General features: G+C 60.3%; 95 protein-coding genes and 1 pseudogene. 47 read left to right on the top strand and 49 right to left on the bottom strand.

The features are described from left to right. Positions 1–157 precede the first annotated feature (157 nt). Together clpA and clpS are read right to left on the bottom strand one after the other, a co-directional pair. Positions 158–2434, bottom strand: coding sequence for an ATP-dependent Clp protease ATP-binding subunit ClpA (clpA, locus tag JK232_RS12640; protein WP_072925857.1), 2277 nt, complete (start codon positions 2432–2434; stop codon positions 158–160). 26 nt (positions 2435–2460) lie between these two features. Then, positions 2461–2781: an ATP-dependent Clp protease adapter ClpS gene (gene clpS, locus JK232_RS12635; protein WP_072925860.1), complete on the bottom strand. Its 321-nt coding sequence runs from the start codon at positions 2779–2781 to the stop codon at positions 2461–2463. A 356-nt stretch (positions 2782–3137) separates the two neighbouring features. Between clpS and cspD the strand changes: the two genes are divergently transcribed. After that, the gene (gene cspD, locus JK232_RS12630; RefSeq protein WP_072925863.1) at positions 3138–3359 is read left to right on the top strand and encodes a cold shock-like protein CspD; all 222 of its coding nucleotides are present in this window, start codon (positions 3138–3140) and stop codon (positions 3357–3359) included. Between the two features lie 170 nt (positions 3360–3529). Here the strand turns inward: cspD and JK232_RS12625 are convergent, their stop codons facing one another. Then, positions 3530–5227 carry an ATP-dependent nuclease gene (locus JK232_RS12625; RefSeq protein ID WP_212589280.1) on the bottom strand — a complete coding sequence of 566 codons (1698 nt, stop codon included), beginning with the start codon at positions 5225–5227 and terminating at the stop codon, positions 3530–3532. Positions 5228–5551: 324 nt separating this feature from the next. Here JK232_RS12625 and poxB point away from each other — a divergent pair, with 324 nt between their 5' ends. The 3 genes from poxB to JK232_RS12610 all read left to right on the top strand — a co-directional run bounded on the left by poxB (position 5552) and on the right by JK232_RS12610 (position 9742). Beyond that, positions 5552–7273, top strand: coding sequence for a ubiquinone-dependent pyruvate dehydrogenase (gene poxB, locus JK232_RS12620; protein ID WP_212589315.1), 1722 nt, complete (start codon positions 5552–5554; stop codon positions 7271–7273). A 149-nt stretch (positions 7274–7422) separates the two neighbouring features. Further along, positions 7423–8436 (top strand): low-specificity L-threonine aldolase, encoded by a 1014-nt coding sequence (gene ltaE, locus JK232_RS12615; protein ID WP_101833865.1) that lies wholly within the window; start codon positions 7423–7425, stop codon positions 8434–8436. A gap of 283 nt (positions 8437–8719) precedes the next feature. Beyond that, entirely contained in the window at positions 8720–9742 is a 1023-nt protein-coding gene (locus JK232_RS12610) for an NAD-dependent epimerase/dehydratase family protein (RefSeq protein WP_072925874.1), read from the top strand. 15 nt (positions 9743–9757) lie between these two features. On the opposite strand, the gene JK232_RS12605 is transcribed toward JK232_RS12610, so the two are convergent. After that, positions 9758–10591 carry an N-acetylmuramoyl-L-alanine amidase gene (locus tag JK232_RS12605; RefSeq protein WP_212589279.1) on the bottom strand — a complete coding sequence of 278 codons (834 nt, stop codon included), beginning with the start codon at positions 10589–10591 and terminating at the stop codon, positions 9758–9760. Between the two features lie 2 nt (positions 10592–10593). After that, positions 10594–10923, bottom strand: a complete 330-nt coding sequence (locus JK232_RS12600) for a heavy metal-binding domain-containing protein (RefSeq protein ID WP_072925881.1) — start codon at positions 10921–10923, stop codon at positions 10594–10596. Positions 10924–11049: 126 nt separating this feature from the next. Here JK232_RS12600 and JK232_RS12595 point away from each other — a divergent pair, with 126 nt between their 5' ends. From JK232_RS12595 to sanA, 9 genes and pseudogenes are all read left to right on the top strand, one after another. Continuing rightward, positions 11050–11637, top strand: a complete 588-nt coding sequence (locus JK232_RS12595) for a lipoprotein (RefSeq protein WP_072925884.1) — start codon at positions 11050–11052, stop codon at positions 11635–11637. 267 nt (positions 11638–11904) lie between these two features. Continuing rightward, positions 11905–12633: an arginine ABC transporter ATP-binding protein ArtP gene (artP, locus tag JK232_RS12590; RefSeq protein ID WP_072925886.1), complete on the top strand. Its 729-nt coding sequence runs from the start codon at positions 11905–11907 to the stop codon at positions 12631–12633. 18 nt (positions 12634–12651) lie between these two features. Further along, entirely contained in the window at positions 12652–13383 is a 732-nt protein-coding gene (artJ, locus tag JK232_RS12585; protein WP_072925889.1) for an arginine ABC transporter substrate-binding protein, read from the top strand. Between the two features lie 9 nt (positions 13384–13392). Then, complete coding sequence (artQ, locus tag JK232_RS12580) at positions 13393–14109, top strand: arginine ABC transporter permease ArtQ (RefSeq protein ID WP_072925892.1); 717 nt, start codon at positions 13393–13395, stop codon at positions 14107–14109. Continuing rightward, positions 14109–14777 carry an arginine ABC transporter permease ArtM gene (gene artM / locus JK232_RS12575; RefSeq protein ID WP_072925898.1) on the top strand — a complete coding sequence of 223 codons (669 nt, stop codon included), beginning with the start codon at positions 14109–14111 and terminating at the stop codon, positions 14775–14777. The genes artQ and artM overlap by 1 nt, the downstream gene beginning before the upstream one ends. Before the next feature lie 239 nt (positions 14778–15016). Then, positions 15017–15748 (top strand): arginine ABC transporter substrate-binding protein, encoded by a 732-nt coding sequence (locus JK232_RS12570; RefSeq protein WP_072925900.1) that lies wholly within the window; start codon positions 15017–15019, stop codon positions 15746–15748. A 196-nt stretch (positions 15749–15944) separates the two neighbouring features. Then, entirely contained in the window at positions 15945–16826 is an 882-nt protein-coding gene (gene cdd, locus JK232_RS12565) for a cytidine deaminase (protein WP_072925902.1), read from the top strand. A 232-nt stretch (positions 16827–17058) separates the two neighbouring features. Then, complete coding sequence (locus tag JK232_RS12560; protein WP_072925903.1) at positions 17059–18756, top strand: NAD-dependent malic enzyme; 1698 nt, start codon at positions 17059–17061, stop codon at positions 18754–18756. A 178-nt stretch (positions 18757–18934) separates the two neighbouring features. Then, positions 18935–19669 (top strand): annotated as a pseudogene (gene sanA, locus JK232_RS12555) (outer membrane permeability protein SanA); the annotation flags it as partial. Positions 19670–19911: 242 nt separating this feature from the next. Here the strand turns inward: sanA and mglC are convergent. From mglC to JK232_RS12520, 7 genes are all read right to left on the bottom strand, one after another. Further along, positions 19912–20922: a galactose/methyl galactoside ABC transporter permease MglC gene (gene mglC, locus JK232_RS12550; RefSeq protein WP_072925907.1), complete on the bottom strand. Its 1011-nt coding sequence runs from the start codon at positions 20920–20922 to the stop codon at positions 19912–19914. A gap of 20 nt (positions 20923–20942) precedes the next feature. Then, entirely contained in the window at positions 20943–22463 is a 1521-nt protein-coding gene (gene mglA / locus JK232_RS12545) for a galactose/methyl galactoside ABC transporter ATP-binding protein MglA (RefSeq protein WP_072925909.1), read from the bottom strand. A gap of 170 nt (positions 22464–22633) precedes the next feature. Next, on the bottom strand, positions 22634–23632 hold the full coding sequence (gene mglB, locus JK232_RS12540) for a galactose/glucose ABC transporter substrate-binding protein MglB (protein WP_072925910.1): 999 nt from the start codon (positions 23630–23632) through the stop codon (positions 22634–22636). A gap of 296 nt (positions 23633–23928) precedes the next feature. Next, a complete protein-coding gene (gene galS, locus JK232_RS12535; protein WP_072925912.1) occupies positions 23929–24927 on the bottom strand; it encodes an HTH-type transcriptional regulator GalS in 999 nt (332 codons plus the stop codon). Positions 24928–25231: 304 nt separating this feature from the next. Then, positions 25232–26392 (bottom strand): DUF418 domain-containing protein YeiB, encoded by a 1161-nt coding sequence (yeiB, locus tag JK232_RS12530; RefSeq protein ID WP_072925914.1) that lies wholly within the window; start codon positions 26390–26392, stop codon positions 25232–25234. A gap of 60 nt (positions 26393–26452) precedes the next feature. After that, entirely contained in the window at positions 26453–27115 is a 663-nt protein-coding gene (gene folE / locus JK232_RS12525; protein ID WP_072925916.1) for a GTP cyclohydrolase I FolE, read from the bottom strand. 160 nt (positions 27116–27275) lie between these two features. Further along, positions 27276–28424: a YbfB/YjiJ family MFS transporter gene (locus JK232_RS12520; RefSeq protein WP_212589278.1), complete on the bottom strand. Its 1149-nt coding sequence runs from the start codon at positions 28422–28424 to the stop codon at positions 27276–27278. Between the two features lie 195 nt (positions 28425–28619). Here JK232_RS12520 and ptrR point away from each other — a divergent pair, with 195 nt between their 5' ends. The 4 genes from ptrR to JK232_RS12500 all read left to right on the top strand — a co-directional run bounded on the left by ptrR (position 28620) and on the right by JK232_RS12500 (position 32635). Beyond that, complete coding sequence (ptrR, locus tag JK232_RS12515; RefSeq protein WP_072925918.1) at positions 28620–29519, top strand: putrescine utilization regulator PtrR; 900 nt, start codon at positions 28620–28622, stop codon at positions 29517–29519. Positions 29520–29585: 66 nt separating this feature from the next. After that, complete coding sequence (locus JK232_RS12510; RefSeq protein WP_072925919.1) at positions 29586–30710, top strand: S-(hydroxymethyl)glutathione dehydrogenase/class III alcohol dehydrogenase; 1125 nt, start codon at positions 29586–29588, stop codon at positions 30708–30710. Between the two features lie 18 nt (positions 30711–30728). Beyond that, entirely contained in the window at positions 30729–31568 is an 840-nt protein-coding gene (gene fghA, locus JK232_RS12505) for an S-formylglutathione hydrolase (RefSeq protein ID WP_072925921.1), read from the top strand. Positions 31569–31735: 167 nt separating this feature from the next. Beyond that, the gene (locus JK232_RS12500) at positions 31736–32635 is read left to right on the top strand and encodes an SDR family oxidoreductase (RefSeq protein WP_072925923.1); all 900 of its coding nucleotides are present in this window, start codon (positions 31736–31738) and stop codon (positions 32633–32635) included. Between the two features lie 95 nt (positions 32636–32730). On the opposite strand, the gene JK232_RS12495 is transcribed toward JK232_RS12500, so the two are convergent. The 12 genes from JK232_RS12495 to JK232_RS12440 form a co-directional block, all read right to left on the bottom strand. Continuing rightward, entirely contained in the window at positions 32731–33807 is a 1077-nt protein-coding gene (locus JK232_RS12495; RefSeq protein WP_072925925.1) for an aldo/keto reductase, read from the bottom strand. Between the two features lie 118 nt (positions 33808–33925). Beyond that, complete coding sequence (gene narI, locus JK232_RS12490) at positions 33926–34606, bottom strand: respiratory nitrate reductase subunit gamma (RefSeq protein ID WP_165698430.1); 681 nt, start codon at positions 34604–34606, stop codon at positions 33926–33928. Continuing rightward, positions 34603–35304: a nitrate reductase molybdenum cofactor assembly chaperone gene (gene narJ / locus JK232_RS12485; RefSeq protein ID WP_072925928.1), complete on the bottom strand. Its 702-nt coding sequence runs from the start codon at positions 35302–35304 to the stop codon at positions 34603–34605. The genes narI and narJ overlap by 4 nt, the downstream gene beginning before the upstream one ends. Next, positions 35304–36839 (bottom strand): nitrate reductase subunit beta, encoded by a 1536-nt coding sequence (narH, locus tag JK232_RS12480; RefSeq protein ID WP_072925929.1) that lies wholly within the window; start codon positions 36837–36839, stop codon positions 35304–35306. The genes narJ and narH overlap by 1 nt, the downstream gene beginning before the upstream one ends. Then, a complete protein-coding gene (locus tag JK232_RS12475; RefSeq protein WP_101833871.1) occupies positions 36836–40573 on the bottom strand; it encodes a nitrate reductase subunit alpha in 3738 nt (1245 codons plus the stop codon). The genes narH and JK232_RS12475 overlap by 4 nt, the downstream gene beginning before the upstream one ends. Before the next feature lie 102 nt (positions 40574–40675). After that, positions 40676–42034 (bottom strand): NarK family nitrate/nitrite MFS transporter, encoded by a 1359-nt coding sequence (locus tag JK232_RS12470; protein ID WP_394854007.1) that lies wholly within the window; start codon positions 42032–42034, stop codon positions 40676–40678. 702 nt (positions 42035–42736) lie between these two features. Beyond that, positions 42737–43651, bottom strand: coding sequence for a glutathione ABC transporter permease GsiD (gene gsiD / locus JK232_RS12465; protein WP_101827903.1), 915 nt, complete (start codon positions 43649–43651; stop codon positions 42737–42739). A gap of 6 nt (positions 43652–43657) precedes the next feature. Beyond that, on the bottom strand, positions 43658–44578 hold the full coding sequence (gene gsiC, locus JK232_RS12460) for a glutathione ABC transporter permease GsiC (RefSeq protein ID WP_072925937.1): 921 nt from the start codon (positions 44576–44578) through the stop codon (positions 43658–43660). A gap of 63 nt (positions 44579–44641) precedes the next feature. Beyond that, entirely contained in the window at positions 44642–46183 is a 1542-nt protein-coding gene (gsiB, locus tag JK232_RS12455; RefSeq protein WP_072925939.1) for a glutathione ABC transporter substrate-binding protein GsiB, read from the bottom strand. Positions 46184–46210: 27 nt separating this feature from the next. Beyond that, on the bottom strand, positions 46211–48055 hold the full coding sequence (gene gsiA, locus JK232_RS12450; protein ID WP_246538531.1) for a glutathione ABC transporter ATP-binding protein GsiA: 1845 nt from the start codon (positions 48053–48055) through the stop codon (positions 46211–46213). 583 nt (positions 48056–48638) lie between these two features. Further along, a complete protein-coding gene (gene fucR, locus JK232_RS12445) occupies positions 48639–49370 on the bottom strand; it encodes an L-fucose operon activator (RefSeq protein ID WP_072925940.1) in 732 nt (243 codons plus the stop codon). A gap of 1134 nt (positions 49371–50504) precedes the next feature. Then, positions 50505–51344, bottom strand: a complete 840-nt coding sequence (locus JK232_RS12440) for a class II aldolase/adducin family protein (RefSeq protein WP_212589277.1) — start codon at positions 51342–51344, stop codon at positions 50505–50507. Positions 51345–51663: 319 nt separating this feature from the next. Here JK232_RS12440 and moeA point away from each other — a divergent pair, with 319 nt between their 5' ends. From moeA to JK232_RS12405, 7 genes are all read left to right on the top strand, one after another. After that, complete coding sequence (gene moeA, locus JK232_RS12435) at positions 51664–52914, top strand: molybdopterin molybdotransferase MoeA (RefSeq protein ID WP_101857804.1); 1251 nt, start codon at positions 51664–51666, stop codon at positions 52912–52914. Between the two features lie 2 nt (positions 52915–52916). Continuing rightward, on the top strand, positions 52917–53675 hold the full coding sequence (gene moeB, locus JK232_RS12430) for a molybdopterin-synthase adenylyltransferase MoeB (protein ID WP_101829388.1): 759 nt from the start codon (positions 52917–52919) through the stop codon (positions 53673–53675). A 183-nt stretch (positions 53676–53858) separates the two neighbouring features. Further along, positions 53859–54902, top strand: a complete 1044-nt coding sequence (locus JK232_RS12425) for a glycosyltransferase family 2 protein (RefSeq protein ID WP_079205147.1) — start codon at positions 53859–53861, stop codon at positions 54900–54902. Next, complete coding sequence (locus JK232_RS12420) at positions 54892–55533, top strand: class I SAM-dependent methyltransferase (protein ID WP_241522439.1); 642 nt, start codon at positions 54892–54894, stop codon at positions 55531–55533. The genes JK232_RS12425 and JK232_RS12420 overlap by 11 nt, the downstream gene beginning before the upstream one ends. Next, entirely contained in the window at positions 55530–56420 is an 891-nt protein-coding gene (locus JK232_RS12415; RefSeq protein ID WP_101829390.1) for a hypothetical protein, read from the top strand. The genes JK232_RS12420 and JK232_RS12415 overlap by 4 nt, the downstream gene beginning before the upstream one ends. Continuing rightward, complete coding sequence (locus JK232_RS12410) at positions 56417–58408, top strand: DUF6077 domain-containing protein (RefSeq protein ID WP_212589276.1); 1992 nt, start codon at positions 56417–56419, stop codon at positions 58406–58408. Before JK232_RS12415 ends, JK232_RS12410 begins: the two co-directional genes overlap by 4 nt. After that, the gene (locus tag JK232_RS12405; protein ID WP_212589275.1) at positions 58398–59774 is read left to right on the top strand and encodes a hypothetical protein; all 1377 of its coding nucleotides are present in this window, start codon (positions 58398–58400) and stop codon (positions 59772–59774) included. The genes JK232_RS12410 and JK232_RS12405 overlap by 11 nt, the downstream gene beginning before the upstream one ends. Before the next feature lie 6 nt (positions 59775–59780). Here JK232_RS12405 and JK232_RS12400 read toward each other — a convergent pair whose 3' ends face one another. Next, positions 59781–60854, bottom strand: a complete 1074-nt coding sequence (locus JK232_RS12400) for a LacI family DNA-binding transcriptional regulator (RefSeq protein ID WP_101835120.1) — start codon at positions 60852–60854, stop codon at positions 59781–59783. Between the two features lie 297 nt (positions 60855–61151). Here JK232_RS12400 and JK232_RS12395 point away from each other — a divergent pair, with 297 nt between their 5' ends. Continuing rightward, positions 61152–62453 (top strand): MFS transporter, encoded by a 1302-nt coding sequence (locus tag JK232_RS12395; protein ID WP_101835032.1) that lies wholly within the window; start codon positions 61152–61154, stop codon positions 62451–62453. 14 nt (positions 62454–62467) lie between these two features. Further along, positions 62468–64831, top strand: coding sequence for a glycoside hydrolase family 31 protein (locus tag JK232_RS12390; RefSeq protein WP_212589274.1), 2364 nt, complete (start codon positions 62468–62470; stop codon positions 64829–64831). Between the two features lie 66 nt (positions 64832–64897). Here JK232_RS12390 and JK232_RS12385 read toward each other — a convergent pair whose 3' ends face one another. From JK232_RS12385 to JK232_RS12370, 4 genes are all read right to left on the bottom strand, one after another. Beyond that, complete coding sequence (locus JK232_RS12385; RefSeq protein WP_072925958.1) at positions 64898–66493, bottom strand: ABC-F family ATPase; 1596 nt, start codon at positions 66491–66493, stop codon at positions 64898–64900. Between the two features lie 143 nt (positions 66494–66636). Then, positions 66637–67521: a nucleoside-specific channel-forming protein Tsx gene (locus JK232_RS12380; RefSeq protein WP_072925960.1), complete on the bottom strand. Its 885-nt coding sequence runs from the start codon at positions 67519–67521 to the stop codon at positions 66637–66639. A gap of 906 nt (positions 67522–68427) precedes the next feature. Continuing rightward, a complete protein-coding gene (locus JK232_RS12375) occupies positions 68428–68880 on the bottom strand; it encodes a DMT family transporter (RefSeq protein WP_072925961.1) in 453 nt (150 codons plus the stop codon). A gap of 3 nt (positions 68881–68883) precedes the next feature. Continuing rightward, on the bottom strand, positions 68884–69318 hold the full coding sequence (locus JK232_RS12370) for a DMT family transporter (protein ID WP_212589273.1): 435 nt from the start codon (positions 69316–69318) through the stop codon (positions 68884–68886). Between the two features lie 144 nt (positions 69319–69462). On the opposite strand from JK232_RS12370, the gene JK232_RS12365 reads away from it, so the two are divergent. Next, positions 69463–70401, top strand: a complete 939-nt coding sequence (locus tag JK232_RS12365) for a LysR family transcriptional regulator (protein WP_072926861.1) — start codon at positions 69463–69465, stop codon at positions 70399–70401. On the opposite strand, the gene JK232_RS12360 is transcribed toward JK232_RS12365, so the two are convergent. Further along, the gene (locus JK232_RS12360) at positions 70386–70850 is read right to left on the bottom strand and encodes a GNAT family N-acetyltransferase (protein ID WP_101855026.1); all 465 of its coding nucleotides are present in this window, start codon (positions 70848–70850) and stop codon (positions 70386–70388) included. The genes JK232_RS12365 and JK232_RS12360 overlap by 16 nt on opposite strands. A gap of 216 nt (positions 70851–71066) precedes the next feature. Between JK232_RS12360 and JK232_RS12355 the strand changes: the two genes are divergently transcribed. Next, positions 71067–71744 carry a DcrB/PsbP domain-containing protein gene (locus tag JK232_RS12355; protein ID WP_101829209.1) on the top strand — a complete coding sequence of 226 codons (678 nt, stop codon included), beginning with the start codon at positions 71067–71069 and terminating at the stop codon, positions 71742–71744. Positions 71745–71932: 188 nt separating this feature from the next. After that, positions 71933–72517 (top strand): YceI family protein, encoded by a 585-nt coding sequence (locus tag JK232_RS12350; RefSeq protein ID WP_072925968.1) that lies wholly within the window; start codon positions 71933–71935, stop codon positions 72515–72517. A 149-nt stretch (positions 72518–72666) separates the two neighbouring features. On the opposite strand, the gene map is transcribed toward JK232_RS12350, so the two are convergent. The 5 genes from map to betI all read right to left on the bottom strand — a co-directional run bounded on the left by map (position 72667) and on the right by betI (position 77738). Beyond that, positions 72667–73455, bottom strand: coding sequence for a type I methionyl aminopeptidase (map, locus tag JK232_RS12345; protein ID WP_072925970.1), 789 nt, complete (start codon positions 73453–73455; stop codon positions 72667–72669). Further along, positions 73452–73664 carry a ParD-like family protein gene (locus JK232_RS12340; RefSeq protein ID WP_072925971.1) on the bottom strand — a complete coding sequence of 71 codons (213 nt, stop codon included), beginning with the start codon at positions 73662–73664 and terminating at the stop codon, positions 73452–73454. Before JK232_RS12340 ends, map begins: the two co-directional genes overlap by 4 nt. 132 nt (positions 73665–73796) lie before the next feature. Next, entirely contained in the window at positions 73797–75482 is a 1686-nt protein-coding gene (gene betA / locus JK232_RS12335) for a choline dehydrogenase (RefSeq protein WP_101835038.1), read from the bottom strand. Between the two features lie 138 nt (positions 75483–75620). After that, positions 75621–77093, bottom strand: a complete 1473-nt coding sequence (gene betB / locus JK232_RS12330; protein ID WP_101829211.1) for a betaine-aldehyde dehydrogenase — start codon at positions 77091–77093, stop codon at positions 75621–75623. 48 nt (positions 77094–77141) lie between these two features. Beyond that, on the bottom strand, positions 77142–77738 hold the full coding sequence (betI, locus tag JK232_RS12325) for a transcriptional regulator BetI (protein WP_072925976.1): 597 nt from the start codon (positions 77736–77738) through the stop codon (positions 77142–77144). Between the two features lie 364 nt (positions 77739–78102). On the opposite strand from betI, the gene JK232_RS12320 reads away from it, so the two are divergent. From JK232_RS12320 to JK232_RS12310, 3 genes are all read left to right on the top strand, one after another. Beyond that, positions 78103–80133, top strand: coding sequence for a choline transporter (locus JK232_RS12320; RefSeq protein ID WP_072925978.1), 2031 nt, complete (start codon positions 78103–78105; stop codon positions 80131–80133). Positions 80134–80341: 208 nt separating this feature from the next. Further along, the gene (locus tag JK232_RS12315; RefSeq protein WP_212589272.1) at positions 80342–80638 is read left to right on the top strand and encodes a BrnT family toxin; all 297 of its coding nucleotides are present in this window, start codon (positions 80342–80344) and stop codon (positions 80636–80638) included. A 75-nt stretch (positions 80639–80713) separates the two neighbouring features. Continuing rightward, on the top strand, positions 80714–81079 hold the full coding sequence (locus JK232_RS12310; protein WP_212589271.1) for a hypothetical protein: 366 nt from the start codon (positions 80714–80716) through the stop codon (positions 81077–81079). A 38-nt stretch (positions 81080–81117) separates the two neighbouring features. Here the strand turns inward: JK232_RS12310 and JK232_RS12305 are convergent, their stop codons facing one another. Further along, positions 81118–82014 carry a LysR family transcriptional regulator gene (locus tag JK232_RS12305; RefSeq protein ID WP_101857796.1) on the bottom strand — a complete coding sequence of 299 codons (897 nt, stop codon included), beginning with the start codon at positions 82012–82014 and terminating at the stop codon, positions 81118–81120. A gap of 180 nt (positions 82015–82194) precedes the next feature. Between JK232_RS12305 and JK232_RS12300 the strand changes: the two genes are divergently transcribed. Both JK232_RS12300 and aroD read left to right on the top strand, forming a co-directional pair. Beyond that, positions 82195–83688 carry a UbiD family decarboxylase gene (locus JK232_RS12300; RefSeq protein WP_101829215.1) on the top strand — a complete coding sequence of 498 codons (1494 nt, stop codon included), beginning with the start codon at positions 82195–82197 and terminating at the stop codon, positions 83686–83688. 106 nt (positions 83689–83794) lie between these two features. Continuing rightward, on the top strand, positions 83795–84700 hold the full coding sequence (gene aroD / locus JK232_RS12295; protein ID WP_072925986.1) for a type I 3-dehydroquinate dehydratase: 906 nt from the start codon (positions 83795–83797) through the stop codon (positions 84698–84700). An 8-nt stretch (positions 84701–84708) separates the two neighbouring features. Here aroD and JK232_RS12290 read toward each other — a convergent pair whose 3' ends face one another. From JK232_RS12290 to JK232_RS12275, 4 genes are all read right to left on the bottom strand, one after another. Then, positions 84709–85833: an endonuclease/exonuclease/phosphatase family protein gene (locus JK232_RS12290; protein ID WP_072925994.1), complete on the bottom strand. Its 1125-nt coding sequence runs from the start codon at positions 85831–85833 to the stop codon at positions 84709–84711. 117 nt (positions 85834–85950) lie between these two features. Beyond that, on the bottom strand, positions 85951–87603 hold the full coding sequence (gene eptB, locus JK232_RS12285; RefSeq protein WP_101829218.1) for a kdo(2)-lipid A phosphoethanolamine 7''-transferase: 1653 nt from the start codon (positions 87601–87603) through the stop codon (positions 85951–85953). A 136-nt stretch (positions 87604–87739) separates the two neighbouring features. Next, on the bottom strand, positions 87740–89122 hold the full coding sequence (locus JK232_RS12280) for a heavy metal sensor histidine kinase (RefSeq protein ID WP_072926001.1): 1383 nt from the start codon (positions 89120–89122) through the stop codon (positions 87740–87742). Further along, positions 89119–89790 (bottom strand): heavy metal response regulator transcription factor, encoded by a 672-nt coding sequence (locus JK232_RS12275; RefSeq protein ID WP_072926003.1) that lies wholly within the window; start codon positions 89788–89790, stop codon positions 89119–89121. Before JK232_RS12275 ends, JK232_RS12280 begins: the two co-directional genes overlap by 4 nt. 165 nt (positions 89791–89955) lie before the next feature. Here JK232_RS12275 and JK232_RS12270 point away from each other — a divergent pair, with 165 nt between their 5' ends. Genes JK232_RS12270 through JK232_RS12260 form a run of 3 tightly spaced genes read left to right on the top strand, consistent with a single transcriptional unit; the run spans position 89956 to position 91985 of the window. Further along, complete coding sequence (locus tag JK232_RS12270; protein ID WP_072926004.1) at positions 89956–90600, top strand: hypothetical protein; 645 nt, start codon at positions 89956–89958, stop codon at positions 90598–90600. A gap of 19 nt (positions 90601–90619) precedes the next feature. Continuing rightward, the gene (locus JK232_RS12265) at positions 90620–91234 is read left to right on the top strand and encodes a cytochrome b/b6 domain-containing protein (RefSeq protein WP_072926006.1); all 615 of its coding nucleotides are present in this window, start codon (positions 90620–90622) and stop codon (positions 91232–91234) included. Next, complete coding sequence (locus JK232_RS12260) at positions 91227–91985, top strand: molybdopterin-dependent oxidoreductase (RefSeq protein ID WP_101829220.1); 759 nt, start codon at positions 91227–91229, stop codon at positions 91983–91985. Before JK232_RS12265 ends, JK232_RS12260 begins: the two co-directional genes overlap by 8 nt. A gap of 98 nt (positions 91986–92083) precedes the next feature. On the opposite strand, the gene ompX is transcribed toward JK232_RS12260, so the two are convergent. Continuing rightward, complete coding sequence (ompX, locus tag JK232_RS12255) at positions 92084–92617, bottom strand: outer membrane protein OmpX (RefSeq protein WP_072926010.1); 534 nt, start codon at positions 92615–92617, stop codon at positions 92084–92086. Positions 92618–92985: 368 nt separating this feature from the next. Between ompX and rhtA the strand changes: the two genes are divergently transcribed. The 5 genes from rhtA (at position 92986) to JK232_RS12230 (ending at position 97611) form a co-directional block, all read left to right on the top strand. Then, positions 92986–93861: a threonine/homoserine exporter RhtA gene (gene rhtA / locus JK232_RS12250; protein ID WP_072926011.1), complete on the top strand. Its 876-nt coding sequence runs from the start codon at positions 92986–92988 to the stop codon at positions 93859–93861. A 56-nt stretch (positions 93862–93917) separates the two neighbouring features. Further along, positions 93918–94694: a trans-aconitate 2-methyltransferase gene (tam, locus tag JK232_RS12245; protein WP_212589270.1), complete on the top strand. Its 777-nt coding sequence runs from the start codon at positions 93918–93920 to the stop codon at positions 94692–94694. A 460-nt stretch (positions 94695–95154) separates the two neighbouring features. Next, positions 95155–95658 carry a DNA starvation/stationary phase protection protein Dps gene (dps, locus tag JK232_RS12240; protein WP_072926015.1) on the top strand — a complete coding sequence of 168 codons (504 nt, stop codon included), beginning with the start codon at positions 95155–95157 and terminating at the stop codon, positions 95656–95658. 514 nt (positions 95659–96172) lie between these two features. Continuing rightward, positions 96173–96949, top strand: coding sequence for an ABC transporter permease (locus tag JK232_RS12235; RefSeq protein ID WP_212589269.1), 777 nt, complete (start codon positions 96173–96175; stop codon positions 96947–96949). Next, the gene (locus JK232_RS12230) at positions 96946–97611 is read left to right on the top strand and encodes an ABC transporter ATP-binding protein (RefSeq protein WP_072926018.1); all 666 of its coding nucleotides are present in this window, start codon (positions 96946–96948) and stop codon (positions 97609–97611) included. Before JK232_RS12235 ends, JK232_RS12230 begins: the two co-directional genes overlap by 4 nt. Positions 97612–97629: 18 nt before the next feature. Here the strand turns inward: JK232_RS12230 and JK232_RS12225 are convergent, their stop codons facing one another. From JK232_RS12225 to JK232_RS12195, 7 genes are all read right to left on the bottom strand, one after another. Further along, the gene (locus tag JK232_RS12225) at positions 97630–98901 is read right to left on the bottom strand and encodes a capsule biosynthesis protein (RefSeq protein ID WP_212589268.1); all 1272 of its coding nucleotides are present in this window, start codon (positions 98899–98901) and stop codon (positions 97630–97632) included. A 15-nt stretch (positions 98902–98916) separates the two neighbouring features. Continuing rightward, complete coding sequence (locus JK232_RS12220) at positions 98917–100962, bottom strand: capsular polysaccharide biosynthesis protein (protein WP_212589267.1); 2046 nt, start codon at positions 100960–100962, stop codon at positions 98917–98919. Between the two features lie 107 nt (positions 100963–101069). Beyond that, positions 101070–101747, bottom strand: coding sequence for an acyltransferase (locus JK232_RS12215; RefSeq protein ID WP_212589266.1), 678 nt, complete (start codon positions 101745–101747; stop codon positions 101070–101072). Positions 101748–101755: 8 nt separating this feature from the next. Next, positions 101756–105157, bottom strand: coding sequence for an HAD family hydrolase (locus tag JK232_RS12210; protein ID WP_212589265.1), 3402 nt, complete (start codon positions 105155–105157; stop codon positions 101756–101758). A 103-nt stretch (positions 105158–105260) separates the two neighbouring features. Continuing rightward, positions 105261–106934 (bottom strand): polysaccharide biosynthesis/export family protein, encoded by a 1674-nt coding sequence (locus JK232_RS12205; protein ID WP_072926865.1) that lies wholly within the window; start codon positions 106932–106934, stop codon positions 105261–105263. Positions 106935–106956: 22 nt separating this feature from the next. Then, positions 106957–108111 (bottom strand): capsule biosynthesis protein, encoded by a 1155-nt coding sequence (locus JK232_RS12200; protein WP_394854024.1) that lies wholly within the window; start codon positions 108109–108111, stop codon positions 106957–106959. A gap of 125 nt (positions 108112–108236) precedes the next feature. Continuing rightward, positions 108237–109220: a KpsF/GutQ family sugar-phosphate isomerase gene (locus JK232_RS12195; protein ID WP_212589264.1), complete on the bottom strand. Its 984-nt coding sequence runs from the start codon at positions 109218–109220 to the stop codon at positions 108237–108239. Positions 109221–109594: 374 nt separating this feature from the next. On the opposite strand from JK232_RS12195, the gene JK232_RS12190 reads away from it, so the two are divergent. From JK232_RS12190 to glnQ, 4 genes are all read left to right on the top strand, one after another. Beyond that, positions 109595–109861 (top strand): DksA/TraR family C4-type zinc finger protein, encoded by a 267-nt coding sequence (locus tag JK232_RS12190; RefSeq protein WP_101829228.1) that lies wholly within the window; start codon positions 109595–109597, stop codon positions 109859–109861. 388 nt (positions 109862–110249) lie between these two features. Then, the gene (glnH, locus tag JK232_RS12185; protein ID WP_072926030.1) at positions 110250–111002 is read left to right on the top strand and encodes a glutamine ABC transporter substrate-binding protein GlnH; all 753 of its coding nucleotides are present in this window, start codon (positions 110250–110252) and stop codon (positions 111000–111002) included. A gap of 67 nt (positions 111003–111069) precedes the next feature. Then, positions 111070–111726 (top strand): glutamine ABC transporter permease GlnP, encoded by a 657-nt coding sequence (glnP, locus tag JK232_RS12180; protein WP_072926038.1) that lies wholly within the window; start codon positions 111070–111072, stop codon positions 111724–111726. Then, positions 111723–112445 carry a glutamine ABC transporter ATP-binding protein GlnQ gene (glnQ, locus tag JK232_RS12175; RefSeq protein ID WP_072926040.1) on the top strand — a complete coding sequence of 241 codons (723 nt, stop codon included), beginning with the start codon at positions 111723–111725 and terminating at the stop codon, positions 112443–112445. Before glnP ends, glnQ begins: the two co-directional genes overlap by 4 nt. Before the next feature lie 64 nt (positions 112446–112509). Here glnQ and rlmF read toward each other — a convergent pair whose 3' ends face one another. Beyond that, positions 112510–113478, bottom strand: a complete 969-nt coding sequence (gene rlmF, locus JK232_RS12170) for a 23S rRNA (adenine(1618)-N(6))-methyltransferase RlmF (protein WP_072926041.1) — start codon at positions 113476–113478, stop codon at positions 112510–112512. Between the two features lie 159 nt (positions 113479–113637). Between rlmF and JK232_RS12165 the strand changes: the two genes are divergently transcribed. Then, complete coding sequence (locus JK232_RS12165) at positions 113638–114282, top strand: flavin reductase family protein (RefSeq protein WP_072926043.1); 645 nt, start codon at positions 113638–113640, stop codon at positions 114280–114282. Positions 114283–115343 lie beyond the last annotated feature (1061 nt).

Here is a 115343-nt window from a genome sequence, read left to right as displayed (position 1 = left end):
TCCGGTTTCCGGTCAGGGCGTTTTGTTATGGATGCAATATGCGGTTTATGTCCCGGTAACGGCGATCGGCAGGTGAAAAAAAAGAGCGATCTGATGATCGCTCTTTTTGCATTCCGGCGGCCCGGTTTTCAGGCCACCGCAGTTATCGCAGGCTGACTCAGTGTACCGCCCCTTCCTCTTTGCGTTTTTGCGCGCTGAGGAATTCGTAAGTCAGTTTGTCTTCGTCTTTATCCAGCTCGACTTTCACCGATCCGCCGTCAACCAGGCTGCCGAACAGCAATTCGTTCGCCAGCGGTTTTTTCAGGTTTTCCTGCATCACACGCGCCATCGGGCGGGCACCCATCGCTTTGTCATAGCCTTTCACAGCCAGCCAGTCGCGGGCCTCGTCACTGACTTCCAGCGACACGCCTTTGGCATCCAGTTGCGCCTGCAGTTCGACGATAAACTTATCGACAACCTGCTGGATAACCTCGGTAGAGAGATGGTTGAACCAGATAATGTTATCCAGACGGTTACGGAATTCCGGCGTAAACACCTTCTTGATCTCTTCCATCGCGTCGGTGCTGTTGTCCTGATGGATCAGGCCAATCGACTTACGTTCGGTCTCACGCACCCCGGCGTTGGTGGTCATCACCAGGATCACGTTGCGGAAGTCCGCTTTGCGGCCGTTGTTATCGGTCAGCGTCCCGTTGTCCATCACCTGCAACAGCAGGTTGAAGACGTCCGGGTGTGCTTTTTCAATCTCATCCAGTAACACCACCGCATGCGGGTGCTTGATCACCGCGTCGGTCAACAGGCCGCCCTGGTCAAAGCCCACATAGCCCGGAGGCGCACCAATCAACCGGCTGACGGTGTGGCGCTCCATATACTCGGACATATCAAAGCGCAGCAATTCGATGTCCAGCGCTTTGGCGAGCTGCACCGTGACCTCGGTTTTCCCGACCCCGGTCGGCCCGGCGAACAGGAAAGAACCTACCGGTTTGCGGTCCTGGCCCAGCCCGGCGCGGCTCATCTTGATCGCTTCGGTCAGCGCCCCGATGGCCGGATCCTGGCCGAACACCAGCATCTTCAGGCGATCGCCCAGATTGCGCAGCACATCGCGGTCACTGGCGGAGACGGTTTTCTCCGGGATACGGGCGATACGTGCCACCACAGACTCGATATCACCGACGTTAACGGTCTTTTTGCGCTTGCTCACCGGCATTAACCGGCTGCGCGCGCCCGCTTCATCGATGACGTCAATCGCCTTGTCCGGCAGGTGGCGGTCATTGATGTATTTCACGGACAGCTCCACGGCGGCCCGCACCGCTTTCGCGGTATAGCGCACGTCGTGGTGGGCTTCATACTTGGTTTTCAGCCCGTTGATGATCTGCACCGTCTCTTCAACTGACGGCTCGGTGATATCAATTTTCTGGAAACGACGCGCCAGCGCACGGTCTTTTTCGAAAATATTGCTGAATTCCTGATAGGTGGTGGAGCCAATCACACGGATCTTACCGCTCGACAGCAGCGGTTTGATCAGGTTAGCCGCATCCACCTGGCCGCCGGAGGCCGCACCGGCCCCGATGATGGTGTGGATCTCATCGATAAACAGGATGCTGTTCTTGTCCTGCTCCAGCTGTTTCAGCAAGGCTTTGAAGCGTTTCTCGAAATCACCGCGGTATTTGGTGCCGGCCAGCAGCGAACCGATGTCCAGCGAATAGAGGGTGCAATCCGCCATCACTTCCGGCACATCACCCTGCACAATGCGCCACGCCAGCCCTTCCGCGATGGCCGTTTTACCGACACCGGACTCCCCCACCAGCAGCGGGTTGTTTTTACGGCGGCGGCACAATACCTGGATAGCACGTTCGAGTTCTTTGTCGCGGCCGATCAGTGGGTCAATGCCCCCGACGCGCGCCAGTTGGTTCAAATTGGTGGTGAAGTTTTCCATACGGTCTTCCCCTGCCGGCTGCTCTTCGTTGACCGGGTTTTCCGCATTGGGAGCCTGGCCCGGTTCGTCTTTGCGCGTGCCGTGGGAAATGAAGTTCACCACGTCAAGGCGGCTTACGTCATGCTTGCGCAGCAGATAAGCTGCCTGCGACTCCTGTTCGCTGAAGATAGCGACCAGGACGTTTGCGCCGGACACCTCGTTCCGCCCGGAGGACTGAACATGAAACACGGCACGTTGCAGCACGCGCTGGAAGCTGAGCGTAGGTTGCGTGTCGCGCTCCTCTTCGCTGGCGGGCAGGGTTGGCGTCGTCTGTTCGATGAACGCTTCCAGCTCCTGACGCAACGCCACCAGGTCGACTGTGCAAGCCTCCAGGGCCTCCCGCGCCGCAGGGTTGCTCAGTAGCGCAAGCAACAGGTGCTCCACGGTCATAAACTCATGTCGGTGCTCGCGCGCCCTGGCGAAAGCCATGTTGAGACTGAGTTCCAGTTCTTGATTGAGCATAAGCACCTCCCCAATAGATTGCCCTTTCAGGCTTTTTCCAGCGTACAAAGCAACGGATGCTCGTTCTCCCTCGCGTAGCGATTCACGTGCGCGACCTTGGTCTCAGCCACTTCGGCGGTAAACACGCCGCAAATGGCTTTTCCTTTATAGTGCACCGTGAGCATCAGTTGCGTTGCACGTTCAATATCATAAGAAAAGAACTTTTGAAGAACGTCAATCACAAATTCCATGGGCGTGTAATCGTCGTTGTTAAGTATAACTTTATACATAGATGGCGGTTTTACCGCATCCAACTGCTGATCCTGGATTAAGTGCTCAAAATTTAGCCAATCCTGATTATTACCCATTGCTTGCCCGTCATCAATTGTCTGGTCTGAATGCCCGCCCGATGGCGGGAGCTCTGCTTACAGCGTACACGCTTTAGCCCCTATTTTACCATCTCCGGACGCCCGCTGCCGCCCTGTATGGCCTTCCGGTCTGCCGGGCGGCGCGTATAAATTTTAGCCGTGGAAAGCGAATAGCGTTACCTGCTTCAAACTTTAAACAACTGGTCAGCCAGAGCAAAAGCCCTTCCCTTGACGTGCCCGGCTATTCCTCTAGAGTGTAAAATCGTGAGCTGATGGAGTTTTAATCAATCAGCCTTCACTCGCAAAAAATCTTACCTCACCTACCTACAGAATAAACACGCGAGGGATGTAGAAGCATGGAGACGGGTACAGTCAAGTGGTTCAATAATGCCAAGGGCTTTGGTTTTATCTGCCCGCAAAATGGCGGTGAAGATATCTTTGCCCATTATTCCACCATCCAGATGGAGGGTTATCGAACGCTGAAGGCGGGTCAACAGGTCAGTTTCGATGTCCACCAGGGGCCGAAAGGTAACCATGCGAGCCTCATCATACCGCAGGTCAGCGAAGCCGTTGCCTGACCACCCGCAAGGATTGAGCCCTTCACATGCCAGTCACTCCCGACTGGCATTTTTATAAATGGGGTTGCCTGCCGCACTTTCAAGGTCAATTCTTAACCTTTTTCTTACCGTTTGGCTAACAGATTTCACGCGCCCCGCACAGTTTCATTACCCCTTTGTTTGCTGAGCGGTTAATCCGCATGGCCGCGCGCCAGCCGCACCACGCGGTCAAACATCTGCCGTAACAATGGCGGCATCGCTTCCGGCCCGCGCTGGCCGGCCGCCAGCGCCACTTCAATCGCCAGGTCAGGTTTGGAACTGCGCTGGATGGCCTTATGGATAATACGCCGGGCGGGCATCGGCACCTTGTCCGGCAACCCGGCCACCCGGTGGTAGACGTCAGCGAACCCGTGGTGATAGAGGAAATGCTCCATGTCCGCGGCCGGTAATGCCGTGAGCCGGTGGTGCTCACTCTCCCCGGCGCGCCCGGCCATGTCACGGGCGGTCGCCACATACTTTTTCCCGGCCTCGTCACCGTCCACCATCGCGTACCACTCAATGCCCATCTGCCGGGCAAACTTCAGCAGCGGGCGCAGGCCGCATTGGGCGAATTCGATCACCTTGATCCCTTCTGCCTCAAAATGGCACCCGCACTGGCGCGCCAGCTGGCTCAGGATCCAGACCTCCGTTTCCCCTTCCACCAGCAGCCAGCAGCGGGCAAACAGCGCCGAGGGCCGGTTAGTGCGGATATGGAACGCAAGCTTGCGGCTGTCTGCCGGGTTGAGGCCCTCCGGCCCCAGGCGATAGGCGGCGACGCGCCCCGGCTCGCGCACCAGCCGGGTCACCTCCTCCATCGGCGTCAGTGAGATCAGTTCACCGGAATTGGTGGTGGTCAGCCGTTGCAGCGGCAACTGGTTCAGCAGTTGCCAGGCCACTGACAGCATGATCGGGTGCAGCCGGGTTTCCGGGTCTTCGATCAGCAGCAGCGGCCGTGCGCCCGGTGCCAGCCGCACCGCCCCGCGCGCCTGTAATAAAGTCGAGAAGATGCCGAGCAGGATCAGGCGCGTGCTGCGGCCTTCCGGCGCGCCGACTACCCGGTTCAGGGCATCGAGCGAGTGCCAGGCCTGTTTTGGCTCCGGTTGCCGCACGCTGCCGCGTGTCGCCACCGGGCCGGCTGCGCGGTGCTGCTCGGCAAAATAGTGCTCCAGCAATTGCCGCATCGCCGTCACGCCCTGCTCAAGCGCCTGATCGCTCAGCATATGCGGGCTGCGACCCAGTTGCCGCGTCAATACGCCGATCTGGCGGGCCGCGGCCTGCTGTTGCGTCTCTGTCTGCGGGCTGTCCGGCCCCGGCAGCAGGGCTTTGCCGCGTAACCGGCCGAGAAAGCGCGCATCGCGCAGACGCAACACCGGGTGCAAATGTGCCAGCGTCAGGGCCAGCGTGTCGATGTCCGGCAGCGACAGCGGCTCACCCTGCGGATCCAGAAAACGCCGCCAGGTCAGCACGGTGCCGTCATCTGCCAGCTCGCCTTCCAGCTGGTAATAAAGGCGGCGGCAGCCGCCGGCACCCGGCACCGCCGCGGCGGCCAGCGCCCGGTAACGCGGCTGCCGCAGCTGGCCCGGTGCCGTTTCCGCAAAGCGCAACAGCACCTGCAACCGGCGTTCGCGCGCCTCCTGTTCCCCGGCAGGAAAATGGAAATCCCCGGCGGTAAAGTGGTAGAGCTGCGGCTCCGGTGACAGCAACAGCGTCAGCGCATCCAGCAGGCTCGACTTGCCCCAGGCATTTTCACCAATCAGCAGCGTGCTGCCCGGCAGTGTGCCGCCTGATAACGGTAACGACAGCCGGTTAATGCCGCGAAACCCGGTAATCTCAATCTGCTCCAGAATCATGGGTACGCCTCCCGCGTTTTTCCTGTGCCTGAGCATGACCAAAAAAGCAGCGCAGGGTCAAGCGGATAGCGCAAGAGATGCAGCAAAGGCGGTCATTTTACCCACCCGTGAACAGTGGGCCGCGTGTTGCAGCCTTGCGTTAATCCTGGCCGTTTATCTGCCCAGGCGTGTTAATTGTTCTGGTGCTCCGCCTTTTTCCGCTTTTGCAGCAGGCACCCGCCTGCCGCACGCCCATCGTCTATGCTTAGCTGTGCAGAAAAAATGTGAAAGGGATCTCATTTGGCAGATCCACGCCATCAGCAACTTGGACATTGGGGGAAAGCGATGAAACAGACTGTGGCCGGTTTACTGGCAAAGACACTGGAAAAAGCGGGCGTGAAACGTATCTGGGGCGTCACCGGCGACTCCCTGAACGGGCTGAACGACAGCCTGAACCGCATGGACACCATCGAGTGGATGGGCACCCGCCATGAAGAGGTCGCGGCTTTCGCGGCCGGGGCAGAAGCACAGCTCACCGGCGAACTGGCGGTGTGCGCCGGGTCATGCGGGCCGGGCAACCTGCACCTGATCAACGGGTTGTACGACTGCCACCGCAGCCACGCGCCGGTGCTGGCGATTGCCGCGCATATTCCTTCCAGCGAAATCGGCAGCGGCTATTTTCAGGAAACCCACCCGACGGAGCTGTTCCGCGAATGCAGCCACTATTGTGAGCTGGTGACCAACCCGGAACAGTTGCCGCAGGTGCTGGAGATTGCGATGCGCAAGGCGATCCTCAACCGCGGCGTATCGGTCATTGTGTTGCCGGGCGACGTGGCGCTGAAACCGGCCCCGGAAGAGGCCCGTATCGCCTGGAACGCCCCGCAGGTGCCGCTGATGCTGCCGAACATCACTGAGCTGGATACGCTGGCGGAAGTGCTGAACCGCTCGAAAAACATCACCCTGATGTGCGGCAGCGGCTGTGCCGGGGCGCATGATGAAGTGGTGCAACTGGCAGAGACGCTGAAAGCGCCGATTGTGCACGCGATGCGCGGCAAAGAGCACCTGGAGTGGGACAACCCCTATGACGTCGGCATGACCGGGCTTATCGGCTTCTCGTCCGGCTATCAGGCGTTAATGAACGCCGACACCGTGGTGCTGCTCGGCACCCAGTTCCCCTACCGCGCCTTCTACCCGACCGACGCGACCATCATTCAGGTTGATATCAACCCCGGCAGCATCGGCGCGCATTGCAGTGTCGATCTGGCGCTGATGGGTGACATCCACACCACCCTCACCGCGCTGTTGCCGAAACTCACGGTGAAACAGGATCGCCGCTTCCTGGACAAGGCGCTGGCGCACTACCGCACCGCCCGTAAGGATCTGGATGCACTGGCAGTGCCCACGCCGGGCAAGCCGATTCACCCGCAATACCTGACCCAGCAGCTCAGCCGCCACGCCACCGAAGACGCCATCTTTACCTGTGACGTCGGCACACCGACGGTATGGGCAGCGCGTTACCTGGAAATGAACGGCAAACGCCGCCTGCTCGGCTCCTTCAACCACGGCTCGATGGCGAACGCGATGCCGCAGGCGATCGGCGCGCAGGCCACCGCCCCGGACAAACAGGTGATCGCCCTGTGCGGCGACGGCGGGTTCGCCATGCTGATGGGGGATTTCCTGACGCTGGCGCAGAAAAAATTGCCGGTGAAAGTGGTGGTGTTCAACAACAGCTCACTGGGCTTCGTGGCGATGGAGATGAAGGCCGGCGGCTACCTCACCGACGGCACTGAGCTGGAGAACCCGGACTTCGCCGGCATTGCGCAGGCGTGCGGCGTCAAGGGCATCCGCGTCACTGAGGCTGCCCAGCTCGACACAGCGATTGAAGCGGCGCTGGCCCACCCCGGCCCGGTGCTGCTGGATGTGGTCACCGCCACGCAGGAACTGGCGATGCCGCCGTCCATCAAATTTGAACAGGCCAAAGGCTTCAGCCTCTACATGTTGCGCGCCATCATCAACGGCCGCGGCGACGAGGTGATGGAACTGGCCAAAGAGAACCTGATCCGCTGATCCTGCCGGACAGGGCGCACTGCCCTGTCCTTTTCCCGCTGATTTTCATCTGGCCTGCCGCGCCATTCTGGTTATGATGGGGTTTCCCCACGCCCGTTGCCGACGCAGCCGGGCGCGTCCGTTTACCGCCCCGAAGAAGGAAAGTGAGTGTGATTGATCTGCGCAGCGATACCGTAACCCGCCCGACTGCCGCCATGCGGCAGGTGATGGCCCAGGCTGACGTCGGTGATGACGTTTATGGCGATGATCCCTCCGTGAACGCGCTGGAAGCGCAGGTGGCTGAACGCGCCGGTAAAGCGGCGGCGCTGTTCCTACCGACCGGCACCCAGGCCAACCTGGTGGCGCTGCTCAGCCACTGCCAGCGCGGTGAGGAGTACATTGTGGGCCAGAAGGCGCACAACTACCTGTATGAGGCGGGCGGCGCAGCGGTGCTCGGCAGCATCCAGCCACAGCCTCTCGACGCCGCTGAGGACGGCACCCTGCCGCTCGACAAGGTGATCGCCGCGATCAAGCCGGATGACATTCACTTTGCGCCGACCCGGCTGCTGAGCCTGGAAAACACCCATAACGGCAAGGTGCTGCCGCTGGCGTACCTGCAACAGGCCTGGCAACTGACGCGGGAGCGCGGGCTGGCGCTGCACATTGACGGCGCGCGCATCATGAACGCCGCCGTGGCGCTCGGTGTGGAGCTGGAGGCGATCACCCGCTACTGCGACAGCTTCACCCTCTGCCTGTCGAAAGGGCTGGGCACGCCGATGGGCTCCCTGTTGTGCGGCCCGGCGGAGTATATCGCCCGCGCCCGCCGCTGGCGCAAAATGACCGGCGGCGGGATGCGCCAGATCGGCATCATGGCGGCGGCAGGCAGTTACGCGATGGAACACCATGTGGCGCGGTTGCAGGAAGACCACGACAACGCCCGCTGGCTCGAGCAGCAACTGCGCGCGCTCGACGTGGAGATTGTGGCACCCGGCGCGCAGACCAACATCCTGTTCGTGCGCCTCAGCGACACCCGCGCCGCCGCCCTCGGCCCGTGGATGCGTGAGCGCGGCGTGCTGCTCAATGCCGGGCCGGTAACGCGGCTGATCACCCATCTGGATGTCACGCGCGACCAGCTTGGGCAGGTGGTCAACCTGTGGAAAGCCTTCCTGGCGGAACACGCCTGACCCTGAGCCGCCGCCCTGCGGCGGCTTTTCTGCCCTTTGCTATACTCACCCCCCTGACAGGCAGGGACTCCCCGTGTGGCGGGCGGCACGCGGTTTTCCCCAGGACGCGCAATTCCTCCCTATAAACCGGGCAGCGCGGCTTATTTTTCAGCCGGTTGCGCGCCTTTCATCACGGCGTTCCGCTATTGGGATTGCCTGCCGCACATTTTCCAGAAAGAATGGCACCCTCTTTGCTATGGGGACAGGCCTCCTGCGCATCACGGGTTTGGTGGGATAAGTATTTATGACGTTTTTGGTAACCGGGGCAACCAGCGGTTTGGGCAGAAATGCCGTGGATTTCCTCCTGCAACAGAGGATCCCGGTGCGGGCGGCCGGCAGCCATGCGGCGATTGGCGCACTGCTGGCAAAACGCGGTGCGCAGTTTATTCCGGCAGACATGAACAACCTGGTGTCATCCCAGGCGCGGGCAATGCTGACCGAAGTAGACACCTTATGGCACTGTTCCGGCTTTTCCGCCCCGTGGGGTGCGGAGGAGGCGTTTGAGCTGGCCAACGTGCGGGCCACCCGCCGTCTCGGCGAGTGGGCGGCGGCGTATGGCGTACGCAACTTCGTTCATATCTCGTCACCGGCGATCTATTTCGATTTCCATCACCACCGCGACATCCGGGAAGATTTTCGCCCGCAGCGCTTTGCCAATGCGTTTGCCCGCAGCAAAGCGGCCGCCGAGGAGGTGATTCAGCATCTGGCGCAGGCCAACCCCCAGACCCATTTCACCATCCTGCGGCCGCAGGGCATGTTCGGCGCGCATGACAACGTGCTGCTGCCGCGCCTGTTGCAGATGATCCGCCACGGTTCATTGCTGTTGCCGCGCGGCGGCGATGCGCTGGTGGACATGACGTATGTGGAGAACGTGGTGCAGGCGATGTGGCTGGCGACGGAGAACAGCAACACCCCGTCCGGCCGGGCGTATAACATCACCAACCAGCAACCGCGCCCGCTGCGCACCATTGTGCAGCACCTGATGGCGTGCCTGGATATGCCGTGCAAAATCCGCTCAGTGCCCTACACCCTGCTGGATGTGATGGCGCGCGGCATGGAGCGGCTGAGCGCCGGTAACCATAAAGAACCGGCGCTGACCCACTACAGCGTCGCCAAACTCAACTTTGACCTGACGCTGGACACCCGCCGCGCGCAGGAGGAGCTGGGCTACCGGCCGCGGGTGTCACTGGACGAGGGTATTTTGCGCACCGCCAACTGGCTGCGCGAACACGGCAAACTGCGCGGCCTGCCGGCCTCCGGCAAATAGTGCCGCCCGGCCGGGTCAGCGGCCGGGCGGGTATTGCGCCAGCAAGGCCCTGGCAATCGCCTCACTCTCCGCATCCGGCAGGCCACGGTAGTCTGCCGGGCGGAAATGCATCTGAAACGCAGCGATCACCTGCCGCTGCGCCGCATCATCCATGCCTTCCGTCACCGGGTAACCGTATGCCGCCAGCAAGGCCAGCAACCGCGCCTGCGCCACCGGTTCCCCCGGCGGCCGCCCCTGTAAATAGCCACTGACCCGCGCCGGGTCGGGCCACGCGCCGATGCCCGCCGCCGCCAGCGCCTGCCACGGGAAGCAGGGGCCGGGATCCTGCTTGCGCTGCGGTGCGATGTCCGCATGGCCGACCACATTCTGCGGGGCAATCTGGTAGCGCTTTACAATCTGCCCGGCCAGCTCCGTCAGGGCCGCGATTTGCGCAGGCGGGAACGGGTACCAGCGGCGGCCCAGCAGTGTGCGCCGGAAGCCGGGGTTTTCCAGTTCAATGCCCACCGAGGTGTCATTAAGGTTGGTGCGATCGCGCCAGCCGCTGGCCCCGGCGTGCCAGGCGCGCGCCTGCTCCGGCACCAGTTGCCACACCACCGGCTTACCGCCCCGCTGCGGCGGCGCGGCCGGGATCAGGTAATGGGCGCTGACGTGCTCCTCGGTGAGGGTCGCCAGTGCGGTGGGAAAATCCCCGGCGGTGTAGTGGATAACCAGAAAGCGGATGCGCTGGTCCACACCGCGCGCCGGGGCGGAGCGCTCCAGCAACAGGTTGCCGCTGGCAGCCATGCCGGGCGGCACCGGTTGCCGGCAGGCGCTGAGCAGCAGCACCGGCAACAGCAGCAGCAGGCGCATTATCACGCGCCGCGCGCCACCTTCACCGCCGTGCCGGTCACGCTGACCATCAGCATACTGCTGTCTTTGCCCACCGTTTCATAATCGATGTCGATACCGACCACCGCGTTGGCACCCAGCTCTTTGGCCTGCTGCTCCAGCTCGCGGAAGGCGATCTGGCGCGCTTTGCGCAACTCTTTTTCGTACGCGCCCGAGCGGCCGCCGACGATGTCCCGCACACCGGCAAAGAAATCGCGGAAAATATTGGCACCCAGAATCGCCTCGCCGGTCACGACGCCGCTGTATTCCGTGATGGTAAAGCCTTCCAGTGAGGGGGTGGTTGAAAATTGCATCATGCACTCCTTAAGCAAGGAAAGCGGCAGGCACCCGGCTCCGCAGCCAGAAACCATGCAGCAGTGAAAATCACATTTATACTAAGCTAAAGAGTTCATGGCAGAAACGTTCAATAAGGTAATGAAATGAAAAATAACATGATCGCCGCTGTGTTGCCGCTGGCCCTGTTACTGAGCGCCTGTACCACGCCCGTTGAACCGGCTTTCCAGCCCCAGGAGAACGGCAGCCACGCGGCCGCCTGTGTGGAGGGCGGGCCGGACGAGGTCGCCCAGAAATTCTATGATTTACGCATTCGCCAGCGCAGTAACGGCATTCCCTCCGCCACCGCGCTGGACGCCTACCGCCCTTACCTGAGCAATGCGCTCTATACCGCGCTGCGCGAGGCGGGCCAGGGCAAACGGGTGGATGTGGCCGCCACGCCGAATGAAAACACCGGCTTCAGCGATGGCGACCTCTTCTCCAGCCTGTTTGACGGCCCGACCGATGCCGCCGTCGCCACCGCGTCCACCATCCCGAACCGCGACGCCCGCAACATCCCGCTGCGCGTCAACCTGGTCAACCAGAAGCCCGGCAGTGACACCGCCACCCAATGGCAGGATGAAATCCTGATGATCCGTGAAGGGCAGTGCTGGACAGTGGATGACATCCGCTACCTGGGGCCGTGGGAATTCGCCTCCAGCGGCACACTGCGGCAGGTGCTGGAGAACCGCTGATCCAGACGCCCTGCACTGTTTGGGTCGCTAATGAATTGATTTTGCGCGGCATGTCCGGTTTCCGTTCACATTTCGCGCAAAACAAGCAAATTCGCTACCCTAAATGGCAGCAGGGCGACAAATGCCCCCAGCCGTCCGGCAATACCGCATCTTGTGCTGCGCCTCCCCGCCCTCCAGGGTGATAAATAAATTTTAACGCACAATGATTGCATAACTATTCTGTGGAAGTTAACATTTGCGGCATCAATTGCTATTCAGATTCAGCGCATGAGTATTCAACTTAACGGCATTAACTGCTTTTACGGCGCGCATCAGGCGCTGTTCGACATCACGCTCTCGTGCCCGGCCGGAGAGACGCTGGTGCTGCTCGGGCCGAGCGGTGCCGGTAAGAGTTCGCTGCTGCGGGTGCTCAACCTGCTGGAGATGCCGCGCGCCGGCCAGCTCCAGATTGCCGGCAACCAGTTTGATTTTGCCCGTGCGCCGGGCGAAAAGGCGATCCGTGAACTGCGCCAGAACGTCGGCATGGTGTTCCAGCAATACAATCTCTGGCCGCACCTGACGGTGGTACAAAACCTGATTGAAGCGCCCTGCCGGGTGCTGGGGCTGAGCAAAGCGGACGCGATGGCGCGGGCGCAGAAACTGCTCGACCGGCTGCGGCTGAATGACTACGCCGACCGCTTCCCGCTGCACCTTTCCGGCGGCCAGCAACAGCGGGTGGCGATCGCCCGTGCGCTGATGATGGAGCCGCAGGTGCTGCTGTTTGACGAACCGACCGCCGCCCTTGACCCGGCGATTACCGCACAAGTCGTGAATATCATCCGTGAGCTGGCCGGAACCGGCATCACGCAGGTGATCGTGACCCACGAGGTGGAAGTGGCACGCAAGACCGCCAGCCGCGTGGTGTACATGGAGAATGGCCGCATCGTGGAACAGGGTGATGCCGGCCGCTTTACACAGCCGCAAACCAGCGCGTTTGCCAGTTATCTTTCCCACTAGGATTGTCCGGAGTTTGCCATGAAAAACGTCTTATTCGCCGCGGTGCTCGCGGGCCTCAGCCTCTCTGCCACTGCGGCGGACAACATCCGCTTCGCCACCGAAGCCTCCTACCCGCCGTTTGAATTCATGGATGCCAACAACACCATGCAGGGCTTTGATATCGATCTGGCCAAAGCGCTCTGCCAGGAGATGCAGGCTAACTGCACCTTCACCAACCAGGCGTTTGACAGCCTGATCCCAAGCCTGAAATTCCGCCGGTTTGACGCGGTGATCTCCGGTATGGACATCACGCCGGAGCGGCTGAAGCAGGTGGCGTTCACCAAACCTTATTATGACAACTCTGCATTATTCATCGCCCAGAAAGGCAAGTTCGCGGACCTTGCAGCGCTGAAAGGCAAGCGCGTAGGTATGCAGAACGGCTCGACCCACCAGAAATTCCTGACCGAGAAACACCCGGAAATTACCCCGGTGCCGTATGACAGCTACCAGAACGCGGTGCTGGACCTGAAAAACGGCCGCCTGGACGCGGTATTCGGTGACACGGCGGTGGTGAACGAGTGGCTGAAACAGAACCCGAACCTGGGCGCAGTGGGGGATAAAGTCACCGACGCCGCCTACTTCGGCACCGGCCTCGGCATCGCCGTACGCCAGCAAAATACCGAGCTGCTGACCAAACTGGACGCCGCACTGGCGAAAGTGAAACAGGACGGCACCTACCAGACCCTCTACCAGAAATGGTTCACGCAGTAATCTGCCGCGATGACTGAATTCCAACCGTTACTCAGTGCCGCCGGGATGACCGTCGGCCTGGCACTTTGCGCACTGCTGCTCGGGCTGGCGCTGGCGATGCTGTTTGCCGTCTGGGAATCGGCACGCTGGCGTGCGGTCAGCTGGCTCGGCACCGGGCTGGTGACGCTGCTGCGCGGGCTGCCGGAAATCCTGGTGGTGCTGTTCATCTACTTCGGCTCCTCGCAGCTGCTGCTGATGCTGTCAGACGGCTTCACGCTCAACCTCTTCCTGTTCCAGGTGCCGGTGCAATTGCCGATTGAGAACTTTGAGGTCAGCCCGTTCCTGTGCGGGGTGGTGGCGCTGGCGCTGTTGTATGCCGCCTACGCCTCGCAGACGCTGCGCGGCGCGCTGAAAGCGGTGCCGCACGGCCAGCGGGAGTCGGGCCAGGCGCTCGGCATGAGCAAGTCTGCGATCTTCTTCCGGCTGGTGATGCCGCAGATGTGGCGGCATGCGCTGCCCGGCCTCGGCAACCAGTGGCTGGTGCTGCTCAAAGACACCGCGCTGGTGTCACTGATCAGCGTCAATGACCTGATGTTGCAGACCAAAAGCATCGCCACCCGCACGCAGGAGCCGTTTAACTGGTACCTGATTGCCGCGGCGATCTATTTGGTTGTGACCCTGTTCAGCCAGTTTATCCTGCGGCGCATTGAACAACGCACCACCCGTTTTGAGCAGAGGCCGCACTGATGCTTGAGTATTTACCTGAGATCCTCAAGGGGTTGCACACCAGCCTGACGCTCACGGTGGCGTCGCTGATTGCCGCGCTGGTGCTCTCCCTGCTGTTTACCCTGGTGCTGTCTTTGAAAACGGCGGTGTTAAGCCCACTGGTGCGGGTCTACATCACGCTGTTTACCGGCACGCCGCTGCTGGTGCAGATTTTCCTGATCTACTACGGGCCGGGGCAGTTCCCGTCCATCCAGCACTATCCGTGGCTCTGGAGCCTGCTCTCCCAGCCGTGGCTCTGCGCGGTGCTGGCGCTGTCGCTGAACAGTGCCGCCTACACCACCCAGCTGTTTTACGGCGCGGTGCGGGCCATCCCGGCCGGGCAGTGGCAATCCTGCGAGGCGCTGGGCATGTCGAAGATGCAATCGCTGCGCATTCTGCTGCCGTTTGCCTTCAAGCGCGCCCTCTCCTCATACTCCAACGAAGTGGTGCTGGTGTTTAAAAGCACGTCGCTGGCCTACACCATTACGCTAATGGAAGTGATGGGCCACAGCCAGCTGCTGTATGGCCGCACCTATGATGTGATGGTGTTTGGCGCAGCGGGCATCGTTTATCTCTGCGTCAACGGCCTGCTGACGCTGCTGATGCGGCTGGTGGAACGCCGGGCGCTGCGGTTCGAACAGCGCAATTAACCCCCCAGGGGCGACCGGTTCGCCCCTTTTTTTCGGCCCGCAAACCCTGTTTTCCCGCCTACAGACTCTCCCCTTGTGCAAAATTCACGCACTTATTTAATTTTTTAAGCGAATTTATTGCATAATAATTCATTTGATGTCAGCGTAAGGGGTATCCCGGCAGGGGTGGCCCGGCACGTTCCGCCCGCTTGCGCCCTGCTCCGTGGGAACCCAACAGATAACAATAAAGGAGTGCCACCATGAAAAAATTGCTGCTTGCCGCCCTGCTCTCCGGTGTGGCCTTTACTGCCGGCGCGGCTGATACTATCCGTTTTGCGTCGTCTGCAACCTATCCGCCGTTTGAATCCATGGATGCCAATAACCAGATTGTCGGGTTTGATATCGATCTGGCCAACGCACTGTGCAAACAGTTGCAGGCCAACTGCACCTTCACCAACCAGGCATTTGACAGCCTGATCCCGGCGCTGAAATTCAAGCGTTTCGATGCCGTGATCTCCGGCATGGACATCACCCCGGAGCGCCAGAAGCAGGTGGCCTTCACGGCACCTTATTACGCCAACTCGGCAGTGGTGATTGCGCCGAAAGGCAAATACAAGACGCTGGCGGATCTGAAAGGCAAGCGCATCGGCATGGAAAACGGCACCACGCACCAGAAATACCTGCAGGAGAAGCACCCGGAAATCACGACCGTGGCCTATGACAGCTACCAGAATGCGATCCTTGACCTGAAAAATGGCCGTCTGGATGGGGTATTCGGTGATACGGCGGTGGTGAACGAATGGCTGAAAAATAACCCGAACCTGGCCGCCGTGGGTGAGCACGTCACCGACCCGCAATACTTCGGCATTGGCCTCGGCATTGCGGTGCGGCCGGATAACACCGCGTTACTGGAGAAGCTGAACGGCGCGCTGACCGCCATCAAAGCGGACGGCACCTACAAAGCCATCAACGACAAGTGGTTCCCGCAGTAACCGCCTCTCCCCCACCCTGGTGGGGGATTTTTTTCCCCTTTCCCTGCGCTGGCCGTTGCCCCTGAAGATGCGCGATATCTCTCATTTTCAGCCTTTGATTACACTGATTTCATCAATAGTGTGACAGGCATCACATTGCAATCCTTTGCGGCTCCCTATATTGGTCAGCCGAACTTTGTCATGAGATGGACTGACTATGCATGCACGATTTCATACCGCCTTTTCCGCGCTCTCCATAGAGCTTGCCACGGCCCTGGAGCCGCTGCTGCGCCATGATGATTTTCCGGCGTTCCTGACGGCGGCCGAGGTAGACAAACTGGCGCAAGAGAGCGGCATGGACGAAGACGCGCTGGCCTTTGCATTGCTGCCGCTGGCCGCGGCCTGCGCCCTGACGCCGGTGTCACATTTTCTGGTCGGGGCGATTGCCCGCGGCATCAGTGGTAACTGGTATTTCGGTGCCAATATGGAGTTTGCCGGTACGCCGTTGCAACAAACCGTGCACGCAGAGCAGTCGGCCGTGACTCACGCCTGGCTGCGCGGTGAGCGCGAGCTGACCGCCATCACGGTGAACTACACCCCCTGCGGCCACTGCCGCCAGTTTATGAACGAGCTGAACAGCGGCACCGATTTAATCATCCATCTGCCGGGCCGCGCGGCTGCCCGCCTGGGCCACTATTTGCCGGATGCCTTTGGCCCGCGCGATCTGGCGATCTTCACCCTGCTGATGGATCAGGTCGATCACGGTTACAGCGCCGAAGGCGATGCGCTGGTGAAGTATGCGCTGACGGCCATCAACCAGAGCCACGCGCCGTACAGCCAGTCGCACAGCGGCATCGCGCTGGAAGGCGCTGACGGGCGCATCTTCCCCGGCCGCTACGCAGAGAACGCCGCCTTTAACCCCAGCCTGCCGCCGTTGCAGGCCGCTCTGAACCTGATGAACCTGGCCGGGGGTGACTGCAATGCCATCACCCGTGCGGTGCTGATTGAACGCCGCGATGCGCTGCTGACCCAGGCGGACGCTACCCGCGCCACCCTGGCCGCGCTCGGCTGCACCGATCTCACTGTGGTACACGTCTGACCTTCTGCCCGGCCGTGCCCTGGCCGGGCTTCTTCGCCTTTTGCTTTCCCCTGCCCCCGGCGTTCCTTCCCGGTCTGCTGTGCGTTTTCTGTTAAAAAGGACAACCTGCTGTAAGTTAATGCACGGTTCGCGGATTTTTTGTCAAAGCCTGATAACAATTGCTGTACATATCAGCATTATCTTTTAGGATCAGCGCAGAAATTCCTTACCTCAGACCGTGAAGAGTAGATCAATGGAACTTGAATACGAGAGCAAACGCCCCCTTTACATCCCTTATGCCGGCCCGATTCTGCTTGAATTCCCGCTGCTGAATAAAGGCAGCGCCTTTACCGAGGACGAGCGCACCCATTTCAACCTGCACGGTCTGTTGCCGGAAGCGGTAGAAACCATTGAAGAGCAGGCCGAGCGTGCCTGGCGCCAGTTCCAGGATTTCAAAACCGATATTGATAAGCACATCTACCTGCGCAATATCCAGGACACCAACGAAACCCTGTTCTACCGCCTGCTGGATGCCCACCTGAGCGAGATGATGCCGATCATCTACACCCCGACGGTCGGCCAGGCCTGTGAGCACTTCTCTGACATCTACCGCCGCGCGCGCGGTATTTTCCTCTCCTACCCGAACCGTGACCACATCGACGACATGCTGCAAAACGCTACCAAGCAGAATGTGAAAGTGATCGTGGTGACCGATGGCGAGCGTATCCTGGGGCTGGGCGATCAGGGCATCGGCGGCATGGGCATCCCGATCGGCAAGCTGTCACTCTACACCGCCTGCGGCGGCATCAGCCCGGCCTACACCCTGCCGGTAGTGCTGGATGTCGGCACCAACAACCCGCAGCGCCTGAATGACCCGCTCTACATGGGCTGGCGCCACCCGCGCATCACCGGCGAGGAGTACAGCGAGTTTGTGGACATGTTCATCCAGGCGGTGAAACGCCGCTGGCCGAACGTGCTATTGCAGTTTGAGGACTTTGCCCAGGCCAACGCCACGCCGCTGCTGAACCGCTACCGCGACGAGATCTGCTGCTTCAACGATGACATCCAGGGCACCGCCGCCGTGACCCTCGGCAGCCTGATCGCCGCCAGCCGTGCCGCCGGTTGCCGCCTGCGCGACCAGACCGTGGCCTTCCTGGGTGCCGGTTCGGCCGGGTGCGGCATCGCCGAGCAGATCATCGCCCAGATGAAATCGGAAGGGCTGAGCGAAGATGAGGCGCGCGCCAAAGTCTTTATGATCGACCGTTTCGGCCTGCTGACCGACAAACTGCCGAACCTGCTGGAATTCCAGGCCAAACTGATCCAGAAAAGTGAAAACCTGCTGGAATGGGACGTCAACAGCGATGCCATTTCGCTGATGGACGTGGTGCGCAACGCCAAGCCGACCATCCTGATTGGGGTCTCCGGCCAGCCGGGGCTGTTCACGGAAGAGATCATCCGTGAAATGCACCGCCACTGCCCGCGCCCGATTGTGATGCCGCTCTCCAACCCGACCTCCCGCGTGGAAGCGCGCCCGGAAGATATCCTGAAATGGACGGACGGTGCGGCGCTGGTGGCGACCGGCAGCCCGTTTGCCCCGGTGCATTACAAAGATCAGGTCTACCCGATCGCCCAGTGCAACAACTCCTACATCTTCCCCGGCATCGGGCTGGGCGTGCTCGCCTCCGGCGCCACCCGCGTCACCGACAGTATGCTGATGGCCGCCAGCCGGGCGCTGGCTGACTGCTCGCCGCTGGCGACCGAAGGAGAAGGCTCGCTGCTGCCGGACGTCAACGACATTCAGGGCGTGTCCAAAGTGATCGCGATGGAAGTGGGCAAAGCGGCGCAACTGCACGGCGTGGCGATGGTCACCTCCGAAGATGCGCTGTCGAAGGCGATTGAGCACAACTTCTGGCAACCGCAGTACCGCAGCTACAAACGCACCTCGTTCTGAGGCGCGGCATTCCACACCGGCAAGGGGGCTCCCCTTGCCTTTTTTATGCCCGTTACCTGCCCAAGCTGATGAAAAACCCAGCGAAACATGCGCGGAAACGGGACATGCCTTGCGTCAGGCAAACAGGTAAAGTAGCCTTGGAACCCCTACCTTTCCTCATCCTTTAAAGGCAAAAACCATGTGGAAACGCCTGATAGCCAGCTTTTTACTCATCGTGACGGCGATGGGCGTGGCGGCTATTGCGCTGGATCGCTGGGTGAGCTGGAAAACCGCCAACTACATCTATGAAGATGTGCAGGTGCTGCCGCACCGGCAGGTCGGCGTGGTGTTGGGTACCGCCAAGTACTACCGCACCGGCGTGATTAACCAGTACTACCTCTACCGTATCCAGGGCGCGATCAACGCCTACAACAGCGGCAAAGTGAAATACCTGCTGCTGAGCGGCGACAATGCCCAACAGAGTTACAACGAGCCGATGACCATGCGCCGTGACCTGATGGCCGCCGGCATCCCGGCCGGCGACATCGTGCTCGACTACGCCGGCTTCCGCACGCTGGACTCGATTGTCCGCACCCGCAAAGTGTTCGACACCAACGACTTTATTGTGATTACCCAGCGTTTCCACTGCGAGCGTGCGCTGTTTATCGCGCTGCATATGGGGATCCAGGCGCAGTGCTATGCGGTGCCGTCGCCGAAAAACATGCTGACGGTGCGGGTGCGGGAAATTTTCGCCCGCCTCGGCGCGCTCAGCGATCTCTACCTGCTCAAGCGCGAGCCGCGTTTCCTTGGCCCGTTGATCCCGATCCCGGCGGTGCATGCCATCCCGGACGACGCGCAGGGCTACCCGGCCGTGACGCCGGAGCAACTGCTGGCGCTGCAACAGCGGCTGGCGCAGGAGCGCCAACAGGAGCAGGAGAAACAGCAGCGCGAGGCGCAGGCGAAACAGCAGCGTGAGGCGGCGCAGAAGCAGGCGGAGGAACACGCCGCCCAGGAGAAAGCAGCGCAAGAGAAAGCCGCCCAGGAGGCCGCCGCGCAGCCACACCCCGGCCACCTGTTGCCGCCGCCGGACACCCCACCCGCCCCGCTTCCCTGATCCACAGACGCAAAAAAGGGCGACCGGAGTCGCCCTTTTTGTTGAGTGCTGTCTGCTGCCGGTTACTTCTTCTTCGCGTATTTCAGCGAGTCGAGCGCCACGGCGAAGATAATGATGCCGCCCTTGATGATGTACTGCCAGTACGGGTTCACGCCGATGTAGGTCAGCCCGTAGTTGATCACGGTGAAGATGATCACCCCGGTCACCACGCCCGCCACGGTACCGACGCCACCCGCGAACGACACGCCGCCCACCACGCAGGCCGCAATCGCATCCAGCTCATACATAAAGCCGAGGTTGTTGGTGGCGCTGCCGATACGGCCCGCTTCCAGCAACCCGCCGAAGGCGTAGAACACACCGGAGAGCGCATAGATCATGATCAGGTTCAGCGGCACGTTCACACCGGAGACTTTGGCCGCTTCCGGGTTACCGCCGATGGCAAAGATGTTTTTGCCGAAGCGGGTTTTGTTCCACAGCACCCAGACAAACACGATGGCGATCAGTGCGTAGAAGGTGATGTAGGAGAGCTTGAAGTCACCGAGGCGGATAAAGCCCTGGGCAAAGGCCGAGAACCCGGCGTCAAACCCGGCAATCGGTGAGGCACCCACGAAATCGTAATAGAGTGAGTTGATGCCGTACACGATGATCATGGTGCCGAGGGTGGTGATAAACGGCGTCACGTTCAGGTAGGCGATGATGATGCCGTTAAGCAGGCCAATCAGCGCGCCCACCACACACACCGTGAGGATCACCAGCGGGATGGGGATGGTGTCGATGTCCGGGAACACCTTGTTGACGTTGTCCATCGCCTGCAGCATGGTGGCCGCGACCACCGCCGCCAGCCCGACCTGACGGCCGGCAGAGAGGTCAGTGCCCTGGGTCACAATCAGCCCCGCCACCCCCAGCGCGATAATAATACGCACTGACGATTGGGTCAGGATGTTACTCAGGTTCATCAAACTTAAAAAGGTCGGGTCCTGGAAAATAATAATTGCCAGCAGCACCAGCAATACCACATAAATCCCGCCCTCTTTGAGATAAGTGAGCATACTTTTCTTATTTAACGCAGTCATAATAAGAACCTTCAACAAGATTAGAGGTGCAAGGAGGCAAGACGTAATATTTCGTTCTGCGAGGTTTCTTTGGTATTCACAATGCCTGCCACCTGGCCATTGCTCATGACCAGAATCCGGTCAGTAATCCCCAGCAATTCCGGCATTTCAGAAGAGATAATAATGATGCCCTTCTCTTTTTTCGCCAGTTCGGTAATCAGCTGGTAAATTTCAAATTTGGCCCCGACATCAATACCGCGCGTCGGCTCATCCAGCATTAATATTTCCGGCTGGGTCAGCAACCAGCGGCCGATAATCACTTTTTGCTGGTTACCGCCGGAAAGCGAGCCAATATTGGTGTGATGGCCGGGGGTTTTTACCCGCATCGAATCAATCACCCATTGGGTATCACTCTTCATCCGGCTGTTATCCAGCAGGCCGAATTTGTTTTTATAATTGCGGATATTGGAGATAAGCGAGTTAAAGCCGATATCCAGGTAGGCGTAAATCCCGGTGGAGCGCCGCTCCTCGGTCACCAGCGCGAAACCGTGGTTAATCGCCTCGTTGGCGCTGTTGTTGTTGATCGGTTTGCCGTGCAGTTTGATGGTGCCGCTCACCTTTTCGCGGATGCCGAACAGCGTCTCCACGATGTCAGTGCGCTTGGCGCCCACCAGCCCGGCAATGCCGAGGATTTCACCCTTGTGCAGGTTGAACGAGACATCCCGGATCGACGGCTGGCGCAGTGACGTCAGGTTTTTAACCTCAAGAATCACCTCTCCCGGCGTATTCATGCGGTCAGGGAAACGCTGGCTCAGGGAGCGCCCCACCATCATCGAGATAATCTGGTCCATCGTCATGCCTTCCAGCGGCTGGGTCGCAATCCACTGGCCGTCACGCAGGATGGTGATTTCGTCACACAGCTGGAAAATCTCTTCCATCTTGTGGGAGATATAGACGATACCGCAGCCACGCTCTTTCAGCTTACGGATAATGGTGAACAGGTGGTTCACCTCTTTTTCCGTCAGTGACGAGGTTGGCTCATCCATAATGACGATCTTGGCATCGTAAGAGAATGCCTTGGCAATTTCGATCATCTGCATCTGGGACACAGAAAGCCGGGCGACTTTATCGCGCGGGTCGATATTAATATCCAGTTCGTCAAAAATGGCTTTGGTATCGTTATACATTTTCTCCTGGTCGACAAACAGCCCCTTCGTCGGATAACGGCCAAGCCACATGTTATCCATTACCGTACGCTGCAGAACCAGGTTTAATTCCTGATGCACCATCGACACGCCTTTTTCCAGCGCCTCTTTGGAGCTTTTAAAATCGATTTCTTGCCCCTGGAAAAGAATACTTCCGGCATCTTTGCTGTAAATGCCAAACAGGCACTTCAATAACGTTGATTTGCCTGCGCCATTCTCGCCCATTAATGCGTGAATGGAGTGGGGGCGGACTTTTAAATTCACGTTATCCAATGCTTTTACGCCTGGAAATGACTTCGAGATATTGGTCATTTCCAACAACCACTCGCGCGGTTGTCCCGTCGTGTTATCGGCCATAATTACACCTGGCTAGAATAAGGGATCTGCATTCGGGGTGCCGGACGCCCGGCCACCGGAAAAACCGGTCACCTGGTGCGCAGCATCCTGATAAGGCGGACGCTGCCGGCCATCCTGACCGGCAGCGGGTATACCTGTTGGTTACCGTTAAACTAAACGGGTCATGCGTATTACTTACCGATAAATTGTGCCAGGTTGTCCTGGTCTACGCCGACGTAAGGGATACGTACGACTTTATTATCGATTTTCCAGTTGGTGCCCTCTTCTGCCTTTTTACCCTCGGCCAGATTCTTCGCAAGCTGGAAGGTTGCTTTCGCCTGGTTGTTGGCATCGTTCAACACTGTCCCGGCCATGGCACCGGATTTCACCATCGCCAGCGCTTCCGGCAGGGCGTCAACGCCGAATACCGGGAGCTTGGATTTGTTATGCGCCTTCAGCGCTTCTACGGCACCCATCGCCATCGCATCGTTGTTGGCGATCACCACTTCGATCTTGTCGGCATTCGGGCCGGAGAGCCAGGCGTCCATCTTGTCTTTCGCCTGGGCGGTGTCCCACATTGCGGTGTCGAGCTGCAATTGCTGGGTCTTCATGCCGTCTTTGCCGTTCAGGGTGTCCACCACATATTTGGTGCGCGCTTCGGCGTCCGGGTGGCCCGGCTCACCTTTCAGCAGCACAAACTGGATGGTGCCGTCTTTGTTCAGATCCCATTCCGGGTGAGCTTTCCAGTGCTTGGCAATCAGCTCGCCCTGGATAATGCCGGACTCTTTGGAGTCAGTCCCGACATAGTAAACCTTGTCATAGCTGTCGAGTGCTTTGCGGCTCGGCTCTTTGTTGTAGAACACCACCGGCACGTCATTGCCGCGTGCTTTGTCGATAACCACCGGGGCTGCCGCCGGGTCAACCAGGTTGATCGCCAGGGCTTTCACGCCTTTGGCCAACAGCACGTCGATCTGGTCATTCTGTTTGGATTGGTCGTTCTGCGAGTCATTCATCAGCAGTTCGATATCCGAGGAGGATTTGGCTTCTTTCTCGATCGCCTTACGCACCACGGACATAAAGTTGTCATCGTATTTGTAAATGGTGACGCCGATGCGGGTGTCTGCGTGTGCCGCAGTTCCGAACAACATGGCGGCTGCCAGCGTGGCCAGGGTAAACACCTTCTTATTCATTTTTTCTCTCCGGTTTTATGTAGGGTACGACCAGGTAGTGCCGTCCTGCCGGTGTGCGGCGGGGATTAACCGTCCTCCTTGACCCTGCTTTCTCCTGCGTTTGCTGTGGTGTCTCTGCGTCCGGCAGACGCGGCAGGAAACCTGTCAGGAGTCCCGAAAAAGGATCACGCCTTGACACATCCTGACAGAAAACGCTCGCATCATAATCGCTGCATTGTTAATAAACTGTGAATGCCTTCACACTTTGAAAACGGTTACACAACTGAAACATCACAGTCCGTGAGCACCCGCGCATTTCAGCCCGCCGCCACAGAGTGGCGGCGCACCAGCGTCGGCATAAAACAGTGGCTTACGCCGCTCTCCAGCGTGTTTGCTGCCCCTTTCAGCGCCAGCTCGGTGGCCAGCGTCGCCATCGAAATAATCGGGTAGCGCACGGTGGTCAACTTGGGGCTGGTGTAACGGGCGATCGGAATATCATCAAAACCCACCAGCGAACAGTGCTGCGGCACGGTGATACCGTTTTCTTTCAGCACCGCCAGCGCCCCGGCCGCCATCGCGTCGTTATAGGCAAAAATCGCCGTAAGGTGCTGATTGCGCCCCAGTAATTCTACCATGGCCGCTTCCCCGCCCTGCAAGTCCGGTGAGGCGGCGGCGTACCAGGCATCCGGCACGGCCAGCCCGGCCTCGGCCATCGCCTGGCGGTAGCCTTTCCGCCGCTGCACTTCATCCTCGATTGGGTGGCTGGAACCCACATAACCGATGCGCTGGTGGCCGTTGCTCAGCAGCAGGCGGGTCGCCATGTGCGCCCCGCTGACGTTGTCCAGCCCCACGCAGCGGTGCTCAAACCCGGCGATGATGCGGTTAATCAGTACCATGCCGGGGATCTGGTTAAGAAAATCAATCAGCTCGGCATCGCTCAGCGCTTTGGCATGCACAATCAGCGCGTTACAGCGCTGGCGGATCAGCACCTCAATCGCATGGCGCTCTTTTTCCGCCTGGTGGTAACTGTTGCCGATCAGCACATATTTGTGGTTTTGCTGCGCTACCGTGTCCACCGCTTTCACCAGTGCGCCGAAAAAGGGGTCGGACACATCCATCACCACCACGCCGATGGTGTCACTGGTCTGGGTGGCGAGCGCCTGCGCGTTGGCATTGGGCCGGTACCCCAGCTCTGACACCGCTTGCAGCACCAGTTCACGCGTCTCTTTGCTGGCAATGGCGGAGTTGTTCAGCACGCGGGATACCGTCGCCACCGACACCCCGGCGCGCTTGGCCACATCACGGATGGTGATCATAGGCGGCTCCGGGCAAAGGGGCGCGGCAGGCACAGGCTCGTCCTGGTCTGGTCAACATCAGAGGTAAAAAGGCAAAAGGAGCAACCATGTGAAGTCCTGTTATCAGGGTTATTAAGCGGCATTCACTGCACGCCGCTATCCTAACGGGTTTGCCTCAGGGCCTGCGTGAAATACGTCACAGGAAAGAAAACGTTTTCACACGAAATCAATATTTCTTCACAACATTGCAACGTTTTGCGGGGGAAACAGGGAGAGAAGCGGCATGAGGAAAGGGGCACGGCAGCCAGGCGTGCCCCGCTCGGGGTCAGGGTTTGGCAGGCTCCACCGGGCGTCCGGCTGCCAGCGCAGTCAGCCTGCGCCACAGCCACTCCATCGGCCCCTGCGTAAAGACGCGCAGCCAGAGCAGCGAAAACAGCAGGTTGACCAGCCACACCAGCGGCACGATCGCCAGCAGTTGCAGGCGGCTGAACTGGTCATACAGGCCAAAGGTATAGAACAGCGTATTGCAGATCAGGGTTTGCAGCAGGTAGTTACTCAGCGCCATGCGGCCGATCTGCGCCAGCCAGCCGGTGACGCGCCAACCTGACAACGTCGGCCAGAAGCCGTAAAGCAGCGACAGATAGCCGATGGATTGCAGCGCCGCGCCCGCTTCCCGCGGTGCCTGCAACAGAAAGCCGCTCCAGCGGTAATCCCAGCCCAGGTGCCACTGTACCATCACCGACGGGATCTGGATGAGCCATGAAAGCGTTATCAGCCACAGCGCCAGCCGCCGGTAGTGGCGGAGGCTGAATTCGCCGCGCAACCAGCCGCTGCGCATCAGCCCGGCACCAAACAGCATGGCCCCTGCCAGCTCCCAGCCATATTGCGCGCCCACGGACAGCAGCGTGGAGGAGAGCATATCCAGCCGGTTGCGCCACGCTTCTTCCCCGCCCTGCAACTTCCAGAACGCCTCATACTGCAACGAGGCCGGGCCGGGCTGCCAGAAATCACCGGGGTTGGGGTTGGTCATAAAGGCAAACATCACCAGAATCCCCACCCCGAGGGCAAACAGCAGCGCACCGGTCATCAGCAGCGTGCGGCTGCCGGTCGCCTCGCGGATCAGCCGCCAGCAGACCAGCCCGATCAGCCCATACGAGAGCAGGATGTCGCCGTCCCAGAGGAAAATCGCGTGCAGCAGCCCGAACAGCAGCAGCCAGGAGAGCCGCGCCTGGATCCAGCGCTTGCCGCGCGGCAGCAACAGCTGTAACCCGGCACCAAACAGCAGCGCGAACATGGTCAGGAATTTAGCCTGCGCCAGCACATCCATGACGGCCCAGGTCCAGGCGTCAGCCGTGGTGGGCAGCCCGTGGTACGCCGGGTTAAGGTAGGCGGCTTTCGGCAGGCCGAAGGCGTTGATATTGAGCAGTAAAATGCCGAGGATGGCTATCCCGCGGGCGCAATCCAGCGTAGCAATGCGTTGGCGCATAGGTCACAACATCCTGCGAGTCGGGCAGCACCGGGCGGTGCTGCCAATAACGGGAGCGGATCAGACGTGGCGGACGGCGCGCAGGAACTCCTGGCGGGTGTTCTGGCTGGACTTGAACAGACCGCCCAGCGAGGTGGTGGTGGTGGCGCTGGTCGCATCACGGATGCCGCGTGCTTTCACGCAATAATGTACTGCATCAATAGATACCGCAACGTTATTGGTGCCGAGCAGGGTTTGCAGCGCCACCAGGATTTGCTGGGTCAGACGCTCCTGCACCTGCGGCCGCTGGGCAAAGAACTGCACAATGCGGTTGATTTTCGACAGGCCGATCACCCCGTCTTTTGGGATATACGCCACGGTCGCTTTGCCGTCGATGGTCACAAAGTGGTGCTCACAGGTGCTGGTCAGGGTGATGTCACGGACCGTCACCATTTCATCCACCTTCATCTTGTTCTCGATGATGGTGATTTTGGGGAAATTGTTGTAATCCAGCCCGGAGAAGATCTCCTCGACATACATCTTGGCGATGCGCAGCGGCGTTTCCGCCAGGCTGTCGTCAGTGAGGTCAAGGTTCAGCAACTGCATGATGCTGGTCATGTGCTCCTGGATGTGACGGGTGCGCGTCTCCCTGTCGAGCATAGGTTCTGGTCTCAAAGGGGTTTCCAGGCCGCGCGCCATCAGCGCTTCATGAACCAATGCGGCTTCTTTACTCAGCGTTGCCATTTCTCTTCTCCTGCGGGTATTACGATTCTGACGCCGATTCACGCCAAAATTGGGTGCCTCACTTTAGTGGAGTGCGCCCTGATGATCCAGTGATTACGCTTCATGATTGATGAAATAGCTGCAAGTTATTGAGCGGAGCAATAAGTATGCCCCGCCCCGCTCAGGAACGCACCGCATCAGGCTGGGTGCGGCCCGGCAGCACCAGCCCACCGGCGACGAACAGCGCCAGCATCGCCACATAGAGCGCCGGTTCCAGCCGGTGGGTCAGCGCCGTGGAGAGCGCCGAAAGCACCGGCCCCACCAGTTGCCCGACCGCGTACCCGGTGGTCAGCAGCCCGGCCAGATAACGCGCATGGTGCGGTGCCAGCTCCCGGCCATATTGCAGCGACAGCTGCACCACGCAGAGGAAACCGCCGCCGGTCAGCAGCGCGCCCACCGCCAGCCCGGCGATGCCCGGCAGACATGACGCCCCGAGCACGCCCAGCGCCTGCACCCACAACACGATCGCCAGCCGGGTGCGGGTCGCCAGCCAGCCGCGTGTCAGGATGCCGAGCACAATCCCTGCCACCGCCGCGCCGCCAAACACCGGCCAGAGGAACTGGGCCATCAGGCTGTCGGGAAAGCGGCTATGTGCCATCTGCGAAAAGAACGTGGCAGGCAGGATGTAACCGAACCCGGCCAGGCTGTAGCTCCACACCAGCCGCCGCAGCGCCGGGGTCAGCGGCAGTGGGGCCGGGGCGGTGGCCGGGCGGTGCAGTTCGCCTTTGCGCGGCAGGTTCATGCTGATGGCGGCCACCAGCAGCAGCGCCAGCCCGCCATACAGCAGCCAGCCCTGCGCCGAGGAGAGGTGATACGCATTGATCACCAGCGCCAGCAGCCCGCTTAACAGAATGCCCATGCCCGGCCCGGCAAACACCGCGGCGCTGAGGCCGGGGCGGCCGTAGTGCGCCAGTTGCTCATTGCACCAGGCGGCCACCAGCACCAGCGCCCAGCCGCTCGCTATCCCGATCAGGAAACGTACCGCGCAGTGCAGCACTTCGCCGCCCACCGCGGCTGACAGCAGCGTCAGCACTACCGCGCCCCAGACGCCGAGCCACAGCCGCCGCTCCACATGGCGGGTGGCGCGCATCGCATCAAACGCCCCGGCGAGGTAGCCCAGGTAGTTAAACGCCGCCACCAGCCCCGCGCCGGTCAGGCTGAACTGGTGTTCGGCAATCATCAGCGGCACCTGCGGGGTAAACGCAAAGCGCCCAATCCCCATTGCCACCACCAGCGCCAGAAATCCACTCACTGCAATGCGTAGTGCCATCGACATGCTCCCTCCGGTCGCCCGGTTCAGGCGAATCAAGACGTTATCAAAAGGTTAACCTTTGCCCAAGCGTTACCTGTTTGTAGCCGCCAATTGCCGTACAGGTTAATTAGCAGTTGCCACCACTCTGCCTGACCGTTAGACTCACGGAAACTGAATAATTCAGATCACGTTATTCACAATAAGAGAACAGTTATGGACCTCACCCAGCTCCGGATGTTTTGTTGTGTGGCCGAGACCGGTTCGCTGGCCAAAGCGGCCGAGCAATTGCACCGCGTGCCCTCCAACCTCACCACCCGCCTGCGCCAGCTGGAACAGGAGCTGGGCACCGATCTGTTTATCCGTGAAAAACAGCGCCTGCGGCTCTCGGCGATGGGCCATAACTTTCTCGGCTATGCGGAGCGTATTCTGGCGCTGAGTGACGAGGCGATGAGCCTGACCCACGCCGGTGAACCCGCCGGGCAGTTTGCCCTCGGGTCAATGGAGAGCACCGCCGCCACCCGCCTGCCCGCGCTGCTGGCCGCTTACCACCAGCAGCACCCGAAAGTGGCGCTGTCCCTGGTGACCGGCACCTCCGGTGACATCATCGACAGCGTACGCGCCGGCACCCTGGCCGCCGCCCTGGTGGACGGCCCGATAGACCATGATGATTTGAACGCCTGCATCGCCTTCCGTGAGCGGCTGGTGGTGATCTCCCCTGCCAACCGCCCGCTGGCGGCACACGGCGCAGGCGCGTCGCTTACGCTGTTCGTGTTCGGCCCGTCCTGCTCCTACCGCCGCAAATTTTACGCCTGGCTGAAACAGGCCGGCTGGGCGGTAGGCGCGTCGCTGGAGATCCACTCCTATCACGCGATGCTGGCCTGTGTTGCCAGCGGCGCGGGCATCGCCATTCTGCCGGAATCAGTGCTGGCACAACTGCCGGGGCATGAGGGCGTCACGGTCAATACCCTGCCGGACGAGGTGGCCGACACCGCCACCTGGCTTATCTGGCGGCGCGAGGCGTTCAGCGCCAACGTCCGTGCGCTGAAAGAGATCATTATCGAGCACAATCACGGCGTCATTCCCGTACTGAAACACCCGATCGCCGGTGAGTGAGATACACTTAACCAACGATTAATTATTAACCACCCATCCCGCATTAACCCGTAAAGGAGCACTACCATGGAGATGATCAAAACCCGCGCCGCCGTTGCCTGGGGGCCAGGCCAGCCACTGAAAATTGAAGAAGTGGACCTGATGCCGCCGCAGAAAGGCGAAGTGCTGGTGCGCATCGTCGCCACCGGCGTTTGCCACACCGATGCCTATACCCTGTCCGGCAAAGACCCGGAGGGCGTGTTCCCGGCGATCCTCGGCCATGAGGGCGGCGGCGTGGTGGAAGCGGTTGGTGAAGGCGTCACCAGCGTGGCCGTCGGCGACCATGTGATCCCGCTCTATACCCCGGAGTGCGGCGAGTGCAAATTCTGCCGTTCCGGCAAAACCAACCTCTGCCAGGCGATCCGCAGCACCCAGGGCAAAGGGCTGATGCCGGACGGCACCACCCGCTTCTTTAAAGACGGCAAGCCGATCTTCCACTACATGGGCACCTCCACCTTCTCGGAGTACACCGTGGTGCCGGAAATTGCGCTGGCAAAAATCAATAAAGACGCGCCGCTGGAAGAGGTCTGCCTGCTGGGCTGTGGCGTCACCACCGGTATGGGCGCGGTGATGAACACCGCCAAAGTGCAAAAAGGCGACACCGTGGCGATCTTCGGCCTCGGCGGCATCGGCCTTTCTGCCATCATCGGCGCACAGATGGCCGGCGCGGGCCGCATCATCGGCATCGACATCAACACCAGCAAGTTCGACCTGGCACGCAAGCTGGGCGCGACTGACCTGGTCAACCCGAAAGATTACGACAAGCCGATTCAGGACGTGATCGTTGAAATGACCGACGGCGGCGTCGACTTCTCCTTTGAGTGCATCGGCAACGTGAACGTGATGCGTTCCGCGCTGGAGTGCTGCCACAAGGGCTGGGGCGAATCCGTGATCATCGGCGTTGCCGGGGCCGGGGAAGAGATCTCTACCCGTCCGTTCCAGCTGGTGACCGGCCGCGTCTGGCGCGGTTCCGCATTTGGCGGCGTCAAAGGCCGCAGCCAGTTGCCGGGCATCGTGCAGGAGTACCTTGACGGGAAATTCCAGCTCAACGATTTCATCACCCACACCATGGGTCTGGATGACATCAATGAGGCGTTTGACCTGATGCACGAAGGCAAGTCGATCCGCTCCGTTATCCATTTCAATAAATAAACAAGGCACCGCGCTGCGATGAGCATTGAACTTCTTGAAGAACACCGGCTGTTTGGCGGCTGGCAACAGCGTTACCGCCACCACAGCAGCAGCCTGAACTGCACCATGACGTTCAGCCTCTACCTCCCGCCGCCGCGGGATGACACACCGCCGCCGGTGCTGTACTGGCTGTCAGGCCTGACCTGCAACGATGAAAACTTCACGCAGAAGGCCGGTGCACAACGCGTGGCGGCGGAGCTGGGGCTGGTGCTGGTGATGCCGGACACCAGCCCGCGCGGTGACGGGGTGGCAGACGATCCGGGCTATGATCTCGGCCAGGGTGCCGGTTTCTACCTCAACGCCACGCAGGCACCGTGGTCAGCGCATTACCGCATGTATGACTACCTCAATGATGAGTTGCCCGCGCTGGTGCGCCAGCAGGTCAGCGTCAGTGACCGGCAGTCAATCTGCGGGCATTCGATGGGCGGCCACGGCGCACTGATGCTGGCCCTGCGCAACCCGCAGCGCTACTGCTCGGTGTCGGCGTTTGCGCCGATCGTCAACCCGAGCCAGGTGCCGTGGGGCCGTAAGGCGTTTACCGCCTACCTCGGCAGTGATGAGAACCAGTGGCTGGCGTATGACAGCTGCCACCTGTTGACCCGCACCCCGGCCACGGCGCTGCCGATGCTGGTGGATCAGGGCGACAGTGACCAGTTCCTGCCGGACCAGTTGCAGCCGGCCAAACTGGCTGAGCTGGCTGAGCAGTTCGGCTGGTCACTGACCCTGCGCACCCAACCGGGTTATGACCACAGCTACTTCTTTATCGCCAGCTTTATTGAGGACCACCTGCGGTTCCACGCGGCGCACCTGTTTGCCTGAGACGTTGTTTTACCCCCGGTGGCCCGCCTGCGGGCCGCCGTTTCCTACCCCGCTGACTGGCAGACTCAGCATTTTCAACTACACTTTATGGTTCGTACAGATTTTTACGTGCGCAAAGCGTCAGCTTTACGCGCCTCCTGTTGTTTCATGTGAATGGAGAAAAAACAATGTCGAAACCAGACCAATACACCCGTCAGAATCCACTCACCCAGTACAAGCATGACCGTTATCCAAAGCAGACTCAGCCCGCGCCGGGACTGGCGATGAACATGCAGCCTGCTCCGGATCACGGTGAAGAGAGCTACCGTGGCAGCGAGCGCCTGAAAGGGCGTAAAGCGCTGGTCACCGGCGGTGACTCCGGCATCGGCCGTGCCGCGGCGATTGCCTATGCCCGCGAAGGGGCGGACGTCGCCCTCTCCTACCTGCCTTCAGAACAGCGTGACGCTGAAGAAGTGGCGGAGCTTATCCGTGAGGCCGGGCGCGAAGTGGTGCTGCTGCCGGGCGATATCAGTGACGAAGCGTTCTGCCAGAAACTGGTGGCCGATGCCCATGCCAAACTTGGCGGGCTGGATATCCTGGCGCTGGTGGCCGGTAAGCAGGTGGCGATTCAGAACATCAGTGACCTGACGACCGATCAGTTCCGCAAAACGTTTGAAACCAACGTCTTCTCGCTGTTCTGGATAACCAAAGCAGCGCTGCCGCACCTGCCGGAAGGGAGTTCGATCATCACCACGTCGTCAATCCAGGCTTACCAGCCCAGCGAATTCCTGCTGGATTACGCCTCGACCAAGAGCGCGATTGTGGCTTACAGCCGCGCGCTGGCAAAACAGGTGGCGAGCAAAGGCATCCGCGTGAACATCGTGGCACCCGGCCCGATCTGGACACCGTTGCAGGTCAGCGGCGGCCAGTTGCAGGAGAACATCCCGGACTTCGGCGCGGCCACCCCGCTGAAACGTGCGGGCCAGCCGGCCGAGCTGGCACCAATTTACGTGTTCCTCGCCTCGCAGGAATCCAGCTATGTCACTGCCGAAGTGTTTGGTGTGACCGGCGGGAACCACACGGCGTAAGCCGGGCGTCCGCAGCGTTCTTTTACAACAGTACCTTAACGATAAAAAAGCCGGGCACATGCCCGGCTTTTGTTGTTGGCTGAGGCGCTGAAACCTCAGCGGTCTTTGCGGTGCTCCACGGTTTCGCGGTATTCGTCCAGGAACGGCTGCTCCGCCGGATCGATGCGGTCCATCCCGGAGGTAAAGCGGTGCCAGTACGGGTAACGCGGTGCCGGGCGGGTCGCCCGCTCAATCTGCTGTAATTCCTCTTCGGACAAGTGCAGGTCGGCTGAGGCCAGGCTGTCGCGCAATTGCGCTTCATTACGTGCGCCCACAATCAGGCTGCTGATGCCGGGGCGGCTGTTGAGCCAGGCCAGGCAGACGCGCGCCGGGGAGGCATCATGTTTTTCCCCCACCGCCGCCAGCACGTCGATCACATCGTAGGCATGTTCCATATCGTGCACATAGGGTTCCGGCCAGCCGTTACCCTGACGTGAGCTTTCCGGCGTTTTCTGGCCGCGCCGCACGGTGCCGGTCAGCAGCCCTTCGCCCATCGGCCCCCAGATCAGCGTGCCGATGTTCTGGTCCAGTGCCAGCGGCAGTAACTCAAACTCCGCTTCGCGTGATTCCGGCGTGTAGTTGATTTGCTGGCTGATGGGCTTATGCACCCCGAGCAGTTCCGCTTTGCCCAGGGTTTTCATCATTTGCCAGCCGGTGTAGTTGGAGGTGCCGAAATAGCGGATTTTGCCGCTCTGCACCAGCGACTCCAGCGCATACAGCGTCTCTTCCACCGGGGTGACGCCGTCCCAGTTGTGGATCTGGTAGAGGTCGATGTGGTCGGTTTTCAGGCGGCGCAGGCTGTTTTCACAGGATTTGATCAGGTGGTAACGCGTGGCCCCGCTGTCGTTCGGGTCATCGCTCATCGGGCTGCGCGCTTTGGTGGCGAGGATGATGCGCTGGCGGTCGCGGCCCAGCGCCTCGCCCACCACGTGTTCTGCGCCGCCTTTTGAGTAAAGGTCAGCGGTATCCACAGTATTCACGCCCTGTTCAAAGGCGATGTCCATAAACCGGCGGGCGGTTTTGGCATCCACATTGCCGGTTTTTTCGAAACCGTCGGAGCCGGCAAACGTGAGGGTCCCCAGTGTCAATTCCGAGACAAACAGGCCGGAGTGGCCGAGTTGGCGGTATTTCATTGCTGACTCCTTGTACGTTGGATTAAGAGGAGGAACCTATAGGTATAGCTAAAAATTCCTCACCCTTCATCGAATTAGGAGTCCCCTTAGTTGCCCGCCCGGCCTGCGGCCGCGCTGCTTAGCGTCTGGCCCGCACCACCTGGTAACGGCGCGTCAGGTATTCCACCGGTGCGCTCCAGACATGCACCAGCCGGGTAAACGGGAACACCAGGAAGATCGTCATGCCCAGAATCAGGTGCACGCGGTAGATCCACTCCACGCCGTCCAGCCACTGTGACGCGTTGCCCTGGAACGTCACGATCGCCTGCGCCCAGCCCACCAGTTTCATCATCCCCAGGCCGTCCAGGTGTTGCAGTGAGAACCAGATGGAGGTCAGCCCCAGCGTCACCTGCACGATCAAAATCCCCAGGATCACGATGTCAGCACGGGTTGAGGTGGCGCGTATCCGCGGATTGAATAAGCGGCGTCTCAACAACAGCAGCCCGCCCACCAGCGTCATCAGGCCAAACACCCCACCGGCCACCATCGCCAGTTTCTGTTTGGTGGCGATGGCGAGAAACGGCTCATAGACCCAGTGCGGCGTCAGCATCCCGAACAGGTGGCCAAATAAGATGCCGATAATGCCGATGTGGAACAGGTTAGAGCCGAGGCGCATGCCCTTTTTATCCAGCATCTGGCTGGAGGCCGCCCGCCAGGTGTACTGGCCGTAGTCATAACGCAGCCAGCTGCCGATTAAAAACACGGTGCCGCAAATATAGGGATAGATGTCAAAAAACAGGATATTGAGGTAATGCATTATTTCGCTCCTCCGGCAGAGAGATCCAGATACTGCGGCAGCACGTTCTGGCCGGCCCGGCGCGCATGTTGCGCCGGGCCGTCACCGCAGGGGGTGTCCAGGACAGCGTGGCTGCTCATAAATTTCACCTGCTCCTCTTCCCAGACGGCGTCCATCGCCGCCGGGGAGTCGTCGCGTGCTTCACCGGCCACCTGCCCGGCCAGCGCATCACTGCGCAGCGGGCTTTGCGCCGCGGCCAGCAGGGCGTCAAACAGCACGCCAAACCCGCTGTCGCGCGCGTTCAGGCGGCTGCCCAGGAGCGCCAGGATCGGGGCGATATCCTGCAACCCCTGCCGGGCGGCGGCGGCGTCCTGCATACTCAGGTATTCCAGATAGAGCGGCAGATAGTCCGGCAGTTCACGGCAGCTGAGCTGCAACCCCGCCGCCTCATACTGGTTCAGCAGATCCACCATCGCCTGGCCGCGCTCGCGGGATTCGGCATGCACATGCTCAAACAACAGCAGCGAGGTGGCGCGCCCGCGCTCAAACAGGGCGCACCATTCCGCCTGCTTATCCAGCACCGGTGTGGCCAGATAGTGCTGCACAAACGGCAGCAGATCGGGCTGCGCCTGTGCCGTCTCCGCCAGCAGTTCTTCGCGGTGCTGCCACAGGTCAGCGTCCGGGTATTCCAGCAGCAGCGAGATGATTTTCAGCAACGGCATCATTCACCCCCGGCCTGGTCGCCGATGTTGATGGCATCAATGCGGCGGCTGTTGAACAGGTTGAATTTGCTGTCGCTGCCGTGGCAGCCGTCGCCAAAGCTGAACCCACAGCCATTGCGTTCCGGGAAGGCGTCACGCGCCAGCTCACGGTGGCTGCTCGGGATCACAAAGCGGTCTTCATAGTTGGCGATAGCGAGGTAGCGGTACATCTCCTCTACCTGCGCCTCGCTCAGCCCCATCTCATCAATCGCGCGGGTGTCCCTGACGCCCTCCACGCTCTGCGCGCGTTTATAGTGACGCATCGCCATCATGCGTTTCAGCGCCCGCAATACCGGCGCGGTGTCCCCGGCACTCAGCAGGTTCGCCAGGTATTGCACCGGAATGCGCAACTGCTCCACCGCCGGTAACACGCTTCCCGGTTGCGCCAGGGCGCCCGCTTCCACCACCGATTGAATCGGCGACAGCGGCGGCACATACCAGACCATCGGCAGCGTGCGGTATTCCGGGTGCAGCGGCAGCGCCAGCTTCCAGTCCATCGCCAGTTTCCACACCGGCGAGGCCTGCGCAGCATCGATCACGCTCTGGGCGATGCCCTGTTTCAACGCCTCCGCAATCACCGCCGGATCGTTAGGGTCGAGGAAGATGTCACACTGGCGTTCATACAGGTCGTGCGGGTTTTCGGCACTGGCGGCATCACTGATGCGGTCGGCATCGTAAAGCAGCACGCCGAGGTAGCGGATGCGCCCGACGCAGGTTTCTGAGCAGACGGTGGGCATCCCGGACTCAATGCGCGGGTAACAGAAAATGCACTTCTCCGATTTCCCGCTTTTCCAGTTGAAGTAGATTTTTTTATAGGGGCAGCCGCTGATGCAGAGCCGCCAGCCGCGGCATTTATCCTGATCGATCAGCACAATGCCGTCCTCTTCGCGCTTGTAGATGGCACCGCTCGGGCAGGTCGCCACACAGCTCGGGTTCAGGCAGTGTTCACACAGGCGCGGCAGGTACATCATGAACGTATGTTCAAACTGTCCGTAGATCGCTTTCTGAATGGCGTTGAAATTGGTGTCCGCCGACCGTTTGCCGAATTCGCCGCCCAGCAGCTCTTCCCAGTTGGGGCCGCCCTCGATTTTGTCCATCCGTTGGCCGCTGATCAGTGAGCGAGGCCGCGCCGTGGGCTGGCTTTTGCCCTGCTCTGCGGTATGCAGATGCTGGTAGTCATAAGTGAACGGCTCGTAATAGTCGTCGATGCCGGGGATCACCGGGTTGGCGAAGATTTTTGACAGCACCCCGGCGCGGCTGCCGAGGCGCGGCTCAAGTTTCCCGTTGATTTTACGGATCCAGCCGCCGCGCCATTTGCTCTGGTCTTCCCACGCCTGCGGGTAGCCCACGCCCGGCTTGGTTTCCACGTTATTGAACCAGGCGTACTCCATGCCTTCGCGCCCGGTCCAGACGTTTTTGCAGGTGACGGAGCAGGTATGGCAGCCGATGCATTTATCGAGGTTCAGCACCATGCCGACCTGAGAACGGATTTTCATTTTGACGCCTCCTGAACCTGATCGCGGCCCTCATCATCCAGCCAGTTAATGTGTTTCATTTTGCGCACCATGATGAACTCATCGCGGTTGGAGCCCACCGTGCCGTAGTAGTTGAAGCCATACGCCAGCTGGGCGTAACCGCCTATCATATGGGTCGGTTTCGGGCTGACGCGGGTCACGGAGTTATGGATGCCGCCGCGCATCCCGGTGATTTCTGACCCCGGAATGTTCAGCAACCGCTCCTGCGCGTGGTACATCATGGTCATCCCGGCCGGGACACGCTGGCTGACCACCGCGCGGGCGGTCAGCGTGCCGTGGGCATTGAACACCTCGATCCAGTCGTTGTCCTCAATGCCCAGCTCAGCGGCATCCGCCTCACTCATCCACACAATCGGGCCGCCGCGTGACAGCGTCAGCATCAGCAGGTTGTCGCTGTAGGTGGAATGGATGCCCCATTTCTGGTGCGGCGTCAGGAAGTTCAGCGCCTTTTCCGGGAAGCCGTTGGAAGGAATATGCGACAGCGCCTCCAGGCTGCGGGTATCCACCGGCGGGCGATACACCACCAGGCTTTCGCCAAAAGCGCGCATCCACGGGTGATCCTGATAAAGCTGCTGGCGGCCGGTCAGGGTGCGCCACGGGATCAGCTCATGGACGTTGGTGTAGTTGGCGTTATAGGAGACGTGTTCATCTTCCAGGCCTGACCAGGTCGGGCTGGAGATGATTTTGCGCGGCTGCGCCTGAATATCGCGGAAGCGGATTTTCTCCTCTTCTTTGGTGCGCGCCAGGTGGGTATGGTCGCGGCCGGTGATGGTGCTCAACGCCTCCCACGCTTTGACGGCCACCTGCCCGTTGGTTTCCGGGGCGAGGGTCAGGATCACCTCGGCGGCGTCAATGGCGCTGTTGATCTGCGGCTGCCCTTGTGCCGGGCCGCCGGCTTTGGTGTAGTTGAGCCGGCGCAGCAGATCGACCTCGCTGTCGGTGTTCCAGCTGATGCCTTTGCCGCCGTTGCCCAGTTTTTCCAGCAGCGGGCCAACCGAGGTAAAGCGTTCGTAGGTGGCCGGGTAATCCCGCGTGACGGTGACGATATGCGGCGCAGTCTTGCCGGGGATCAGGTCACATTCGCCCTTTTTCCAGTCCTGAATCTCATACGGCTGCGCCAGTTCCGCCGGGGAGTCATGCTGGATCGGTTGCAGCACCACATCCGTCTCCTCGCCGAGATGGCCGGGGCAGAGTTCAGAGAAGGTTTTCGCGATGCCTTTGTAGATCTCCCAGTCGCTTTTCGATTCCCACGCCGGGTCAACCGCTGCCGACAGCGGGTGGATGAACGGGTGCATGTCCGAGGTGTTCATGTCATCTTTTTCGTACCAGGTGGCAGTCGGCAGCACGATGTCAGAGAACAGGCAGGTGCTGGACATGCGGAAGTCGAGCGTCACCACCAGGTCGAGCTTGCCCTCGATCGCCTGGTTGCGCCATTCCACCTCTTCCGGCATCACGCGCTCATCACTCAGCGCCTCGCCCTGGATGCCGCTGTCGGTCCCCAGCAGGTAACGCAGCATGTACTCGTGGCCTTTGCCCGAGGAGCCCAGCAGGTTGGAGCGCCAGATAAACATATTGCGCGGGTGGTTGTTGCCGTCATCAGGCTGCTCGCTGGCAAAGCGCAGCGTACCGGATTTCAGCGCCTGCACGGTGTACGCCTGCGGCGACAGGCCCGATTTCTGTGCATCGGCGGCAATCTGCAATGGGTTGGTGTTGAGCTGCGGCGAAGAGGGCAACCAGCCCATGCGCTCGGCACGCACGTTGAAATCGATCAGCTGGCCGGAGAAATCCTCCGGTGATGCCAGCGGTGACAGCAGCGAGGCGATGCTGAGTTTCTCGTAACGCCACTGGCTGGAGTGGTTGTAGAAGAACGAGGTGCTGTTCATCTGGCGCGGCGGGCGGTTCCAGTCCAGCGCAAACGCCAGCGGCGTCCAGCCGGTTTGCGGGCGCAGTTTCTCCTGCCCGACATAGTGTGCCCAGCCGCCGCCGCTCTGCCCCACGCAGCCGCAGAAGATCAGCATGTTAATCAGCCCACGGTAGTTCATGTCCATGTGGTACCAGTGGTTCATCCCGGCGCCCACGATGATCATCGACCGGCCGTGGGTTTTGTGGGCGGTATCGGCAAATTCACGCGCAATGTTGATGATGGAAGCGCGCGGCACCCCGCAGATCTGCTCCGCCCAGGCCGGGGAGTAGGCGCGGATGTCATCATAATCCGCCGGGCAGGCGTTATCGTTCAGCCCACGCTCAATGCCGTAGTTGGCGAGCGTCAGGTCATACACCGTGACCACGCGCGCCTCGCGCCCATCCGCCAGCGTCAGGCGTTTCACCGGCAGTCGGTGCAGCAGGATCGGGTCTTGTTTCACATGGCGGAAATGCGCATTTTCGATACCGCCGAAATATGGGAAGCCGACGTCCGCCACCTCGTCATGCGCGTCCAGCAGGCTGAGGCTGAGCGTTTGCGGCGTACCTGCGGCCACCGGCTCCAGGTTCCATTTGCCCTTCTCGCCCCAGCGGAAACCGATGGCCCCGTTCGGCACCACCAGTTCACCGGCGTCGTTCAGCGCCACGGTTTTCCAGTCCGGGTTATTGGCTTCGCCCAGGTTGTCCACCAGGTCGGCCGCGCGCAGCATCCGGCCGGGCGCGAAGGTGCCGTCATCACGCGGCTCCAGCAGCACCAGCATCGGCATGTCGGTATAACGGCGGGCGTAGTTCAGGAAATAGTCGCTGGGGCGCGCCAGGTGGAACTCTTTCAGGATCACATGCCCCATCGCCAGCGCCAGTGCGCTGTCAGTGCCCTGTTTCGGGGCCAGCCACTGGTCGCTTAATTTGGCGACTTCGGAATAGTCGGGCGTGATCGCCACGGTTTTGGTGCCTTTGTAGCGCACTTCGGTGAAGAAGTGGGCGTCCGGCGTGCGGGTCTGCGGCACGTTCGACCCCCAGGCGATGATATACCCGGCGTTGTACCAGTCTGCAGATTCCGGCACGTCAGTCTGCTCGCCCCAGGTCATCGGCGAGGCGGGCGGCAAATCACAGTACCAGTCGTAGAAACTGAGGCAGGTGCCGCCAATCAGGGAGAGGTAACGGGTACCGGCCGCGTATGACACCATCGACATCGCCGGGATCGGCGAGAAGCCGGCAATGCGGTCCGGCCCGCAGTGTTTGACTGTCCAGATGTTGGCGGCGGCGATAAGCGCATTCAGTTCCTGCCAGGTGGAGCGCACAAAGCCGCCGTGGCCGCGCGCCTGTTTATAGCTCTGCGCTTTTTCAGGATCAGTGACGATGGCGTCCCAGGCATCAACCGGGTCAGGATGCTGGGCCAGCGCCTCGCGCCAGAGTTCAATCAGCCGTTTGCGTACCAGCGGGTATTTCAGGCGGTTAGCACTGTAAAGGTACCAGGAGTAGCTGGCCCCGCGCGGGCAGCCGCGCGGTTCGTGGTTCGGCAAATCCGGGCGGGTGCGCGGGTAGTCAGTCTGCTGGGTTTCCCAGGTTACCAGCCCGTTTTTCACGTAGATCTTCCAGCTACAGGCCCCGGTGCAGTTTACGCCGTGGGTGGAACGCACCACTTTGTCGTATTGCCAGCGCTGGCGGTAACTGTCTTCCCAGTCGCGGTTGGTGTGATAGGTCTGACCATGCCCGGCGGCGAAACTGTCACCCTTTTGTTTAAAATAACGAAAACGATCCAACAACTTGCTCATGATTGTTCTCCTGCCGGGGTCAGATGCCCTGACGTTTTTTTAATCATTGCTCTATGCCCTGGGGGCGGGGTAAAGGCCGGAACCACCGCGTTCCGGCAAGCGTTATGCCGACGGCGTCGTGCGGTGGCGGCCATACACCAGCCAGGTCACCAGGAAACAGACCGCGTAGAAAATCAGGAAGATTTTCATCGCCCCGACCGGCGAGCCGGTGAGGCTCAGCGAGGTGCCGAAGGCTTTCGGGATAAAGAAGCCGCCAATGGCGCCGATGGCGGAGATAAAGCCCAGCGCGGCAGCGGTGTCGGTCACGGCGACATGTTGCGCCTGTTCCTGGGTGCCGCCTTTTTTCAGCACCGCCGTCATCGCCAGCTGGCGGAAAATCACGGCGATCATCTGGAAGGTCGAGCCGCTGCCCAGCCCGGCGGTCAGGAACAGCCCCATGAAAATCAGGTAGAAGGCGGCAAAGCTGCCGCTGCTGTGGCTGTCCGGCAGCGTGAAGAACAGCGCCAGGGTGAACAGGGTCATCAGCAGGTAGTTGATGATGGTGACGCGGATGCCGCCGAATTTGTCAGAGAGGATGCCCCCGCCCGAGCGGGCGAGCGCGCCCAGCAGCGGCCCGAAGAAGGCCAGCCTGATGATGTCGATGTCGGGGAACTGCGTTTTCGCCAGCATGGCGAACCCGGCGGAAAAGCCGATAAAGGAGCCGAAGGTCGCCAGGTAGAGCATCCCGAGCAGCCAGAGATGGCCGCTTTTCAGCACCGGCAGTTGCTGCCGGAACGAGGCTTTCAGGCCGGCGAGATCGTTCATGCCGAACCAGGCTGCCAGCGTGGTGACCACCAGCAGCGGCACCCAGACCCACGCGGCGTTCGCCAGCCACAACGTGCCGCCGGCGGGCTGTGCCACGCCCTGCACGCCGATAAAGGTAAAGAGCGGCAGCGCCACAATAAACGGCGAGAGCAGTTGCATCACGCTGACGCCCATATTGCCCAGCCCGCCGTTAATCCCCAGCGCGCTGCCCTGCTGTTTTTTCGGGTAGAACAGGCTGATGTTGCCCATGCTGGAAGCAAAGTTTGCCCCGGCGAAACCGCACAGCAGCGCGATGATCACAAACACCCAGAACGGCGTCTGCGGGTTCTGGATGGCATAGCCCAGCCACACACAAGGTACGATCATGATGGCGGTGCTGATAACCGTCCATAAGCGCCCGCCGAGGATCGGCACGGCAAAGGAGTAAGGCACCCGCAGCAGCGCACCGGAAAGCGACGGCAGCGCCGTGAGCCAGAACAGCTGGTCGGTGGTGAAGGCAAAGCCCACACGGTTAAGGTAGACCGCCACCGTGCTGAACAGCATCCAGACGCAAAACGCCAGCAGCAGCGCCGCCACCGAGATGACCAGGTTGCGGCGTGCAATGAATTTACCGGTGTTCTCCCAGAAGACGGGGTTTTCAGGTTCCCAGCCGGAAATAAGGTGGCCGGTATCCGGCTTATTTTCCGGGTTTGGAGTTCGTTTGGTTTTTTGGTTATTGCCTATGACTTGGTTGTTTTCCACGACATGCGCCCCTTTAAAATCAATCCGCCTGACCAGGCATCAGGCGGTAATTTTATTGAGGCGCAGAATACGGTTACTGAGAAATATCAAAGAAACGCCGATTAAGCGCCGGTGGCTAATAAAAATTCGCGCTGTCGCGCATTATTACGGCGGGCCGGGCCGGCAGAAGCAAAGTGAAAAACACCTATTTCCTGACAGGCAAGCACACAAAACCAAAGACATTACTCATTGATTATTAATGGTTTATTCAGGGACTAAGAGAGTTCTTAACCCGCAGAAATAGTGAACGCTTACACGCCTCTACCTCATCCGGAGTAGCAGGCACCGCGTACGTGGTTTATTTTCAGGCCAGCTGACTTTCGAAGCCAAATAATGGCAACGGCAAACAGGCGAATAAACTAACCCTAAAGGGTTACTATTTTCTGCCGTGAGAAATAATTTTACCCCGAAAGGGGTAATTCACCGCCACCTGCCCCGAATATCTCTACAGGCGAGCGGCAGAGAATAGCGCGCTTATTTTGCGATACGCATTCCACCTTTACCTGAAATAGCCTGAACACCGGCGGCGTTCAGGATAAAAGGCAAAAAAAGCGGCAGCATAAAAGGTGGGCAGGAGGCTCAGGTTTTCAGTTTTGGGTCCAGGGCATCCCGCAGTCCGTCACCCAGCAGGTTGAACGCCAGCACCGTGAGGAAAATCGCCAGGCTCGGGAAAATCGCCACATGCGGTGCCATCACCATATCCGCCCGCGCCTCGTTGAGCATCGCGCCCCATTCCGGCGTCGGCGGTTGCGCGCCCAGCCCAAGGAAAGAGAGGCTGGCGGCGGTGATTATCGAGGTGCCGATGCGCATGGTGAAGTAGACCACAATCGAGGAGAGCGTGCCCGGCAGCACATGGCGCAGCAGGATGGTGGCATCAGACGCGCCGATGCTGCGCGCGGACTCAATAAACGTCTGGTGTTTCAGCACCAGCGTATTGCCGCGCACCAGCCGGGCAAACGCCGGGATACTGAAAATCGCCACCGCCACAATCACGTTGGCCATGCCGCTGCCCATGATCGCCACCACGCCTATCGCCAGCAGAATGCCGGGAAAGGCAAACAGCACATCACAGATGCGCATGGTGATGCGGTCCCACCAGCCTTCGTAGTAGCCGGCCAGCAGGCCGAAAAACGTGCCGATGGCCGCACCGATTACCACTGAGCCAACCCCGGCCGCCAGCGAAATACGCGTGCCCATCAGGATGCGGCTGAAAATATCCCGCCCGAGGGAGTCCACGCCCAGCCAGTGCATTGCGGACGGCCCCTCGTTCAGGCGGTCATAGTCGAAGTAATTTTCGGCGTCATACGGCACCAGCCAGGGTGCCAGCAGCGCCACGGCAATCAGCAGCAGCACAAACACCCCCGCCACCAGCGCCACCGGCTGATGGGTGAAGCGTTGCCAGAAGGCGCGCCACGGCGTGCGCGTTGCGCCCAGCCCCGCCACCCGGATTACCGGCATCCCCGCCAGTGTGGCATCACGTCTCCAGAATTTCATGCGGCCTCACTTATAGCGGATGGTAGGGTTGATGGCGGCGTACAGGATATCCACCACCAGGTTAATCAGGATGAACTCCAGCGAAAACAGCAGCACTTCGGCCTGGATCACCGGGTAGTCGCGCATCTCCACCGAATCCACCAGCAGCCGCCCCAGCCCCGGCCAGTTAAAGACTTTCTCCACCACAATCGAGCCGCCGAGCAGAAACCCGAATTGCAGGCCCATCATCGTCACCACCGGGATCATCGCGTTGCGCAGGCCATGCTTAACCACCACCACGCTTTCGCGCACCCCTTTGGCGCGCGCGGTGCGCATGTAATCCTCCTGCATCACCTCCACAAAGGAGGCGCGGGTGAAGCGGGCCATCACCGCCGCCACCGCCGCGCCCAGGGTGATGGAGGGCAGAATGTAGTGCTGCCAGCTGTCAGCACCGACGGTGGGCAACCAGCCGAGGTTCACGGAGAAGACCTGCATCAGCAGCATCCCCAGTGCGAAGGCCGGGAAGGAAATCCCGGAGACGGCCAGCGTCATGCCGAGGCGATCCGGCCAGCGGTTGCGCCAGACGGCAGACACCACGCCAATCACCATACCGAACAGCACCGCCCAGGCCATGCTGGCGAGGGTCAGCCACAGCGTCGGCATAAAGCGCTGGGCGATCTCCTCCGCCACCGGCCGTTTTGACACCATTGACGTGCCGAAATTGCCCTGCACCACATTGGTAAAGAAGTGGAAGAACTGCACCGGCAGCGGTTTATCGAGGCCGAGATCCTGGCGCACCAGCGCCACCACGCTCTCATCCGCATCCTGCCCGGCGACCAGCCGCGCCGGGTCGCCCGGCAGCAGATGGACAAACAAAAACACCAGCACCGCCACAATCAGCAGTGTCGGGATTAACCCTAAAACACGTTTCAGAAAATAGTTCAGCATCGGTCCAAAAGCCCCTGGCTGCCGGTGACCGGCGGGCACCCGTGATGGCTGCCCGCCGCCGCCTTATTTGATGTCGGCGTCATCAAAGCTGAACAGGGTATCCGGCATCATATAGAACCCTGTCAGGCGTTTGTTATGCGCGGAGACCAGGCGTTCCGTGGCCAGGAAAGCCCACGGCGCGTCAGCCCAGATCTTATCCTGCGCATCTTTATAGAGCTTGGCTTTCGCCGCGCGATCGGTGGTGGCCAGCGCGTCGCTTAAATCTTTATCCACCTGCGGGTTGCTGTAGAACGCTGTGTTGAACTGTTTCGGCGGCGCAGACTGGCTGGCAAACAGCGGCGTCAGCGCCCAGTCGGCTTCCCCGGTAGAGGCGGACCAGCCGGTGTAGAACATGCGTACCCCGGCCTCTTTCTGGCCGACCGCTTCTACCTGTGCGGCACGCTGGCCGGCATCCATCGCTGTCACCGTGGCCTTGATCCCGACCTGCGCCAGTTGTTGCTGGGTAAACTGCAACACTTTCTGCGCGGTGCTGTGGTTATGCGACGACCAGAGCGTGGTGGTAAAGCCGTTCGGGTACCCCGCCTCTTTCAGCAATTCACGCGCTTTGGCCGGGTCATACGGCCACGGCTTGTACTGCGCGGCGTAATCGATGCCCGGCGGCACCGGCCCTTCAGCCGGCACGGCATAGCCGGAGAAGGCCACTTTGATCAGTGCCTCTTTATTGATGGCGTAGTTGATCGCCTGGCGCACTTTCAGGTTGTCGAACGGTTTCTGCGTGACGTTAAAGCTGATGTAACGCTGCAGGATCGACGGCGTGGTGACCAGATCCAGTTTCGCGTTTTTCTTCAGGATGGCGGCCTGCTCGTAAGGGATCGGGTAGGCGAAATCCGCCTCGCCGGTCTGGAGCATCGCCGCGCGGGTGTTGTTGTCCACCACCGGGCGCCAGGTGATGCTGTCGAGTTTCGGCAGGCCCGGCTTCCAGTAACCGTCAAATTTCTTCACTTTGACGTAGTCGGTCTGGTTCCAGGCGACAAACTGGTACGGCCCGGTGCCGACCGGGTGGAAGCCGATCTCTTTGCCATATTTCGCCAGTGCCGCCGGGGAGATCATCACCGCCGACGGGTGCGCCAGGTTATTGATAAAGGCCGAGAACGGCGCTTTCAGGGTGATTTTCACCGTCGCCGGGTCCACCACCTCGGTCGAGGCGATCATCTTGAACAGGTTGTAGCGCTTGAGGCGGCTGTCCGGGTTGCTGGCGCGGTCGAGGTTGACCTTCACCGCCTCCGCATTGAAGTCGGTGCCGTCCTGGAATTTCACCCCAGGGTGCAGCTTGATGGTATAGGCCAGGCCGTCACTGCTGACCTGGTAGCTGTCCGCCAGCACGTTGACCAGTTTCATGTCCTTATCGAAGCCGAACAGCCCCTGATAGAAGGATTTTGCCACCGCCTGCGACAGCGAATCGTTGGCGTCATACGGGTCGAGCGAGGTGAAATTCGACCCGACGGCGATGGTGGCGTCTTTCGCGGCCCAGGCGGGCGCGGCGGCCAGCATGGCCAGGACGGCACCGGCCACCAGGGCGCGGCGGGGCAGAGTCTGCTGAGTCATTTTATATTCTCCTGGGGTTATTCCCTGTCAGTAAGCACCTGCAATCGGATGCCGGGCCACGAAATGCCCGTCCCCTACCTGCACCAGCGGCGCAACGATAGGCTCGTCACCTGCTGCCCGGATCGGGCTTGGGATCTCATCCACCAAAAGGGCCTGCTCCGGCCGGCGGTGCGCCGGGTCGGCCACGGGTACGGCTGCCATCAATTTGCGTGTATAGGGGTGTTGCGGGTTTTCAAATACGGCGCGGCGCGGGCCGATCTCCACAATCTGGCCCAGGAACATCACCGCCACCCGGTGGCTGATGCGCTCGACGACCGCCATGTCATGCGAGATAAACAGGAACGCGATGCCGAACTCGCGCTGGAGATCCATCAGCAGGTTCACAATCTGCGCCTGTACCGACACATCCAGCGCCGAGACGGATTCGTCGGCAATCACCACTTTCGGGTTCAGCGCCAGCGCGCGCGCAATGCAGATGCGCTGGCGCTGGCCGCCGGAGAACTCATGCGGGTAACGGGCGGCGTGCTCCGGTTGCAGCCCGACCCGCTCCAGCAGCCAGGCGACGCGCGCTTCAGCCTCTTTGCCGCGCGCCACACCGTGCACCAGCAGCGGCTCCATGATCGCGTAACCCACCGTGAGGCGCGGGTCGAGCGAGGCGTAAGGGTCCTGGAAGATAAACTGGATGTCGCGCCGCAGGTGTTGCAGCGCCGCGCCGGAAAGATGGGTGATCGACTGGCCGTTAAAGGTGAGGCTGCCGCCCTGGCTCTCCACCAGCCGCAGCAGCGACCGCCCGGTGGTGGATTTGCCGCAGCCGGACTCCCCAACCAGCGCCAGCGTCTCGCCGGGGTAGAGATCAAAGCTGACCTTTTCTACCGCATGCACCTGGCGGGTGACGCGGTTGAACACCCCGCTGCGGAGGTCAAAACGCGTCACCAGATCGCGCACCTGCAGCACCGGCGCGGCGCCGGGCGGGACGGTGTCCTGCGGCGGGAATGCCTCCCGGCCCTGCTCCCCGGCGTGGATCAGGTCAAACCGTGCCGGGAAAGGTTTCCCGCGCATCGCGCCCAGTTTCGGCACCGCCGCCAGCAAGGCGCGGGTGTAGGGGTGTTCAGGGGCGGCAAACACCTGTTTCACGTCGCCGGTTTCCACGCTTTCGCCGCGGTACATCACCAGCACCCGGTCAGCCACTTCGGCCACCACGCCCATGTCATGGGTGATAAAGATCACCCCCATGTGCATCTCTTGTTGCAGCACGCGGATCAGTTGCAGGATTTGCGCCTGGATGGTGACATCCAGCGCGGTGGTGGGTTCGTCGGCAATCAGCAGCGCCGGTTTGCAGGAGAGTGCCATCGCAATCATCACCCGCTGGCGCATCCCGCCGGAGAGCTGGTGCGGGTAGCGGTCCAGGATATTGCGCGCTTCCGGGATGCGCACCAGATCAAGCATCCGCAACGCCTCCTGCCGCGCGCTGCGGCGGTCCATGCCCTGATGCAGGCGGATGGACTCGGCGATCTGCTCGCCGACCGGGAACACCGGGTTGAGGGAGGTCATCGGCTCCTGGAAGATCATCGCCATATCGGCACCGCGCAGGGTGCGCAGGGTGGATTGCGTCGCCCGCGCCAGGTCAAGCACGGCGCCGCGCCGGCGGCGGAACAGCATCTGCCCCTGTTCAATCACGCCGCCGCCCTGCTCCACCAGCCGCATCAGCGCCAGCGAGGTCACGGATTTGCCGGAACCGGACTCCCCGACAATCGCCAGGGTTTCGCCGCGCCGCACCTCAAAGCTGAGCTGCTTTACCGCCTGGATGTGCTGTTTTTGCGAAGTGAACCCGACGCTGAGATTGCTGACGGCCAGCACCTGGTCGTCCGGCAAGAGGCCGGCCGCCGCCGCAGGCGAGACAGAAAAGGAAAGCGCACGCACCGGCCCGGCCCCGCTCAATGCGCGCGCCCGGTTAGGCGGCGCGGCGCGGTCAGCCGGTTCGCGGGAAAGGCGGTAACGGCCACGGCAAGGCCGGACGCTGCTTGCGCACCGCCGTGAACGGTCATCTCTGGTTTACTCATGATGGCACTGCACCCTGTTGGTCAACTGTCCGTAAAAACGCGCGCATCCCGGCGCGTTCTGGCGTCACTGTTTTTCTGGCTTATGTCACGAAGTATTGAGCAGATGAATAAGCCAACGTTTTTTAGTGTGGCACTGAATGGCCGGACGCGCTTTTTTTTGACTATATTTAGCCGCACGGCGTAAGTAAAGCGGAAACTGCGTCCGGCTTAGACGGTAATTTACTTAGCATATTCAAAGTAATATCAGTAAGCGGTGCAGAGGCAGGCGAAAAAAGGCGGGGGCCGCGGCGGCCGGGCGGGCCCGGTTTACCGTACCGCCGCGCGGGAATAACATCAGGGTAAAATAATCACCAAACGCAAATAAGCAGGCCGGTGAAACACTGTTGTGGGGCGCGTCAGACGCACCCGGCGGCTTGCGGCAGGTTCAGTTCGCGGTTGCTGATGATGATATCGACCTCCTGTAACAGGCAGATTCGCGCCACGCCTTGCCGCCACAGCTTGCTTTTGTCCATCAGCAACAGGGACTGGGCCGCGCGCTTCACCAGGATCGCTTTGTATTCGGCGTTATGGTCGTTGGAGTCCCACAGCAGCCCCTGTTTATCCAGCCCTTCGCAGGAAAACATAAACAGATCGATATCATAATGTTTGATCAGCGCGAAGAAGGCCGGGTTGCGGTAGACCTCTTCTTTGCGCAGCAGCTCCCCGCCGGTACAGATCACGCGGATGTGCTGCCGCCGCTCCAGTTCCCGCACGATACGCGCGCTGTTGGTCAGCACGGTGAGCGGCACGTCCGGCAGTTTACGCGCCAGATACCAGCAGGTGGAGCTGGCATCCAGCGCCAGGAGCATCCCCGGTTCGATATAGGCCAGCGCCTGGCGGGTGATGTCATCTTTATCGCTGAAATGGCTTTTTGCCCGGTGGATAAAGGGTTCACCGATGTCATCCTGCTGGATAATCCGTTTGGCTTTGCCGTGACGCCGCAGGATAAGCCCCTGCTCCTGCAACTCGCTCAGGTCACGGCGGATCGTCTCCCGGCAGACATTTAATTGCAGGGACAACTGGTTCACGCTCACCACATCCTGCTCGGCAACAAGTTTCAGCAACGCTTCATGGCGGCTATTTTTCATTCTCCGGTCACGCTCCCTCTGCGCATCAACGGTGCCAGCATACCGTGCGGGGGATGACACTTTTGGGATCGGCCGCTATTTATTGCAAACGGTATCACGGTTTTTTGTTTTTAAATTTTTCAGGGGTGGGGGATCACATTGGCATGTGGGGGCGCTTTCTTAGATCGGCGGCGGTAGGGTGGCATGTTTCGGGTGTTCATGCGTGGTGGGTTAGTTTCTTGATCGAGGTTTGTTGCGTTGGCATACGCCCGCTGTCTTTCTGCAGCTCCGCTGCCGTCATTGGTCGTAAAGTGGCATGTTTCGGTTGCTGATGTGTATTTATCTACTTGAGCCACCAAGCCTCAACCGAGCAGGGCCTGCCGGCGCGCCGGCCCTGCACCCGCGCGCTTTTGGTGGTTTGGCTGAATCATTGCACGCTCTCGCGTGTCCCCTCATTTCGCCTCCGGGTTTCCGGGCCGCCGCTAATGACAGTCCCTGTCATGGGCGGCTCTCGCGGGCATCCATGCCCGCTCACCCGGCCCTGCGGCTCCACTCGGCAATGATTTTTACGCCCCCACCGCTTCTGCAAATCAATAAGTATGTGAGGAAATAGTAGGTGGGGGATTTTTTAGGCGCGTGGTGCGCTCTTTTCATGCTGCATTTTTATGTGGCAGCGATTTTCATGACTGCTTTAAAACCTAAAAGGAACCTACCTACTCTTTCCTTACATAGCGAAGAATTTGCAGTTAGGTGGGGGCATTAAAATTATTGCCGACGAGGACGCAGGGCCGGGCGAGCACACAGGGATGTGTGCGAGAGGTACAGCCACGCCGGGAGCGTGTCTGTACCGGCCCGAAAAGCCCGGAGAACGCTGGAGGGAAGCCGCGGGAGCGGCCAATAATTCTGCCGGATCACCCAAGGCGCGGGGATGCAAGGGGCGCGCGCCTACGCGCCCCTTGCGCGGTGGCGGCAGCGGAGCCGCAGAAAGAATGCAGGCGTATGCCAACGCAACAAACCTCAATCCAAAGAATTAATCCACCGCACATCAACAACCGAAACATGCCACTAACCTACAAAAGAAACGCCACCGCACATCAACAACCGAAACATGCCACGTCACCAATGAGGGCGGCTTATCTGCCGCCCTCAGATGACTCACTCCTCTGGATGCGCTTTCAGCGCCCTCCCCGCAAACTCCCGCAAATTAAACAGCGTCTCCGCGCTGCGCTGGTCACGGTTATCCGGCATCCCGAGCTTCTTACGCAAGGCGATAAAATCATGCATGGAGGCGGCGTTCACCTGCTGGATCGGGATGTTAAGCTGGGTCGCCAGCAGCAGGATGCGGCAGTAAGAATCGACGTTCTCCAGCTTCCAGTAGGCATCCTCCACATGGTTGCCCCAGACGATCACCCCGTGGTTTTCCATGAAAATACACTGGTGATCCGGGGAGACCGACCCGACGTTCTCCGCATTCTCCGGCGTGCCGGGCGTCGCGTATTTCGCCTGCACCACTTCACCGAAGAAAATGTCCGGCTCCGGCATAATCCCGGTCGGCGGCACCGTGCCGGTGATGACAAACGCATTGGCGTGCACCGGGTGGGCGTGAACGCAGGATTTCGCCGCCGGTACGCGGCTCATAATGCCGAGGTGCGTTTTGATCTCGCTGGTCGACGGGCGCTTGCCCGCTTTCTGGCGGCCCTGCATGTCCACCAGGCACATATCATCCGGCGTCATAAACCCTTTGCTGATAAGCGTCGGGGTGCAGAGCACCAGATTGTCGCCCACGCGCACCGAGACATTGCCGCCGTTGCCGTCCACGTAGTCCTTCTGCCACATCCGCTGGCCGATGGCGACGATCCGCTGCTTGATGACCTGAAGCGCATCGCTGTAGAAAAACTGATTCACCTCTTGCGGGGTCTGCGGGTCTTTGCCCTCTTCCCAATGGAATTCCAGTGTCGGTAACGGCGGGGAAATTGACCAATCAGATTGACTCATCGCTCTACTCTCTTTGCTGTGTGACAGGGGCCGCGCACCGCACGGCAGTTAACCCATGCTAAGCAGAAAGCCGGGGCGCACTATCTTCACGCCGTGAAATGCCCCTTTTACCCATCACGATGTGACCTGAATCACAGTAAATCGCGGATTTTCCCTGGCCTGTTTCCCCGCTGCCCTGCCCGCTTTCCCGGCAGCGGCGGCAAAACGGGAACGGCGGCCCGATTGGTCAGCCCGGCGTTCTCTGCCATAATGGGCACATCCCCGATTTTTGCCCCGGCCTGCCGATGGCGGGCCGCGCTGCCGTACAACGGAGTCATTCATGTCCTCAGAACACCCGCAACACCCCCCTGTTTCCGGCCTGCTTTCGCTGGATGATGCCCTGGAAAAGATGCTCTCCCAGGTGGCGACCCAGTGCATCGCCACCCGCGTGCCGCTGACCACCGCCGCCGGACGCATCACCGCGGCGGATGTCACCTCGCCGGTGCAGGTGCCGCCATTTGATAACTCGGCGATGGACGGCTACGCCGTGCGCCTGGCTGACCTGGACGCCGGGGTGCTGCCGGTCGCCGGTAAGGCATTTGCCGGTAACCCGTTTGAGGGGGAATGGCCGGCCAACACCTGCCTGCGCATCATGACCGGCGCCCCGGTGCCGCCGGGTACTGAGGCGGTGGTGATGCAGGAACAGGCAGAGGTCACTGAACAGGGCGTGCGCTTTACCGCGCCGGTGAAAGCCGGGCAGAACATCCGCCGGGCGGGTGAAGATATTGAACAGGGTGCCGTGGTGCTGCGCGCCGGGGTGCGGCTGGGCGCAGCGGAACTGCCGCTGCTGGCGTCGCTTGGCGTGACGGATGTGGCAGTGTATGAACCGCTGACGGTGGCGGTTTTCTCCACCGGTGATGAGCTGCAACCAGTGGGCACGCCGCTGCAACCGGGCCAGATCTACGACACCAACCGGTTCGGTGTGCGCCTGATGCTGGAGCAGCTCGGCTGCACCGTGGTGGATTTAGGCATCATCCCGGATGACCCGCAGGCACTGCGCAAGGCGTTCCAGCAGGCGGATGCGGCGGCCGATCTGGTGATCAGCAGCGGCGGCGTCTCAGTCGGCGAAGCGGATTACACCAAAACCATGCTGGAGGAGCTGGGCGAAATCGGCTTCTGGAAACTGGCGATCAAGCCGGGCAAACCCTTCGCTTTTGGCCGCCTCAGCCATGCCTGGTTCTGTGGCCTGCCGGGCAACCCGGTCTCCGCCGCGCTGACCTTCTACCAGCTGGTGCAGCCGCTGATCGCCCGTCTCACCGGCCACACTGCCTGGCACCTGCCGCCCAGCCTCAGGGCGCGCGCCGTCACCCCGCTGAAAAAACAGCCGGGGCGGCTCGATTTCCAGCGCGGCATGGCCTTTACCGATGAGCACGGCGAACTGGCGGTGCGCACCACCGGCCATCAGGGGTCGCATGTCTTCAGCTCCTTTGCCCAGGCCAACTGCTTTATTGTGCTGGAGCGTGATCGCGGGTCGGTGGCGGAAGGTGAGTTCGTCACGGTTCAGCCGTTCAACCGCCTGCTGGGGGGCTGAAGATGCTGCCGGAACTGAGTGATGAGGAAGCGCTGCGTTATAACCGCCAGATTGTGCTGCGCGGCTTCGATTTTGACGGCCAGGAAAAACTGAAAGCCGGCCATGCGCTGGTGATTGGCCTCGGCGGGCTGGGCTGTGCGGCCGCGCAATATCTGGCGGCGGCCGGTGTCGGCACCCTGACGCTGGTGGATTTCGACACCGTGGCGCTCTCCAACCTGCAACGCCAGACGCTGCACAATGACGCGCGCATCGGCATGGCGAAAGTGGATTCGGCGGCGCAGGCGCTCACGGCAATCAACCCGCACGTCCGGCTGCATGCGCTTAACCGGCAGCCGGATGATGCCGCGCTGGCCGCGCAGGTGGCGCAGGCCGATGTGGTGCTGGATTGCAGCGACAACGTTGCCACCCGCGACCAGCTCAACCGCGCCTGTTTCCAGGCGCGTACCCCGCTGGTTTCCGGCGCGGCGATCCGCATGGAGGGGCAACTGAGCGTCTTTACCTACCAGCCGGATGAGCCTTGCTACCGCTGCCTGAGCCGGTTATTCGGTGAAAACGCCCTGACCTGCGTAGAGGCGGGCGTCATGGCACCGCTGGTCGGGACGATCGGCAGTTTACAGGCGATGGAAGCGATCAAACTGCTCACCGGGTACGGCACCCCACCCACCCACCGGGTAGTGCTGTTTGACGCGATGACCACCCAGTTCCGTACCCTGAAACTGCCCAAAAACCCACAATGCGAGGTGTGCAGCAGCAAAAACTGAGATCGTTTCCCGCTAAAAAAGCACAAAAATCAGCCTGATCAGTTCATTTTTCATTCTGGCTCCTCTATGCTTGAGCGCGATGAATATGTCACAGCCTAAACCTCAGTGCGGTGAATATATCGAGGCATAACTGAGTAAAACGTTCGATTTCCCGTGCACTTCATACAGGCCAGAGGAATTCCGTTGAAACTGATTATCCAGATACCCTGCTACAACGAGGCGGGAACGCTTGCCTTAGCCCTTTCCTACCTGCCCCGTCAGGTGCCGGGTTTTGACCACGTGGAGTGGCTGATTATTGATGACGGCAGTCAGGATGAGACCTGCCGCGTGGCTCAGGAAAATGGGGTCGACCATATTATCCGCCATACCGGTAACCAGGGGCTGGCCCGCGCCTTTATGACGGGCCTGGATGCCTGCCTGGCGCTGGGGGCGGATGTGATTGTTAATACGGATGCTGATAATCAGTATGACGCGCGGGACATTCCCGTACTGACGGCACCGGTACTGGCGCATCAGGCTGAGATGGTGATCGGCGCGCGCCCCATTGCCACCATTGAACACTTCTCACCCTGTAAAAAATGGCTGCAAAAACTCGGCAGCTGGGTCGTCCGGCTCGCCAGCAAAACCGATATCCCGGATGCCCCCAGCGGTTTCCGCGCCATCAGCCGTACGGCGGCGCAACGGCTGATTGTGTTCAATGATTACACCTACACGCTGGAAACCATTATCCAGGCCGGGCAGAAGAACATGGCCATTATGTCGGTGCCGATCCGGGTCAATGAGGATTTGCGCCCTTCCCGGCTGGTCAAAAGCATGGCCTCCTACATTAAGCGCAGCATCATCACCATTGTCCGCATTTTCATTATTTATCGTCCCTTCCGGTTTTTCAGCGTCATCGGCATGGCGTTGTTTGGCATTGGTTTTTTAATCGGCCTGCGTTTTTTGTGGCACTTCGTCCAGGGGGAGGGCCAGGGTTATGTCCAATCCCTGATTCTGGCCGCTACCCTGCTCGGCATGGGCTTCCAGACGCTGTTGATCGCGTTCGTCGCGGACTTGCTGGCGGCGAACCGCAAGCTGCTGGAGGACATCCGCTACAAAACCCAGTTACATATCCAGGAAGAGACGCGCCCGGTGCAATCGGGAAATATGCAGGGTGACACACGGGAGCCCCCCCTTCCGGTTACCCCAGAAACACGTCATGAGAACAGGAACCACTATGGGCATTAAAATCGCCGGCGGCAGTCAGGAAAACGGCATTGTTATCGGCAATACCTTTGATAAATACGGCTCTTCCAACCCGGTGGTGAAGTGGATGATGGCCGGGTTTGAGGGTGCGCTTACTGACCTGGTAACCCGTGCTGCGCCGCGCTCTATTCATGAAATCGGGTGTGGTGAAGGCTATTGGGTATTGCGCTGGCAGCAGCAGGGCATTGATGCCCGGGGGTGCGATTTCTCCACCCAGGTGATTGATCTGGCGCAACAGAATGCGGCTGAACAGGGCTACGCGGGTTCACTGTTCACGGCCCGCAGTATTTATGATGTGCAGGCCCCGCAGGACAGCGCGGATTTGATTGTCTGTTGTGAAGTCCTGGAACACCTGGAAGACCCCGAAGCCGGATTGCAGGCGTTGCAGCGTATTGTGAGCGGCCACCTGATTATCAGTGTGCCGCGTGAACCTTTATGGCGTGTCCTGAATATGGCCCGCGGCAAATACCTTGGGCAGTTTGGTAATACGCCGGGCCATTTGCAAAACTGGTCACAGCGGGGGTTCATCCAGTTAGTCTCACGTTATTTTGAGGTCGAAGACGTCAAGCGTCCGCTGCCCTGGACCATGTTGCTCTGTACGCCACGCCGATGAACCCTGCCTTAAAACGCACCCTGAACTGGGCAGGCAGTGGGCTGGCCCTGCTCGGCACGCTGTTTGTCGGCCAGCGCTTGTGGCACTACGGCAGCCAATTGGACCCGGCGCGGTTTGGCCCGGCAGCCTGGCTTGGCATGGCCGCGGCCGCCCTGGCCTACGGTGCCGCCAACCTGCTGCTGGCCTTCGGCTGGGCACAACTGTTGGCCTGTTTTCATCAGCGCTGCCGCCCACGCTGGGTGGTGGGGATCTATGGCGTGACGCAACTCGCCAAGTACCTGCCGGGCAACATCTTCCATTTTGCCGGACGGCAGGCCCTGGGCATGGCCGCCGGCCTGCCCGGCGGCGCATTGGCCAAATCAACGTTATGGGAGCTGGCCCTGCTTTGCGCCGGGGGGGTGCTGTGCGGATTGCTGGCACTGCCCTTGCTGCTGCCGTGGTTGCCCCCGGCGGCAGCGGCCCTGCTGGCCCTGGCTGCCTGGTTCATGGCCTCTGTCCTGTTGCGGCGTATCAGCCCCCCTGAGCGCGCTCCCTTACTGTGCACCGCCCTGCTGTACTACAGCCTGTTTTTGCTGATTGCCGGGTTGCTGTTTTGCGCCGTACTGGCCGGCACCATTGTGCCCGCGCCTGCACCGTTACTGCCGTTGTTACCCTCATTATGCGGGGCGTATGTGCTGGCCTGGCTGGCAGGCCTGGTAACGCCCGGCGCCCCGGCCGGGGTGGGCATCCGCGAAATGGTACTGATTTTCCTGTTAAAAGGTGTGGTGGCTGATCCGGATGTGGTGATGGCGGTCCTGGCCGGGCGCCTGATTACTGTCGCCGGGGATGTATTGTTTTTTGTGGTTACCGGTCTCTTTTGCTCACCTCGAAGGATACGACCTGCATGATACACGCTGTCTCATTGCGCACGGCGCTGCTGCCCGAACGCTGGGTGGCCTTTGGTGTCGCCTTTATTACGTTGCCTTTTATCCTCTGGACGGTTGCCCTGCATGCCGCCACCTTTGGCGGGCTGCCCTGGCAGTCACTGAGCCGCGGTTTCCTCTATGCATTGCCGCTGACGCTGGCGCTGGCTGCCTGGGGTGCCTGCGCCTTCAGCACCGTTTACCTGCATGCGCGCCCGGCGCTGCCGGCATGGCAGGCACCCGGACTGGCCGGGGTCATGATTATTCTGATCACGGCGCTGGTGCTGTTCTGGGTGCCTGACTATCGCTGGCGCTTTTGCACCGTCGTTATCGGCCTGCTGTTGATCGCGCTGACCAAACGTCGCCAGCCTGCGGCGGCGCTGACACCCGACCCACTGCTGCCGGCCCGTGCCTGGCAGAATGGTGCGCTGCTCGGCATGATGCTGATCGCGGTTATTCTGACGCTCATCGCGTACCGCTCTGACTACGATGATTCCCATTTCATCCAACTCGCCGACCAGACGTTACGCCATCCTGCCCTGGTGCCGCTCACGTTTGATACCACACTGGGGTCGGTTTCTCCCCATTTCCGTTTTGCGCCCTACCGTATTGCGTCGTATGAAACGTTTATCGCCTGGCTCGCCACCTGGAGCCACCTGCCGCTGTTCACCGTTTACTACCTGCTGGTACCGGGCATCAGCGCGGCGCTGACGGTGGGGGTCGCCTTTTTGTTCAGCCGGTTATTCCTGCCGCGTAACGGGGCGGTACTGGCCACCGCGCTGTGTGTGCTGTTGCTGTTTGCCTGGGGAGAATCCCATATTGCGTACGGCAACCGGGTATTTGTCCGGTTGTTTCAGGGCAAAGCGCTGCTGATCGCCCTGACCACGCCCTTAACGGCGATTACCGGCCTGCTGTTGCTGAAGCGGCCTGCGCTATGGCGCACCTTGCCGCTGGCCGCGGTGCATATTATGACGCTGGGCGTCTCTTCATCGGGGCTGGTACTGACCGTCTTTACCAGTGTGCTGGTGGCGGCCTGCGCCCTGGATAAACCGCTAAAGCAGGCGGTCCGTTTCTGGTTCTTCCTGGGTATCGCGCTGATTTATCCGGCCATCTTTGTGTTCTGGCTGAAGTTCATCACTCCCTCCGGCATCTCACTGGCAGACGTCGGCACTTACCTGCCCATCAATGCCTCGTTGGGGCTGGCGCGCCGTGATGCGCTGTCACTGCTGGCCCTGCTGCTCGGCTGCAGTGTCCTGGCCTGGCGGCGCGGTACGCTGAGCTACCTGCTGTTTACCGTGACGACGTTGCTGATGATTTTAAACCCCTGGTTTGCAGACCTGCTGGCCCAGGTTTCCGCCCGTAATATGAGCTGGCGGCTGGCCTGGGCCGCGCCTGTGCCGCTGCTTGTCAGTACCGCCCTGGCGGCGGCCATCACCGGCGGGGGGCGTTTTCTGGCCGGTGCATTGCTGGGCTGTGCGGTATGCGTGGCTTTCCTGTTGGGCGGGCGCTGGACCCTGGCAGCCGGGAACGGCACACAACTTCATTGGCCCTCTGCCAAGCTGCCGCCCCAATATCAGACGGCGGTGCACCTGATGGCGCAGCTCGACAGGCTGCACCTGCAGGGTAACCTGTTGACTGACAGTGCCATTGCAGCCTTCGTGCCGCTGTTAAAACCTGACTTTGGCCTGGTGATGCCGGGCCACACCTACCCGGTGATGCTGCAAACCATCCTGCCGCCTGAAGAGTTTGCTGCACGGATGCGCCTGTTTAATGCCATTAACGCCCCACAGCCCCACCTGGCAGCCCTGGAAACAGAGATGCGGCGTTTCCATGTTCAGGTGGTGATCGTCAATGCGGCCCTGCAACCTGCGGCGTTATTGTCCCCGGCAGGGAAGGCGGCCGGGTTCAGCCTGACCCGCCTGGCGGAAAGTGATGGCTATGCCATTTACCAGGTAAATTACCGTGAACAATAAAACGCGTACGCTGGCCCGCCGGCTCTGGCCCCTTGCCTGTTTTGTTATCAGCCTGCTGGTGTTGCACCCACGCCTGACCGCCACCCCCATCGTGGCAGACGGTTATCAGAATCTGAGTATCGCCGTTAATATCGTGCAGCACGGGGTTTTTTCCAGTGCCCCTACGTCCCTGCCGGACATGGTTCGCGAACCGGCATGGCCTGCCCTGACGGCAGGGCTGCTGTGGCTGACGGGCCATGCCTCCACACCGGCAGAGGTGCTCGCCGGCCAACATGCCCTGTTGTTTAAACAGATTAACCTGGTGTTTTATGCCCTGCTCATCACGGCCATCTGTAGCCTGATCTCCCACCAGTTACGCAGCCTGCCTTACGCCATACTGGGGCTGGCGCTTTCGCTGCTGGTTTTTTACACGACGCCACGGCTGTTTAATTACTATAACAACGAGGCACCGGCGGCATTATTGTTGTTTATCGCCTCCCTGTTTTTGTTCCGGTTACAGCAACAGCCCAGGACAGGCACGGCAGTGGCGGCCGGCCTGGCGCTGGGGTTACTGGCGTTAACCAAAGCGCAATTCCTCTACATCCCTCTGGTACCGTTACTGATACTGGCATGGCGATACCGGCGTCACGCTGCTGTGGCGGCCGGGGTCTTTTTGTTGGTTGTCACGCCCTGGATGGTGCGCAATGCCCTGTTGTTTGATCACTACACCATTGCCGAGCGCGGTAAAACGGTGGCGGCGGTGCGGCTGATGTTAACGGTGGCCCCCAGCGGCAGCGAATATCGCTGCATGGCCTATGCGTTTTCCCACCCCGGCCTGCGTCCGGCGGCGGGAAAGATTACCGGCATTTCCGCACAAGATTTTTTGCGCCATGGCCGTTGTGAACGCCTTAACCGGGAAATCTGTTTTGATATGGGCACAGAGCGGGTTCCCTGTACGCCTTTTGCCGGGGATCTGCCGCCGGCGCCCTGGCAACAACGCGTCCAATATTTCTATCGGGGTTTTGCCGCCGGCGAAGAGATGGAAGCCGGGCGGTTACGGTTTGCTGATATCACCCCGCTTAATGGGCACCTGATCAGCCGTTATCTGATCACACTGCCGTTATTTGCCTGGCGCGGCATGGGATTCAGCGGGTATCCGCTCCTGAGCATTGCCCTGACGTTGTCCCTGTTTGCGCTCTGTTTCACCCGTTACCGGGCCTTTAGCCTGCCGGCCGCGACCGCCCATCTGTTTCATCTGGCGCTGACACACAATATCCCGCGTTACCATATCGCGGAACTGGGCGTGATGCTGGTAGCTGCCGTGTGGCTGACAGGGCTGTCCGGTCAGTGGATTGTCCGAAGGCTTCTCCACGGTAACGCGCCCTGACCCCGCTCACTCATCGTACAGCCCTTCGTTTTGCACGGCGGTGTGGGCTTTATGCGGGCGGATGCGGCGCACCGAGTCCCGCACCACCAGCGTGCCGTTCAGCAGCAGGTTCCCGACCGGGGCCTGCGGGCGGATCAGCCGTTGTTGCAGCAGATGCACCGCCTCGCTGCCCAGTTCATCCCGCGGGACGTGCAGTGACGTGAGCGGCACATCGTGGATCGCCGCCAGGTTAAAGCCGTCGATGCTCATCACGGAGATGTCCTGCGGCACCCGCAGCCCGGCTTTCTGCAACGCACTTACCGCACCCGCGGCCATAAAATCCCCGCCGACCAGCCACGCACTCGGCCACCGGGCGCGCGGTGTCTCCGCCAGAAAATCGCTGATAAGCTGCTCACTCTCCCTGGCACTGAAACTCTGGGCGCTGATCAGGTGCTGCGCCTCATCAAACGGCAGATTATGCGCCTCCCAGGCGTCGCGGATGCCCGCCAGCCGCAGTTCCATCGTGTAGCGCCGTAAACAGAGCAGATTGACCACCGCCTTATGCCCCTGCTCAAACAGGTAAGCCGCCGCGTATTCGCCGATCAGCTGGTGATCCGGTGCCACACCCGGCAGGCGCATTTTCCGGTCACGGCAGTTGATCAGCACGCAGGGCTTGCCGATGTCCGCCGCCAGATCGTGGATGTGCGGGTCATCAATACCGATCAGGATCGCGGCTTCCGTCGCGGCGTCATGCATTTTGCTCAGGAACAGGTTGGCGTCACTGCCCAGCTCCTCCAGCGGGCAGTAGCGCAGCCGCACCTCATGCGCGGCCAGCGCCTGGCTGATGCCCTGCATCACCCGGTAATAAAACACATCTGACCGCTCATCAAACGCCCGTTGCGGCGCAAACACCACCAGGCTGTTGATCAGCAGCCGCCCGGCCGCCATGCCCTGCAATACCCCCTGCGCCTGCGCACAGGCCAGCACTTTCTGCCGCGCCGTGTCGCTGGTGTTGGCTTTCCCGGCCAGCACCCGCGAGACCGTACTGATCGACAGGCCGGTTTGCGCCGCGATCTCAGTGATTTTTAGCTTTTTATCCATTTTGTGATCTGTGCCTGATTTGCCGATGAAAAAATTTTCACCCACCTTTATGCCCGTGTTTATCTGCTTTGCCGCGATGGTTGGCGGCTGTTTTCCGGCGTGGTGAAAAAATTTGCAGAAAATCCGCTGTTGGTCAGTTTATAACTCGATTAGGCTCAATCTGTCGAACACCTTTTGTTCTGCTTACTCTAAAAATTCCTATAAAACACAGAATATTCAAAGCATTAAATAAATACCCCCTTGCTAAATGCTGTTATACCAATTCCGAATGCTACCGCACCTACGTGGAGAACAAGAATGAGTCATGGCATAAATCAGGATGTGGCCGCCGTTACGGCGAAGCGCACTTTCCGTCACCTGCGGTGGTGGGTGCTGGTGCTGTTTCTGCTCGGCGTCACCATTAACTACATTACCCGCAACTCGCTCGGCATCCTCGCGCCGGAACTGAAAACCAGCCTCGGTATCACCACGGAGCAATACTCCTGGATCGTCGGGGCCTTCCAGCTCGCCTACACCCTGTTCCAGCCGATTTGCGGCTGGCTGATTGACGTGATCGGCCTGAAGCTCGGCTTCCTGATCTGCGCCACCGTCTGGGCGGTGGTTTGTATACTGCACGCCGGGGCCGGCAGCTGGCTGCACCTGGCGATCCTGCGCTTCTTTATGGGCGGTGCGGAAGCCGCCGCCACCCCGGCCAACGCCAAAACCATCGGCGAGTGGTTCCCGAAAAAAGAGCGGCCGATTGCGGCAGGCTGGGCGGGCGTGGGCTTCTCTGTCGGGGCGATGCTGGCCCCGCCGATCGTCTACTTCGCCCATGTGTCGTTTGGCTGGCAGGGTGCGTTTATGTTTACCGGCGGGCTGGCGCTGGCCTGGGTGGTGCTCTGGTGGCTGTTCTACCATAACCCGGAGCAGCACCCGCGCCTGAGCAAAGATGAGCTGACGTTCATCAAGCAGGATAACGAGCCGCCGGCGGTGAAGCTGCCGTTTATCACTGCGCTGAAAACCGTGGCAAAAAACAAACGCTTCTACGGCATCGCCATCCCGGCGTTCATGGCCGAACCGGCGTGGGCGGTGCTGAGCTTCTGGGTGCCGCTCTACCTCGCCAATGAGCGCGGCATGGACCTCAAACAGATCGCCATGTTCGCCTGGCTGCCGTTTTTGGCCGCCGACCTCGGCAGCGTGGCCAGCGGTTACCTGACCAAACTCTACGTCCGCGTCTTTGGTTGCACCCGCACCAACTCGGTGGTGGCCAGCTCAGTGACCGGCGCGTTCCTGATGCTCTCCCTGGCGCTGGTCGCCACCACGGAAGATCCGTATGTCGCTATCGCCCTGATCTCGGTCGGCGGCTTCGGCCACCAGATCATCTCCTGCATGTTGAGCGCACTGGTGGTGGACTCCTTTGACCGCGGGCAGATGGCCACCGTGAACGGGATGCGCGGCTCGGCCGCCTGGATCGCCAGTTTCCTGTTCTCCTTGCTGATCGGCGTCACCGCTGACCAGATTGGCTTCAACCCCCTGTTTATTGCCATGGGTTTCTTTGACCTGATTGGCGCGGTCTTCCTGATCGCCTTTATTGCTGAACGCCGCACCGCGCGTGCCTGAAAGGGAATGTAACGATGAAAACGCTGAAAAACTGGTCACTGCTGACCGCCGATGACCACCACGTTGAGTTAGCCGTCGACGGCAGCCACCGCCTCTGCCTCTATGTGCTGGATACCGGCCTGTTCCGCGTGCTGATTAAACGCCGCAACCAGCTGGCCCTGGATCGCACCTGGAGCATCGCCCCGGATGGCGATGTGCCGTGGGAAGGCCGCGCGCGGGAGAGCGTGGCGGGCTTTGCCCTGCCGGGCTTCACCCTGGAGGAGCAGGACGGGACGTTGTGCCTCAGCACAGAGAGACTGCGCGTGACGGTGCACCAGCCGCTGTGGCTGGAGTGGCACTACCGGGATGAGGCCGGGGCGTGGCAGCTGCTGGCCAGTGACCGGCCAACCAGTGCTTACCTGCTCAACGCCCACGGTGACGGCGTGGCGCACTACCAGCGCCGCTTCAAAGAGGAAGCCTATTACGGGCTGGGTGAGAAAGCCGGGCCGTTGCAGCGCACCGGCAAACGTTATGAGATGCGCAACCTGGACGCGATGGGCTACAACGCCGCCTCCACTGACCCGCTCTACAAACACATCCCGTTTACCATCACCCGGCGGCCGGACATCAGTTTCGGGCTGTTTTATGACAACCTCAGCAGTTGCTGGCTCGACCTGGGCAACGAGCTGGATAACTATCACCTGCCTTTCCGCCGCTGGCAGGCGGAAGCGGGTGATATCGACTACTACCTGTTCCTCGGCCCGCAGGTGCTGGATGTCACCAAAGCCTTTGTGCGCCTGACCGGCAAAACGCTGTTCGGCCCAAAATGGAGCCTGGGCTACAGCGGTTCCACCATGCACTACACCGACGCGCCGGACGCCCAGCAGCAGCTGATGCACTTTATCCGCCTCTGCCGCGAGCAGGCGATCCCCTGCGACTCGTTCCAGCTCTCCTCCGGCTATACCTCGATCAACAACAAGCGCTACGTGTTCAACTGGAACTATGAGAAAGTGCCGCAGCCGGAAGTAATGACGCAGGCGTTCCATGACGCCGGGCTGAAACTGGCGGCCAACATCAAGCCGTGCCTGTTGCAGGATCACCCGCGTTACCAGGAAGTGGCGGAGCGCGGGCTGTTCATCCGGGATTCAGAGCAGGCCTGCCCGGAGCGCTCCAGTTTCTGGGATGACGAAGGCTCACACCTTGATTTCACCAACCCGGATGCCGTGGCCTGGTGGCAGCAGGGCGTGACCAAACAACTGCTGGAAAAAGGCATCGATTCCACCTGGAATGACAACAACGAATATGAAGTGTGGGACGGCGAGGCGCGCTGCCACGGGTTCGGCCGCGAGATCGCCATCAAGCATATCCGCCCGGTGATGCCGCTGCTGATGATGCGTGCGTCAATGGAGGCGCAGCAGGCGTTCACGCCGCACAAACGCCCCTACCTGATCTCCCGTTCCGGCTGCGCCGGGATGCAGCGCTACGTGCAGACCTGGAGCGGCGACAACCGCACCAACTGGGAGACGCTGCGCTACAACACCCGCATGGGCGTCGGCATGAGCCTGTCGGGGCTGTACAACGTCGGCCACGACGTCGGCGGCTTCTCCGGCGACAAACCGGGGGCGGAACTGTTTGTGCGCTGGGTACAGAACGGCGTGATGCACCCGCGCTTTACCATCCACTCCTGGAATGATGACCACACCGTCAACGAGCCGTGGATGTACCCGGCGGTGACCCCGGCGATCCGCGAGGCGATTGAGCTGCGCTACCGGCTGCTGCCCTATTTCTACACCCTGTTGTGGCAGGCCCACGCGGATGACGAGCCGATGCTGCGGCCGACTTTCCTCGACCATGAGCATGACGCGCAGACCTTTGCGGAATGCGATGAGTTTATGCTGGGGCGCGATCTGCTGGTGGCGAGCGTGGTGGAGCCGGGGCAACGCCAACGCAGCCTGTGGCTGCCGGACAACCACAGCGGCTGGTATGACTACCACAGCGGCCAGTGGTTCAGCGGCGGCCAGCAGGTGACGCTGGATGCCCCGCTGGAGCGGCTGCCGCTGCTGGTGCGCGCCGGGGCCGCCCTGCCGCACAGCGCCCGCCTCACCCATGTGGACGCCCAGGCCGACAGCGTGCGTGAGCTGAAACTCTACCCGCTGCGGGGAGAAGGCGTCTCCCACGGCAGCCTGTTTGAGGATGACGGCGAATCCTGGGGCTACCAGCAAGGTGACGCGCTGTGGCTGACATGGGAAATGGCCTGCACCGCCACCGAGATCCAGCTCACCTTCCAGCGCAAAGGCCGTTACCAGCCTGCCTGGCAAGAGATTGCCCTGACCCTGCCGCCGGGTGAAACCCGCCGCCTGCGGGTGGATGGCGTGGAGAGCCGGGTGTGGCACCTGTAAGCCGGGCCTGAATCGCCGCCATAAAAAAAGCCGGGCAAGATGCCCGGCTTTTTTGTGCGCGTAAAATCAGGCGTAGATGCCCTGGCTGCGCAGGTAGTCTTCGTAGGTGCCGCCGAAGTCGATAACCTTGTTCGGGGTGATCTCCAGCACGCGGGTCGCCAGCGAGCTGACGAACTCCCGGTCATGGGAGACGAAGATCAGGGTGCCTTCGTACATCTCCAGCGCCATGTTCAGTGACTCGATCGACTCCATGTCGAGGTGGTTGGTGGGTTCGTCCATGATCAGCACGTTCGGTTTGCGCATCATCAGCTTACCGAACAGCATACGGCCCTTTTCACCCCCGGAGAGCACTTTGACCTTTTTCTTGATGTCGTCCTGGCCGAACAGCAGGCGGCCGAGGATGCCGCGCACCGCCTGCTCGTCATCTTTGTCCTGCTTCCACTGGCTCATCCAGTCAAAGACCGTCATGTCCACGTCGAAATCTTCCGCGTGGTCCTGCGCGTAGTAGCCGATGTTGGCGTTTTCAGACCATTTCACCGTCCCGGCATTGGCCTCGATGTCACCCACCAGCGTTTTCAGCAACGTGGTTTTACCGATGCCGTTCGCGCCCAGTACCGCGACTTTCTCGCCCACTTCCACCATCAGGTTGAGGTTCTTGAACAGCAGCCCCTCATCGTACCCTTTGGAGAGTTCCTGCACTTCCAGCGCGTTACGGAACAGCTTTTTGTCCTGCTCGAAGCGGATGTACGGGTTCTGGCGGCTGGAGGCTTTGACTTCATCGAGCTGGATTTTGTCAATCTGGCGCGCGCGCGAGGTGGCCTGCTTGGATTTGGAGGCGTTGGCGCTGAAGCGGCTGACAAAGGATTGCAGTTCGGCAATCTGTGCCTTTTTCTTGGCGTTGTCAGAGAGCAGGCGCTCACGCGCCTGGGTGGCGGCAGTCATGTACTCGTCATAGTTGCCCGGATACACGCGCAGCTCGCCGTAGTCCAGGTCAGCCATGTGGGTGCAGACCATGTTCAGGAAGTGACGGTCGTGCGAAATGATGATCATGGTGCTGTTACGTTCGTTCAGCACCTGCTCCAGCCAACGGATGGTGTCGATGTCCAGGTTGTTGGTCGGTTCGTCGAGCAGCAGGATCTCCGGGTTGGAGAACAGCGCCTGCGCCAGCAGCACCCGCAGTTTGAAGCCGGGGGCGATTTCGCTCATCGGGCCGTAATGCTGTTCTACCGGGATGCCGACACCCAGCAGCAATTCACCGGCGCGGGCTTCGGCGGTGTAGCCATCCATTTCACCGTAGGCCACTTCCAGGTCAGCCACTTTGTAGCCGTCCTCTTCGCTCATCTCGGCCATCGCGTAGATGCGGTCGCGTTCTTCTTTCACCTGCCACAGTTCGTCGTGGCCCATGATCACGGTGTCCAGCACGGAGAAATTCTCGTAGGCGAACTGGTCCTGGCGCAATTTACCCAGGCGTTCGTTCGGATCAAGGAACACGTTGCCGCTGCTCGGCACCAGATCCCCGCCGAGAATTTTCATAAAGGTGGATTTGCCGCAGCCGTTGGCGCCGATCAGGCCGTAACGGTTGCCGCCGCCAAATTTGACGGAAATATTTTCGAACAGCGGCTTGCTGCCGAATTGCATGGTGATGTTGTTAGTACTTAACACAACGCTCGCTCTTGTCTGGGAATGTGATGAGGCGCGCATTATGCCATAACCGGCGGGCGGGGTCGCGCATCGTTTTGGTTGTTTTTCGCGCAACAAACAGAAAACCCGGCCGGAGCCGGGTTTTGCGGGCAGGGGAACGGGGATCAGAAGCTGTAGCCGATCACCGCGTAGTAGCCCCAGCCGGTGGACTTGACGTCAAAGTTGCCGTTGCCGAAGTTCAGCTCGGTGCCGTCCTGCCATTGGCCGCCGTTATGGAAGTAACGCGCCACCACAGAGTAGTGCCAGTGGGCGTAGTTCAGCGCCAGGATATGGCTGGAAGCGATGGAGTTGCTGGTCCGGGACTTGTTGCCGTTTTCGTTGAGGTCAGAACCCCAGTCGAAGTTGGTGAAGCCGATGTAGCTGAAGTGGCCGCCCCACAGGTCGCCCAGCGGCAGGAAGTATTTGACCTTGAAGCGGTAGCCGTCCCAGCTGTTTTCGTTGGCGGCGCTGTAGTTTTCCCACTGGTATTTGGCATAGACGTTCAGCGAGAGGTTCAGCGGGGTATGGGTATCGATGTCGGTGCCGAGGCCCATATACCAGGTGTTCTGGCGGTTATCGCTGTCCGGGCCGAGGTCGAAGATATAGTTGTTGGCGAAGTACCACTCTTTGAACGGCCCAAAGCTCAGGTCAGTGCCGGTGAGTTTGTCGATGGAGAAGCGCGGTTCAATCTCCATAAACAGCGGTGAGCCGTTTTTGTCCCAGATGCCGGTATCGTTGCTGTTGCCTGCGCCGAACGTTTTCGGCACATCGAGGTAGCCGTAGAAGTCGAACCAGTCTTTATGGGCGAAAGCTTCATATTCCAGGTAGATATCGTTATTCAGCCGCGGCCCGAAGCGGGTGTGATAGCTGCCCACCACATTGACGCTCTGTTTCCACCAGTCAGAGAGGTATTCCCCCTGATCGCTGGACCCGACATTGGATTCAGCCAAAGCGGTAGCGCTGTAAGAGAGGGCGATCAACGCGCCCGCGGCGAAAAGACGATTTTTCATTGTGGTTACCAGTGCGTGAAGGGGGGCGTTTCCCTGCCGGGTTGGGGAGGTGTCAACCAACAAAACCCGCGGCGGCAGCGTCATTAACGATCATTGCTGTCAAACATTCCGCGACCGGTTTACCGCCGGAACTTCAGAACATTCTTAAGTGTCATGATTTCGTAACTTAATACGCGATTGTGTCAACAAATGTCAATTTGAGTTGCAATGTTATGCATTTGTTTCGTGATCTTGCTCACATATCGTTAATGGCCGTAAAGATACGGATTTTTAACGGTTGCGCAATCGGTTACTTAGAAAAAGTTGAATTTGGGGTAACAAGGGAAGATTTTTTAATCAACACCGGCAACTAAAGGGATATTGAGACAGGCTGAAGGAAGAGAAACACAGAACATATAAGACTCCCCCTACCCTTTCCTGACATACCAAAAGGTTTGCAGTCTGGTGGGGGCGTAAAAATCATTGCTGAGTGAGCCGCAGGGCCGGGCGAGCACACACGACGTGTGCGAGAGGTGCAGTCACGCCGGGAGCGTGTCTGCACCGGCCCGAAAAGCCCGGAGGTGAAACGAAGGGACCCGCTACGCGGGCAATGATTCAGCCGGGGCACCGAAAGCGCGCGGGTGCAGGGCCGGCGCGCCGGCAGGCCCTGCTCGGTTGAGGCTCGGAGGCTCAGGCAGCCAGCGATGCTGAACAACCGAAACATGCCACGTTACCCATTAAAATTAACATGCGGCACTTATGCCCGCGGGTGCAGGGCCGGCGCGCCGGCAGGCCCTGCTCGGTTGAGGCTCGGAGGCTCAGGCAGCCAGCGATGCTGAACAACCGAAACATTCCACCTCGCTGAAACATGCCACCTCACCGAAACATTCCCCAAAACCGATAAACGGATGACGCAGGGCACCAGCCCTACTCCCCCTTCTTATTACTCCGGTAAATCAACACCAACGCCACCGCCAGACACACCAGCGCCGCCAGGCGGTTCCCATTGAGCGGGATCTCCGGGTTATCCAGCCAGCCGAAGCTGTCGATCAGGATGCTCATCGCCAGTTGGCCGAGGATCACCGCCACCGTCGCCACCGCCGTGCCGACACGCGGCACCGCCGTCACCATGATGATGATATACGGCACGCCAAACAGCGCACCGGCCAGTTGCCACTTCGGCACCGTCATCAGCGTTTGCGGATGCGCGCTCTCAAAGAACAGGATCAGCAGCATCGTCACCAGCGCCCCGAGGCTGAAGGTGAGGAACGCACTTTTCAACACCCCGACGCGTGCGCCGAGTTGCCCGTTAATCGCTGCCTGTACGCTCAGCGCGGCCCCGGCGACGATCGCCAGTACCACCATAATCATTTCTGTCATCGTTTATCCCCGTGCAATCAGCCACAGTGCCGCAATAATGAACAGCAGCGCCAGCAGGCGTTCCCTGCCGATTTTCTTCTTCGCCCCACCAAACCAGCCGTAATGGTCGATCAGCACACTTTTGGCCACCTGCCCGGAGAGAATGGCGATCATGGTCATGGCCAGCCCGATAACCGGCGTGGTCAGCGTCAGCACCACTACATACACCGGCCCCAGGATGCCGCCGAGCAGTTGCCAGGCGGGTTGCGCGGTAAATGAAGGCGCGTTGCGCGGGCCGAAAAACAGCACCAGCAGCAGCGTCAGGGCGCTGCCGACGCCAAAGATGCTCAGGGTGGCCCAGAGATGGCCGACTTCGCTGCCCAGCGGGCCGAGCAATCCGGCCTCGACCGACAGCCCCATGCCGCCGAGGATCACCAGCGGGATCAGTAACAAATTCATACGTTGCCTTTTTGTTGTTAAAAGAAAGGTGTCAGCACGTGAATGCAAAAACAGGCCGCCCACCGGGCGGAGGCGGACTATAACGTGGCGCGCTATTGCGAAAAACCGGATAATAGCGAAAAGAGTTTTGCGGATAATGCACAGATGAACGATTTCGATGCCGTTTCCCTGCGGGCCTTGCGCCTGTTTGTGGCCGTACTGGATGAAGGGAGCTTTTCCGAGGTAGCGCGTCGCACCGGGGTCGCGCCCTCTTCTGTTTCGCGGGTTGTCCAGCAGCTCGAGCAGCATCTGCACACCCAGTTGCTGTACCGCAACACCCGCGCCCTGGCCCCCACGGAAGCGGGGCTGGCGTTCAGCCATTACGCACGGCGGATGCTGGAACAGGCGGATGAGGCGGCGCGCACCTTGCAGGAGCGGGAACAGTTGCCGGGCGGGCTGGTGCGCATCAATGCGCCGGTGGTGTTCGGCCAGCGGCACCTTGCCCCGTGGCTGGCGGCGCTGGCGGAGCGTTACCCGAAACTCAATGTGGAGCTGACCCAGACCGACGACTATGTTGACCCGCTGCACACCGCCGCTGACCTGCTGATCCGCATCGGCGTGCTGAACGATTCCAGTATGCACGCCCGCCCGCTGGCACGGCTGCGCTACCGGCTGGCGGCCAGCCCGGCCTATCTGGCACGGTTCGGCACGCCGCGCACCCCGGAGGATCTGCACGCGCACCGTTGCCTGGTATTTAAGGGGTCATCCGGGCCGCAGCGCTGGTTTTTCCGCCCGCGTGAGGGTGAACAGCCGTGGCAGGCCTACAGCCTGCGCGGGCCGCTGACCGGCAACAACGCCGAAACCCTGACGCAGGCGGCGCTGGACGGCCTCGGGCTGGTGCTGTTCCCGAGCTGGCTGATTGGCGAGGCGCTGCACCAGGGGCGGCTGGTGCGGCTGCTGCCGGCGTATCAGGCGTCGATTACACTGGAGCCGTCCACGCTGGCCGCGCTCTACCCGCGCAGCCGGTTGCCGTCACGCAATGTGCGGGCGGTGGTGGATTTTCTGGTGGAAAAAATGGGCGACCCGCCCTACTGGGATCGCTGATCGCCGTGCGTTAGCCGCATATCGATATGCGGGATGCCATCTTCGTCATACACCGCTGAACAGGGCTGGAACCCCAGCGCGCGGTAAAACGGCTGGAGATGCGCCTGGGCAGAGAGCATCACGCCGGCCTGCGGCCAGTGGCGCGCGCAGGCCGCCAGTGCCTGTTCCATCAGCGCCCTGCCGAGCCGCTGCCCACGCGCGGCAGGCGCGACGATCACCCGGCCAATGGCGGCCTCGTCATGTTTCAGCAGCCGCGCATAGGCCGCCGGTTTCCCCGCCTGCCAGCCGATCAGGTGGCGTGTTTCGCCGCTCAGGTCTTGCCCATCCACATCCAGATAGGCGCATTGCTGTTCCACCACAAACACCTCGCAGCGCAATGCCAGCACCGCGTAGAGCTGGGCGGCGGTGAGGTCACTGTGGTGCAGATCCTGCCACACTATATTCGCCATAATAATTCCCTAATTAATAATTCACACTGGTTATATCTCACCTGGGCACGCCGCCTGCCCTGCGGCCGCGGCAGTAATGCGCCGCCCCCACTTTTTCATCTTTCAATCAATTAAACAATAACTTAACAATGTAGCCAGAGTGAAATCAGATTGTATTCGCCTCCTGCCATGACCTGTGTATATTGCGCCAGCTACATTACCTTAGGAATTTATACCATGACCCCGTTTATGAAATACTCCCTGGTGGCGCTGATGCTGACCGGGTTGACCGCGTGTGACAATGCGGCAGACAGCACCAAAACCGCTGCCGCCAAACCGGCAGAAAGCAAAACCGCCCCGGCGGCTGACGCCAACGCGGCCCCTGCCCCGGCAGTGAAGGCGCAGGAGGCAACGGCAGAGGAAGCCAAGGCCGCACCCAGCGCCCCGCAAGCGCCTGTTCAAGCGGAAGCCCCGTCGTTCTCGATGAATATCCCGAAAGGCTTCGCGGACAAATCCCCGGCGGTGGACGAGAAATCCAACTCGCGCACCCGCATTTTCGTCAACCCTGAAACCCGCCAGATGATCACTGTCACCACCGTGATGGGTGTGCAACCGGTGGCAGACGAGAAGATGAAGGCGTCACTGGAAGAGGCGATCCCGAGCATGATGACTGCCCTGAAAAAGCAGTACTCCACGGTGAACGTCGCCAAAAAAGAGGTGATTACCCTGGCTGACCACCCGTTCCTGCATATTGATGCCGCGCTGAAACAGCAGGAAAAGAGCGCCCTCAATACCACGCTGTTGACCCAGCAGGGCGTGCAGCTGATTAACGTCCAGCTGATGACGGTTTCCGACGACAAAAAAGCCCATGAGGCGTTGGTTAAACAAGTCAGCAGCCGGATTACCTTTAAGTAATCGCTGTTTTTTGCCAAAACCGCCTGCGGGCGGTTTTTTTATGCCGGGAAAACAGCAGGCCGCGGGCGGTGGATTGGTAAAATTTTTTGAATATACCGGTCAAATATATTCGCTGGCGGGATCAGGGGGAGTCACGCAGACTGCAGGAAGACGTAAATGCATATTCTTTAACGAAAAGGACGTAACCCATGTCAGTCATGAAAAAAGTATGGCTTCCGGTGATCATGAGCATCGGCTTGTATTCTCAGGTGTCTGCCGCCGCGACCCAACACTACGCGATGGACCCCGGCCATACCTCCGTGGTGGTCTCCTGGACGCACTTCGGCTTTTCACACCCGACCGCTGACCTGTCCAACGTCACCGGCAACATCGCTTTTGACGCGCAAAACCTCGCGCAGTCCAAAGTGGATGTCAGCATCCCGGTGAGCAGCATTGATACCCACGTTGCGGCCCTGACCAGCGAATTCAAAGGCGCCGAGTACTTCGACGTCGCCAAATACCCGACCGCCACCTTCCACAGCACCAAAGTCACCGCCACCGGCGACAACAAGTATGATGTTGAAGGTAACCTGACCCTGAAAGGCATCACCAAGCCGGTTGTGCTGCACGCCGTGCTGAACAAACAGGGCGAGCACCCGATGATGAAGAAACAGGCGATCGGTTTTGACGCCACCACCACCCTCAAACGTTCTGACTTCAAGCTGGACAAATATGTCCCGGCAGTGGGCGACGACGTACAGATCACTATCTCTACCGAAGCCTACGCCAAATAAGTTTCCGGCCCCTTGCCGCGCGCTTCAGGCCTGTCTCCGGACAGGCCTTTTTTTTGCCGGGCCGCTCAGCCCCCCGGCGACGCGTTAACCCGGCGCGCAGTTAACGCAGGGCGCAATGACATCGGGGCCGTAATCAAACCGGGGCGTAATCAAATCGGGGCATAGTCGCCGTAGCCGTCCGGCCACGGGGTCAGCAGGTCAAACCCGGTTTCCGTCACCGCCACGGTGTGTTCCCACTGCGCGGAGAGCGAACGGTCACGCGTGACCACCGTCCAGCCATCGGCCAGGGTGCTGGTCGGCGCTTTCCCGGCGTTGATCATCGGCTCAATGGTAAAGATCATCCCAGCTTTCAGCGGCATCCCCTCACCTGGCCGGCCGTAGTGCAACACCTGCGGATCGGTGTGGTATTCGGTGCCGACCCCATGCCCGCAATATTCACGCACCACGGAGAAGCCTTTCTCATGCGCCACGTTCTGGATGGCATAACCGATGTCGCCCAGCGTCGCGCCCGGCCTGACCACGCGGATGCCCGCCACCATGGCGTTATAGGTGGTTTCCACCAGCAATTTGGCGCGGATTGACGGTTCCCCGACGAAATACATGCGGCTGGTGTCGCCGTACCAGCCATCTTTAATCAGCGCCACGTCGATATTGACGATATCCCCCTCTTTCAGCGCCTTTTTATCGGTCGGGATACCGTGGCACACCACATGGTTGACCGAGGTGCAGATGGTTTTCGGGTAGCCGTGATAGCCGATGTTGGCCGGGGTGCAGTGCAGTTTGTCCACGATATAGCGGTAGCAGATCGCGTCCAGTTCATCGGTGGTGACGCCCGGTTTGACATACTCACCGATCATCGCCAGCACTTCCGCCGCCAGATGCCCGGCAGTGCGGGCCTGTTCGATGTCGGCGGCAGAGTGCAGCATAATGTTGTTCATGAAGGCTCCTTGGTGGTCAGTGTTCCGTTGGCCTGTTCAGGCGCATGCAAGAGGGTGATGATGTCGCTGTAGGTCAGGCCGGGGTTGCGTTCGGCCAGCCGGCCGATGCGCAGCCAGTATTCCGCCTGCGCGTTGATCGAGCGGCAATAGATGTCGCTGGCGGCGCGCAGTTCGTCATGCATAAGGTCAGAGATTTTAATGATGCCCATCGGGTTCCCCCTGATATGAAACATATACAAAGTATATATAGAACATAGCCACGAAGTATAGATGAACCGGATGAAAAACGGCGATAAAAAAAGCTGCCCGGAGGCAGCTTTTGTCACGCAACAGCAGCAGAATCAGGCGCTTTTCTTCAGCGGCACCGTGCGTACCGGCGCGTCACCGGCCACATAGTAGTCGGCGGTGCTGCGCGGCAGCGGCTGGCGGCCGCGGATGGCGTCAGCCATCTTCTCGGCGATCATGATGGTGGTGGCGTTCAGGTTACCGGTGATGATCTGCGGCATGATGGACGCATCAATGACGCGCAGGCCGCTCATGCCGTGCACCCGGCCCTCGCCGTCTACCACCGCCATCTCGTCGGTGCCCATTTTGCAGGAGCCGCACGGGTGGAAGGCGGTTTCGGCATGTTCCCGGATAAAGGCGTCCAGCTCCTCATCGCTCTGCACATGCTCGCCGGGGCTGATTTCGCGGCCCCGGTACGGGTCGAGCGCCGGTTGCGCCATGATCTCACGGGTAATACGGATCGCGTCGCGGAACTCCTGCCAGTCCTGCTCGCTGGACATATAGTTGAACAGGATGCTCGGGTGCTGGCGCGGATCTTTGGATTTCACCTGCACCCGGCCGCGGCTCGGCGAGCGCATCGAACCGACGTGCGCCTGGAAACCATGCTCTTTCACCGCGTTGCTGCCGTTGTAGTTAATCGCCACCGGCAGGAAATGGTACTGGATGTTCGGCCACGCAAACTCTTCACGGCTGCGGATAAACCCGCCCGCCTCGAACTGGTTGCTGGCCCCGACGCCGGTGCCTTTGAACAGCCACTCCGCACCGATTTTCGGCTGGTTGTGCATCTGCAATGCCGGGTAGAGCGACACCGGCTGGGTGCAGCTGTACTGCAGGTACATCTCCAGGTGGTCCTGCAAATTCTCGCCCACGCCCGGCAGGTCATGCACTACCGGGATGTCGAGGCTGTTCAGCAGCGCGGCCGGGCCGACGCCGGAACGTTGCAGGATCTGCGGTGAGGCGATCGCCCCGCTGCACAGCAGCACTTCGCGGCTGGCGCGGGCGGTTTTTGCGTTGTACTCATCCTGGTGGAAATAGCTGACGCCCACCGCACGCTTGCCGTCGAACAGGATGCGGTCGGTGGTGGCGTGGGTCAGGATGGTCAGGTTGCTGCGTGATTTCGCCTGGTCGAGGTAACCGCGCGCGGTGCTGGCGCGGCGGCCGTTCGGCGTCACGGTGCGGTCCATCGGGCCGAAACCTTCCTGCTGGTAACCGTTCAGGTCGTCCGTGCGCGGGTAGCCGGCCTGCACGCCCGCCTCCACCATCGCGTGGAACAGCGGGTTGTTGCCGGCTTTCGGCGTGGCCACGCTCACCGGGCCGTCGCCGCCGTGGTAGTCATTCGGGCCGATGTCACGGGTTTCCGCTTTGCGGAAATACGGCAGGCAGTCGAGGTAGCTCCAGTGCTCCAGCCCCGGCGCTTTCGCCCAGTTGTCGAAATCCATCGCGTTGCCGCGGATGTAGCACATGCCGTTAATCAGCGAGGAACCGCCCAGCCCTTTGCCGCGCCCGCACTCCATGCGGCGGTTGTTCATATGCGGCTCCGGGTCGGTTTCATAGGCCCAGTTATAGCGTTTGCCCTGTAACGGGAAGGCCAGCGCAGCCGGCATCTGGGTGCGGAAATCGAGGCGGTGGTCGGGGCCACCGGCTTCCAGCAACAGTACGGTGACACCTGGGTCTTCGGTCAGGCGGGTGGCGAGGACGTTACCCGCGGAACCGGCCCCGATGATGATGTAATCGTATTCCATTGAATGTCTCCTCAATGTGATTGCTGTGGGTCGGGGCATCGGCCGCCGGAAAGCGGCGGCAGGCGGGGTAATCTCTCCCCGCATAAACCGCGGCAGGCGTTACCGGCCTGCTGCCCCTGACAACATGTCTTGGGTCGGTCAGAACACGGAGCTGAATTCGCCCAGTTCCACTTCAACCGATTTGATCTGCGTGTAGTGTTCCAGCGTGCCGAGGCCATTCTCACGGCCGACGCCGGAGTGCTTGTAGCCACCGACCGGCATCTCAGCCGGGGATTCGCCCCAGGTGTTGATCCAGCAGATGCCGGCTTCGAGCTGGTGGATGACGCGGTGCGCGCGGTTCAGGTCGCGGGTCACCAGCCCCGCGGCCAGGCCGAAGGTGGTGTTGTTGGCGCGGGCAATGACTTCCTCTTCGGTCTGGTAGGTGAGGATGCTCATCACCGGCCCGAAGATCTCTTCCTGCACAATTTCCATGTCGTCGGTGCAATCGCTGAACACCGTCGGCGCGACCCAGGCACCCTGCGCCAGCACGCCGTCGGTCAGGCGTTCGCCGCCGGCCAGCAGGCGCGCGCCCGATTTTTTGCCGCTTTCGATAAAGCGCAGCACGTTTTCCATGTGGGCGAAGCTCACCAGCGGGCCGAAGTTGACGTCCGGCTGGGTCGGCTGGCCGATGCGGATGCGCTGCACGCGCGCCAGGATTTTCTCCTCAAACGCCGCTTTCAGGCTTTCCGGCACAAAGACGCGGGTGCCGTTGGTGCAGACCTGGCCGGAACTGTAGAAGTTGGCCATCATGGCGATGTCCGCCGCGCGGTCGAGGTCAGCGTCGTCAAACACGATCAGCGGGGACTTGCCGCCCAGCTCCATCGTCACCTCTTTCAGGGTGGAACCGGCCGCATTCGCCATCACTTTCTTGCCGCTCACCACGCCGCCGGTAAAGGAGACTTTGGCGATGCCGGGGTGCTCAGTCAGCGCCTGGCCGACCTGCTTGCCGCTGCCCGGCAGCACGTTGAACACGCCGTCCGGCACGCCCGCCTCGGTGTAGATCTCGGCCAGCTTCAGCGCCGTCAGCGAGGTGACCTCACTCGGCTTGAAGATCATCGCGTTACCGGCGGCCAGCGCCGGGGCGGATTTCCACAACGCGATCTGGATCGGGTAGTTCCAGGCGCCGATGCCGGCCACCACGCCCAGCGGCTCGCGGCGGGTGTAAACGAAGGCGCTGTCGCGCAGCGGGATCTGCTGCCCTTCGATGGCCGGGATAAGCCCGGCGTAGTACTCCAGCACGTCCGCGCCGGTCACGATGTCCACTGCCGTGGTTTCAGACAGCGGTTTGCCGGTGTCGGCGGTTTCAATTTCCGCCAGTTCATCATTGCGCTCACGCAGGATATCCACGGCGCGGCGCAAAATACGCGAACGCTGCATGGCGGTCATCGCCGCCCACACTTTCTGCCCTTTCGCCGCAGCCGCGACGGCGCGGTCCACATCGGCGGCGGTGGCGGCCTGAACCTGGGCGATCACCTCGCCATTGGCCGGGTTAACGGCATCAAACGTCTCGCCGGTGGCGCAATCGGTGTAGGTGCCGTTGATATAGAGTTTTTGCAAGCCATAGCGGGACATAGGTTTCTCCTGTCAGTTGCTCTGTGTGGTGCCGGTTAATCGTGCCGGTTAATCTTGCCGCGCGTCGCTCAAGAGCTGGTCGATATAGTCAAACGTGATCTCCAGTGCCTCCCGGCGGTCGAAGCTGTCGCCGCTCAGGGCGCTGCGTAACCAGAGGCCATCGATCATGCCCGCCAGCCCGTTGGCGGCACGGCGCGCCTGCGCTTTCGGCAGGCCGCGGCGGAACTCGGCAGATAAATTAGAAAACAGCCGGCGGCTGTTAACCCGTTGTAAACGTTTCAATTGCGGGCTGTGCATACTGCTGACCCAGAAGGCCAGCCAGGTTTTCATCGCCGCGCTGTTGGTCTGGCTTTCGTCAAAGTTGCCTTCGGCAATCGCCCGCAGGCGCAGCCTGGCATCACCGCCCTGTAACGGCCGCAACCGCTGGCGCACCGCCTCGCCCAGGTGGCTTATCAGGTAGCGCATGGTCGCTTCCAGCAGCCCGTTCTTGTCACGGAAGTAGTGGCTGATAATGCCGTTTGACACCCCGGCGCGCCGGGCAATCTGCGAAATGGAGGCGTCATGCATCCCCACTTCATTCACGGCGGCCAGCGTCGCCTCAATCAATTGCTGCCGCCTGATCGGCTGCATTCCTACCTTCGGCATGGTGCCCTCTCCGGGTAAAAGCCAGAACGACTCGCGTCAGAACCGGCCAATGCTTCCGGCTGCGGCGCGTTGTTGGCCCCTATTAAACTTTTTTTTGATTGAACGTTCAATTAAAAATGCATATATTTTATTACCGCAACGTTATGGAATTGTGTAAATTAAGGATAGAAATCGTTGATTTGCGGCGCGTTTTTTGATCTGGCGCAAACAACAAACTTTTTGATCTGACAGGTTGCAACGGCAAGCGGTCTCAGCGGATGCCCTGTAACAGGCGTTTTTTTAAGCAGTCGACTCGCCCTTTGATATGCGCTAAGCGCGCTTCTGTTGCCCATCAGATCCCGTTTGAGACAAGTATGGGGAAAGCATGAGTACACCCGAAGACGTTAAACCGCAGGCCGACCGGTTAAACCCTGTCGTGTTCTTCACGTCAGCCGGCCTGATCCTGGCCTTCTCGCTGATGACCATTTTCTTTACCGCGGAGTCCGGCCGCTGGATAACCGCCACCCTGAACTGGGTGTCGGCCACCTTCGGCTGGTACTACCTGCTGGCGGCCACCCTCTATATCGTGTTTGTGATCTTTATCGCCTGCTCGCGCTACGGCGACATCAAGCTCGGGCCGGAGCAGTCCAAACCGGAATTCAGCATGATGAGCTGGGCGGCGATGCTGTTTGCCGCCGGGATCGGCATCGACCTGATGTTCTTCTCCGTGGCGGAGCCGGTGACGCAGTACATGATGCCGCCGGAAGGCCAGGGGCAGACGCTGGAAGCGGCGCGGCAGGCGATGGTCTGGACGCTGTTCCACTACGGCCTGACCGGCTGGTCAATGTATGCATTGATGGGCATCGCGCTGGCCTACTTCAGCTACCGCTATAACCTGCCGCTGACCATCCGCTCCGCGCTCTACCCGATTTTCGGCAAGCGCATCAATGGGCCTATCGGCCACACGGTGGACATCGCGGCGGTGGTCGGCACCATTTTCGGCATCGCCACAACGCTGGGGATTGGCGTGGTGCAGCTCAACTACGGGCTGAAAGTGCTGTTCCATATCCCGGAAGATTTGCGGGTGCAGGCGGCGCTGATTCTGCTGTCAGTGATTATGGCCACGGTTTCCGTGACGTCCGGCGTGAACAAGGGCATCCGCTTCCTGTCAGAGCTGAACGTGCTGCTGGCGCTGGGGCTGATCCTGTTCCTGCTGTTTGCCGGTGACACCGAGTTCCTGCTGAATGCGCTGGTGCTGAATGTCGGCGATTACATCAACCGCTTTATGGGCATGACGCTCAACAGCTTCGCCTTTGACCGCCCGACGCAGTGGATGAACAGCTGGACGCTGTTCTTCTGGGCCTGGTGGGTGGCGTGGTCGCCGTTTGTCGGGCTGTTCCTGGCGCGGATTTCGCGCGGGCGCACCATCCGCCAGTTTGTGTGCGGCACGCTGATTATTCCGTTTGTGTTTACCCTGCTGTGGCTCTCGATTTTCGGCAACAGCGCGCTCTACCAGATTCTGCACGGCAACCTGGCCTTCGCCCATGAAGTGATGCAATACCCGGAGCGCGGCTTCTACAGCCTGCTGGCGCAGTACCCGGCGTTCAACCTCAGCGCCTCGGTGGCGACCATCACCGGCCTGCTGTTCTACGTGACCTCAGCGGACTCCGGCTCGCTGGTGCTCGGCAACTTCACCTCAAAACTGGCGGACATCAACAACGACGCACCGAACTGGCTGCGGGTATTCTGGTCAGTGGCGATTGGCCTGCTGACGCTCGGCATGTTGCTGACCGGCGGGGTGTCGGCGTTGCAGAACACCACGGTGATCATGGGCCTGCCGTTCAGTTTCGTGATTTTCTTTGTGATGGCCGGGCTGTATAAATCGCTGAAAGTTGAGGATTACCGGAAAGCGAGTGCGATGCAGAACGCCCCGGCCCCGGTATCACGTGATGGCGTGCTGAACTGGAAACAGCGCCTGGCGCGGGTGATGAACCACCCCGGCGCAACCTATACCCAGAAGATGCTGGACAACGTCTGCCGCCCGGCGATGGAAGAAGTGGCACGCGAACTGGCGGTGCGCGGCGCGAAAGTGGAGTTCAGCGAGCTGCCGCCGCAGGGCGAGGAGCGCCTGAGCCACCTGGAGCTGCTGGTGCGCCTCGGCGAGGAGCAGAACTTCGTCTACCAGATCTGGCCGCAGCGCTATTCAGTACCGGCGTTCACTTACCGCGCCCGCGCCGGCAAGTCACACTATTACCGGCTGGAGACCTACCTGCTGGAGGGTACCCAGGGCAATGACCTGATGGACTACAGCAAAGAGCAGATTATCAACGACATCCTCGACCAGTACGAGCGTCACCTGCACTTCCTGCACCTCCACCGTGAAGCCCCCGGCGCGGTGCTCACCTTCCCAACCTGACTTCCAAAACCGGCGCAAGCCGGTTTTTTTGTGCCTGCCTCACTGCCTGTCCCACCTTCGCTGATAAGCTGTATATACAAAAAGAAGATGCATGATGAATTATTCTTTAATTACCTCATTTTTATGCCAATAGACTTGATTGCTTAATTACCACCCTGTATATACAATGGCATCCATAAGGGCATGGACAAGGAGGCGTCAGCCACTTATGCATATTAAAATTTTCCCGGTTATTTTAGAAAAACTGATTCAAAAACATGGTGTTTCTGAAAAGGAAGTCCAGGAGTGTTTTTTAAACCGCGATGGTCATTACCTTAAAGATTCGCGAGAAAAGAATCAGACCATCCCCCCTACGCTGTGGTTTATCGCTGAAACGAACAGCGGCAGGAAATTAAAAATCTGTTTTGTCCCTCGGGGGCCGGGCAATCCCTGTGGCCCTGTGCTGAAAACAGCGTACGAGCCAAACCCGCTTGAAGATGAGATTTATCAAAAGCATGGCTATTGAACGCTGGTGAAAGATTGCCTGCGGGGTGCTCCGGCAGCCTGCTATCACCTGACATTATAAAAAAGAGGAAAAGCCATGAGCGATGATTTCAATGCATTCTTAGCAGACAGTGACAAATGGGATAACCGTGAACTGGGCGCGTCTGAAGAGCATGTTCAGGTTGTCTCTGAGAAGGCGGCCTCCGGGATTGATGACCAACTGGGGCTGCAGGCCATCTCGATCCGCCTGCCTAAAACGCTGATTCGTGAGCTTAAAGAGATTGCTCAACGCTATGGTGTTGGCTACCAGCCGATGGTACGGGATTTACTTAATCGTTTTGCGCAGGCGGAGCAGAAGAAATATCTGCTGGAACAATTAAGACGCCTTAAGACCGCAGAAAGTGAACAAGAAGACACGGCCCCGGTAGCAGAATTTATCGCCTCCCTTAAAAAACAGGGGTGAACCGGAAAGGAGGTGGCTTTTCCCTTGGCGAACACAGTTTAAGAAGATGCCGCCGCCCCCTGGTATGCCAGCAGCACCGCCATCAGTTCCGGCTGTTGCGGGGCGGCGGCCGGCGTCACCAATGCCGGGAAGAAAACGTTGGGCATGGGGCGGATGTCTGCCACGTGGCAGAGGGTTTTCACCTGTTCCGGCACCTCGGAGGCCGGCATCAGCGAGGCGGCCTCAATCCCCTGTGAGAGCATATCGAACACAATGCGCGGCTCATTGCCGGAGATAATAATGTTCGGCTGCACCCCCAGCTTGCGCAGCTGGGCAGAGATCAGCTCGAATGTCCCTTCGCCGTGGATGCGCCGCAACAGGATCAGCGGCAGTTTTCCCAGATCCGCCAGCGACACCGGCGCGCCCGGCGCAGGGGCCGGCAGTGAGCGGGACATCACCGCCACTGCCTTGATCGGCGGCAGGCTGACACAGGCATACCCCGCCAGCGACTGCGGCTGCTGGATCAGCGCCACATCAATGCGCCGCTCGTTCAGCATGGTTTCCAGCGTGCTGGAGTCAGAAATCACTGTCTCGACCCGGATGCCGTCAAGCTTCTGGCAGAACAGGGCCACCAGCGGGCTGAAATAACACTGATAAAGGTAAGAGATGCCGATGCGCAACACCTGCGCCTGATGCCCGGCGGCCTGAAGTGCGTCGCTGCGTGCCTCTTCCACACTGCGCAGGATGTCGCAGGCACGCTGGTAGAGCACCTTCCCGGCCTCGGTGGGGCTGATGCCGCGGCCGTTACGGGTCACCAGCGCGGTGCCGATCTCCTCTTCAAGCTCTTGCAGGCGTTTACTCAGCGGCGGCTGGGAAATATTCAGTATCCGTGACGCTTTGCTGATCGACCCCTGCTCCACAATCACACAAAAGTAACGCAACCTTTTCAGATCCATACTCCCTCCCTGATGCTTACCCGCCCCACGCGGATCACCCGCAGGCAGATCAGCATGGATACGCGCCGGTTACAACCTTTCTGGTATAGGTCGGGGGATGAAAACAGTATTACCCCCTGCTTTTTGTTGCTGCCTATGCTTAGGGCTGAAGAAATCATCCCCTGAAAGAAGGTGAACATTATGATTAAAACGACACTGGAACCGGGCACCGTTTATGACTTGCGCTCCGCCCTCGCCCTGTTGGCGCGCTACCCCGATGAACTGATCAGCACCGATGTGGAAGCTGACCCGAATGCCGAAATCAGCGGCGTCTACCGCTATGTCGGCGCAGGCGGCACGGTAAAACGGCCGACCCGCATCGGCCCGGCGATGATGTTTAACAAGGTTAAAGGTTTTGATGACGTGCGGGTGCTGATTGGCCTGCTGGCCTCGCGCCGGCGCGTGGGGCGCCTGCTGGGTGCTGACCCGGAGAAACTCGGCTTCCTGCTGAAGGATTCCGTCAATAACCCGGTTCCGCCGGTGGTCATCGCCAATGAGAACGCGCCGTGCCAGGAAGTGGTGCACCGCGCCGGGGAGCCGGGCTTTGATGTGCGTAAACTGCTGCCCGCCCCGACCAACACCGAAGAGGATGCCGGGCCTTACTTCACCATGGGCATGTGTTACGCCTCTGACCCGGAAACCGGCGAATCAGACGTCACCATCCACCGCCTCTGCATCCAGGGGCCGGATGAAATTTCGATGTATTTTGTGCCGGGCCGCCACCTGGACACCTTCCGCCAGAAAGCGGAGGCGGCCGGGAAAGCGCTGCCGATCTCCATCAGCATCGGCGTGGACCCGGCGATTGAAATCGGGGCCTGCTTTGAGCCGCCGACCACCCCGCTGGGCTACGACGAGCTGGCGGTGGCCGGCAGTTTGCGCAATCAGGCGGTGGAGCTGGTGAAATGCCTCTCGGTGGATGCCCGCGCCATTGCCAATGCCGAGATTGTGATTGAGGGCGAACTGGTGCCGGACTACCGGGTGCGGGAAGACCAGAACACCAATACCGGCAAAGCGATGCCGGAGTTCCCCGGCTACACCGGCGAGGCCAAAGCCGCGGTGCCGGTCATCAAGGTGAAAGCGATCACCCACCGCAAGCACCCGATCCTGCAAACGGTGATTGGCCCCAGCGAGGAGCACGTCAACATGGCCGGTATCCCGACAGAGGCAAGCATCCTGGAGATGGTGGAGCGCGCCATGCCGGGCCGCCTGCTCAACGTTTACGCCCATTCGTCCGGCGGCGGCAAATACCTGGCGGTGATGCAGTTCAAAAAAGCGTCGATTTCTGACGAGGGGCGGCAGCGCCAGGCGGCCCTGCTGGCGTTCGCCGCCTTTGGTGAGCTGAAACATGTGATCCTGGTGGATGAGGATGTCGATATTTTCGACACCAACGACGTGCTGTGGGCGATGCAAACCCGCTACCAGGGCGACGTCAGCACCGTCTTCATTCCCGGCGTGCGCTGCCACCCGCTCGACCCGTCGCAGTCCCCGGCGTTCAACCCGCTGATCCAGGATACCGGTATCTCCTGCAAAACCATTTTTGACTGCACCGTGCCGTTCAACCTGAAAGATCAGTTCCAGCGTTCCCGGTTCAAAGAGGTGGACGTCTCACGCTTTATTCCCGGTTTCACGGCCTGACGGCGAAACCTGTCATCAGGGGGCGATATCGCCCCCTTTTTCTTTTCTGCTTATACACTTAAACGTCCCCAGGTATTTTTTTGACAAGGAAACAGGAGAAGATGTGATGAAACGCCGTGAATTTATGTTGTCCGGGGCCGCGCTGGCGGCCGGTACGCTGGTCATGCGTTCTGCCGCGGCAGCCCCCGCCGGCCATGTTGAGGAGAAAGGGAGCGCCCTGATGCCGCCTGTCACCGATCGTATTAAGACCCTGACCATCAAAGGGACAGTGATTGGCGAGGGCAAACCGAAACTGATTGTGCCCACCACCGCCACCACCCCCGGTGACGCGCTGGCGGCAGTGAAAAAATATGCCGGCAACCCGGCGATTCAGGTCGTGGAATTGCGCATCGACACCCTGCGTGATACGCCGGACAACGCGGCGATCGCCGCCCTCACCCGCGAGGCCTGGGCGTTGCTGCCTGATCAGGCGCTGCTGGTAACCTTCCGCACCAAGGCAGAGGGCGGCAACCGCGCCATCAGTGATGACGACTATGCCGCGCTCTACCGGGAGATTATCACCCACGGCAAGGCCGACCTGCTGGACATCGAGATGTTCCGCGGTGAGGCACAGGTGAAAGCGCTGGTGGCGCTGGCGCACCAGGCCAACATGGCGGTGGTGATGTCGAGCCATGACTTCCGGAAAACACCGTCGGCAGAGGAGATCATCACCCGGTTGCGCCGCCAGCAGGCGCTGGGGGCGGACGTGCTGAAAATCGCCGCCATGCCGCAGGATTCCGGCGATGTGCTGCGGCTGATGAGCGCCACCTGGGAGATGCACAGCCGCTACGCAGAGCGCCCGCTGCTCACGATGGCGATGAGCGGCACCGGCGTGGTGTCGCGGCTGGCGGGCGAACTCACCGGATCGGCGCTGACCTTCGGCATGGTGGGCGAGGCCTCCGCGCCCGGCCAGATTGAGGCGGATGACCTCAGCCGGGTGCTGAACATCATCCACACCGCCAACCAGGCCTGACGCGCAGATCAGTTCTCCGCGCTGTGCACCTGGCGGCTGACGATCCCGGCGGAGGCCATTTTCTCCCGCGCTTCCAGCCGGTCACCGGCCGCCAGCTCCAGCGGCTGCTGCAAGCGGCCGACGCGCGGGTTCAGCGCCAGTTCGGCCAGGATCGGGAAATGGTCAGAGCCGATATGCGGCAGGCGCTGCATCCGCACCAGCGTAAAATCGCGGCTGTGGAACACGTGGTCGAGCGGCCAGCGCATACAGGGGATCCCGGCATGGAAGGTGTTAAACATGCCGCGGCCGCGGCGCGGGTCGAGCAGCCCGCTGACTTTCATAAACAGCCGGGTGGTGCGTGACCACGCCACGTCATTCAGGTCACCGGTCACTACCGTCGGGTAACGGGCGCGGGCGGCGCAATGGCCCACCGCCACCAGCTCACCGTCACGGTTGGTGGACTCATCATCCTCGGTCGGGCTGGGCGGCATCGGGTGCAGGCAGTGCATCACCACCTCATCGCCCGAGTCCAGCGCCACGCGGAAGTGCATCGACGGGATCCCCTCTGCCACCAGGTACTGGATCATCGCGTCCTTGATCGGCAGCCGTGAATAGACGTGCATCCCGTACAGGTTGTCCTGCGGGCATTTCAGCTGATACGGGTATGGCGCGCCGCTGTCGCCGCGCTCCAGCACATCAAGCTCGGCCTGCCACCAGAGGTCGGTTTCCAGCGCCACCAGCACATCGGGCTGATGCTCCCGCACCAGCGCTTTCAGGGCGCAGGCGTTGCGGTTGGTCATCAGCACATTGGCAGTGAGAATTTTCAGGGTCGGCCGGTTGTGCAGGCGCGAACGTTTGACCTGCACCGGCCAGAGCCGGGTATAGGGAATGATCCAGTGCGCCTGGTAGAGCGCGCACAACAGCGACAGCAACACAATCAGATCCCCGGTGGGGATGCCGGCAAGCGTCGGCCCGCCACTGCCCGGCAGCAGGCAGAGTTCCACCACCAGCAGCAGCACCGCGATCGAGGCCATCTGCAACCGCGGGAAGTCCCATACCCGCACCCACCACGCCTGACAACGGCAAAACGGCAACAGCGTCAGCACGGTCATGACCACCGTCAGCCCGCTGAACAGCATCCGTATTTTATCCATACTTAATTCTGTTCCCTTGCTGTAACAGCCTGGGCACGCCGCCCGGCTAAAAAAGTGACGATTCTGGTTATTCACCCATGTTATCGATTTCCACCGGGCTTTGTCGTGAAATTTTGATCAGGGTGCCGGGGTATGGCACCAGTTGCGTCCGTCCAGCAGGCCGCCATCCGGCGAGGTAAAGCCGATGCAGCCCAGCACGCTGTCAAACAGCTTGCCGTGGAACGCCGGTTTCTTCTCCGCCGCCATGCGCTGCAACTGCGTAAAGGCGGCACGGTGGGCCGGTTCGGCCAGGAACGCATCCGAGGCCCACACCATGATCGGGATGGTGCGCTGCTCCGGCGGCGCGCGATCCCGCGGGGTGCTGTGGAAGTGGATGTTGTCGGAGATCGACTCGCCGTGGTCAGAGGCGTAAAACACAATCGCCTTGCGGTCACGCACCTGGTCAATCACCTGTTTCAGGAAGGCATCGGTGTAGAGCACGCTGTTGTCATAGGCGTTGATCATGCTCTGGGTCGAGCAGGCTTCGTCAATGCCCATGCACTCCGGCTGCCAGCGGGCGAAGCTGCGCGGGTAGCGCTCGGAGTAGAGGTAGTGCGAGCCTTTGGTGTGCAGGATAATCAGGTGGCGGCCGTGCGGGTGGCGTTGCAGCGAGCCTTGCATCTGCCCCACCAGCAGCATGTCGCCAATCGGTTTACCGGCGTTGCGCGCCTGGGTTTCGATGTCATCGCGCAGCACATAGCGGTCCGCCAGGGTTTTGCTGTAGAACCAGTCCTCCGTCTGCATGGCGAACAGCTCGGAGCTGAAGCCCTGCTGTTTCAGCACCGAGAAGACGTTCATCTCTTTCAGCGTGCGAGACGGGTCATCGGTGGTGCCGCCGATGCGCACAAACATGCAGCGCAGCGAGAGTTTGGTGGAGGTGTCACACGAGGTGCCCTGCAAGGCCACCAGGTTCTTCTCACGCGACAGGTTCGGCGTGGTGTCACGCGCATAACCGTAAAGGCCGAAGTGGTCGCGGCGGGCGCTTTCGCCAATCACGAACACCACGTCGATGTCATCGGCATCTTTCGGCGGCAGGTAGGTAAAGTGTTTGGCCGGGTCGAACAGATTATTCAGCTCCTCCGGCTGGGTGTAGGCGCTGTAGGCAAACAGCCCGAGCGCCGACAGCCAGTTGGACGGCAGGTAGGTGCCGGCCACGGTGTCATCATACTGGGCGGCCATCGTGGGGTTGCCGTCCACTTCCAGCACCTCGCCCATCAGCTTCAGCGGCAGCCAGCAGAACAGTGCCGCCGTCAGCAGCACGCCGGTTTTGCGCAGCAGCAGGCGGCGGTTCACCGGGCGCAGATCGCCGTCCGGCAGGCGGCTGAGCCAGAGCGCCGCCAGCGGCGGCAGCCCGGCCACCACAATCCACAGCATAAAATGGTAACCGATGGAGGCTTTCGACAGGTCGAGGTCGGTGGTCATCACCGCCGCCAGGATGCCGTAACCGATATCGACATTAAACACCGCCATATAGTAACTGGCGGCGGCCGACGCCAGGATAACAATGGTGGTGAGCAGCCGGAACAGCCAGCGGCCGGTAAATGAGAACAGCAAACAGAGGAAATAGACCAGCGAAAAGGCGGCCAGCATCTCGGCGGCCAGCGCCAGCGGCGTATCCTGCGGCACCTGGGTAAAGCGCCGCCAGAACACCGGGGCGTTAAGGATGACCCCGACATAAAAGGCGATAAACAGCATGACCTGCTGCTGGGAAAGAAGTCTGAAACGTTGCATGGTGACCTGTGACCGGAGGGTGAGTGTTGTTCTGTACCCCGCACGAGCGCGCAGTAATGTTTAAGATATATGACAAGGCGCGCGCTTTTGCCAACTTCCCGGCCCATCCAACTGAAAATTCAGTGCATTCTTAGGGTTAACCCGGAAACCACAACGTAAACCGTACCCGGCCCGGCAGTGTGCAGTCGGGCGTGACGCTGCCGTGGTGCAGCTCCATGATCGCGCGGACGATCGCCAGCCCCAGCCCGTTGGCGGCACCGTCACTGCGGGCGGCGTCGGCACGGTAGAAGCGGTCGAACAGCTTCGCCTGCTGCGCCTGGGGGATCGGCGCGCCGCGGTTATCGACGTGCAGCGCCACCCCGCCCGCCTGCGGTGCAATGGTCAGCCGGATGTCGCTCTCCGGCTCGCCGTAGCGGATGGCGTTCGCCACCAGGTTGCTCAGGGCGCGCTGCACCATCAGCGCATCGGCGGTGATGTGCGCGTCGCCGTGGTAACCCAGCGTCATGCCGCGTTCGGCCGCCACCCCTTCGAAATAGTCACAGATGCGCCCCGCCTCCTGCGCCAGGGCCAGCGCCACCGGTTTCACCACCGACTGCGCATGGCTGGCACGCGCCAGGAACAGGATGTTCTCCACCATGCGTGAGATGCGCTCCAGCTCCTCCATATTACTCTCCAGCAGCATCTCATACTCCGCCGCACTGCGCGGCTGGTAGAGCGCCACCTGGCAGTGGCCCATCAGGGCGTTGACCGGCGTGCGGATCTCATGCGCCAGATCGGCGGAGAACTGCGTCAGCCGCTGGTAGCCCTCGTCCAGCCGGTCCAGCATCGCGTTGAAGGCGCGGGTCATCCGCCGCAGCTCCGGCGGCGCGTCCTGCTCGCTCAGCCGGTGGCTGAGGCTGGCCGGGTGGATCGACGCCATCTCACGCGCCATGCGCCGCAACGGCCGCAGCCCGCGCCGCAGCACCAGGTAACCCAGCAGCGCAATCAGCGTAAACGCCCCCAGCACCGCGCCCACCAGCCGCCAGCGGAAGGCCGCCAGCAGGTGCTGTTCGTTGAACATCAGATGCGCGGCGGTGATCTCCAGCACCCGCCCATCCGCCAGTTGCACGTCAGCCACCAGGTAGCGCACCGGCACGCCGTCAGGCGTCACCACGGCGTGCACCGCCGACAGCGACGGGGGCTGGTCAGCCGCCAGCGCCGCCACCGGCGGCAGCGTCAGGCGTGACGGGTTAACGTTAATCAGCGTGGCACCGTGGTGCAGCCGGAAGCGGATCACATCGCGCTCATTGCCCATCATGTTCTCAAACAGGCCGGGGTTCTGGCTGAGTTGCGACAGCGGGAAGTTGTCCGCCAGCAGGTGGCGGAAATACTGCACCCGGCCAATCACCTGGTACTCACTGCGCCGCGCCAGTTGCTGCGCCATCTCACCATAGAGCCACAGGCTCACCGCGCTGAGCACCAGCGAGGCCACCAGCGCAAACAGCAGCGTACTGCGCAGCGTCAGGGATACCGGCCTCATGGCCGTACCTCGCACACATAGCCGATGCCGCGCACCGTGTGAATAAGCTTGGGCTCCCAGTCGCGGTCGATTTTGGCGCGCAGCCGTTTCACCGCCACATCCACCACGTTGGTGTCGCTGTCAAAGTTCATGTCCCAGACCTGCGAGGCGATAAGCGTGCGTGACAGCACCTCCCCTTCCCGGCGCAGCAGCAGGTGCAGCAACATAAACTCTTTGTTGGTCAGGGTGATAAGCTGCTCTTTCCGCGTGACCCGGCGGCGCAGCACATCCACTTCCAGGTCGGCCAGCGTGTAGAAATCCGCCTCACGCACCGTGCCGCGCCGCAGCAGGGTGCGCAGCCGCAGCAGCAGCTCGGTAAAGGAGAACGGCTTGACCAGGTAGTCATCCGCGCCCAGCTCCAGCCCATGAATGCGATCCTGCACCGCGTCACGCGCCGTCAGGAACAGCACCGGCACCTCGTGTTTTTTACGCAGCACCTCCATGACCTGCCAGCCGTTCAGCCCCGGCAGCATCACGTCCAGGACGATGGCGTCAAAGCTCTGCTCCAGCGCCAGAAACAGGCCGTCGGTGCCGTTGCGCGCCAGATCCACGCAGTAGCCCGCCTCGGTCAGCCCTTTTTTCAGATAGTCACCGGTGCTGGTGTCATCTTCTACAACCAATATGCGCATTGTCTGTCTACCCACGGTGTCATCAGCCAATTCTATCAGTTTGCTGCCCGGCACTTGATGACAATATTGTCATGCAGCGGTCATCTGCCGGTGCCGGTTAAGGGGGGAGGATGAACTACCGAACGGCGGCCGCCCGGCTGCCGCGGTTGCCAAGGAGAAGTCACTATGTCCATCCTGTCCCGCTTTACCACCACCCGTCTGGCCTCTGCCCTGCTCGCCTCGCTGCTGCTCGGCAGCGCCGCCCACGCCGCCCCCACCACGCCGGGCAATGACGTCATCAAGCCGGTGCGCGGCACGCTGACGCAGGTCAGCGACCACGACCTGACCCTGACTGACCGCCGCGGCGGCACCCTGAACGTCGGCCTGACCGACCAGACCAGGGTCAACAGCGTCACTACCGGCAAACTCAGCGACATCCAGCCGGACAGCTTTATCGGCACCGCCGCTGTGCCGCAACCGGACGGCAGCCTGAAGGCGCTGGAAGTGCATGTGTTCGCCCCCAGCCTGCGCGGCACCGGGGAAGGCTTTAACCCGTTTGAATCACCGGACGGCAAAGTCAACACCATGACCAACGGCACCGTGGGCAAGCTGGTACAGGCCAATGGCCGCACCCTGACCGTGACCTACCACAATGAGCAGAAAACCGTGCAGGTGCCGGATGATGTGCCGGTGGTGACCATTGCGCCGGGCGACCGCAGCCTGCTGAAACCGGGCACCCATGTGGTGCTGTTCGCGATGAAAGATGCGCAGGGCAACCTGGTGGCGCGGGGTATTTCCGCCGGGAAAGACGGCACCGTACCGCCGATGTAATCCGGCTGAGGAGAACATGATGGCCGTTTCCGCTTCCCGACCGGTTCACCCCTGGCCGGTGCGCCTGTGCCACTGGCTCAACGTCTTTGCCATGGTCTGCATGGTGATGAGCGGCTGGGGCATCTACAACGCCTCGCCGCTGTTTGGTTTCACCTTTCCGCCCGCTGCCACGCTGGGCGGCTGGCTGGGCGGCGCTATCGCCTGGCACCTGGCGGTGATGTGGCTGCTGGTCGCCAATGCGCTGGTTTACCTGGTGTGGGGCGCGGCGCGCGGCCACTTCCGCCGCCGCTTTTTCCCGCTGTCACCGCGGGCGGTATGGCAGGACACCCGGCAGGCGCTGGCGCTCCGGCTGCCGCACCGGCTGGGGCAGTACAACGCGGTGCAGAAAGCGATGTACCTCGGCGTGCTGCTGCTCGGGGCGCTGCTGGTGCTCTCCGGCCTCGCCATCTGGAAGCCGGTGCAGTTCAGCGGGCTGGTGGCGCTGCTCGGCGGCTTCGGCTGGGCGCGTTACGTCCACTTTTACGCCATGAGCGGCATCGTGCTGTTTGTGGGGGTCCATGTCCTGATGGTGCTGCTGGTACCGAAAACCCTGCCCGCGATGATGACCGGCGGTAAGGAGCCGAGTGATGAGTAAAAAAGAACGCAGGCTGGTGCTGGAACCGGACCAGCGCAAACAGCTGGTGAACCTGCAACGCCGGATGCTGCTGCGCGGCGGCCTGACGCTGGGCGCGGTGTCGATGCTGACCGGCTGCAATCTGCAGGACGGCGACAGCGTGGACAAGGTGCTGTGGGCGATGTCACGCTGGAATGACCGGGTGCAGGCGTGGCTGTTCCACGGCCAGAAACTGGCGCAGACTTACACCCCGGCAGAGATTACCCGGCCGTTCCCGTTCAACGCCTACTACCCGGAATACAACGTGCCGGCGGTGGACCTGGCGAGCTGGAAACTGGAGGTCAGCGGGCGGGTGCAGGATAACACCCCCTGGACACTGGATCGCCTGAAGGCACTGCCGCAGGCGAGCCAGATAACCCGGCTTATCTGCATTGAAGGGTGGAGCGCCATAGGCCAGTGGGGCGGCGTGCCGCTGCGTACCTTCCTGCAACGTATCGGGGCCGATACGCGGGCGAACTATGTCGGGTTCCACTGTGCCGACCGCTACTACACCAGCATCGACATGGCCACCGCGCTGCACCCGCAGACGCTGCTGGCGCTCGATTTCGGCGGCGAGGCGCTGGCGGATGATTACGGTTTTCCGCTGCGGTTACGGATGCCGACCAAGCTCGGCTTCAAGAACGCCAAACATATCGTGGCCATCAGCGTCACCAATGACTATCCGGGCGGCTACTGGGAAGATCAGGGCTACAATTGGTTCAGCGGCATCTGACGCGGTGGCCGCAGCGCGCAGAAACAAAAAATCCGCCCGGAGGCGGATTTTTTTCAGACACAGCGAATAACGCGCTGAGGTGCTCCGGCAAGAATGCCTTAGAAGCGGTAACCTACACCGGCGATCCAGGTGCCGACGTCAACGTTACGGATGCGGCTCTGCTCGTAGGAAACGTCCAGTGCCACGTTTTCAATCGGGTTGAACTGCAGACCGGCACCGTAGGAGAAGCCGTAATCGCTGGAGGATTGCTTGTCACGGTTGTCAGCGGTCGCGGCGTTAACCACGTTGTTGTCGAATTTGCCGTAGCCCACACCGATCACACCGTAGATGCTTGCCCAGTCGTTCAGACGGTAAACCGGACCTGCGGTGATGCCGTAGTATTGGCCTTTGCTGTACACGTCGGACGCGGTGTCGTCATGCTCGATGTAGGTGAAAGAGCCGATCACGCCCAGCGGGTTGGTGTTATCGAAATCGTAACGGTATTTCAGGTTGAAGCCGTTAGCTTTGTTCGCTACGCCTTGTGCGTCGCCCTGTGCGTAACCTGCAGTCACGGTGCTGTCGCCAGCGAATGCGTTAGTTGCACCAACAGCCAGTACACAAGCCAGAGCGGAAAGACATGCAATTTTTTTCATAACCACCTCAAATGAGAAAATTAATTACCTTCACGACAAAAATATAACAAAGATCTGGCGGAAACTCTGCCCGAGATAAGGTGTCTAAGCCGTGTTATGGTGTAACAGGAAATTTCCAATACCCTCTATCCTTCTCATTTAGAAGGATTTTTTTCAATCCAAATTATAAGGCAATCTTATTGAACTTTTTATCCAATACAGATAATTCCTAAAAATTTGGTCAGCATTCATGCGTTTTTTCCCATTTTGTAAACGGCTGTTTACCCTTTAATTGACCTGTTTTTACACTTCACGCCGCCTGCCCCCTCCCTTACACTGGCCCGACCCGCCCACTGACCGGGCCTTTTGTGGATCTGAAAAGGAATGCGATGAAATCCCCTGCCTCTCTTACGCCTGCCGCCGGCCCGGCTTCCATGCTGCTGCCGGTGGGGTTGCTGCTGATCTCCATGATTTCCATCCAGGGCGGCGCAGCGCTGGCCAAATCGTTGTTCCCGCTGGTGGGTGCGCCGGGCATCACCGCCCTGCGCCTTGGGCTGGCGACAATTATCCTGTTTGTGATTTTCAAACCCTGGCGGATGCGCCTGCACGCCGGTAACCGCCTGCCGCTGCTCTGTTACGGGCTGGCGCTCGGCACCATGAACTTTCTGTTCTATCTGTCGATCCGTACGGTGCCGCTGGGCGTGGCGGTGGCGCTGGAGTTCACCGGGCCGCTGGCGCTGGCCATTTTCGGCTCACGGCGGGCGGTGGATTTCCTCTGGGTGGTGCTGGCGGTGCTGGGGCTGGCGTTCCTGCTGCCGCTCGGCCATGCGCTGGGCAGCGTTGACCTCAAAGGCGCGCTGCTGGCGCTTGGGGCCGGGGCCTGCTGGGCGCTCTACATCCTGGCCGGGCAGCGTGCCGGCAGCCACGACGGCCCGGCCACCGTGGCGGTCGGGTCACTGATTGGCGCACTGATCTACTGCCCGATAGGCATTATCGACACCGGCAGCGCACTGTTCGCGCCGTCACTGTTACTGCCGGCACTGGCGCTGGCGATCCTCTCCAGTGCGCTGCCCTACTCGCTGGAGATGGTGGCGCTGACCCGGATGCCCGCGCGCACCTTCGGCACGCTGATGAGCCTGGAACCGGCGCTGGCAGCCTTTTCCGGCATGTTGTTTTTACATGAGCACCTGAGCGTGATCCAGTGGCTTGCCCTGAGCGCGATTATCTGCGCCTCGGCCGGGGCAACGCTGAGCGCCCGGCGCTGATCCGGCCAAAGCGATCTACGCTTGATACGTCGCCTACCTATTAACAGGAGATCGCCATGCCGGATTGGAACCCTGAGCTTTACCGCCAGTTTGAAGCAGAACGTACCCGCCCCGCCCAGGAGCTGCTGGCGCGGGTCACGGGCCAGCGCGCCCACCACATCAGTGACCTGGGCTGCGGCCCCGGCAACTCCACTGAGCTGTTGAAACAGCGCTTCCCACAGGCTGACCTCACCGGCATTGATAACTCCGGCACCATGCTGGAGAGCGCACGCACCCGCCTGCCCGGCTGTACCTTTGAGCAGGCGGATATCACCGACTGGCAACCGGCCGCGCCGCAAGACCTGATCTACGCCAATGCCTCCTTGCAATGGTTGCCTGACCACCCGACGCTGATGCCGCGCCTGATGGCCCTGCTGGCACCGGGCGGCACGCTGGCCGTGCAGATGCCGGACAACCGCAATGAACCGACCCACCGCCTGATGCGTGAAGTAGCGGCGCGTGACCCGTGGAAAGCGAAAATAGGTGACGCCGCGTCTGACCGGGTCAGCATTCTGTCGCCCGGCGAATATTACGACCTGCTCTCACCGCTGGCCGACAGCGTGGACCTCTGGCGCACCACCTATTTCCATATTCTGCCCTCCACCGCCGCCGTGGTGGACTGGGTGCGCGCCACCGGCCTGCGCCCGTTCCTGGCGCCGCTCGACCACGTGGGGCAACAGACCTTCCTTCAGCATTACCAGTCAGAGATCGACCTGGCGTACCCCAAACGCCGGGACGGCAATGTGCTGCTGGCGTTCCCGCGGTTATTCCTGGTTGCCCGCCGGAAAATATAATCTGCCGCCTGCCTGCGGGCAGGCCGCTTATTTCCCTGCCCGGTCAGCGCGTTATTTCCCCCCGGCCTTTCCGTTATGTTTTGTTACATAGAAGTGAATTTATTCTGACAGCGCGGCAGGCATTATTGCGCCGTAAGGCAATTCCTAAAAAACAGGCGTCTCATTCTCACCTCTGCTGGGAAAAATAAGTTCACCCTGATTTTTTTAAATAAATTAACTTATAAAACAGCTAATTATAAAAATATTCCCTGATAGCGGTTGAATTCCGCCCTGGGTGCCCTTAGGTTTATTAACAGCAGCGTGATTGCACTGAAAAATCATGACGCTGGAAAAGGAGAGGATGCCGCTGCCTATTAATGTGATAGGCGAGACTGGGGCAATCATTTCCGGCAGATGTGTAAAAGGTTGCTATACTTAACCCGTATTGAATCCGCAACCGACAATCAAGAGGATAACTATTATGAGTACCGCTAAACTGGTAAAAACGAATTCTTCTGAACTCCTCTATACGCGTAACGATGTAGACGAAAACGTCAAAATTGAAACCATCAAGATCCTGAACCGTCTGGTCGCGCAATTCATTGATCTGTCGCTGATCACCAAGCAGGCGCACTGGAACATGCGCGGCAGCAACTTCATCGGCGTGCATGAAATGCTGGACGGCTTCCGTACCACCATCACTGACCACCAGGATACGCTGGCAGAACGTATTGTTCAGCTGGGCGGTGTGGCGCTGGGTACCGTACAGATCGTTAACGATCAGACCCCGCTGAAAAGCTACCCGACCAATATCCACAGCGTACAGGAACACGTGAAAGCGCTGGCTGACCGCTACGCCGTGACCGCGAACGAAACCCGTAAAGCGATCACCCAGGTGCAAGACGAAGACACCGCCGACATCCTGACTGCGGCGTCCCGCGACCTGGATAAATTCCTGTGGTTCATTGAATCCAACATCGAATAACCGTTTTCGCGCCGCGCCACGGCGTAGGGAATATGTTCTTTGATCGTGATGGCCTTTGCGCCAGCCAGACAGGCAACCTTCGGGTTGCCTGTTTTTTTTGCCTGTTCACCCCGTCTGATACCTGCTCCTCCCCCCACTGCGGCGCGCATTACTAAGAATTATCTTAAATTGATAGGGCTTGTGAATGGATTCTTCATTATTAATAGCGCAAAGCAGCTTTCACCCTTCTGCCATTCCCTGTAACGTTCGCCCCACTTTCTTTACGCTTATTTACGGATGCCCTTGAGGTGCCCGGCAGGGCCGTGGCCTGCGCCGTCGCGTAAACAACTATGATTTTTGTGCCTTTTTCCGGGCATTACATCGCACTAAATCAAATTATTATTTTCCTGCCGGTCCCGCTGCCCGTGTCGCCCCTGGGGGAACAGTTCCCGCCGGCACATGGCCTGCGGGTGAGCCATGCTTTTTTGATGCATGGCAGCCGCCCGGACTCTTTTTATGACCTGATGGATTTCTTATGGCCCGTAGTGGACTGGAAGTACAAAAAGCGGCCGTCAAAGCGCTGTTTTTACGCGAGATAAAAACACGTTTCGGTAAATATCGCCTGGGGTATCTGTGGGCGGCGCTGGAGCCGGCGGCCCATATCGTGATTATGCTGACGATCTTCGGCTATATCATGCATCGCACCATGCCGGACATCTCTTTCCCGGTCTTTCTGATTAACGGCATTATCCCGTTCTTTATTTTCAGCAATATCAGCAACCGCTCGATCGGCGCGATTGAGGCCAACCAGGGGCTGTTCAATTACCGCCCGGTTAAGCCTGTCGACACCATTATTGCGCGCGCCGGGCTGGAGCTGGTGATTTACGGGCTGGTGTACCTGTTATTGATGCTGGGGGTCGGGTTATTGGGTGAACAGTTTGCTGTGACCCGGCTGATTACCCTGATCGCCGTCTGGCTGCTGCTGGTGCTGTTCGCCAGCGGTGTCGGGCTGATTTTTATGGTGGTCGGCAAAAGTTTCCCGGAGACGGAGAAGTTTCTCCCTATCCTGATCAAGCCGCTCTACTTCATCTCCTGCGTGATGTTCCCGCTGCACAGTATCCCCAAAGAGTACTGGCCCTATTTGCTGTGGAACCCGCTGGTGCATGTGGTGGAGCTGTGCCGGGAGTCGGTGATGCCCGGTTACGTCAGTGACGGCGTCAGCCTCGGCTACCTGGCGCTCTGCACGCTGGTGGTGCTGTTTATCGGGCTGGCACTTTACCGGGTACGCGAAGAGGCCATGCTGACGTCATGATTACCATTGAGAACCTGACAAAATCTTACCGCACCCCGGCCGGGCGTCATTACGTCTATAAAGACCTGAACGTGGTGTTGCCGGAAGGCAAAAGCGTGGCGCTGGTGGGCCGCAACGGCGCGGGGAAATCCACGCTGCTGCGGATGATTGGCGGTATTGACCGGCCGGACCACGGCCGGGTCGTGACCCATAAAAGCATCTCCTGGCCGGTCGGGCTGGCGGGCGGTTTTCAGGGCAGCCTGACCGGCCGTGAAAACGTGAAATTTGTCGCGCGGCTCTATGCCCAGGCCTCAGAGCTGAAAGAAAAAGTCGCCTTCGTGGAAGAATTTGCCGAGCTGGGCAAATATTTCGACATGCCGATTAAAACCTACTCCTCCGGCATGAAATCCCGCCTGGGGTTTGGCCTGAGCATGGCCTTCCGTTTTGACTACTACCTGGTGGACGAAGTCACCGCCGTGGGCGATGCGCGTTTCAAACAGAAATGCGCGGAGCTGTTCAAGGCGCGCCATGCCGAATCCAGTTTCCTGATGGTTTCCCACAGCCTCAACAGCCTGCGCGAGTTCTGCGATGTGGCACTGCTGATCGGCCGCAACAATCAGGTCACGTATTATGACGCAGTGGATGACGCCATTGCGGTGTATCAGCAGGAAGAGGGGCTGTAGACGGCCCTTCCCTTCCCTTTACTCTGCCCCGGCGGCGACAGCCTGTTCCAGCGGGTTCGCCCCCGCTGCCCGTTCCTCTTCGCCCGCTGTCTGGCGGGCCTCAAACAGCACCCGGTTGGTACCGTAAAACACGGCGTTAATCTGGGTGGTCTGCTGTAAATAGTGGCGGAATTTTTCAAACAACGCCCAATCCGGCTGGAAGTCTGCGTCCCAGAACTGGTTCAGGTGCCCCTGGAAGGTCAACCCACGGATATCATAGAGCGCCCGGCCCATTACCTTGAGCGGCTTATGGTGGATCAACGCCGATAACCCGGCCGTACTGTTAATCGTCACCACGCCCCTGGCATGGGTCAGCAGGTCCGGCATCGGCAGGTCATGCACATAGAGTACCCGGTGGTCTATTTTGTACGCTTTGGCCAGACGGCGGATTAATGGCCCATACAAGCGGTGGCCGCGATCCATCGGATGGTGTTTAATCACCAGCCACGCCGTGGAGGGCGCTTTCCGCGCAAAGGAGTACATCACCTCATTGATATAGTCGCGGACATCGTCATAAGGGCTGTGGTGGCGGATTTGGCTGTCGTTATAGACCTGCAAAATGGCGAGATAATACCGCTGGCTCAGGCTGCCGGTCAGCCGGCCCAACACCCCGCGCTGCTGAACCCCATACCACTGCTTGCGCCAGCCGGCGCGAATCCAGCAGCGTGCCTCATACCAGGGTGAAAAGGATTTATGGTGACGGTACTCCGCATAACGGTGGCGTCGCAGCCAGCCGTGGGCATAGTAGCCCACGGCCCGACGTACCCGCAGGGAGAATGAGGGCGCGAGCACGTCGATCGCGGGTGGGGCCGCGTCCGGCAGTGTCCGGTAAAATTCCGCGGAACGCGGCAAGGCTGAGTGCGCATTGACGCCGCCCGGTTCCAGCGTAATAAAGTGCGGGCGGAGATACCCCTCTTCAAACGCCAGGAACCGGATGCCTTTGGATCGCGCCCACCGCGCCGCCACCCGGTGTAACGGGCGGCAATCCCCAAAGCAGAGGATGGTGTCACAGGGATAGTGACGGTACAGCGCTTTCAGCCAGGAGGCAAACTCCTCCGGCGTCTGCCGGTAAGCCAGGGGGTTGCGGTGGCGGCAGTAATGCTCATCACCGCCATTGAAAACCACATTCACGGCTTCACGCCCCATGCTTTCCAGCCAGTCGGCCATGTCGCTGAAAAACGGCCCCATCGGCCCCTGGAGCAAAAGGTACTTTTTCCCTGCAAGCAGGGTCCGCAGCGCTGTATTGTCCATAACTTCCTGAAAAAATTAGAAAAGTGAAAACTTAACTTTTATCAGCATCAGGGCTTTGCGACAGTGGCGCCTCAGGGTGCTGAATTTTTTATTTCCCATAGACATATCGGCACGCGGCATCATTTCTATAGTGGTTATTGCCTGTTCAGCGCTCATGGGCTGACGCCGGCGGGGATGGATGTAAGTGGGGTAACTGATCAGGGTGTGGTACACCAGTGCATCCAGTGACAGGCGTGCCGTACGCCGCGCCAGGGACAGCGCATCGTGCGTCAGCCCCCAACCGGCGTAAAACGGCATTCCGTAGCAAAACACCGTTTTCCCATGCAACAGCGCCTCAAAACCGGCCAGCGATGTCAGGGTATGCAGCTCGTCACAGGCGTGGATGCAATCGATAATATCGGCATCTTCCGCAACCTGGTCCGCCAGCGATGCCATCAGCTGGGGGGCGATATGGCCCCGGCGGTTACCGGCCAGCACATCCGGGTGCGGCTTGTAGATGATGAAGGCGTCCGGGTTGCGCGCCCGCACCGTCTCCAGCAACGCCTGATTGGTGGCAATCCCTAAGGCACCGGTCGCAATCGAGGCATCATCCTCGACCTGCCCCGGCACCAGCAGCACCCGCTTGCCTACGGCCTCCGGCGGCAATGCAAACGGGGCACCCAGGTTATATTTGCTCACTTTCGCGGCGACCAGGCGGGTGCGCAGCGCCCGTGCCCGTTGCTGCTGCGCCGGGGTAACAGGCCGGGTAATGAGGGAGGTTTCGAGATCGCTCGGGCGGGTGGCATCGTAATAGATGCCGCACGTATCGAGCACCAGCGAGAGCGGCGGGTAAAGGTCAGATCCCAGCCCGGAGGAGCGCAGGAAGCCATCTTCCATCCGCCAGACCGGCAGCCCGGCGCGGTCAGCCGCGGGTTGCCAGCGGCGCTCCCCTTTGACGCCCCAGACCACACAGGCCGTGCCCCTGGGCGTTGGCGCACGGTAACGCACCGGCGCGTTGCGGCTATGCAGGAAGGGGTGCAGAATGCTTTTCTTCCACAGGCTCAGGCCCGGGACAAACAGTGTGCCGGGGCGGCTGTCGCGGAATTGCCGGGCGGCCATCAGCCAGTACAGCACCGTCTGTAGTGTGGCGGGTTTGCCGCTGAGAGGGTCGATATAACGGCTGTAACGCAGGTAAGCTGCGGCAAACAGATCGCTCAGCGTGGCCGCGCCGCGCCGTGCATGGAGCGCGGCAGCCTCAGGGTGACGGTCATGCGTGACGCCCCACCCGGCGTACCAGGGCTGGCCGAAGCAATGTACCCGCTTCCCGGCCAGCAAGGCCTCAAACCCGTATTGCGACGTCACGGCATACACCTCAGTGACCTGCCGCAGCAGCGATTGCGGGCTGACATCCTGCGCCAGCAGCTTCACCCGTTTGTCATGGGCGGCAGCATATAACGCCTGTTTGCCCAGATAACCGCGCTTTTTGCCGCTTAATACATCCGGGTGGATTTTCACCCAGATTTCGGCTTCCGGGTGCTCGTCCATGGCCGCCTGCAACATCGCCGTAAAGTGATCTTCGCCGGCCTGGCCAAAAGTGACGGCCATGTCACCAAAGGTCTGATCCACCACCAGCACCGCCCCGTTTTCCGGCGCCCGGCCATTGAACGGCGGGGCCTGATTGTATTTGGAAATATCCTGTTCCACGATAAACGCCATCGCCTGCCGGGCAGCGTCCATCAGGGCGGGGTCGGTTGAGCGTTCCTGAATCAACTGTTCCAGGGTACTGGTCTGGCGGGCGTCATAATAGATGCCGAGGGTATCCACCACCATGGAGAGCGGCGGCTCACCGGAAACCCCCAGCCCAAGGGAACGGATAAAGCCGTCTTCCAGCCGCAGTACCGGCAGGCCGTGACGTGCGGCCCAGGCCACCGGGCGCACGGCCGTAGGCCGGTGCCCCCAGACCGCGACGGCGGACAACCCCGCGGCCGGTTGGCGCGAAAGTGAAAGTGGGCAAAAGGCCTGTGGTAAAAAATGGCCGAGTGCCGGAATACGCCGGATACCTGCTGAGTGAATGCCAATCATCTGTTGCTGCCCGTTTACGCCATGGCCAGTATCATGCCCACAGTGGCCCGGCCGGCCATGAGGCCGGGACTGTGGGGGGTCTTTTATGGGGGGAATACGCTGCCGGATCAGCCGATGCGCGTGCTCTCATCAAACAGGAAGCGTGCTTTCAGCGCCTCCAGATGGGAGGCAGGGATCGGCCCGGTAAGATAGCGGCGATCCCAGATCACATCCCGCTTCACCACTTTGGCCGGTGTCCCGGCGAGGATAACGTTGCCCTCGGTGATGTGTTTGTTAACAAACGAGCCGGTGCCGATAATGGTATTGCGCTGAACCACCGCGCCTTTGCCGATGCTGACGCCATACCCGATCCAGACGTGATCGCCGATCGCCACCGACGCGCTGTAATTGATACGCTCGCCGGTGTTCAGATCGATAATCGAGTGGCTGTCACCGGAGCGGATGACGATATCTTTAGACAGCATACAGTCGACCCCGAGCGTGATCTCGGTGCCGTGCTCGCACTCAATCCGCGCGGACACCATGGTGGTAAATTTCCCCAGGCTGACGGTATTGTCATTTCCTTTCATGGAGATCGCGCCATTCAGCACACAGGCTTTCCCAATCAGGATTTTGTTGTTATCGCCGTTGACGTCCACCATCAGCCGCTTGCCGGTGACCTCGTCGCCAAACACAATCTTGTTGTTGGCGCCTTTGAACGTGATAAGGCATTTCTCTTTAATCGCCGGGGGCGCTCCCTCAGGGAAGCGCACCACATTGCCGGAACCGTAATCCTGGATATTCATCGTTTGGCTCATTCGCTGCGGGTTGTCATGTCATACCAGCGGCTGAGCATTTTCACTTTGGTGTCAGTGAAGAACAGATCGCGGTCTTTGAGGTATTTGCTGTATTTCCGTTTGGATAAGAACAGCGTAAACGTCAGCTTCTCCAGCCCGGTATAGAAACGCGGCACCGGAACCTGGCGTGAAAGCTGCGGTTTGGCATGGGAAGGCGGCGTGATCACCCTGGGTTTTGGCGCTGCTTTTTTCGCTGCCGCTTTCACCGGTGCCGGGGCGGCTTTCGGATAGATCACCTCTTCCCCCCTCTTCCAGACCGACAGCTGATCGGCATGGCTGCCGATGACAAACTTTTTGCTGATGCCGCCAAAGGCATCTTCAAAACTCTGGCCCACCATCATGCGTGCATCCAGCTCAGCCGGGCTGTTCACAAAGTAAGAGAAGACTTTTTCCGCCAGCGTCCAGTCGATGTAAGCCTGCTGGGCCAGCGCACCAAAGCGGGCAGCCACGTCACGGGCGAAGCAGATCGCCCCGTTGTGCACTTCGTCAATCAGCTTGGCACGCATCGCATGGTTTGGCTCATCACGGTATGTACGCACGAGGTTCCCGGCCGGGTCCACACTCATGGACACCAGGCTGCGCTCAATGTGGCAGGTGAGGAATTCAACCAGGTGGCGGTTGTTCACCGCCGAACTGCGGTTTTCCAGCGTGACGAAATCCCCGGCGTAGGCGCTCAGGTGCTGCCCTTTCGCCAGCCAGGATTCCGCGCCCTGCAAGGTCGCATAGTAGTAACCATGCAGCGGTTTACCCAGCAGCGCCCCCAGGGAACCCTGCATGTTGGCTTTCCAGCCGATATCAACAATACCGGCTTTCTGCTCATCCATCAGGCCGGCTTCCGTCAGGTAACGCAGATAAGCACTGCGCTCGCGGGTCGCCTGCGCCAGGATGCCGGCATGCAGCCCCTGGCAAAGACGGCTGAACCGGACTTTATCGGCGCTGGTGATGCCCAGTTTTTCATCGCAATGCTGATAACCGAAGCGGGACAGGATCGCCGGATCGATATGTTCGGCGGACAAGCCGAAGCGGTAGCTGAGCAACTGGCCGACCGTCACCCCGTCGCTGTAAGGCTGTGAGGCCACATTCAGGATGTCGTTCTGGTTGCGGATCGACGCGACCCGCACCGCGCGGCGCGACGAGTAAAGGTAATGGCTCGGCACCGCCTGCGGGTTATCTTTATTCAGCGCATCATAAACCTGCTTCAGCACCCACCCTTCACGCGACAGGAAGTAGAGCCGTCCCAGCCCCTCTTTTTGCGCCTGACGTGTCAGCCACTGCATATACCCCACCAGCATCGGGCCGATGGCCGCATAGCCGAGGTTATAGGGGCTGCCCATAAACATCGTCTCTTCAGCGCCCGCGCCGGCCGGCATATCAAACAGTTTCGCGGCAATCAGGCCGGCAATAATGCTGCGCGGTTTTTCACCCGCGCCCCGGCGTGGATGGAAAATTTCCTTGTAGTAAGGGTTCCCGCGCATCCGGTCGAGCGCCCGCAGCAAGCGGAAGGACAGCATCCCGCGCGCTTTCGGCATGGCGATATCTGCCGCCGCGTTATCCCCGATATGGATAATTTTCTCCGGTGACAGGTCCAGTTCTGCCAGCACCACATCAAACAGGCCACCCTCTTTTTTGCGCACGCCATATTCGCTGGAGACATAGAGCTTCTGGTAGCCGGTGTAACCCGCTTTCTCCAGCATTTTCCCAATCACCCAGGCCGGGAGATACATATCAGAAATAATCGAGACCGGCTTGCCGGAACGCATGGCGGTGTCCCACAGGCGTTTCCCGGCCGGGCGGGTCTGGATCAGCCCGATTTCCAGTTCAATTTCTGCCTGCTTAATCCGGTCGGTCAGGGCATCGTCCAGTTGGTAGTGCGCAGCAATCGCCTGATAAATTTCATCCAGGGTGATTTCACCGGCGCTGCTGTTGGCGCGGGTTTCCACCTCGGCCATCAGGCGCACTTTATAGAAATCCTCTGTCAGGCCGTTGCTGAGCTGCAACGCCATGGTTTCCAGGAACTTATAGGCATCCGCCGGGGTTTCGACCGGGCGGTCAATCAGCGTGTCAAACACATCAAAGGTGATATGCTCTACCCCTTCACGCTTGATGATGCGATCCAGTTTCAGGGCATCCGCATTTTGCGCAGACAGGGTGCTGTTCGCCTTATCAATGTCACGGGCCGCACGGCCGATATTAAACTGCTCATGCAGCTTCTGATGGTAATCCGGGTCGATGTCAGAGAAATCCGCGAACAGCGCCAGGCCGGTTTTGCCCGCCTTTTTGCGCGCGACCATGTCTTCAATCAACGCAGAGAAGAAGGGCTTATTGGTCAGGATATTCTGTGCCAGCGGCTGCTGGCGGTTGATGATGAAATCCAGCACCGAGGCATAGGCGTGGCGGCGCTCCAGCCCTTTTTCGGCCAGCACGTCAGCAGAGAGCGGGCGGATAAAGGTGTCATGCGGCACGGCAATCTCTTTGTTCCAGATCATCGATTGCAGCGCGATCGAGGAGGAGCAGCTGATCACCTGATCCACCGCCGGCAGAATGTACTGGGAGATGCTGTTAATCTGGTCAAACTTCTCGTCAAAGATCAGGTTCGGCCATTGCTGTTTCAACGCGTGCAGCACATCCGTGCTTAATACCGTATCTTTTACCCGCGGTGTCACGTACTGCGTGACCACCAGCCCGGTATCAGACGGGGTTTTGCTCAGCACATCAACCAGATAGTCGGCCTGCGAGATGTAAGGCGTATCCGCCAGGAAGGCATAATGGCCGCTGGTTTGCAGCGGCAGCAGCGCCAGGTTGCGGTACTGCCCTTTCGGGTCGAAATCCTGCGGGCTGAACGGAGAGATCTGCGCAATCGCATCTTTCACGCTGGAGGTAAACTGGCTGGCCGGGCTGTTGACGTTGTAGCCGTTGCCGGCCGCCACAATCTCATCAAAGTGGCGGTACAGGGAACCCTGCTTGTACAGGCCAACAGGATCGAAGGTCACCATATGCGGGAACGGCGCGCGGCAGAAGGCCCCCGGCATCTGATGCACAATCAGGGCCTCCGGGTAGCGCGCCTCCAGGAACGGCACCGGGGTTTCCCACAGTAAAATCAAATCGTAATGATCGGCCAGCCGCCCCTCAAGCCCGGCCTGGATAGCGGCGGTTTTTTCGCCCTGCGCATCGGCATACAACGCCTGGGAAGGGTCAGAGAGCACCCCGACCATCCCGATGACATCAGAGAGTGAGAGGTTGATAATTTTGGCTTTCGCGCTGATTTTTTTGGCTTCATCGCTAATCAAATCATGCGTGACGACGCTCACATTGTGCCCCATGCTGAGCAGCATATTTGCCTGGGGAACCAGATGCTTCACAAAACAATTCTTATAAAAAAGAATGTCGCCCTGAGCAATCCATGGTGAGTTCCAAATCAATACGTTCATTTATTACGGGTGTCCTTTACTCAAGCGTAATGTGTTACAGCGTCAAAATAACTTTGGCGGCGACGGCAATCTGGTAAATGATGGTCGAGATACCGCGGGTGACTTCAATGCTCTTCGATTCAAACTTCGGCAGTACCATCAGCTCATCGCCCGGTTGCAGGGTGTCGACATTGTCGGCGTCATCCGCCTCGCCGTTCTGATGGATAACGATGACCTTCGCGTTGCCTTTTTTCTGGGTGAAGCCCCCCACCTTGGCGATGTAGTCATCCGGCGACAGCCCTTTCTGCCAGGCCACCGCGTTCGGGAACAGCACTTCGCCGTGCACCATCACCAGTGAGGTGCGCTCCGGGATGTTGATGATGTCCCCATCTTCCAGGATCACCTGGTCAAGGGTGTTTTCATTCAGCACCACCGCGCCCTTGGGCACCACGTTGCGCGCCTTGGCCACAAAGCGGCTGATCAGCTGCGCCTCCTGCATCCGCAGGTTGGCCTCTTCAGAGGTCGCGGACTGGGCCGAGAGCGACGCCTCCTCCAGCTTCTGCAACGACAGGTTGAGCATCTCTTTCTGGCGCTCCGCCACCGAGCGGCGGAACAGCTGGATGGCGTTCAGCTGCGACATGTTATTGGCGCGGATCTGGGCCAGCACCTGGCGCATGGTGGCCCCGTACGGCAGCACCACGGCGTGTTCGCCGGAGTGCGCGCCCTCGATGCGCACCTGGATCGTCCCGGCGTAGCGGTCAGCACTGACGATCAGCTGGTCGCCGTCCTGCAGGGAACGGCCGCTTGCCTGGCTGAGCGGGTAGTACTCGCTGCGTTTGACGGTGCCCTGCTGGCGGATAATGGTCATGTGGGTGGCACCCGGTTTCGGGCGCGCCCAGCTCAGTGCCTCGCTGACCGGCAGTGAGCCGTCACGGAACTCAAAGTCATAGCTGTTGAACACCTCGCCCTGCACGCTGACGGTGTGCTGGCGCGGGCCGACCACGATCACGTCACCGTCGGCGAACTGTGACAGGCTGAGGTTGCCGTTCAGCAGGAAGTCATACAGGTTGATGTGGTTGCGCACGCGGTTGCCGCGCTTGACCTCGATGTCAACATAACTGCCGCGCTCGGTGTCCACCCCGCCTGCCTTGCTCAGGTAAGAGAGCAACGAATCGGAGGCGACGCCGCCATACAGGCCGGGGTTATTGACATAACCGGTGACAAACACCTTGACCGGCTGCGCCTGCACCAGCGAGGCATAGACGTTGACGTTGGCCTGATAGACCTCTTTCACCTTGCTGGTGACCAGGCTGTTGAGCTGGCCGTTCGGCGTGCCGGCGACTTTCATCGGGCCGACGTTCGGCAGGAAGATGTTGCCTTTCGGGTCCACCGCCAGGCTGCCCTCAAAGTTGAAGGCGCCCCAGAGCCGCACCTGGATCTGGTCGCCCAGCCCAATCACATAACCGGGGTTGAACCCGATGCTGCTGGCGCTGTTGCCGCCGCTGCCGCTGAAGATCTGGGCGCCGAACATGCGGCTGGCCGGGGCCGGGACAACCGGTGCCGGGGTGTCGTCAAACTGGTTGTTGCCCGCAGGCTGGGCGGTCTGGCCGCTTATTACCTGCGGCAGCGGGGCCGCGCCGGTCAGGCTCGGGTCGGCGGTCAGGGAGATCGCCTGGGCCTGGGCCAGCGGCAACATCAGGCTAAGAATCACGGTGTTAAACAGTTTCATGGCGTGCTCGCGGTAGTCGTTATTAGTCCCGGTGGTCATCAATCACTGCCAGCAGCAGTTTGATGGTGCCGAAGAGTAAGCAGCAGATCAGCAACAGGCTGATGATCAGGTAAGGGCTGTTGGGGTAGGTCGACTCTTCCGGCATCTGCGGCGAGCTGATCACTGACAGCACTTTCAGCTTGCGCGCGCTTTCAACGCGGGTTTTCTCAATCGAGGTGAGCGCCAGCTTGTAAAGGTCGGTGTCAAACGCCACCCTGGCTTTGATGGCTTCGAAGTCCACCGCCATGGTGTTGAGCTGGCGGCCGTCCGGCGCGGTAATTTTGCTCTGCTCCGCCTCAATCTGTGCCGAGAGCGACGCCAGCGCATTGCGGGCGCTGACCACCTGCGGGGTATCCTCACGCAGGTAGGTCAGCAGGTTGCGCAGTTCCGCTTCCATCTGGATTTTCTGGCCGGTCAGGGTATTCACCAGGGCGCTTGCCGCCTGGGCCTGGGCACCGGGGTCCAGAATGCTGTTGCTGTTCTGGTAGGCCAGCAACGCGGCGCGGCTGGCGTCCAGGCGGCTGCTGGCTTCATGCATCTCTTTCTCAGCAAAGGCCAGCTGGTCACGGGCGATCCGGTGGGACAGCTCGTTAATGAAACGCTCGGACTCCCTCAGCACCGCCTGGTTAAAGCGCTGGGCGAACTCCGGGGTAAAGCCCTCGGTGGCGATGGTCAGCAGGCCGGTTTTATCGTCAAACGTGACGCTGATGCGGTTGCGGTAGTACTCCAGGAAGCGCTCACGCGGCAGCTCTGCCGGCAGGTGGTAGAAAATATCCCAGCCGCTGGCGCCAAAGGCCTGATGGAAATTGAGCTGCTTGTCGAGGAGCGCCAGCATATCCGGCGAGTTGATATAGGCTTTTAAATAGAGCGCATCCTCGGCGGTACTGGTCGCCCCTGCCCCCAGCAACAAGCCGACGTTGACGCTGCTGCCGTTGATATCATCGGAACGTTTAACGGCAACCGTGGATTCACTCTGGAAGCGCGGCTGGCTGAACAGCACCAGATAAATAATCAGCAGCGCCAGCGGCGCAATAATGATGATTTTTGCCAGGTGGCGATGCAAAAAGGCCAGGTTGACAGCCTGCCGTAACCGTCGGGCCAGTTGCCGGCCCGGCATCGCAGCTTTTACGTTATTCATTAACATGAGGGGTCATCATTTTTATTAAGGGGCGTGGCGTGGTGCCATTATCACGCGCGTTATCCCCCTGCAACACAGGGGTTATCGCGCAAAAATGGGCGTTATTCGAGTAATTAGCTGAATTTTTAATCAAAAATCCGGATGAGCCCCACCACATCCCGCCCCTCGCCGGTGACCAGCAGCGCGGAAATACGCGCCTGCTGCATCAGCCGTTCGGCATCCGCGATCATGGTGTCCTGCGGCAGGGTGATCGGGTCTGAGGTCATGATGTCGCGGGCGGTGCAGGTGTCGAGGCCGCTGCACTTCGCCAGCGCCCGGCGCAGGTCGCCGTCGGTGATGATGCCCACCAGCCGCCCGGCCTCGTCATTCACGGCCACCATGCCCTGGCAGCCGCCGGTGATCTCCTGAATCACCTCACGGAAGGTGGCGGAGGCCTGCACCTGCGGCACAGTGGTCTGCATCAGGTCAGCCACGCGGGTCAGCAGGCGGCGGCCCAGCGAGCCGCCGGGGTGGTAGCGGGCGAAATCCGTGGGCTGGAACTGCCGCTGCTGCATCAGGGCGATGGCCAGCGCATCCCCAATCGCCATCGTCAGCGTGGTGGAGGTGGTCGGCGCGAGGTTATTCGGGCAGCTTTCGCTCTCCATCATCAGCTCCAGCACCGCGTCAGCATGGTGCGCCAGGGTGGAGTTGCCGACATTGGTCAGGGCGATGATGCGGTTACCGAACGCTTTCAGCGACGGGATCAGCTTCAGGATCTCATCGGTTTCGCCGCTGGCGGAGATCAGGATCAGCAGGTCATACGGGGTAATCATCCCCAGATCGCCGTGGAAGGCTTCCGCCGGATGGATAAAGAAACTGGGCGTGCCGGTTGAGGCCAGCGTCGCAGACATTTTGCGCCCCACGTGGCCCGATTTTCCCATTCCCGACAGAATGACATGCCCTTTGCATTGGCTCATCAGCGCCAGCGCCTTTTGATAGTGCGCCGGGTCAATATGCTCCGCCAGCTTGTGCAGGGCGTCCGCCTGTTCATTCAGCGTGCGTTTAATGGAGGCGATATTATCAGGCGGCACAACATCGTCGGGGAGTATGGAAAACAGCGTATCAGACACGTGATTAACCTTAACCGGTAATAAAATGACAAAGGCAGGGGGGCTGCCGGAATAGCGCGAATGGGTAAAATAACGCCTCAAAAAAAGGGGACTTAACTAAAACGCTGCCTATTTATCATATGAAATAAATGAACACAATAAATTTAAGATTATTCTTAGCTTACGTACAATTTTCATCCGAATGTAACCTAAAATTACCCCATGTAACCTTACTTCTTCAGATTAACGCTTTCTTAACGCAAATTACCCACGCCGTTATTGGGCTTTCCGGCAAACCACCCGATTAACAGCTATAATTTAAGGTGCCGGCACGTTATTTCACCTGAGGGTGAACGCGGTAGCCGGGGCTTGTTTATTTATCACCGGAGGTAACAATGGCCAGTGGTTGGGCACAAGATGGTGCCGTTCAGGATCAGATTGATTCGACCGTGGATGATGCGGTGCAACGCGCCCGGCAGGCGCTGGGGCATGGCGACAGTGAGAAATTCTGCCAGGAGTGCGGCGAGCCGATCCCGGAAGCGCGGCGGCAGGCGTTAAAAGGCGTACGTTACTGCGTGCAGTGCCAGGCTGAGCTAGACAAAGCCGCGCAAGACCATGCCGGGTATAACCGCCGCGGCAGTAAAGACAGCCAGTTACGTTAGGCGGGCCGGGCCACCGGCCCCCGCCCCTTACCGATTATGTTTCCTTATCATTCCCTCCTCTGCCCTCGTCCGCTTTTTTTCGCGGAATAACGCCTTTTGCCCTGGAAAAGTTACCGTTTAGTAGCAAACTAAAAGCGTTATTGTTAATAAACGCACGTTAATTCCTCAAAACAGTGCTTATCCTGTCCCCCTGCACCACCAGAGAACACCTGCACCGTTTTAGTGCACCCTGATGGTGCAATAACGCCCCTGCCGGGCTGTTTTAGGAGAGAGTGCGAAAAATCCTATTGCTTTTCAATAACTCGAAAAGTTGGCACGATTCTTTCATGGCAGGGCGTGAAATATAAGAATTGGCTATTACCCCCCGGCCTTACATAAGGAACTTTCCATGAAGTCACTGTTACGTTCATACGCAAAAAGTTCGCTGGTTGCCCTGTCACTGGCGTTCGCGTTTTCCGCACACGCAGCCGATAAATTGATTGTCGCCACGGATACGGCTTTCGTGCCGTTTGAGTTTAAACAGGGCGACAAATATGTCGGGTTTGACATCGACCTCTGGGACGCCATCGCCAAAGAGCTGAAGCTGGACTACAGCCTGAAGCCGATGGATTTCAGCGGCATCATCCCGGCCTTGCAGACCCACAACGTTGACCTGGCACTGGCCGGCATCACCATTACGCCGGAGCGTAAAAACGCCATCGACTTCTCTGACGGCTACTACAACAGCGGCCTGCTGGTGATGGTGAAAAATGACAACACCGCGATTAACGGCGAGAAAGATCTGGCCGGGAAAGTGGTGGCCGTGAAGAGCGGCACCGGCTCGGTGGATTACGCGAAAGCCAATATCAAAACCAAAGACCTGCGCCAGTTCCCGAACATCGACAACGCTTACATGGAGCTGGCCACCGGCCGGGCGGATGCGGTGCTGCATGACACCCCGAACATCCTCTACTTCATCAAAACCGCCGGCAACGGCCAGTTCAAAGCGGTAGGCGACTCGATCAAAGCCCAGCAGTACGGCATCGCGTTCCCGAAAAACAGCGACCTGCGCGAGAAGGTCAACGGTGCGTTGAAAACCCTGCGTGATAACGGCACTTACAACGAGATTTACAAAAAATGGTTCGGCACCGAGCCTAAATAAGGCCGGCGCCCCGCCGTTAAGCAGTTTCCCGGCAGCACCCGCTGCCGGTTTTTCCAGGAGATGAGTCATGCAGTTTGAATGGAGCGCCATCTGGCCCGCTCTCCCCCTTTTGCTCGAAGGCGCGAAGATGACCCTGTGGATTTCGGTCCTGGGGTTGCTGGGCGGCCTGATTATCGGCGTGATCGCGGGCTTTGCCCGTGCTTATGGCGGCTGGCTTTCCAGCCACATCGCGCTGGTGTTTATCGAGCTTATCCGTGGTACGCCGATCGTGGTGCAGGTGATGTTTATCTACTTCGCCCTGCCGATGATGATCCCGGTGCGTATTGACCCGTTCAGTGCGGCGGTGGTGACGATTATCATCAACTCCGGCGCTTATATCGCGGAGATCACCCGCGGCGCGGTGCTGTCTATCCATAACGGCTTCCGTGAGGCCGGGCTGGCGCTGGGCCTCTCCCGGCGTGACACCCTGCGTTACGTGATTGCCCCGCTGGCGTTGCGCCGCATGTTGCCGCCGCTCGGCAACCAGTGGATTGTCAGCATCAAAGATACCTCCCTGTTTATTGTGATCGGTGTGGCTGAACTGACCCGTCAGGGCCAGGAGATCATTGCCGGGAACTTCCGCGCCATGGAAATCTGGACGGCGGTGGCGGTGATCTACCTGATCATCACCCTGGCCCTGAGCTTCATCCTGCGCCGGCTTGAAAGAAAACTGAAAATCATATGATCGAATTCAAAAACGTCTCCAAGCATTTCGGCAAAACCCAGGTGCTGCATGACATTGACCTGAAGATTAACCAGGGCGAAGTGGTGGTGATTATCGGGCCGTCCGGCTCCGGGAAATCCACCCTGCTGCGCTGCATCAACAAGCTGGAAGAGATCACCTCCGGCGATCTGGTGGTTGACGGCCTGAAAGTCAACGACCCGAAAGTGGACGAGCGCCTGATCCGCCAGGAAGCAGGCATGGTGTTCCAGCAGTTTTACCTGTTCCCGCACCTGACGGCGCTGGAGAACGTGGCGTTCGGGCCGATCCGCGTGCGCGGGGCCAACAAGGCAGATGCCGAGAAACTGGCGAAAGAGCTGCTGGGTAAAGTCGGGCTGTCTGAGCGCGCCCACCACTACCCGTCTGAGCTGTCCGGCGGCCAGCAGCAGCGCGTGGCGATTGCCCGTGCGCTGGCGGTGAAACCGAAGCTGATGTTGTTTGATGAGCCGACCTCCGCGCTGGACCCGGAGCTGCGCCACGAGGTGCTGACGGTCATGAAGGATCTGGCTGAAGAGGGCATGACGATGGTGATCGTCACGCACGAGGTGGGGTTCGCCGAGAAAGTGGCCTCACGCCTGATCTTTATCGACAAGGGCCGCATCGCCGAGGATGGCGAACCGCACGCCCTGATCAACAACCCGCCAAGCGACCGCCTGCGCGAGTTCCTGCAACACGTTTCCTGAGCCTCTGTCCGGAATCTTTGGCGGCGGGCGTCCTGCCCGCCGTTTTCCTGCCCTGCCCCGTTTTTCAGCCCTGCCAGCGGCTCGCGACCCAGGCGGCCTGCTGCCGTTCGTTCAGGAACGTCCAGGCGACAATGCGGCTGACTTTCTGCCCCTGCGCCATGTCCAGCGTCCGTACCGTGACGGCCCCGGCCTCTTCCAGCGCCTGGTAGATCAGCGGCAGCGTCTCTTTTTTCGACACCAGCGAGGTAAACCAGAAGCAGTTCTGCGCCAGGGTGCGGCTTTCGCTGACCATCCGGCTGATGAACAGGGCTTCGCCGCCTTCACACCAGAGCTCGTTGCTCTGGCCGCCGAAGTTAAGCAGCGGCGCGCCGTCCGGGTTGCCCTGGCCGAGGTTCTGGCGCTTGCGGCGGGTGCCGGAAGCGGCCTCTTCTGCCGAGGCGTGGAACGGCGGGTTGCAGAGGGTGGCGTCGTAACGCTCATTGGGTTTGATGATGTTGGTGAAGATCTGCTGCGGCTGTTTTTGCAGGCGTAAGCGCACATTGTGGGTCAGCAGCGGGTTCTGCGCGATGATCTTCTTCGCGGAGGCCAGCGCCACCTCATCGGTGTCACTGCCGGTGAAGCGCCAGCCGTAGTCATGCAGGCCGATAATCGGGTAGATGCAGTTCGCGCCGATGCCGACATCCAGCACGGTGATATTTTTGCCGCGCGGCACCTCGCCGCGGTTGCAGGAGGCGAGCAGGTCAGCCAGGTGGTGCAGGTAGTCGGCCCGGCCGGGGATGGGCGGGCAGAGGTAACCTTCCGGGATGTCCCACTCCGCGATCTGGTAGAAGTGGCGCAACAGCGCGCGGTTCAGCGCCTTGACGGCGGCCGGGTCGGCGAAGTCCACGGACAGGTCACCCCAGGCATTTTCCGCCACAAAGGCGGCCAGCTCCGGGCTGGAGGCGATAAGCGCCGGGAAATCGTAGCGGCTGCGGTGGCGGTTACGCGCGTGAAGTCCGCTTTTTTCCTGCGGGAAGGTTTTCTTTTTTTGCACCTGAAGGCTCTCTCACAACATTTTCTGCGCCATACGATAGCACATTCCGCCCACGGCCTGTGGCCCCATCGGCACGCAGAGCGCACATTCTCCCCCTGGACGAACCCCCTGCCCGGCGGCTAACGTTAAGGATTACGCCATTAAACAAGCAGGTATGCCATGACTGAAGAGAACCGTTACGCTGATGACCGTTACTACTATGAACCCGCCGCCGGGCACGGGTTGCCGCACGACCCGCTGAACGCGATTGTCGGCCCGCGGCCGATTGGCTGGATTTCGTCGCTGAACGCTGAGGGGCAGCGCAATCTGGCGCCTTACAGTTTTTTTAACTGTTTTAACTACCGGCCGCCGATTATTGGTTTTTCCAGCACCGGCTGGAAAGACAGCGTGGCGAATATCCGCGCCACCGGGGAGTTTGTGTGGAATCTGGCGACGCGCTCCCTGGCGGTGCAGATGAACGAGACCTCCGCCAGCCTGCCGAACGGCGAGGACGAGTTCGAACGCACCGGGCTTACGCCAATACGCGGCCGCCGGGTCGCCGCCTGCCGGGTGCTGGAAAGCCCGGTAAATTTCGAGTGCAAGCTGTCACAGTTGATCCAGCTTGAAGGCGCTGACGGCCGGAAGCTCGATTCCTGGCTGGTGCTGGGGGAAGTGGTGGCGGTGCATATTGACCGCACGCTGCTGGAAGACGGCATTTACCAGACGTCACGCGCGGAGCCGGTGTTGCGGGCGGGCGGCCCGAGCGCTTATTACGGGATTTCGGAGGATCAGAGGTTTGATCTCGTGAGGCCGGATGCCAGGTAGGGCTGGCGGGACGCCCCGTCCGGCGTCTGCCTGCAACCCCGCTGCCGTCATCGGTCGTAAAGTGGGATGTTTCGGTTGCTTATAGGCGCTTATGTGGCTGATGTTAAAGGGGCTTGAGGTGTGTTGCGTTGGCAGACGCCTGCATTCCTTCTGCGGCCCCGCTGCCGTCATCGGTCGTAAAGTGGGATGTTTCGGTTGTTTATGTGTATTTATCTACTTAAACCTCCCAGCCTCAACCGAGCAGGGCCTGCCGGCGCGCCGGCCCTGCACCCGCGCGCTTTCGGCGCCCCGGCTGAATCATTGCACGCTCCCGCGTGTCCCCTCATTTCGCCTCCGGGCTTCCGGGCCGCCGCTAATGACAGTCCCTGTCATGGGCGGCTCTCGCGGGCATCCATGCCCGCTCACCCGGCCCTGCGGCTTCACTCGGCAATGATTTTTACGCCCCCACCACCTCTGCAAATCAAAAAGTATGTGAGGAAATAGTAGGTGGGGTATTTTTTAGGCGCGTAGTGCGCGCTTTCCGCTCTGCATTTTCATGTGGCAACGCGCTCACACTAAAACCAGTTATTAGAAAGAACTTATCGACTCTTTCCTTACATAGCGAAGAATTTGCAGTTAGGTGGGGGCATTAAAATTATTGCCGACGAGGACGCAGGGCCGGGTGAGCACACAGGGATGTGTGCGAAAGGGACAGCCACGCTGGGAGCGTGTCTGTCCCGGCCCGAAAAGCCCGGAGGACGCTGGAGGGGAGCCGCGGGAGCGGCCAATAATTCTGCCGGGGCACCCAAAAGCGCGGGGATGCAAGGGGCGCGCGCTTACGCGCCCCTTGCGCGGTGGCGGCAGCGAAGCCGCAGAAGGAATGCAGGCGTTTGCCAACGCAACAACCTCCGTTCCCGATTAGCATCGGCTGCATAAATACATATAAACAACCGAAACATGCCACCGCCCAACCGAAACATCCCACCTCACCAATTAAAACTCAAAACTCAAAACTCAAAACTCAAAACTCAAAACTCAAAACTCAAAACTCAAAACTCAAAACTCAAAACTCAAAACTCAAT

This window comes from Nissabacter archeti (genome assembly GCF_018257325.1).
Taxonomy (GTDB): Bacteria; Pseudomonadota; Gammaproteobacteria; order Enterobacterales; family Enterobacteriaceae; genus Chimaeribacter; species Chimaeribacter arupi.
This window is presented reverse-complemented; position numbering and strand designations above follow the sequence as displayed.

What these genes read in the sequence shown, in the direction of transcription:
- clpA (WP_072925857.1), bottom strand. Translation starts at nt 2,434, where the DNA reads ATGCTCAATCAAGAACTGGAACTCAGTCTCAACATGGCTTTCGCCAGG.
- clpS (WP_072925860.1), bottom strand. Translation starts at nt 2,781, where the DNA reads ATGGGTAATAATCAGGATTGGCTAAATTTTGAGCACTTAATCCAGGAT.
- cspD (WP_072925863.1), top strand. Translation starts at nt 3,138, where the DNA reads ATGGAGACGGGTACAGTCAAGTGGTTCAATAATGCCAAGGGCTTTGGT.
- JK232_RS12625 (WP_212589280.1), bottom strand. Translation starts at nt 5,227, where the DNA reads ATGATTCTGGAGCAGATTGAGATTACCGGGTTTCGCGGCATTAACCGG.
- poxB (WP_212589315.1), top strand. Translation starts at nt 5,552, where the DNA reads ATGAAACAGACTGTGGCCGGTTTACTGGCAAAGACACTGGAAAAAGCG.
- JK232_RS12610 (WP_072925874.1), top strand. Translation starts at nt 8,720, where the DNA reads ATGACGTTTTTGGTAACCGGGGCAACCAGCGGTTTGGGCAGAAATGCC.
- JK232_RS12605 (WP_212589279.1), bottom strand. Translation starts at nt 10,591, where the DNA reads ATGCGCCTGCTGCTGCTGTTGCCGGTGCTGCTGCTCAGCGCCTGCCGG.
- JK232_RS12600 (WP_072925881.1), bottom strand. Translation starts at nt 10,923, where the DNA reads ATGCAATTTTCAACCACCCCCTCACTGGAAGGCTTTACCATCACGGAA.
- JK232_RS12595 (WP_072925884.1), top strand. Translation starts at nt 11,050, where the DNA reads ATGAAAAATAACATGATCGCCGCTGTGTTGCCGCTGGCCCTGTTACTG.
- artP (WP_072925886.1), top strand. Translation starts at nt 11,905, where the DNA reads ATGAGTATTCAACTTAACGGCATTAACTGCTTTTACGGCGCGCATCAG.
- artJ (WP_072925889.1), top strand. Translation starts at nt 12,652, where the DNA reads ATGAAAAACGTCTTATTCGCCGCGGTGCTCGCGGGCCTCAGCCTCTCT.
- artQ (WP_072925892.1), top strand. Translation starts at nt 13,393, where the DNA reads ATGACTGAATTCCAACCGTTACTCAGTGCCGCCGGGATGACCGTCGGC.
- artM (WP_072925898.1), top strand. Translation starts at nt 14,109, where the DNA reads ATGCTTGAGTATTTACCTGAGATCCTCAAGGGGTTGCACACCAGCCTG.
- JK232_RS12570 (WP_072925900.1), top strand. Translation starts at nt 15,017, where the DNA reads ATGAAAAAATTGCTGCTTGCCGCCCTGCTCTCCGGTGTGGCCTTTACT.
- cdd (WP_072925902.1), top strand. Translation starts at nt 15,945, where the DNA reads ATGCATGCACGATTTCATACCGCCTTTTCCGCGCTCTCCATAGAGCTT.
- JK232_RS12560 (WP_072925903.1), top strand. Translation starts at nt 17,059, where the DNA reads ATGGAACTTGAATACGAGAGCAAACGCCCCCTTTACATCCCTTATGCC.
- mglC (WP_072925907.1), bottom strand. Translation starts at nt 20,922, where the DNA reads ATGACTGCGTTAAATAAGAAAAGTATGCTCACTTATCTCAAAGAGGGC.
- mglA (WP_072925909.1), bottom strand. Translation starts at nt 22,463, where the DNA reads ATGGCCGATAACACGACGGGACAACCGCGCGAGTGGTTGTTGGAAATG.
- mglB (WP_072925910.1), bottom strand. Translation starts at nt 23,632, where the DNA reads ATGAATAAGAAGGTGTTTACCCTGGCCACGCTGGCAGCCGCCATGTTG.
- galS (WP_072925912.1), bottom strand. Translation starts at nt 24,927, where the DNA reads ATGATCACCATCCGTGATGTGGCCAAGCGCGCCGGGGTGTCGGTGGCG.
- yeiB (WP_072925914.1), bottom strand. Translation starts at nt 26,392, where the DNA reads ATGCGCCAACGCATTGCTACGCTGGATTGCGCCCGCGGGATAGCCATC.
- folE (WP_072925916.1), bottom strand. Translation starts at nt 27,115, where the DNA reads ATGGCAACGCTGAGTAAAGAAGCCGCATTGGTTCATGAAGCGCTGATG.
- JK232_RS12520 (WP_212589278.1), bottom strand. Translation starts at nt 28,424, where the DNA reads ATGGCACTACGCATTGCAGTGAGTGGATTTCTGGCGCTGGTGGTGGCA.
- ptrR (WP_072925918.1), top strand. Translation starts at nt 28,620, where the DNA reads ATGGACCTCACCCAGCTCCGGATGTTTTGTTGTGTGGCCGAGACCGGT.
- JK232_RS12510 (WP_072925919.1), top strand. Translation starts at nt 29,586, where the DNA reads ATGGAGATGATCAAAACCCGCGCCGCCGTTGCCTGGGGGCCAGGCCAG.
- fghA (WP_072925921.1), top strand. Translation starts at nt 30,729, where the DNA reads ATGAGCATTGAACTTCTTGAAGAACACCGGCTGTTTGGCGGCTGGCAA.
- JK232_RS12500 (WP_072925923.1), top strand. Translation starts at nt 31,736, where the DNA reads ATGTCGAAACCAGACCAATACACCCGTCAGAATCCACTCACCCAGTAC.
- JK232_RS12495 (WP_072925925.1), bottom strand. Translation starts at nt 33,807, where the DNA reads ATGAAATACCGCCAACTCGGCCACTCCGGCCTGTTTGTCTCGGAATTG.
- narJ (WP_072925928.1), bottom strand. Translation starts at nt 35,304, where the DNA reads ATGCCGTTGCTGAAAATCATCTCGCTGCTGCTGGAATACCCGGACGCT.
- narH (WP_072925929.1), bottom strand. Translation starts at nt 36,839, where the DNA reads ATGAAAATCCGTTCTCAGGTCGGCATGGTGCTGAACCTCGATAAATGC.
- JK232_RS12475 (WP_101833871.1), bottom strand. Translation starts at nt 40,573, where the DNA reads ATGAGCAAGTTGTTGGATCGTTTTCGTTATTTTAAACAAAAGGGTGAC.
- gsiD (WP_101827903.1), bottom strand. Translation starts at nt 43,651, where the DNA reads ATGAAATTCTGGAGACGTGATGCCACACTGGCGGGGATGCCGGTAATC.
- gsiC (WP_072925937.1), bottom strand. Translation starts at nt 44,578, where the DNA reads ATGCTGAACTATTTTCTGAAACGTGTTTTAGGGTTAATCCCGACACTG.
- gsiB (WP_072925939.1), bottom strand. Translation starts at nt 46,183, where the DNA reads ATGACTCAGCAGACTCTGCCCCGCCGCGCCCTGGTGGCCGGTGCCGTC.
- fucR (WP_072925940.1), bottom strand. Translation starts at nt 49,370, where the DNA reads ATGAAAAATAGCCGCCATGAAGCGTTGCTGAAACTTGTTGCCGAGCAG.
- JK232_RS12440 (WP_212589277.1), bottom strand. Translation starts at nt 51,344, where the DNA reads ATGAGTCAATCTGATTGGTCAATTTCCCCGCCGTTACCGACACTGGAA.
- moeA (WP_101857804.1), top strand. Translation starts at nt 51,664, where the DNA reads ATGTCCTCAGAACACCCGCAACACCCCCCTGTTTCCGGCCTGCTTTCG.
- moeB (WP_101829388.1), top strand. Translation starts at nt 52,917, where the DNA reads ATGCTGCCGGAACTGAGTGATGAGGAAGCGCTGCGTTATAACCGCCAG.
- JK232_RS12420 (WP_241522439.1), top strand. Translation starts at nt 54,892, where the DNA reads ATGGGCATTAAAATCGCCGGCGGCAGTCAGGAAAACGGCATTGTTATC.
- JK232_RS12415 (WP_101829390.1), top strand. Translation starts at nt 55,530, where the DNA reads ATGAACCCTGCCTTAAAACGCACCCTGAACTGGGCAGGCAGTGGGCTG.
- JK232_RS12410 (WP_212589276.1), top strand. Translation starts at nt 56,417, where the DNA reads ATGATACACGCTGTCTCATTGCGCACGGCGCTGCTGCCCGAACGCTGG.
- JK232_RS12400 (WP_101835120.1), bottom strand. Translation starts at nt 60,854, where the DNA reads ATGGATAAAAAGCTAAAAATCACTGAGATCGCGGCGCAAACCGGCCTG.
- JK232_RS12395 (WP_101835032.1), top strand. Translation starts at nt 61,152, where the DNA reads ATGAGTCATGGCATAAATCAGGATGTGGCCGCCGTTACGGCGAAGCGC.
- JK232_RS12390 (WP_212589274.1), top strand. Translation starts at nt 62,468, where the DNA reads ATGAAAACGCTGAAAAACTGGTCACTGCTGACCGCCGATGACCACCAC.
- JK232_RS12380 (WP_072925960.1), bottom strand. Translation starts at nt 67,521, where the DNA reads ATGAAAAATCGTCTTTTCGCCGCGGGCGCGTTGATCGCCCTCTCTTAC.
- JK232_RS12375 (WP_072925961.1), bottom strand. Translation starts at nt 68,880, where the DNA reads ATGACAGAAATGATTATGGTGGTACTGGCGATCGTCGCCGGGGCCGCG.
- JK232_RS12370 (WP_212589273.1), bottom strand. Translation starts at nt 69,318, where the DNA reads ATGAATTTGTTACTGATCCCGCTGGTGATCCTCGGCGGCATGGGGCTG.
- JK232_RS12365 (WP_072926861.1), top strand. Translation starts at nt 69,463, where the DNA reads ATGAACGATTTCGATGCCGTTTCCCTGCGGGCCTTGCGCCTGTTTGTG.
- JK232_RS12360 (WP_101855026.1), bottom strand. Translation starts at nt 70,850, where the DNA reads ATGGCGAATATAGTGTGGCAGGATCTGCACCACAGTGACCTCACCGCC.
- JK232_RS12355 (WP_101829209.1), top strand. Translation starts at nt 71,067, where the DNA reads ATGACCCCGTTTATGAAATACTCCCTGGTGGCGCTGATGCTGACCGGG.
- JK232_RS12350 (WP_072925968.1), top strand. Translation starts at nt 71,933, where the DNA reads ATGTCAGTCATGAAAAAAGTATGGCTTCCGGTGATCATGAGCATCGGC.
- map (WP_072925970.1), bottom strand. Translation starts at nt 73,455, where the DNA reads ATGAACAACATTATGCTGCACTCTGCCGCCGACATCGAACAGGCCCGC.
- JK232_RS12340 (WP_072925971.1), bottom strand. Translation starts at nt 73,664, where the DNA reads ATGGGCATCATTAAAATCTCTGACCTTATGCATGACGAACTGCGCGCC.
- betA (WP_101835038.1), bottom strand. Translation starts at nt 75,482, where the DNA reads ATGGAATACGATTACATCATCATCGGGGCCGGTTCCGCGGGTAACGTC.
- betB (WP_101829211.1), bottom strand. Translation starts at nt 77,093, where the DNA reads ATGTCCCGCTATGGCTTGCAAAAACTCTATATCAACGGCACCTACACC.
- betI (WP_072925976.1), bottom strand. Translation starts at nt 77,738, where the DNA reads ATGCCGAAGGTAGGAATGCAGCCGATCAGGCGGCAGCAATTGATTGAG.
- JK232_RS12320 (WP_072925978.1), top strand. Translation starts at nt 78,103, where the DNA reads ATGAGTACACCCGAAGACGTTAAACCGCAGGCCGACCGGTTAAACCCT.
- JK232_RS12315 (WP_212589272.1), top strand. Translation starts at nt 80,342, where the DNA reads ATGCATATTAAAATTTTCCCGGTTATTTTAGAAAAACTGATTCAAAAA.
- JK232_RS12310 (WP_212589271.1), top strand. Translation starts at nt 80,714, where the DNA reads ATGAGCGATGATTTCAATGCATTCTTAGCAGACAGTGACAAATGGGAT.
- JK232_RS12305 (WP_101857796.1), bottom strand. Translation starts at nt 82,014, where the DNA reads ATGGATCTGAAAAGGTTGCGTTACTTTTGTGTGATTGTGGAGCAGGGG.
- JK232_RS12300 (WP_101829215.1), top strand. Translation starts at nt 82,195, where the DNA reads ATGATTAAAACGACACTGGAACCGGGCACCGTTTATGACTTGCGCTCC.
- aroD (WP_072925986.1), top strand. Translation starts at nt 83,795, where the DNA reads ATGAAACGCCGTGAATTTATGTTGTCCGGGGCCGCGCTGGCGGCCGGT.
- JK232_RS12290 (WP_072925994.1), bottom strand. Translation starts at nt 85,833, where the DNA reads ATGGATAAAATACGGATGCTGTTCAGCGGGCTGACGGTGGTCATGACC.
- eptB (WP_101829218.1), bottom strand. Translation starts at nt 87,603, where the DNA reads ATGCAACGTTTCAGACTTCTTTCCCAGCAGCAGGTCATGCTGTTTATC.
- JK232_RS12280 (WP_072926001.1), bottom strand. Translation starts at nt 89,122, where the DNA reads ATGAGGCCGGTATCCCTGACGCTGCGCAGTACGCTGCTGTTTGCGCTG.
- JK232_RS12275 (WP_072926003.1), bottom strand. Translation starts at nt 89,790, where the DNA reads ATGCGCATATTGGTTGTAGAAGATGACACCAGCACCGGTGACTATCTG.
- JK232_RS12270 (WP_072926004.1), top strand. Translation starts at nt 89,956, where the DNA reads ATGTCCATCCTGTCCCGCTTTACCACCACCCGTCTGGCCTCTGCCCTG.
- JK232_RS12265 (WP_072926006.1), top strand. Translation starts at nt 90,620, where the DNA reads ATGGCCGTTTCCGCTTCCCGACCGGTTCACCCCTGGCCGGTGCGCCTG.
- JK232_RS12260 (WP_101829220.1), top strand. Translation starts at nt 91,227, where the DNA reads ATGAGTAAAAAAGAACGCAGGCTGGTGCTGGAACCGGACCAGCGCAAA.
- ompX (WP_072926010.1), bottom strand. Translation starts at nt 92,617, where the DNA reads ATGAAAAAAATTGCATGTCTTTCCGCTCTGGCTTGTGTACTGGCTGTT.
- rhtA (WP_072926011.1), top strand. Translation starts at nt 92,986, where the DNA reads ATGAAATCCCCTGCCTCTCTTACGCCTGCCGCCGGCCCGGCTTCCATG.
- tam (WP_212589270.1), top strand. Translation starts at nt 93,918, where the DNA reads ATGCCGGATTGGAACCCTGAGCTTTACCGCCAGTTTGAAGCAGAACGT.
- dps (WP_072926015.1), top strand. Translation starts at nt 95,155, where the DNA reads ATGAGTACCGCTAAACTGGTAAAAACGAATTCTTCTGAACTCCTCTAT.
- JK232_RS12235 (WP_212589269.1), top strand. Translation starts at nt 96,173, where the DNA reads ATGGCCCGTAGTGGACTGGAAGTACAAAAAGCGGCCGTCAAAGCGCTG.
- JK232_RS12230 (WP_072926018.1), top strand. Translation starts at nt 96,946, where the DNA reads ATGATTACCATTGAGAACCTGACAAAATCTTACCGCACCCCGGCCGGG.
- JK232_RS12225 (WP_212589268.1), bottom strand. Translation starts at nt 98,901, where the DNA reads ATGGACAATACAGCGCTGCGGACCCTGCTTGCAGGGAAAAAGTACCTT.
- JK232_RS12220 (WP_212589267.1), bottom strand. Translation starts at nt 100,962, where the DNA reads ATGATTGGCATTCACTCAGCAGGTATCCGGCGTATTCCGGCACTCGGC.
- JK232_RS12215 (WP_212589266.1), bottom strand. Translation starts at nt 101,747, where the DNA reads ATGAATATCCAGGATTACGGTTCCGGCAATGTGGTGCGCTTCCCTGAG.
- JK232_RS12205 (WP_072926865.1), bottom strand. Translation starts at nt 106,934, where the DNA reads ATGAAACTGTTTAACACCGTGATTCTTAGCCTGATGTTGCCGCTGGCC.
- JK232_RS12200 (WP_394854024.1), bottom strand. Translation starts at nt 108,111, where the DNA reads ATGAATAACGTAAAAGCTGCGATGCCGGGCCGGCAACTGGCCCGACGG.
- JK232_RS12190 (WP_101829228.1), top strand. Translation starts at nt 109,595, where the DNA reads ATGGCCAGTGGTTGGGCACAAGATGGTGCCGTTCAGGATCAGATTGAT.
- glnH (WP_072926030.1), top strand. Translation starts at nt 110,250, where the DNA reads ATGAAGTCACTGTTACGTTCATACGCAAAAAGTTCGCTGGTTGCCCTG.
- glnP (WP_072926038.1), top strand. Translation starts at nt 111,070, where the DNA reads ATGCAGTTTGAATGGAGCGCCATCTGGCCCGCTCTCCCCCTTTTGCTC.
- glnQ (WP_072926040.1), top strand. Translation starts at nt 111,723, where the DNA reads ATGATCGAATTCAAAAACGTCTCCAAGCATTTCGGCAAAACCCAGGTG.
- JK232_RS12165 (WP_072926043.1), top strand. Translation starts at nt 113,638, where the DNA reads ATGACTGAAGAGAACCGTTACGCTGATGACCGTTACTACTATGAACCC.